Origin of the sequence: Azospirillum agricola (assembly GCF_020005195.1) — a bacterium.
Classification (GTDB): Bacteria; Pseudomonadota; Alphaproteobacteria; order Azospirillales; family Azospirillaceae; genus Azospirillum; species Azospirillum agricola.
On the sequence record NZ_JAIFZR010000008.1, the window covers coordinates 429,404 to 518,084 of the forward strand.

Below are 88,681 nucleotides of genomic sequence, written 5' to 3' on the forward strand. Positions count from 1 at the left end.
AAAAGGAACCGATCGAAATTTGGGGCCAGACGCGCGAGCAGTGGTGCGGCCGGGACCGCTGAGGACGGTGTGGGGGATATACGAGGCTGCCTGATCTGTGTGTAGGGCCGGCCCATGACCATTCCTGAAGCCTAACCTCCTGTTCTAAAACAAGAGTTGCACTTCAGGATGGAATCCACTCGCCTGCATCTTAAAGACGCATAATAATGATTATGTAAAATATACCGACGAACGTTGTCATGTGAAAACCATCCAACCATCCAAATGAGACGCCGAGGATCATCACGCGCCCGTATCGCATGGATATATCCGGACAAGATGTCACAACCGTAGGGACAACTTGTTAGGGTGGGACCCTCCGGGTATCCTGCATGCGCGCGCGGTCACCGCGTCCATCGTCCTGGCCCGCCGGGCCGGCACGATCGTGCCGTCGCGGGACTGTTCACATCCGTACAAGGAAATTTTCCACAGTGGACATCCCCCGGATATTCAACATCACCGAAAGTGCCCACCGCATCCACAACCCGATCACACCCGAAAAGCTCGCCACTCTCGGTGCGGCGTTGCGTCTGGAATCGGGGGCCAGCGTGCTCGATCTCGGCAGCGGTTCGGGGGAGATGCTGTGCACCTGGGCACATGATCACGGCATCGTCGGCACCGGCATCGATATGAGTCCGCTGTTCACCGAGCACGCGAAACTCCGTGCCGTGGAACTCGGCGTCGCCGATCAAGTCGAGTTCATCCATGGCGATGCCGCCGGATATGTCTCCGACGAGAAGGTCAGCGTGGCGGCTTGTGTCGGTGCCACCTGGATCGCCGGTGGGATTGCCGGCACCGTCGAGCTTCTGGCGCGGAGCCTGCGCACCGGAGGAACCATCCTCATCGGCGAGCCCTATTGGCGGCGGTTGCCGCCGACGGAAGATGTTGCCAAGGGGTGTCTTGCCAACGCGATTTCCGACTTTCACACGCTTCCAGACCTTCTCGCGTCTTTTGGCCGCCTTGGCTGCGACGTCGTTGAAATGGTTTTGGCTGACCAGGATGGTTGGGACAGATACGAGGCGGCCAAATGGCTTACCATGCGCCGCTGGCTTGAAGCCAACCCCGGCGACGGGTTCGCGGCCGACGTTCGGGCAAAATTGACTTCGGAGCCCGAGCGCTACGCCGCTTACACGCGCGAATATCTGGGTTGGGGCGTGTTCGCGCTGATGCTGCGGTGAAGCAGCGGCGCGCCCAGCGGCGCGTCAATGGCTGCGCCGACCGGCAACCGGGGCCTGTCGTGATTCATTGTGCGATGCACAAAACACTCTTGCTCGCAATGTCTCTTTCAGGATGTCTGTGCTTTGCCCGAGCGCCATTCACGATAAAGGCCGCGTTTTCCGCGTCGATTTCAGCAAAGAGCTGACGATACCCTTCGTTCTGGAACAGATGGTCAACGAGCGCACCGATGCACTCGGTGGCCACGCCTTGACCTTGGCGTTGAGCAACCGTGATGTAGCCGAGTTCGAGAATTTATCAGCTTTTAATTGTATATGGCAACATCAACGGTCCCCTTTCCGTTCCGCTGTTGTTCAGCCCCTCACCAGGACAACGCCCAGGATGAGTAGGGTCGCACCGGCCAGCCGGGCGGGGCTGATCGGCTGCTGAGTCAGCCCGAACAGGCCGAAATGATCGAAGACGAGCGAGCCGAGCATTTGACCGACGACGATCAAGGCGAGAACCGTCGCAGCGCCGAGGCGCGGGACCATGAGGATCGCGGTGCCGATGAAGAGCGCGCCGAAAAGCCCCCCGCTCCATGACACCCACGACGTGGAGCCCGCGAACGGGTCCGGCAACCGAGGGCCTGGGGCGATCAGCGCGACCGCCAGCATCGCCAGCATGCCGACGAGGTAGCTGACGAAACCCGCCCACCAGGGCGATCCAAGCTCCGCCCGCAGATTCGCGTTCAGAACCTGTTGCAGAGCAACGCTTATCCCGGCGCCGACCACCAGGAGGTATGAAAATGCGGACAAGGCAGCGGTCATGCCGAACTCTCCAGTCAAGAGCGGGCGTCCCGCATAGGGTCGATTCCCACGCGGCGCTCCGGGACGAATGGGTAGCAGGCCCGAAGCGCCGCGGTCTGGAACGGATGTGACCTACCCTGCCCGGTATCGCCCCGGAGTGACGCCGAACACGCGCCGGAAACAGCGGCCGAGATGGCTTTGATCGGCAAAGCCGGTTTCGGCGGCGACACCCGCGATCGGTTCGCCCCTCCGGAGCAGCCGCCGCGCGTCGTTCAGTTTCTCCAGCAGCCAGAAGGCGTGCGGCGGCATGCCGTGATGTTTCCTGAACCGCCGGGAAAAACCCTCGCGGCTCATGCCGGCACGCTGCGCCGCCTGTTCCACCGTTTCCCGCAAGTCGGTGCCCGCGAGTGTGCCGGCCGGATCGGGAATGTTCCCGGCGACGCATCGGTGATCCTCGGCGATCGTCGTGAGTTCGGGCCAGCCGATCTGTCCCACCCTCCGCCATTGCCTGGCAAGGTCCGAGATCAAGTCGCGCGCCGCGTACGCTCCCGCCGGCGTGTAGAGGTTGATGCAGACAATTTCCGACGGCTCCGACAACGAATGGTGAGGCGTTCGGGCGGGAATGTGCATCCCCTGGCCGGGAGCGACGGCGAACAGTTGGCCGTCGATGACGAACCGGCGCCGCCCGGACAGAACGAAGGTCACTTGATCCTCTTCATGGAAATGGACCGGCAACGCCACGTCGAGACCGCGCACCGTGCCCAGCTCAACGATGTGGCTGTCGGACGGACGCCAATAGTTCCAGCTTTCATGACGATGCGGAGCAGTCCCTGGCCGGCTCTCCCCGATCATGCGACATCGCATAAGGCGAGACCCCGCACGCGGACATGGTTGTCGTGAAACGCGGCGCCGCCGAAGGGGGCCACCGCGTCGGCCCCGGTCAGGCTGTTGATGCCGCGCCCTCCTTCATGGGCGTCGTTCGGCCAGATCGATTCGGCGATGACCACGCCGCGCCGCACCCCGTCGAACAGGCGGGCGCGCAGGATGACCGCGCCGCGACGGTTCGCCACCTCGACGCGGTCGCCTTCCGCAATGGCCAACGCCATTGCGTCCTCCGGGTGGAGCAGCAGCGACGGCTGCTTTTCGCGCGCCTGCGAACCCGGCGTCTCGGTGAAGCTGGTGTTGAGGAACTGCCGGGCCGGGGCGGTCACCAGCCGGAAGGGATGTTCGGCGTCGGCTTCCTCGATCACCGCCCAGTGGTCGGGAAAGCGTGGCATCGCCGCCACCGGCCCGAAGGTCGAGGGGGCCGCGTAGGGCACCGACGGCCAGTCGGGCTTCAGGCGGAAGCGCCCGTCCGGCCAGGCGAAGCCGTCGAGGTAATGCGCCGTGCGGAAGTCGGGCTGCACATCCAGGAAGCGCGCCCGTTCCAGCTCCTCCAGACTGCCCCAGCCGGAGTTCCGCAGGGTGGCGTCGATCAGGTCGCGCTCGCTCATGCGGAAGCCGGGATGGTCGTCGGCGCCCAGCCGGGTGGCGAGGGCCCCGACGACGGCGTGGTTGGAGCGGCATTCGCCGGGCGCGGGAACCAGGGCGGGGCCGAACAGGATGTGCTGGTTGCCGCCGGCCTGATAGAGGTCGTCATGCTCCAGGAACATGGTCGCCGGCAGCACGATGTCGGCCATCCGCGCCGTCTCGGTCATGAACTGCTCGTGGACGCAGACGAACAGGTCGTCACGAGCGAACCCGCGCCGCACGCGGGTCTGGTCGGGGGCCACCGTCACCGGGTTGGTGTTCTGGATCAGCAGCGCCGTCACCGGCGGACCGCCGGCCAGCGCGTCCGCGTCGCCCTCCAGAATTGGGCCGATGCGCGACTGGTCGAGCATCCGTACGGTGGGGTCGCGGCGGTCGAGCCCCTCGATCAGCGTCTTGTTCCAGCGGTAGATACCGCTGCTGGAGTGGAAGGCGCCGCCGCCTTCGTGCTGCCAGGCCCCGCTGACCACCGGGATGCAGGAGGCCGCGTGCATGTTGACCGCCCCGTTGCGCGAGCGGGTGAAGCCGTAGCCGAGGCGGAAGAAGGAACGCGGCGTCCGTCCGACCAGCCGGGCGAAATCCTCAATGTCGGCGGCGGGCAGGCCGGTGATCGCCTCGGCCCAAGCGGGGGTCCGCCCCGCCAGATGGGCCTCCAGCCCGGCCGGATCGTCGGCGTGGCTGGCGAGGTAGGCGCGGTCGGCCAGCCTGTCGCGGAACAGCACATGCATCACCGCGCAGGCCAGCGCCCCGTCGGTGCCCGGCCGGATCAGCAGCGGCAGGTCGGCCTGCTCCATGGTCGGCGTGCGGTAGACGTCGACGACGGCGATCTTCGCCCCGCGTTCCTTGCGGGCGCGGATGGCGTGGGTCATCACATTGACCTGGGTCGAAACCGCGTTGGTGCCCCAGATCACCACCAGATCGGACCGCGCCATCTCGCGTGGGTCGGCACCCGCCAGCCGTCCGGTTCCTGCGATCAGGCCCGACCAGGCCGGGTTGGTGCAGATGGTGGAAAAGAATCCCGAATAGCGCTTGGCGTGGCGCAGCCGGTTGAGGCCGTCGCGCTGCACCAGCCCCATCGTGCCGGCATAATGGTAGGGCCAAACGGTTTCGGAACCGAAACGGCGCTCGGCCTCCAGGAATCGTTCCGCCACGATGTCGAGCGCATCGTCCCAGGAGATCGGCTCGAATCGGCCGGAACCCTTCGGGCCGGTCCGGCGCAGCGGCCGGGTCAGCCGGTCGGGGTGGTGGATACGCTCGGCGTAGCGGGCGACCTTCGCGCAGATGACGCCCGCCGTGTAGCTGTTGTCCGCCGCCCCGCGCAGTCGTCCGATCCGCGTGCCGCCAACGACCTCCACCTCCAGCGCGCAGGTGGAGGGGCAATCGTGCGGGCAGGCGGAGGCGTGGAGGCGGGTCGAAGCGGCGGGCATGACGATCCTTCCTGTCCGGCGGTCTGTTTCGTTCGGGTGGGCCGCGATGCCCCCTGCATAGCATGGCGCGGCGCGCGGGTTGAACCGCGCAAATGTCAAGTCCGACCGTTTCGGTGGGGGATGGCGGCCAAGTAGCGACGGAACGGAAAACCGGCTTGAGGGTCGATCACTGGTGACGGTCTATGATTTGCTTGGGCAAGAGCCTGATGGAAAACGTCAGTTGCTGATCCTCCCAGGTTGGTCCGGCATAGCTCCGAGTTCATTCAGCAGGCTGTCGGTATCCTTGCCCTGTGCACATAGGCCGGTGGCTGTCTCACCGAAGTCAACCAGATTGTGGAACCTCGGTGCGGGTGCACGCTCCAGCGGTACGAGCCACGCTGCGTGGCTGCGCTTTGCAAGTCCGTCGAAATAGAGCTTCTGGGTGCGGAACAGCACGTTCGTCTCACGCGGATCACCAATCACGAAGATGCGCCGGTTCTGGTCCTTCGGTATGCGATCAAGCAAGTCGTAAGGATCAAACCATGTCTCCGGCTTGGCCAGCCGGGCTTTGGCCCCGTGTGCTTCGAGATAAGCCCGAAAGGCAGATGCTCCAGAGGAGATAATGGCGCATCGCAGGTCGCTGCGGCTCGCCAGGAACTCGGCCACCAACGTTCCTCCGGCGCTGTGTCCACCAAGGGACCACTCGGCAATGCCGTAGCGCCTCTTGAGCACATCGAGGTGAGCATTCATCAACGCCGCTTCCCGAGGGGTGTGGCGGAGATCCCAAAACCGGCCGGAGCTTCCATAGGCGCCTGGACGGGCCAGGAAGATGAAAGGCACACCGAAACGCTCAGACAACGCGCGTTCCTGCTCAATCATCGCGGTGACGCTGAGTCCCTCCTGATGCCCGATCTGGCTCGGCTTCCTGCCCATGATGTCGCCGTGCATCCAGGCAGCAACAACGGGGTTGGGGCCCGGGGCGGAGCGTAGCCCGGCAGCATAGAAGCGCAGGCATTCGCCCTTGCCGTCCACTTCAACCCAGTTCGCAGTTTCCTGCACCTCCAGCAAAGCGCACGCCTTCCGCGTGAGGACAAGCCCAGCGGCCACGACCGCGTTCGAGAACGCTTCATTGTTCGGGCGCGACTGTGCGGATGCCGGATACGAAGCCAAGGTGTTGGCAAACCCAAGAATGCAGCCGAAGAGAACTCCGATCAGACGCATGGCTCGATGCTCCCGATACACGGACGATGCATTTCTCGGAAGTGCTCAAGACCTGTCAAGTTCGACACCAGATGGGGAACCCCGGGATCAGGGAGCGAGCCAGCTTACCAGCAGGGTGTCGAACCCTTGGGCGGTGGCGTCCTCCGCCAGCCGCGCGGCCGCGGTGGCGTCGTCGCGCGGTCCCAGCGTAACGGTCAGCCAGCCGCTGGGGTCGGGAGGGTCGGCGACGACGACGACCGGCTGGAAGCCCTTGGCCTGTGCTTCGGCCAGCCGGCGGGCGGCGTTGTCCTCCAGCAGGAAGCGTCCGACCGCAACCGAAAAGACCAGCGGCTCGGCTGGCGGCTCCTTCGGAGCGGGTGCGGGGGCTGATGTGGCGGCTGCCGCAGGCTGGGCTGCCGGGTTGGTGCCCGGTGCCGTGCCCGGCGCTGCGCTGGCCTGCTCCAGCAGATGGCCGCGCAAGGCCGAGGCGGGCGGGCTGGACGGCGGAGCGCCGTAACCGAAACCCCTCACCTTCAGCGGTTTGATCGCCGGCGCCGCTTCCGGAGCGGCATCGCCGCCCTTGGCCGGTGGGGATGCGGGAGCCGGAGCCGCCGCATCGGGTGCGGGGGCCGTCGGAGCCGCTCCGCCGGAGGCTCCGCCCGGTGCAGGGACAGGAGGAGCGGGCGCCACCGCCGCCGGGGTGCCGTTTCCTGCCTGTGGGGATGCCTGTGAAGATGCCGGAGCGGATGACGACAGGTTGAGTCCGACCAGCAGCCCCAACAGGAACAGCAGAGCCCCGAACAGCAGCGTGCCGCCGAGAATGACGGGAAGGGAGCTGCGCGGAATTGCCACTCAGCGTCCCTTTCCGGCGGGTGCGGGAGCAGCGCGTGCCGCTGCCTTCTCCGTTCCCTTGCCTTGCGGCTGCGGAGTCGGCGTCCCCGCCGGTCCGGTTCCAACGGATGCGGCCTTTGCGGGATCCGGCAATCGGGGGGCCGGCTTGGGCGTGGTGGCGCCCTCCGGTTTGGCCGGCACCGTGGAGGCCCGCTGGTCGGACAGCATGCCGCGTTGCAACCCCACCCCACCCATCTGAAGTTTCTGCCAGGGCACGAAACGCTCGTCCGGCAGATGGGCCTGCTGGCGGAAGGCGGCCATCGGCTGGTAGGTGCCGGAATAGTTGCTCCACCAGTCGAGCGAACCGCTGTCAAAACGCACCGTCCCGGCGTACAGCACCGGCCGTCCGGCGGCCAGCCCGGCATGGCCGCTGTTCGCCGACACGAAGGTGCGGGCCTCGTTGCGGGTGTTCCCCTGGACCCGGACGAAATTGTAGGTGCCGTCCGGCTTGACCCGCAGGTTGCGCTCGGCGGTGCTCAGCAGGAACTGGTCGCCCTGCATGCGCACAAGCTCGTCGCCGACCTTGCCGCGCTCCGCCTTGCCGCTGCGCAGGGCGTTGAAGGTCGTTTGCGGCTGCGCGACCTGCCGCTGGATCGCCGGCCCCGGCTGGCGCGGCGACGCACATCCAGGCCAGCTGGGCGGCGGTGGAGCGAAACGCTTCGGCGGAGCGGACATCGGTCGGCCTTGCGGTCGATGGTTTGGGGGGCGGGACCTCGCGTCATTATAGCGCCGATGCCCTGAACCGCAACCGCCGGGCCGTCCGCTGGAGCCCCGATCGATCAATCCTGCGTCTGGAACTGCCCGGCCATGCTGACGCTGATGGAGCCACCCCAAGCGCACATGCACTTGCAGCCGTCGTTCAGCGCCGGCATGCCGCCGATCAGCACCTGAGGAACGCCGGGCGTCCAGGGCGTGGTGAGCGGGATGCAGGGCATCGGCGTCAGCACCCCCATTGCCGCCGCCGTCGCCGCGATCACCATCGGGTTGGCCGGGCTGTTGCACATGGCGAAGGGCAGGATGTTCATCATCGGAGCAAAATCCATGATGGTCGCGGCCGGCACCCCGCCGCACATCACCCGGTTGGTCGGCAGCACCATCAGGCTGCTCGGCGCCGCCCCGAAGCTGCACTGGGTCATCGCCCCCATCACCACCTGAAGCCCCATGCCTCCCCTCCCCTACTTGCCGATCAGCCGGGCCAGCAGCGACGTCCTGCCCGGAGCGTCCGGATCGACGAAGCGCTCCGGCCCCTCCACGACGGTTCCGGCGCGGAACAGGCTGCGCTCGGCCGGGCTTCCGCCGGGATGGAATTCGACCACCTCGCCATCCAGCCGGTCATCGGCGTAAAGAGCGCGTCGCCGCAGCGTGCCGTCCGGACGGTATTCCAGCATCGGCCCGTCCAGCCGGTCGTCGCGGTACTCGGCGGTCATCAGCAGCGCGCCATCCACCGTGAAGCACTCCATCCTGCCATTCTTGCGCCCGGCGGCGTAGCGCACCACCGAGAGCAGGCGTCCGGCCGGGTCGTAGCCGCGCATCTCGCCGTCGAGTTGGCCGGCGGCGTAGCCCATCTCGGTCTGCACCCGGCCGTCGCGATAAATGGTCGCCGGCCCATCCGGCTGACCGTCGCGGTAGGTCATCCGCATCTGCACCGAGCCGTCGGGAGCGTAGGCGACGAACTCCCCGTCCGGCTGTCCCCCGGCGCCGAGCGTGACCAGCGACAAGAGCCGTCCCTCCGCATCGCGGGTCTCGATGCGCGTGGGTTCGGAAGGGAGCCCGCTGGCGGGGGGCGTGTCCTGGTTCGTCGGGGGCATCGTCGCGGGCTCAGTTCAATTGGACCAGCCCGCCCTTCACCGAGGTCATGCCGCCGCCGTCGATGGTGGCCTGGGCGCTGCCCTTCACGGTGACGGTGGTGCCGCCCTGGAGCGTTGCGCCGGTGTCGGCCTTGACCGTGGCGCTCATGCCCTGGAGCGTGGCGTCGCTGGTGGCCTTGGCGGTCAGCGCGGCCGACGAGGTGAGGGCCATGTCCTGGGTCGATTGCACGGTCAGCCCCTTGCCGGCCTTGATGGTGACGGCGCCGCTGGCCGAGATGGTGATGTCGCCGTCCACCGTCAGCGTGAAATCCTTCGACACCGTCTGCGTGAAGGCGTCGCTGTTGGTGCGGGTTTCCGCCCCGGTCACCGTGACGTCGCGGGTGCCCTTGACCGAATGGGTCTCGTTGCCCTTGGCGATGCTGGAGGTGCGGTTGCCCTCGCTAACGGTCAGCGTGTCGTTGCCCTTGGTGATGGTGACCGAGCGGTTGCCCTTGTTCAGCGTCAGCGTGTCGTCGGCGGCGTCCACCGTCGTTGTCCGGCCGTTGTTGACCAGCACCGTCATGTCCTTCTGCGCCTGGACGAAGATTTCCTCGGCATCGGCCTTGTCCTCGAAGCGGATCTCGTTGAAGCCGTTGCCACCCTCGGAGCTGTTGGACTTGATCGTGCTCTTGGTCTGATCGTCGGTCAGGGTGTAGGGCGTGGTGTTGGTGCCGTTGTAGACGCAGCCGGTGACGATCGGCTGGTCCGGGTTGCCGTCGAGGAAGCTGACGATCACCTCCATGCCGACCCGCGGCAGGAAGAAGCTGCCCCAGCTCTTGCCGGCCCAGCCCTGCGCCACCCGCACCCAGCAGGAGCTGTTCTCGTCGTTGCTGCCCTGCTGGTCCCAATGGAACTGCACCTTCACCCGGCCATACTGGTCGGTGTAGATCTCCTTGCCCGACTTGCCGACCACCACCGCGGTCTGCGTGCCGGCGATGCGCGGGGCCGGCGTCCGGCGTGGCGGGCGGTAGGTGGTGGCGGACGGCAGCGCCGTGAAGCTGTTCTCGTACTCCCGGAAGGTGGCGCGGTGGCTGACCGCGTGCAGCACCCACTCGGCGTTCAGGTCGCTGCGCGGGTGGCCCGACAGGGTGAAGCTCTGCCCGGCGGTGAAGGCGCGCACGACGCCGCTCCCCGACAGGCGCTTGGCTCCGGCCTGGAGGGCGGCCAGCCGGATGGCGGCCGCCGCGTCGCCCTGGTCCTTGCTGGTGTAGTTGCCGGGGTAGTCGTAGACCAGTGGCGTGCCGGTGACGCTGGCCTTCAGTTCGGTCGCCGGGGTGGTGAAGTTGTAGTCGTCGGCTTGGTAGCCGCCGCTGGTCACCGCCTGCTCCAGCGAGCAGGAGGTCAGATGCAGCCCGTCGATCCAGTCCTTGCCCCGCGGCAGCCCGAGATAAGGCACCGTCGACGTCCCGGCGATGGCCGCGAAGGCCGAGGAATCGTCGGCCAGCACCAGCGTGTGGGTGCCCGCCGTGTGGGTGAAGAAATAGCAGATTCCCTCCTCCTCCATCAGCCGGCTGACGAAGTTCAGGCAGCTCTCGCCATACTGCACGCAGTAGTCGCGGGTGGTGTAGGTGGCGGTCGTCGAATCCTTGAAATCGGTGTAGCCGAGGTTGCCGAACACCGCCTTGATGATGTCGACGGCGGTCTGGCTCTGATAGATGCGGTTGTCGCTGGCAAGCCCGAGCATCCACAGCCAGGGCCGCAACTCCGCGACATAGGAGGTCGCGGTCTGCACGACACGGGTGCAGATCCCGTCGACGATCCGCTGCGCCCCGTCGCCGTCGGTCAGAGTCACCGTCAGGTGCTGGCCGACGAGCTGCGTCAGGTCGAGGTCCATGGCGCCGGTCGCCGACTGCATGACCAGCGTGAAGTCGAACAGGTCGGAGACCGCCTCGGTGCCGCTGAACTCGCGCAGGATCAGGGCGTCCTTGCCGAGCGGCGTGCTGACCGACAGCGAGGCGGAATCCTGGGTCGTCGACTTATCGCTCATGGATCGCCTTTGAGGGTCGCCTTGGGGGAGGCCGCCGTTCAGGGCGCCCGCGATGCGGGCATGCCGAAGCTGTAGCGCAACGCCCCGGTCCCGTCGAGATCGACATGCACCAGATCGACCCCCCGCCCGTCGGCCAAGCGGTCGAGCACGCCCGCCGACAGGTCGGGCAGCAGCGTGTTGGTCAGCAGATGGTCGACGGCCCGCGCCCCGGCGTCGGTGGCGGCGCAACGCGCGGCGATGTGGGCGACCACCGAGTCGGCGTAGGTCAGCTCGGCGCCATGCGTCTCGGCGACGCGGGCCTGGATGCGGGCCAGTTTCAGCCGGACGATGGCGTGGACACGCGCCTCGTCGAGCGGAAGATAGGGCACCACCACCATGCGGCCGAGCAGCGCCGGCTTGAAGTGACGCACCAGCTCCGGCCGGATCGCCTCGGCGACGCGCCCGGCGGTCAGGGCGCCGCTGCCCTGTCCGGCCAGCCGCTCGATCGTCTCGCTGCCAAGGTTCGAGGTCAGCAGGATGATGGTGTTCTTGAAATCGACCGCCATCCCCTCGCTGTCCTCCAGCGTCCCCTTGTCGAACACCTGATAGAACAGCTCCAGCACGTCGGGGTGGGCTTTCTCCACCTCGTCGAGCAGGACGACCGAATAGGGCGCGCGCCGCACCGCCTCGGTCAGCACCCCGCCCTTCCCGAAGCCGACATAGCCGGGCGGCGCCCCCTTCAGGCCGGAGACGGAATGCGCTTCCTGATACTCCGACATGTTGATGGTGATCAGGCTGCGCTCGCCGCCGAACAGCAGTTCGGCCAGGGTCAGCGCGGTTTCCGTCTTGCCGACGCCCGACGGTCCGACCAGCAGGAAGACGCCGGTCGGCTTGCCCGGCTCGCCGAGCCCGGCGAAATAGGTGCGGATACGCCGGGCCACCGCGTCGAGCGCAGCGTCCTGCCCGACCACCCGCTCGCCCATGCGGGCGCGCAAGCCGCGCACCGCCTCGACGTTGTCGGTCAGCATGCGGCCGACCGGGATGCCGGTCCAACCAGCCACCACGGCGGCGACGGTGTGGCGGTCCACCGCGACCGGCACCAGCGGGGCGGCGTCCTCCTGCACCAGCTCCAGTTCCAGCCGCAGCCCGTCCAGCTCGGCCCGCGCCCGCAGATAGGCGGCGCCGTCCTGGTCCGGCAGCGAGTTCTCCAGCGCACGGATGCGGGCGACCGTTTCGGCCTCCTGGGTCCAACGGGCCTCCAACCGATGGCGCTTCTCCTCCAGGGCGGCGCGCTCGTCGGCGAGACGCTCCAGGCGCTCGGCGTGGTCGTGGCCGGCGGTGCTTTCGCGGGCGAGCTGGGCGATCTCGGCGGACAGCCCGGCGCTGCCCTGGGCGGCGGCCTGAAGTTCGGGCGGCGGCGACGCCTGCGCCAGAGCGACGCGGGCGCAGGCGGTGTCGAGCACGCCGACCGCCTTGTCCGGCAATTGCCGGTCGCTGATGTAACGGTGCGACAGCCGCACCGCGCTTTCCACCGCCGCGTCGAGGATGCGGACGCCGTGGTGCGCCTCCAGCCCCGGCACCAGGGCGCGCAGCATGGAAACGGCGGTCGCTTCGTCCGGCTCGGCCACCTTCACCACCTGGAAGCGGCGGGCGAGTGCGGGATCCTTCTCGATGTGGCGTTTGTACTCGCCCCAGGTCGTGGCGGCGATGGTGCGCAGCTCCCCGCGCGCCAGCGCCGGCTTCAGCAGGTTGGCGGCATCCCCCTGCCCGGCCGGTCCGCCGGCGCCGACCAGCGTGTGCGCCTCGTCGATGAACAGGATGACGGGACGGGGCGACGACGCCACCTCGTCGATCACCCGGCGGAGCCGGTCCTCGAACTCGCCCTTGACGCCGGCACCGGCCTGGAGCAGCCCGAGATCGAGCGTGCGCACCGCGACGTCGCGCAGCGGCGGCGGCACGGCGCCCTCGGCGACCATGCGGGCGAAGCCCTCGACCACCGCCGTCTTGCCGACGCCGGGATCGCCGGTGAGGATCGGGTTGTTCTGCCGTCGCCGCATCAGGATGTCGACGACCTGCCGGATCTCGCCGTCACGCCCGACGATGGGGTCGATCCGGCCGGCGCGGGCCTGGGCGGTGAGGTCGATGGTGTAGGCATCGAGCGACGGGGTTCGCGACGGCGCCGTGCTGGACGCTGCGGCGGGAGCGGGGGTGGGGGTGGGGCCGCCGGCCCCCTCCGGACTGCCACGCAGCAGATCGGGCAGATCGTCGGCCAGTTTGCCGCGCGGAATGCGGGCGAGCGACGGCGCCGCCTCGACCAGCATGCCGCGCAACGCGTCGTCCTCCAGCAGCGCCACCAGGATGGCGCCGGACCGGATGGTGTGTTCGTCGAGCCTCAGGGACGACACCACCCAGGCGCGCTCCAGCAGGCGCAGCAGATGTTCGGAGAAAGCCGGCGTCTGCCGGTTCCCGCGTGGCAGAGCCTCCAGCGCACGGGTGAGGTCGGCGGACAGGGTGCCTGCATCCACGCCGTAATGCCGCAGCAGCCGCGCCACGTCGCTGTCCGCCATGCCCGCGAGCTTGAGCAGCAGATGCTGAACCTCCACCGCGAAGTGCGTCTGCACGAGGCAGAGCTGCGCCGCCGTCTCCAGCGCGCGCTTGGCGGTAGGGTTGAGCTTGTTGATCAGGGGCTTCAGGGAGGACATTGGTGGATTCATTCAGAATCTAGAGGGTACAGATCCCACCATTCGCTGCTGGGCATTTTCCAAGATGCATTACCGAGGTGTAAAGTCCGTGAGCGCCGCTCTTATGAGAATTGCATGATTGGCACATCCATTGGAGATTGCGTAAATTATTAAAGTCATCTTGAGCAACGCTTTTCAATATTCCTCTGAAATGATTAAAAGTGTCACAATAGTCTGTGGTTGGTAGACTTGTTTGGGTTGTCGCGAAATCTATTTTATGATCAATAGAATTGGCCGGTCCGTTACACGTTGCGCATATTTTTGGGAAGCGCCCCATATGTGTTTTTGTAGTTTGATACCAACCCATTGATGATCTAAATCCATTCCAAAATTCTCTTCTATATTTATCAATATGGCTTTTTACTACAGTCGATACATAATTATGATGGTAATCGGGAGCTTTCAATCTATCAGATTGCCTGGGAATCATCGGCTGAATAACGTTTTGCCGAATTTGCGGCCCTCCGACAATGCTCGGCGGCACTCCAGCTGCTTTGGATTGTGTGGCCACCTTGAGCTGAAGGGATGGCATGACGGCTGGCGCATTCATTTTGCTGTTCGGCGCCCACGATGCTGCGTGAGATGAAGCAGGCGGAAGCAAATGAGACGTCACTGAAGCTGGTTGCAGCACCCGGCGCGGAGCAATAAGCCGATTTTTCTCATTTGGTTGGGGTGGTGGCAGAAAATTTTTCTTCATCGTGCTTCTCGGAGAGATGGAGTCATTCTCTTTGGCTCAAATCTTCCGATAGAAGTCTCGTGGTCCCCGCACTGGCCCTGCGCCGAACGCATTCACCCCCGCCGCCTTCGCCACGTCACTGGCAAACGCCGTGCATTGGCGATTCGCCAAGCTGAACCGGGCGTTACCGCTCCGGTACTCGCCGATCTTTGCCATGGCGCGCTCCGCCTGCTCACGGCTGACGGCGACGCTGCGTGTGCGCACGCCGGGCTTGGAGAACGCTGCCTCGTCACGATGCACGCGCCCCGGCACGCCCGTGGTCAAGCGCCCGAGGTCGCGTTTCGGGTCCATGCCTGACAGTTCCGCCGGCGAGAAACCCCAGGCCTCGCGCTTGCCGCCGGGGCGCTCCACCGCGACGAAGCCGTGGCCGGCCATGGCGTCGGGCAGCCCCTTCTCCTGGTGCAGGTAGGCACCGACGATCAGCCGGTAGCCGGAACCTTCCTTCCTTTGGATCGGCGCGGCCAGCCTCTGCGGTGTCGGCTTGGCCTGCACCGTCGGCCGGATGACCTGCGCGGCGGCGCGCATGCCCATGCGGTCGGCCTCGGCCTCCAGCGCGTGATCCTGCACCACGGCGACGCCGCTGCCGAACGGGTTGCGCACGCGCCCCGCCCGCTGCTGCACCACATGGGTCAGTTCATGGCCGAGAAGCTGTTGCCCGTGCAGCGAATCCGGGTTGTACTGGCCGGGGGCGAAATAGAGGTTCGAGCCCAGCGTGAAGGCCAAGGCGCCGATGGCCGGCGCCTCCGACCCGACATGGACACGGACGTCGGAGAAATCCGTCTTGAAGAAGGTCTCCATCTTCTGCCGCACGCCGTCCGGCAAGGGCCGCCCGCCGCCGCTGCCCAGGCGCAGCAGGCCGGGCGGCAGTTGCCGGGCGTTGCCGCCGGCCTGGGGTTGCGCGGTCCGCCCGGTCCCCGGTGCGGGCAGGCGCGGCCCCGTCGCCAGGAAGCGGCCTTGGAGGACGGCGCAAGTGGTCATGATGGCTTCCTCTCGCAGTGGGGGAAGTATCGGTTCGCCATGCTTTTTCCGTCAACCGGATTCACGGCCGTCACCACTGGAAACACGAATCCGCGGCGGTCGGGATTACCCATGCATGCTGTCCCGCCCGCCCGTCGGCCGGACGATCCCCTCCGTCATGCGCCGCCGCGTGACCAGCCAGCTCGTCCAGCCGAGCCGTGGAGCGTCCGGCCCGGCGCGCGTCAGCAGCCGCCCATCCTCCGCGCCCAGCCGCACCCCCGCCGCGCGCGGCCGTTCGGCAAGAACGCGGGGGGAATGCAGATGCAGCCGGTTGGCACCCACCAGCCGGCTCGGCGGCACCCGTTCCGGCGCAAGCCGCAGGTGCAACGAGACGTCGGTGCCCGGTCCCAGATAGAAACGCGCGAGATCGCGCAACGCCCGCGCCGCGTGCCCACCGGGCAGAAAGGCGCGGAACGCTTCCAGTCCCAGCGGCCCCAGTTCCAGCGTCACCGCCGCCTGCTGATCCCACACCCGCCGTCCCAGCACCGCCCCGTCACCCAGCACCGCGTTCAGCCGCCCCAGCCGCGTCACCTGCGTGTCGTCGAGCGCCAGCCAACGCCCCTGCAACGGCACCGCCCGCACCGGCACGCCGAAATGATCGCCGAGCAGGCGTTCCAGCCCGTGCAGCGTGCGCGGCTGCTGGGCCAGCACCCCGGCGTGATCAAGCAGCACCCGGTCGGGCACCGCCATGCGGCCGCGCAGGCCCGGCGTCCCCAACCCGATCAGGCTGTAGAGATGCTGCGCCATCGGCCCCTGGTCGGGTGTGCCGCGGTTCAGCGCCGGCCGGTGCAGCCGCCGCGCCCGGTAGAGCAGCGAGACCAGCCGGTGGTTGAGAATGTCGAGGAAATCGCGGGTCGCCGTGTCGCCCGCCCGCACCCGCTGGACGATGGCCTCGGTGAAGGGCGCCGGCAGCGGGCCGAAGCCGCCGGCAAGCCCCAGGAAATTCACCAGCAGTTCCCAACGCGGCTCGCCGGGGCCGGGCGGCGTCGCGGCGGCAAGGTCGCTCGCCGGAAAGGCGGTGGCCAAGCTGGAACGGAAACGCACCGCCTCGTGCCGCGAGTCGGCGCCCTCGCCGACGCTGCGGGCGTCGGGCAGCATTCGCTCGATCAGGCCGATCGCCTGGAGCGCGTCGAAGCGGTGGGCCTCGGCGGCCAACTGCTCGATCACAGAACGGGTCGATCGCCAGCCAGGGGAGGCCATGTCTTCCAATGCCCGTTGCGTTGGCGGCTGGTCAGGACCAGCTGCGTGAAGGAGTTGACGGCGGCGTAGAGCCCGAGGAAACGGTTGAGCACCGAGGCCAGAAGGAAGGGATGGCTGCCGACGAAGCGCTCCTCGTCCAGCTCCAGCGTCACCTCGGTGCCCCGGCAGAACCCCCGCCACGCCTCGTTGCCGACCCGCCGCACCACCGGGCGGCAGGACAGGCCCGACAGACCGGCGATCTGCCCCGCCACGCTGGCGTCGTCGAAGGCGGCGTAGAGCCGCAGGATCTCGCGCAACGCCGCCAGCCCGCCCTCCCCGTCCAGCGACAGATGGTTCAGCGACAGGTGCGACACCAGCCGCCACAGGGTCTGGCCGGCCAGCGGCGGCGTGCGTTGGCGGGTCGGTTTGGTCAGGCAGGCGATGCCGCTGAGCGGCGCGTCGACCTCGATCTCCAGCCGGGCGCCGGCCGGCATCTGCTCCGCCACCCCGCGGTTGGTGCACAGCGTGTGGGCGAACACCACATGGGCCGGCGGACGGGTCGGCTTGAAATCGAGGTCGAGGAAGGACAGCACCAGATCGGTGCCCGGCAAGTCGGCCCGCCCGGTCGGCTGGCGCCGTGCCGTCCAGAAGGCCCGTGGACCGTCGCGGCCATTCTCCCGTCCGGTGGAATGGTCGAAGGAAAAGAAGGGTTGGAAGACCCGGCTGTCGTCCTCGTAGGCCGAGCTGGCCGAAACCTTGAGGATCGAATGGATTTCGGTCGAGCGCTCGCGGTGGCTGTCGGGCGGCAGACGGTAATCCACCTGGGTCTGGTCCAACCGCACCGGCTCCGTCGTCCGGCGGAACAGGTTGACGATCGGCGCGCAGTTCAGCCGGAAGGACTCGCGGTCGAGCGGAACGGCGCGTCGTGGCGGGTTGGACAGCAGGAACAGCAGCTCCGTCTCCTTGGCGTCGCCCAACCCCTCCAGCCCTTCGATGTCGACGAACAGGTACTTCTCCGGAAAGACGAAATATTCCTGGATCAGCCGGTAGCCCTGATGGGCGTGGCGCGGCCAGGGCAGCACGTCCTCGTCCGGCGCGAAGCCGACGGGCCGGACCTGGGCGCCCGGCAACTCCCGCACCGCACCGGCGGTTTCCACCGGCCGCACCGCGATGCCGCGCACCTCGTTGAGCAGCAGCTCGTGCAGGCTCCCCGCCGCCCCGCCATGCAGGTGGAGGCGCAGCCGTTTCGGCGCCATGTCGGCGAAGGTCAGACGGCCAAGCCCGCGCAGGGTGACGCGCAGAACCGCCCCGATGTCGGTGCGCCGGTCGAGGAAGGAGAAGGCCGCCGGTGTCTGGATCGCGGCGTCCGCCACCTCGACCGGCCACAGCTCCACCGGGTAGGCGGTGCGGAAGCGGCAGGTCAGCCCGTCGAGCGCCTCGGCGAACAGCGGGGTCTCGTCGGGCAGGGTGAAGCCGGTCGCCGCGCGCGCCTGGTCGGGATCGACCGTGAACTGCGCGATGGCGAGGCTGGGCACCGGCGCCACCAGATGCGGGTAGAGCACCCCCAGCAGCGCCGCCGGGATCATCGGGAAGTCGGAATCCAGGGTCCGCTGGATGCGGGCGGTCAGGAAGGCGACGCTTTCCAGCAGCCGTTCGACGTGCGGATCGGGCGATTCCGCCCCGCTGAGGTCGAGGCGCGCCGCCACGCGCGGGTAGCGGGCGGCGAAGGCCGCTCCCTCGTGCCGCAGATAGGACAGCTCGCGCTGGTAGTAATCCAGCAGGTCGTTGCGGTCCTCACCGGCCATCGGTCCCGCCTCCCCCAGCCCCCAGCCCGTCCCCTGGCCCGTCCCCCGGCCCATCCTCGACGCTGTCGGTCAGCAGGATGGGAAAGCTCACCGGCTCGACCATGCCGTCCAGCAGGACGGATCCGGTCACCGTCGCCCGCAGCCGGCCGCGCTCGTTGCCGGCGCGCGCCACCGTCACGCGGGGATTCACCAGGCGGGGCTCGAAGGTCGCGACCGTTGCGGCGACCAGCCGGGCCAGCCGGGCCTCGCTGTCGGCGTCGAAGGGCCAGAACAGCGACAGGTCGGGCAGCCCGTAGTCGAGCGTGCCGCGCGGCCGTCGGCCCAGCTCGTCGGCCGCGAGCGGCGTTCGCGTGTTGAGCAGCCGGTCCAACTCTCGCCGGATCGATGCCCGCAGCCCATCGCGGTCGAGCATCCGCCCGCCGCTCCCGCCGCCCTCCCGAGGGTCGGCGGCGAGGCGGTCGAACAGCGGCGCCCGGACGCCCTGCGCGATGCGCGGTCCCGGCATGGCGGGTTACGACACCGTCTGGGCGGCGAGGTCGTGCTTGATCGGCTGGTTGCCGCCGGCGGTGCCGTCCGCCGTCTTCTGCTGGATGTAGGTGTACTGGACCGAGGAATAGCTGAGCGTGACGGTTTCCGTCGGAATGTCGCCGGTGCCGCCGCCGACCGAGACGTTGGAGACGATGACGTTGGTCATCACCACCTCCAGATACTTGATCGCCGTGTTGGCGCCGTCCGAGCGGTAGGCCGAAAAGGTGGCGGTGCCGATCTGCTGGCCGCTCCAGCACATCTTCAGCAGGTCGTCGGTCGCCGCATCCATGTATTTGGTGAAGGAAAAGTCCGAGTGGTTGGCCTGCTCCACCGTGCCCGAACCGGCAGAGCTGCGCGTCGGCGAGGTCGGTTGGTTGAAGGAATGGCTCCAGGACAGCACCTGGATGGCGTTTGTGTTGCTGCTGTCGGCGCTTTCACCCGTGATATCCGGCGTCTTGAAGACGATGAACATATTGGAGGCCATGGCGGTCTTCCTTCTATCGGCGGGCCTCGGTCGGCGGGCCGTGAAATCGGTTCGGTGGGATCGGTCGAATGAGGATCGGCGGGTGTGCGCCCTCTGACGTCCGGCTGGCGGCATGGGCGTCAGAGGGGCGTCAGAGGGGCGTCGGCGCTCAGGCGGCCGGCGGCGGCAGCTCGGCCACCAGACGGATCGACGCGGTCAGCTCCTCCAGTTGGAAGTGCGGACGCAGGAAGACGGTGGCGTTGTAGCAGCCGGGCTTGCCGGGGATGTCCGTCACGTCGACGCGGGCGTCGCGCAGCGGGTACTGCGCCTTCAGGTCCTGCCCCGCGTCGTCCTTGCCCAGGACGTAGCCCATGATCCAGGTGTTCAGATAGGTCTGAACATTCTCCTTGGTCATGAAGCTGCCGATCTTGTCGCGCATGATCACCTTGATGTAGTGGGCGAAGCGCGACGCGTTCAGGATGTAGGGCAGCATCGCCGACAGCCGGCTGTTCGAGTTGGCGGCAGCGGTGTTGTAGAGCTTGGGCTTGTTGGTGGTCTGGCCGCCGAAGAAGGCGGCGTAGTCGGTGCCCTTGCAGTGGACCAGCGTGATGAAGCCGAGGTCGTTCAGCTCCTTCTCGCGGCGGTCGGTGATGGCGATCTCGGTCGGGCATTTCAGGGCGATGTCGCCCTCGTCGGTGTGGAAGGTGTGGGCCGGCAGCCCCTCCACCTTGCCGCCGCCCTCGACGCCGCGGATCGCCGCCGTCCAGCCATGCTTGGCGAAGGCGTCGGTGATGCGCGTGCCCAGCATCCAGGCGGGGTTGCCCCACAGATACTTGGAATGGTCGCGCCCGTCGGTGTCCTCGACGAAGTTGATGCCCTCGACGGGCACCGTGTCTGGCCCGTAGGGGAGGCGCAGCAGGACGTGCGGCAGGCACAGCGTGACGTAGCGCGAATCCTCGCTGGCGCGGAAGGAGCGCCACTTGATCAGCTCGGCGCTTTCGAAGATCTTCGACAGGTCGCGTGGAACGCCCAGCTCGGTGAAGCTCCCCATGTCGAACAGCATCGGGTTGGCCGAGGCGATGAAGGGGGCGTGCGCCGCCGCCGCGACGTTGGAGACCTTCTCCAGCAGCGCCATGTCCTGCGGGTGGCGGCCGAACTCGTAGTCGCCGATCAGCACGCTGTAGGGGTAGCCGCCGAAGGTGCCGTACTCCTCCTCGTACACCTTCTTGAACAGGGCGCTCTGGTCGAACTCGACGGCCTTCTCCAAATCCTTCAGCAGCTCGGCCTTGGTGATGTTCATCAGCCGCAGCTTCAGCATGGTGCCGGTCTCGGTGTTGAACACCAGATGGGCGAGGCCGCGCCAGGAGGCCTCCAGCTTCTGCAGGTCGGGGTGGTGCAGGATCTCGTTGAGCTGGAGCGAGATCAGGTCGTCGATCTCGGCGATGCGGTCGGTGATGGCGGCGACGACGTCGCCGCTCACCGTGCCGCCGGTCTCCGCCAGCACCGAGGTGACGAACTCGTCCACCAGATCGCGGGCGTAGCCGCGCTGCGTCTCGTCGCGCGCCAGCTTGCCCTCGACCAGGATGCGGTCGAGGATGGACAGGGTCTGGGTTTCCGTGGCCGTGCCGCCGCCGGCGGTTTCGGTCTCGTCAGCCATGGCAAGAATCTCCTCACGCGGGCGCCACCGGTCGGGATCATGCCGGCGGCGGTCGGGGTTGTGGTCGGTTCCGGGAGGTCAGCGGCTCATTCGGCCGCCGGTTCGGCGGGCGGCGCGTCGCCGGATGCGGCGGGGGCGGATGGGGCGGGTCCGGCGAGCTGGGTCTTCAGCGCCTCCTGCTCCTCGGTGCTCTGCATAACCTGCTTCAGCAGGGCGTCGAGGTCGTCGTTGCCGTCCAGCTTGGTCAGCAGGTCGCGCAGGCGCGAGCGCGCCTCGAACAGGCGCTTCAGGGTCGGGACCTGCTTCAGCACCTCCACCGGACCGAAATCGTCCATGTGCTTGAAGCGCAGTTCGACGTTCAGGACGTCGTTGCTGTCGGGCTGGAGCCTGTTGGGCACGCGGAAAGCGACGCGCGGGGCGATCGAGGACAGCACGTCCTGGAAATTGTCGCGGTCGATCTCGACGAACTTGCGGTCCTTGACCGGCGGCAGCGCCTCGGCCGGCTTGCCCGACAGGTCGGACATGATGCCGACGATGTAGGGAAGCTCCTTCTTCTCGATGGCGTCGCCGATCTCCACGTCGTAGGTGATCTGGACGCGGGGCGGGCGGACTCTGCTGAGTTTGTGCTGGGTGCTCTCGGCCATGGTTCAACCTCTGCCAGATGTTGCAGCGCACGCCCAACGCGAGTATCAGGCGCGATTATTGAACATTCGTATTAAGCTAGAATTTCCTGACGCCCATAACAAGAATGATTACTCAACAAATTCCCTCATTTTCCCGTCCTCCCTCCATTCTGTTGCGACATCTCGGAAAAGTTGAAGCCGAGCAGGTCGAACACCGCCGACAGGTCGTTGCGACCGCGGGTGACCTCCAGCAGGACCTCGTGCAGCGGCATGTTCGCCCAGCCCAGCGCGCGCTGGATCAGGTAGGGGGTGGGGCTGTGCGGTTCGGTCCGCATCAGGAACTCCGCCGCCTCGGCCAGCCAGAAATACGCTTCGTCGCGGGTCTGGATCGGGCCGCCGCCGTAATGCGGCGGAACGGCGCCATCCTCGAAGGACTCGTCGAAGGCTTCGAAGGACTCGTCCGTCGCCGCGCCATTGCCGTCGGCGCTCAACGCTGTCGGGACGGGCATCTCGGGTTCCTCCCCCTTGGCGCGCAGCATGGTGTCGACCCAGCCCTGAAGCCCGGCGCAAGCGGTGCGCAGCCCGACCAGCCCCGGTGCCTGCCGTCCGCAGCGATCGTCGAGCAGCGCGGACAGCGTGTCGATGGCGGCAACCGCCTCGGCCAGCCGGGCGTGCAGGGCATGGTGGAAGGCGACCGGGGTGCCGGCGGCGCTCGCCTCGATGTCGGCCAGGGTTGCGCCACCCTTGGCAAGGATCGCCGCGGCCCCGCGCGGATCCCGAGCGGCGGCGAGCTGGCGGCGCTGGGCGTTCTCGTAATCGGCGTAGGAGTGGCTCACCACCGGCGGGCCGCCCGAGCGGGTCAGCGCCAGCGTGTGCAGCAGCGCCGGCAGCTTGCCGTTCAGCCATTCCAGCGGAGCGACGCGGGCGGCCATGTCGCCGTCCTCGTCGATCTCCGGGTGCAGCCCGTCCCAGAAGGCGTCGCACAGGCCGGCCAGCAGGCGCAGCGTCGGCGCCAGCGCGGCGAAGCCATGGCGCTGGACCAACGCCTCGGCCAGCCAGCAGGCGACCTGGAGATCCTTGGAGCGGGTTTCCAGCACCTCCCGGCACAGCCGGATGGCGAGATCCCAATCGGCGCGCTTGGCGGTGGTCTGCCAGACTCCCTGCGGCAGGCTCGGGTCGTCCTGCCGCCGCGCCTCGCGGATCGCGTCGTAGACCGCGTCGTAGCGAAGCGACGGACCGGCCGGCGACTCCCCCGGCAGGGGAGCCAGGATCGCGGCGGCGTCGAACGGCAGCCCGTGGGGCTCCGCACCGGTCATCGCTCCGTTCATCGGCTGGCTCCCTTCGGGACGGGCTTGCGGGGGACCAGACGCGTCGGGCGGGGGGCCAGAGGGTCGTCCAGTTCCGCGTCGTCGAACTGCGGATCCAGCGCCACCCGCGCGCCGGCCGGCACATCCAGGCGCGGGGCGGCGTAGGGAAAGACCGGCAGGCTGTAGGTGGTCCGGGTCTTGCCGTCCGGATTCGCCGTGGACAGGGCCAGACGCAGGAACACGCTGGTCCGGCCGCCGGGCACCGCCCTCGCCGGCGGCTCCTCCCCCATCACCGGAACGTTGCCGGTGTCGGCGGAGAATTTCAGCGTGTGCGGCTGCGGGTCGGTCAGCTTCGGCAGGTCGGCCGGCGGCGCCCGGTGAGCCTGGAGCAGACGCACCAGCGACCAGCGGTCGGCGAAGGAAAAGGCGATGGCGCGGTCGGGCTGGACGCCGCCGTCGGGGCCGATGATCGACAGCGGCACCACCGGCGCGTCCTTGGCCCAGCGCAGCGACACCGACACCGGCTGGCCGGGGCTCCAGCGCGCCGCCTTCGCGTCGCCGCCGCGCTGAAGCCGCTGGTCGCCCACCGTCACCGCCCAGTCGATGATCTGGTTGCCGCCGCTCTCGCGCGGGCGGTTGACGCGGAAGTCGGCGGTCACGTCGTAGCCCGGCGGGGCGGCCGAGCTGGCGGCGAGGAAGGGCGCCAGGAAGTCCCGCACCGCCGCCATGCGGCCGACGAACTCCAGCGCCTGCGCCGCCGGCGTGCCGGGGGCCGGCGTTCCGAATCCGCGGCGGATGCCCGGCTCGGCGATGGCGAAACGCTCCAGGAAGGCGGCGACGGCGTCGGTGTCGGCCTGCGGGGTGTCCGGCCCCTGATACTCGGCGAAGGGGTAGCGTCCGGCCAGCAGACCATTGAAATCGGCGGCGAGCCGCGCATAGTCGGTCGACATGGTTCGGGCGGCGACCCGCTGGCACTGCGCCAGGGCCAGACGCCGCAACGTGTCGCGCCGCTGGAGGAAGAAATCGGCGCCGCTGCCGAAGCCACCACCAAGCCCGCCGCCAGCCGCGAGCTGCTGGAGGCAGTTGTCCGGTTTCACAGCCTCGCCCAGATCGAAGCGGATGGTGCGCTCCAGCGCCGCCAGCGAGCTGTTCGGGTTGTCGGCCTTGTAGCGCTGCTGCTCGATCAGGATGCGCTGCCATTTGGTGACGTGCGGATCGTTGCGCAGCGCGCCCGGCGTCTGTTCGCGCAGGGCGAAGTTGACGATCGGCGCCGCGATCTCGTTGCCCAGCCAGTCGAAGCGGCCGCGCGTGTTGTCGAGATACTGCGACAGCTCGACGTCGCTCAGCACCTGCCAGCCATCGGCGTTGAGCGGCAGCGTGCCGTCCCAGTCGCGGAACTCGTCGATCGGCAGATAGGGCGCGCCTTGGTCGGCGATGCGGTCGGCCTGCTCCAGCATGCCGACCAGATGCTGGGCGACGATGGCGCTGACGGTGGTGTAGCCCTGCTCGAAGCCGCGCCGGCCGAAGGCGCCCAGCAGATCGCCCAGCGGGCGCGAGGCGCGGGCGAATTGGCGCACCTCGCGCAGCAGCCCGGTCTCGTCGGCGACCAGCCGGAAATCCTGGCCGCGCTTCTCCACCACCTGCGCCTCGGCCACGGCGGTCAGCATGGCGCCCTGGAGCCGCTGCGCCACCAGCGCCTGAAGCATCGGCCGCAGCGCCTCCGGCACGCGGGCCAGCGATCCCGCCTCCATCGCCTCGAAGGAACGGTACTGACGCACCGCCTTCTCGAGCGGTTCGGGCATCCACTGGATGGCCGCACCGCGCTGGGACGGCACCTCCGGCTGGCGCACCGGGATGTCGGCCATGAAATCGTAGCGCAGGATGTCGGGCAGCGCCGTCGCCAGATCGGCCAGCGCCGGGGCCAGCCGCAGCAGGCCGTCGGCCCCTTCGTCGGAGACCAGCAGCGGTCCCAGTCCCGGTGCGCGGATTCCGAGCAGGTTGGCGCGCAGGGTATCGACATGCTCGATCGCCTTCGCCAGCGCCTCGTTGGCGGCCTCCGGACCGAGGAACAGATTGCTGCGGATGCGCGGCAGCCGGTCCTGCCAGACGGCGTCCCGCTCCGGATTCCTCACGAACAGCCAGCGCAGGTTGGGATCGTCCAGCACGGCCTGGGCCCGTTGCAAGGCGGTGCCCAAATCCTGAAGCGCGCCGCCGGCGCCCTCGGGCGGGCCGAAGCGGGCGAGCTCCACCCGCTCCAGCGTGCTGGCCAGCACGCTGAACGGGCGCACCAGCGGGCCATCCTGCACGGTGATCAGCCGGGCCGCGTCACCTGACAGCCGGGCCATCGTCGCCCGCGAGGGCGCCAGATTCCGCTCCGTGTCCAGCGGCCGGATGACGACCCGGTTCATCACGTCGGCATAGAGCAGCGGATCGTTGCGCAGCGCAGCGCCCAGATCGATGCCGAGCAGCTCCTTGACCAGCGCCGCGACGTCGCGCACCGGCAATTGCTTGGCGTTGCGGTAAAGGGTAACGGCGACCGCGAGCCGGTCGATCTCGTCCAGGTAACTGCGCGCGCGCTGGAAGGCGACCATCTCGTCGCTGCCGGCCGTCAGCGGCTTGGCGTTGCGGGCCTGAAGGTCCGTCCAGCGGCTGATCAACTCGTATCGCAGGGAATCGAGCACCACAAGGCGGAAGCCCTGGACGAGCTGCTCCTTGACCTCTTCCGCGATCGGGCTGATCCAGGAGGTGGGGATGAAGGGCACCCACAGCGCGCGGTCTCCGACCGTCTTGAAGGCCCCCAGGATTTGCGGAGCCACTTCGCGCAGCTTGCGGTAGGCGGTCAGGCTGTCGCCGGCCTGCCGGGCCTTCTGCATGTCCTCGATCGATTCCTCGATGATGCTCATGGGCTGAGCCAGGGAGGCGATGGCGGCGCCAGCCATGCGGTGGGAGTGCCAAAGCCCGGCGGCAAGGACCAGGATGGCGCCGCCGATCGCCAACTGAACGTTGCGCACCGCCCGGCTGCGCGCCACCAGGCTGCGCCGGGCCGGCTGCACCACCCGCGCCTCGCGGAAGATCTTGTCGCCGAACAGGCTGGTGACGAACAGCGGGCGGGCGCCCGGCGACTCGACCATGACAGCGTCGCCCAGCGCCGGAACGGCCAGCGGAGCCGACTCCAGAGGAACCGGCAGGCCGCTCCGCCCGCCGGCGCCCGCCAGGGCTCCGCCGTCGCCGGTAACGAACAGGCCACGGAAGAAATGCGGATCCTGGAAGGAGTCGGCGCGGAACAACCCGTCGGCCAGACGGCCCAGCGGGGCCGCCAGCTTCTGGAACTCGGCCGGGAACAGGAAGGCCATGTCGCTGATGCCGCCGGTCGCCGCCGCCCCGCCGATCAGGGCGCGGTGCAGCGCCCGGCCCATCGCGTCGAAGGCCTCGCCGACCAGATGCGGGCCATAGGCCGTCTCCAGCGTCTGGCCGTTCGACCAACCGAACATCTCCGTTCCCCGCTCCGCCGCCAACGGCTCGCAGAAGCTGGCGAAGCCCGGCAGCGCGTCGCACTTGGTCACCACCAGATAGACCGGCAACCGCAGGCCGAGCTGCTGCTGAAGCTCGCGCAGGCGCAGGCGCAGGCGCTTCGCCCGCGCGACCAGCATGGCCGGGTCGAGCCGGTCCGGCCCCACCAGATCGGTGCAGGGGACCGTGACCACCACGGCGTCGAGCCCGCGCTCCGCCCGGTGGCGCAGAAGAAGTTGCAGCAGCCGGCGCCAGCCGGCCTCGGCGCCGCCCTTGCGCCCGTCACCCCACAGGATGCCGCCCGGCGGGTCGAGGACGATGCCGCGTTCGAACACGTGCCAGGCGCAGCCCTGCTGGGCCAGCTCCGGATCGGCGTTCAGGTCGAAGGGCCGGTGCAGCCCGATCGCCGAGGCCAGCGCGCTCTTGCCCGAGCCATGGTCGCCCAGCAGCAGCACCCAAGGCGTATCGTATTTCCAGGCGGCCCCGGGAACCGCGGTCTTCAGGGTCCGCAAGGTGGCGATGAAGCTGGCGGACAAAGCCTTGATGTCGACCGGCCGCCGCGCCGCCGCCGCGTCCACCGGATCGAACCCGACCGTTCCGGCCACCGATCCGGTCGGCGCCTTCCACTCGGCGCGCCACACCGCCCAGGCCAGCAGAAGCAGCACGATGATCGCCAGCAGCGCGAGGGCGAGGCCGACCAGCAGATGGTTCTCGGGAGGAATGAGCGGAGTCCAGGTCGGCATGGTCCCGTCACTCCGCCGGCTGGCCGCTGCCGGCGTGATCGATCCGCTCGATCTTCTCGATCCGGTGGACCGTCTGGTCGAGGTCGAAGATCAGCGCGATCCACAGCGTGTGGCTGCCGGCGAGATAAAGGACGAACAGCGCCGACCCCACCAGCAGCCAGGGCCGCAGATGCGGCAGCCGGACGGCGCGGCCCTGCTCGATGGTGTGGCCGTAGGCCTGTTCGAACAGCGGGGCGGCCTCGCGCGCCAAGGCCGGGTCCTCCCGCGCGATGATGCGGGCCAGGGCCGTGCGGTAGACGCGCAGTTCCCCGTCATCCTCCGGCCGCCAGCAGCGCCCCCGGAAGCCAAGCGCCAGGGCCACCAGATAGATCGTCGCCAGATCGGCCGGCACCCGCGAATCGTCGGCCAACAGCGCGTCCAGCCGCTCGAAGACCCGTTCCCCGGCGACGCGGGTGCCGAACAGGGCGGTCTCCAGCAGCCGGTCCTGCCACACCGCGCGCCCCTCCCACTGCACACGCAGCAGCATCGTCTCGTCGGCCAGCGCCGCCATGACGTATTGCGCCTCGCGGTACAGCGATTCACCATAGCTGCCGCCCCAATGGCGGGCGCGCGCCGCCTGCGCCTCCAGCAGGACACGCAACCTCTGGTGGACAAGCCCGGCGAGATCCGCAGGGGTCAGCCCCCCTTCGTCGCCGTTGCCCGCACCGTGCAGCCGGCCGGCGGCCAGCGCGTATTTCAGGCGCAGCAGTTCGGCGAAGAAGTCGCCGAACTGGACCAGCAATGAATCCCCGCCGCGGCTGCCCATCAGCAACGATGCCATGGCGACGCCCGGATCGGCGCTTTCGACCGGCAGCGTCGACGTGTCCAGGCCGGATCGTTCCATGGTGGACGCCTCCCCGTTCCGGCAGCTCAGGCCGGCTCGCCGGCCGGGCGGCTGCCCGGCGGCGTGACGAACAGGGTGATCTCGGCGGGACGGCGGGCGCCCATCCGCTCGCCCGGGTTGGCGATCTCCAGCACCCGCCCGGCCTCGACGTAGGACGGGTCGGCGGCGATGCGGAACAGCAGGACTCCGCGCTCCGGCGTCAGGTCCAACCGGTCGTCGCGCTCGATCCGCTGGCGGGCGACACCGCGCAGCCGGCGTTCGCGCAGCACCCCCATGTTCTCGCCCGACGCGACCAGCGCGTCGGCCATCCAGGATTCGGCCTCCGCCTCCGTCTGGCCGGGGGCGAGGCGCAGGCCGACGGTCAGGCTGCCGCCCTCCAGCCAGGCCGCCTCGATCTTCAGGCGGAAGCCGGCCTCCTCGACGGCGAAACGGACGGCGACGTAGGTCTGGCTGACCGTGTCGATCATCCGCTCGATGAACTCCATCACCGGGCGCAGGGAGGCCAGCGGGTCGCGGTGGTCGTAGCGCTCGAAGATCGGCGGCAGAAGCCCAGGCCCCAGCGTTGCGACATGACCGGCGACCCCGCACAGGGCCGCATGCAAGGCGAAGGGATGGAGCGGGCCGGCAGCCAGCAGCGCCTCCAGCGGCGGCAGGCCGGCGACCATGCACTGCACGGCGTGGCGGGTGTCGGCGAGCACCGGCGCCTGCATCGCGCCGCCGGGCGCCCGCAGCCGGCCGGCGAGGAAGGACGCCTTCTCGCGCAGCCGCTTGGCCAGCGTCCGCCCGGCCTCCGCCAGGGGCGAATCCGCCGCCGCCGCGAAGATCGGCGGCACATAGTCGGTGAGTTGGAAGCTTTCGTCGCGGTAGACCACGCGGGCGATGGGCAGGGCGACGAACTTGCCCGGCACCTCCTCCCCCACCAGCAGCGACAGGCGGGGACGCAGGCGGGGCATGTCCTGCTCGTTGTCGCCGGTGTTCTCGTCGACCACCGGCGGACCGTCGACCGAGCGGTAGCGCGACAGTTCGCCCCCCGCCGCCGAACCGGGCCGATGCACCGGCACCACCAGATGGACGGTCGCCGGCGCCTCCTTCACCCGGTCGGCGTGCGGCAGCAGGCTGACTTGCAGATCGTCAGCCCCGCCGGATGGGTGGCTGACCACCAAGCCGTCGGGCAGCACCGCCTCCAGCGCCACGATGCGGAGGATGCCGACGACCAGCATCGCCTGATCCACCATCAGCGTGCGCAAGCCGTAATGGAAGGGCGACAGCCGCGCCAGATGGTAGTGGAGCAGGTCGTCCTGCCGCAGCCAGGATTGCTGGAAATGCTGCGGGGTCAGCAGCATGCCCTCGTACCACTGGATGGGGTCGGGAAGCGGGGCGGAAGGGCTCATGCCGTCTCGGGATCGCGGATCGGAAGGGTTGCGGGGCGGAAAGGGGTCAGGAGGGTGGCGCGGCCACGGCGAAATCCTTTTCGCCAAGCCTCAGCAGCACGGCGGGAAGACCGTCGATCCGGGCACGGTGCGGGCCCGGCGTGTCGTAGTTGGCGAAGACGAAGGCGCCGAGCGCGTCGCCCCCCCGCCCCTCGACGGCGTAGCGCGGCCCCTTCTGGCCGGGAACCACCTCGAAGGACTGGACCTCCAGCCCGGTCGGATTCGCCAGCTTCAACTGGTCGCGGGTCTTGAACCAGACGGCGGCGGCCATGTCGGCGAAGGCGGGCAGCAGGGTGGTATCGTGGACCAGCACGAGGTCGACGGCCACCGCGTTGTCGGCGTTGGCGTTGGGAGCGACCTCGATGTCGAGCGTCCGGGTCTTGATCCGCGAATCCGTCAAGGAACAGCCGACCAGCGTGGCCGCCAGGACCGCTCCGGTCAAAACCGCGCGCACGCATGCCTCTCGCAATGCGGCACAAGACACGCCGATTCCTCCCTGTTTCCGCGTATTGGCTGCTCCCGGTTTTGCCGGTGGTTGCGGCAACGGGATATATCAGGAAGGCTATGGAAGAAACGATCGTGAGTCTATTACCACGAGCATGCTATTCGAAAAAATAGATCTGGATTTATCCGATTTGCCGGATTCGTCTCACCGAGGAAGGAGAGCCGGCCGCCTCAGCCTGGGAGGAGCTTCCGCAGCAGCGACTTGACGGACTCGAGCAGCCGGTCGCCCAGCTTACGGTGCTGCTCCTCCATGCTCGCAAGCAGGCGTCTCTCCAGCTCCTGCAACGACCGCTGGTGCGCGGCTTCGGCGGCGGCCAATTGCTCGATACGGTGGAGCAGCGCATGGTTCTGCGCCATCAGGTGGTCGAGAGCCGGCGAGGGTGGCCCGGTGTCCAGCCGGGTTGCGGCCGGCGCGGCGGGCGATGACGGAACGGACGGCGCCGCCGACGGGCGCGGCGCCCCCAGCCGGGTGGGTAGCGGCGGCAACGGTGGCACGGCAGCCTCCGGCCCGTCGAGCCAGCGGGAGACGGTGGCGTAGCTGATGTTCAACTCGTCGGAGATGCGGCGGTAGCTCCAGCCCTGGCCGCGCAGCCGGGCGACCAGAGCCCGCCGCTCCTCCTCCTTCAGCCGCCGCCCGGCGCTGGGCGGCAGACGGTTCGCGGGGTCGGGCATCCCGGCGACGACCCGCATGTAACCGCCGTCGCCACGCTCCATCCGCCCCGCCTCCATCCATGTGCCGGCCCGATCCGCCGGCCACGACCGGCAGGCGAGCATGGTAGCCGGATTTCCCACAAGAGCAAGCGGAACGCCGGAAGCGGTGTCGCCGCTTCAGGGATAGCGGACGGGCGGCGGCGGGGTTTCCGGGAGGGGGATGGCCTCGCCCTCGCCCGGCACCGGGGTGAAGCGCCCGGCCCGCCAATCCTCCTTGGCCTGTTCGATCCGGTCCTGCGAACTGGACACGAAGTTCCACCACATGCGGCGCGGCCCGTCGAGCGGCTCGCCGCCGAGCAGCAGGACACGCGCCGCTTCGCCGGCCTCGAACAGGATCGGGTCGCCCGGCCGGAACACCAGCAGGCGCCCGGCCTCGAACAGGTCGCCGGCCACCGTGACCCGGCCGGACGCGATGTAGGCCGCCCGCTCCTCGTGCGCGGCCGGAAGTTCCAGCCGCGCGCCGGCATCGAGCGCGGCGTCGGCGTAGAACATGTCGGACAGGGTCGGCACCGGCGACCGCCGGCCGTACAGATCGCCGGCGATCAGCCGCACCCGCGCCCCGTCGCCCTCGACGACCGGCAGAGTGTCGGCCGGGTGGTGGGCGAAGGTCGGGGCGGTTTCCTCCAGCGGCTTGGGCAGGGCGACCCACATCTGGATGCCGGCGAGCGGGTTGTCGGCGCCGCGTGCCTCGGCGGGCGTGCGTTCGGAATGAACGATGCCGCTGCCGGCGGTCATCCAGTTCACCGCGCCCGGCCGGATCGTCCGCACCGTGCCCAGGCTGTCGCGGTGCAGAATCTCGCCCTCGAACAGGTAGGTCACGGTGGCGAGGCCGATGTGTGGGTGCGGCCGCACGTCCAGCCCGCTGCCGGCGCGCAGCAGCGCCGGGCCCATCTGATCGAGGAAGACGAAGGGACCGACCATCCGCCGCTGGATGGAGGGCAAGGCGCGGCGAACCTCCAGCCCGCCGATGTCGCTGGTCCGCGGCACGACGATGGTTTCGACCGCGGGGTTGGGTTCGCTCATGTCTGCCCCTCCGTCCATTCGCGCGGCGGTGCCCCCCGCCCATGCCTTGCGCATCCGCAATATGGGGGACACGCCACCCGATGGGAACGGCGGTGTGCGGAACGGGTCCGCCCGACGCTGGAAAACGACAAGAAATGACAGGAATCGACAAAATCCCTCATTGAGCGTTTTTTGGAAAATAATGCTCGTTTTAGGAAGTTATCTTCGGCAGATTTCTCTGAAAAATACAGAGCGGCGGCGCCGTGCACGAACCGGATGGATGGGAATGCTGAAGAACTGGCTTGAGAAGCACGCGATCTCGCGGCGGTCGGCCCTGCTGGGCGGTACCGCCGTTCTTGCGGCGACGGCGGTGGCAGGCGGAGCGGGCGGCGCGCAGGCCCAGGTGGGCGGTCATGTCGGCCACGCCGCGACCCATCCCGGCCTGCTGGGCAGCCGCATCCGCACCCCCGCCCAGCGCACCCGCGCGGCGCTCGCCCGCAACGCCCAGCCCCTCGGGCTGGTGGCCGACGCCCTCCCGACGCCACCGGTCCTGGCGCTGGCCTCCGGCGTTCCCGGCACGCTCGGCATGAAGGCGCAGAGCTACCAGCTCGGCGACCGCGCGGCCAGGAACCTGCGGGTCTACGACAACGTGTCCGCCCCGCAATACCTGATGGGACCGACGCTGGAGATGGCGCAGACCGGCAGCTTCCGGGTCCGTCTGGCCAACGGCCTGCCGCTGAACCCGGACCAGGCCCAGCCGCACATCGTCAACATCCCCAGCCAGTTCAACACCACCAACCTCCACACCCACGGCCTGCATGTCTCGCCGCAGGGCCATGGCGACAACGTCTATCTCGAAATCCTGCCGCAGGGCACCGACGCCAAATACGCCGACAACAGCGGCAGCTTCGTCGGCGGGTTCGACTATGTCTACGACCTGAAGGACCACACGCCGGGCACCTTCTGGTACCACCCGCACCGCCACGGCTCGGTCGCGGTGCAGGTGGCGAGCGGCGCCGCCGGGGCGCTGGTCGTCCGCGGCGGACCGGGCACCGTCGACGCCGTGCCGGGCATCGCCGGCGTCACCGAACAGGTGCTGCTGATCCAGCAGGTGGTTCTGAACGCGGCCGGCGAACTGCCGGATTTCGACACGCTGTGGAACGCCGCCGGGCCGGACACCGCCGCCGACTGGACGGTCAACGGCACCATCGGCCGGACGCTGGCCATGCAGCCGGGCGAGGTGCAGCGCTGGCGCATCGTCAACACCGGCTTCCAGGCCGAGGCGAAGTTCGTGGTGACGGCCCAGAACGGCTCCGGGACGCCGAACCCGCTGGCCCTGTCGCTGATCGCCATGGACGGGGTGAACTTCAGCCCGAAGGCGGCGTCGGTGAAGGCGGTCTATCTGCCGCCGGGCGGGCGGGCCGACATCCTGGTGCAGGCGCCGGCCAAACCGGGGCAATTGCTGGCGCAGGTCGGGCGCTACGTGCAGTTCGACAAGAACGGCGCGCCGCTGCCGGCCGGCCTGACCGCCGGCTTCGAGATCGGCGGCGTCTGGCAGGAGGCCCCCTTCAACGGCGACCCCACCACCCTCTTCGCCGTCGCCGTTGCCGGCCCGGCAAAGCCGATGCCGCTGCCGACCGCCCCCCTGCCCCGCCCGCTGGTGCCGGCCATCACCGCCGCCAGCAAGCCCGACGGCTACCGCTACATCAACTACGACGTCAACGCCTTCACCAACCCGACCAAGCCGCCAAGCGACGGCCTGCCGAGCTATCGGCCCGACGCCACGCCGACCTCCCTCAAGTTCCAGGTCAGCGGCGAGCTGTTCTGCCCCGGCCGCGTGCTGTTCCAGCCGCCGCTGGGGTCCGTCGATCAGTATTTCGTCGACAGCCCCGGCCTGCATGTCTTCCACATCCACGTCAACCCGTTCCTCGTCACCGAGGTGGCCGGAAAGACGCTCTCGACCCCGATGTGGCGCGACACCATGCTGGCCGGCCCGAAGGGCTACAAGGCGCTGACCCAATACACCGACTTCTCCGGCAGCTTCCCCATCCACTGCCACATCCTCGACCACGAGGACGTCGGCATGATGACCAACGTGACGGTGGTGGATCCGGCCGACCGGGCGGCGTCCTTCCCCAAGCACACCGGCCACTGAAGGCTGCCCCGTGAAGGCCGGCCAGGAGCGTTGACAAATTTTGCCAGCGCTCCCACTCTTCCCTGCGGAATCCGCGGGAGGGAGCGTCGATGCCGACCATGAATGTCAGCCTGCCGGCGGAGTTCGTCGCCTTCGTCGAAAGCGCGGTGGCGTCGGGCGATTACGGCAGCGCCAGCGAGGTGGTGCGCGACAGCCTGCGCCTGCTGCGCCGGGAAAAGGCCGTCCAGGACGAGAAGCTTGCGGTCCTGCGCCGCGAGGTTGGGCGCGGGTTGGAGCAGGCCCGCGCCGGAGAATTCTCCGGCCGGACCATCGCCGACATCGCGGCGGCCGACCGCGAGGCGGATGACGGGTTGAATTGACCGACCGGACAGCGCCCTACCGCCTCACCCGGCTGGCCGAACAGGACGTGGCCGACATCCTGCGCGCGAGCGCCCGCCGGTTCGGCCCCGTCCAGCGCGACCGCTACGCCGCCCTGATCGAGCGGGCGGCCCTGATGATCGCCGAGCAGCCGGCACGCCCCGGCTCGCGCCCGCGCGACGAGTTGGCCGACGGGGTGCGGTCCTTCCATGTCGAACTGGCCGCCGGCCGACGGGGGGCAGCGTCGCACACACTCTATTACGTGCCGGGATCGTCGATCGGCCTTGCCGACGCGGTGCTGGTTCTGCGCGTGCTGCACGACGCCATGGAGCCCGGCCTGCACCTGTCCGGCGGCGTCGAGTGAACGCCGCCGGCATTGTTGCCTTCAGACGGCGGCGGTGACCACCACCTCGATCTTGATCTCCGGCGCGCCGAGGTCGGCGACGCCGATGGTGGCGCGGGCCGGCAGGTCGTCGCCGTTCAGCCAGGCGAGCCACGACTCGTTCATCTCGTTCTTCAGCGACATGTCGGTGATGAAGAGCTGGGCCGAGAGCAGCTTGGTCTTGTCGGTGCCGGCCAGCGCCAGGACCTGGTCCAGCTTGGCGCAAATCTGCGTCACCTGACCGCCCATGCCGACGCTGACGTCGTCGGCGATGATGCCCCCCAGGAAGGCGATGCCGTTGTGGGTGACGACGCGGTGCATGATCTTGGTCTTCTCGATGCGCTTGATCACAGGAACTCTCCCGATTGCGTGTGGTGATGGGTGGGGTTTAGGGCGTGATGGAGAAATCGACGTAGCGGGCGGCGATGCGGGCCAGCGTGCCGTCTTTGACCACCGACTGGATGGCGGCGTCGAAGGCGGCCTTCAGCTCGGCATCCTCCTTGCGCAGGCCGACGCCGATGCCGGGGCCGAACACCGCCGGGTCGATCACCGGCTGGCCGACCAGACGGATCGACTTGGCGGCGTCGCCCTTCACCCAGTCCGACGCGGTGGCGCCGGTGGTGATGGCGGCGTCGATTCGGCCAGACTTGAGGTCGGCCAGCAGGTTCGATGCGGTGTCGTAGGTCTTCAGCGTCGCGGCACCGCCGAAATGCGTCTCGACGTAGCGGGAATGGGTGGTCGAGATCTGGGCGCCGATCGTCTTGCCGCGCAAACTGTCCGGCGAGCCGTCGATGGCGGAGTTGGCCGGGGCGACGAAATAGGCCGGCACCACCATGTAGGGCGTCGAGAAGCCGATGGCCTTGGCGCGCTCCGGCGTGATGTTCATCGTCGCCATGATGGCATCGTACTTCTTCGCCAGCAGGCCGGGGATGATGCCGTCCCAGTCCTGGACCATCACGGTGCAGGGCCGCGCCATGCGCTCGCACAGCGCGTTGGCGAGATCCACCTCCAGCCCGGCGACCTTGCCGTCGGGCTGGGTGAAGTTGAAGGGTGGGTAGGCGCCCTCGGTGGCGATGCGCACCGGCGCGGCGGCGTAGACCGTTGACGACAGGCACAGCAGGGCGGCAACGCCCAGCGCGAGGCGTTTCATGGTGGGCTCCGTGATGGGTGTTTGAGACGTGCCCCCACCCCGACCCTCCCCCGCTTCGCAGGGGAGGGGGATTGGGGCGACCGTTTAGCGCGCCGCGACGACCAGGATCTCGACCAGCAGCGCCGGGTCGGCGAGCCTCGCCTCCACCGTCGCGCGGGTCGGGGCGTTGGCGGAATCGACCCAGGCGTCCCAGGCCGCGTTCATCTCGGCGAAGGTCGCGATGTCGGCGAGGAAGACGGTGGCGCTGAGCAGGCGGTCCTTGCCGCTGCCGACCTCGGCCAGCCGGGCGTCGATCTGGCGCAGCACGTCGCGGGTCTGCGCCTCGACCGTGGTCGAGCCGTCTTCGGCGATCTGGCCGGACAGATAGATGGTGTCGTTGTGGATCACCATTTCGCTCATGCGCGGGCCGGGGTCGATGCGCTGGATGGGCATGGGAGGCTCCATAATCATTCAGGATTTCAGGCGGCGAAGCGCCCGATGTGGAAGGGCGCGATGGGCAGGTCGGTTCCGCCCCGCGTGATCAGGTCGGCGGTGATCCGTCCGACGATGGGGCCGAGCTGGAAGCCGTGCGCCGAGAAGCCGAAGGCGTGGAAGACCCCCGGCTGCGTGCCGCTGGGGCCGATGACCGGGATCTGGTCGGGCATCCGCGCCTCGATCCCCGCCCAGGAGCGGACGATGGTGGCGCCGCGCATCACCGGGAACAGGTCCCACACCGTGCGGGCGTTGACCGACACCTGCGAGAAGTCCAGCTCCGTCCGGTTCTCGTCGCGCACCGCCCGGCCGAGCAGCCCGCCGCCGATCAGCACCGTGCCGTTGGGGAACTGCTTGAAGGACAGGGTGCGGCCGGTCGCCCCCACCACCGGCTTGATGAAGGGCGGCACCCGCGCGGTGATCATCAGCATGGGCGCGATGACCTCCAGCGGCACCGGCTCGCCGAGCTGGGCGGCGATGCGGTCGGCCCAGGCCCCGGCGCAATTGACCAGGATCGGCGCCTCGTGGCGGTCGCCGCCGGTCGTCTCGACGCTCCACACGTCGCCGACGCGGACGACGCGCGCCACCCCGGCGCCCTCCTCGAAGCGGGCGCCCAGCGCGATCGCCTTGCGGCGGAAGGCGAAGGTGGTGCGGAAGGGGATCGCCGCCCCGTCGCCGCGCGAGACCAGGGCGCCGATGCAATGGCCGGCGATGGCCGGCACGAGGCCGCGCAGTTCGGCCTGCCCGATCACCTCCTCATGGTGGAATCCCAGCGCCCGCAGTTCGGCGGCGCGCGCCTCCAGCCCGGCCAGTTCGGCCTCGCTCTCGGCGACCTTGAGCTGGCCGTGGCTCTCGAAGCCGCAATCGTCGTCCACCAGCTCGCCGATGCGGTGCCACAGCGCCATCGAGGCGACGGTGAGCGGCACCTCGGCGACGTCGCGGCCGAGCTGGCGCACCCCGCCGGCGTTGACGCCGGAGGCATGGCGGCCGACATGGTCCTTCTCCAGCACCAGCACCCGGACGCCGCGCATCGACAGATGCAACGCCGCCGAGCAGCCGTGCAGGCCGCCGCCGATGACGATGACGTCCGGCTTCCAGAGTGACGCTGAAGAGGCTGGCGTCGGGCTGGCCATCGCGCGGCGCCCTCAGTGCTTGTCGACGGCGGCGATGTCGGCGGCGCTCTTCGGCAGCGCCGCCAACTCGGCGAGCGTGATCGGCTTCACCGGCGGGCGCAGGCGGTAGTAGCCGACCTCGGCCGGCGACACGCCGCGCTCGGCGGCGATGACCTCGGTCACCGTCGGGCCGCAGAGCCGGCCCTGGCACGGCCCCATGCCGCAGCGCAGGAAGGACTTCGCCTGGTTGGGACCGGTGCAGCCGAGCCGCACCGCCTCGCGCACCGCGCCGGCCGTGACCTCCTCGCAACGGCAGACGATGGTGTCGTCGGCCGGGGCACGGAAGACGTCCGCCGGGCGGTACAGCGTGTCGAGGAAGGCGCGGCCACGCAGGGCGCGCTCCAGCGCCTCGCGGTGCGGAACCGCGCTGCGGTCGCGCTCGGCACGGTCGATGCGGCCCAGCCGGTGCAGCACGTCGAGCGCCGCGACGCGTCCGGCATGCTCGGCCGCCAGCGCCCCGCCGATGCCGGCGCCGTCGCCGGCCAGCGACACGCCCTCGACCGAGGTGGCGCCCCAATCGTCGGTGGTCGGCCGCCAGCAGCGCTGGGTCTCGTCCCAGTTCTGGGCGCAGCCGGTGGCGTTGGCAAGGTTGAGGTTCGGCACCACGCCCTGGTGCAGCAGCAGCGTGTCGGCGGCGAGCCGCTGCTCCGCCCCGTCGCCCTGGCGGTAGACGACGCTGGACAGCGTCCCCTGCCCTTCGGCCCGAAGGTCGGTGACGCCGTCGATGACCTTCACCTTGCGGCGGACCTCCAGCAGCAGCTTCGCCCCCTTGCCGAGATAGGGAGAGCGCAGGAAGGCGGGCAGCAGCGGCAGAGCCGCGCGCCAGTTGCCGCGCGGGGTGGTGTCGAGGATGGCGTCGAGCGCCGATCCGGCCCGCAGATACTGCCAGGCCAGCAGCCACAGCAGCGGCCCGGTCCCGGCCAGCACGGTGTGGCCCGAGGGGACGAGCCCGGAACTCTTCAGCAGAATCTGCGCCGCTCCGGCTCCCAGCACGCCCGGCAAGGTCCAGCCGGGGATCGGGAAGGGCCGCTCCAGGGCGCCGGTCGCCATCAGGACGTGACGCACCGTCAGCATCGCCGCCGAGCCGTTGCGCGACAGGCCGATCTGCAAGATCCGTTCACCACTGGTGCCATCCTCGCGCGGGCGGGCAACGCTCCACACGGTGGTTCCCGGCCAATGGGCGGCGCCGCTGTCGCGCAGCGGCCCCAGCAGCTCGGCACCGTGCCAGTAGTCCGGCCCCAGCACATGGCGGTCGCGCACCGGCGTCTCGGTGATGGCGCGGTAGATCTGGCCACCGGCCTCCGGCTGCTCGTCGAGCAGCACGGTGGACAGGCCGCGCGAGGCGGCAAGCGCCGCCGCCGCCAGCCCGGCCGGGCCGGAGCCGATCACCGCGAGGTCGAAGTCATGCGCGCTCATCGCCGGCTCGCTCATCACTCAATCCCCCGCTTGCCGTCCTGGGTTTCCACCGCCATGCCCGGCGCCACGCGCACCTGGCAGCCCTGGCGGTTGCCGGTCCCGTCGATGGTGACGAGGCAGTCGAAGCACACGCCCATCATGCAATAGGGGCCGCGCGCCACCCCCGAAACGGGGGTGTTGCGGCAGGCGGCGACGCCGTTGGCCAGCAGGGCGGCGGCGACGCTGTCGCCGCTCCGCGCCTCGGCCGGGCGGCCGTCGATGGTGAAGGACACGCGGTCGCCCGCGATGTCAGGCAGCCTGCGGAACATGGAACCTCCGGGCGCTGAAGACCGTGAACGCGTCGCTCAATCCCCCGGCCGCGATCAGCGGCGCCAGGGTCAGCGCGTGGTTGGCGGCGAGCGTGACGCCGCTGTGGCAGGTGACGACGAAGGCACCGGGCGCCGTCGCCGACTGCTCGTAGATCGGGTAGCCGTCGGGACTGAGCACCCGCAGCGCCGCCCAGCTCCGCACCACGTTCAGCTTGGCGAGCAGCGGAAAGAAGCGGATCGCCCGCTCGGCGATGGCCGAGGAGACACCGGGCTGCAAGGTGGTGTCGAAGCCGGCCTCCTCGAAGCTGTCGCCGATCATCACCCCGCCCTCGTCGGTCTGCCGGACATAGCCGGTGGGGTGGCGCAGGAAGGGGGCGGTCTTCTCGGTGACGATGACGTGGCCGCGCTGGGGCCGCACCGGCGCCTCCAGCCCGACCATCGGGGCGAGCCGGGCGCTGTCGTGGCCGGCGGCCAGCACCACCTTGCCGGCGCGGATCTCGCCATTCGCGGTGGTCAGACAGAAGCCGCCGTCGCGCGGCTCGATCCTGTCCACCCGGTGGTTGGGGCGGTAGGCGACGCCGCTGCGCTCCAGCCCGGCGTGCAGGGCGCGCAACAGCCGCAGCGAGTTGCAATGGCCGTCGAGCGGGCAATAGGTGCCGCCGGCGACCTCCGGCCCGATGAAAGGCATTTCCTTCAGCAGGGCGGCGCGGTCGAGCACCTCATAGGGGTAGCGCACCATGTCGGGCTGGTTGTGCAGCCGCTTCATGGCGTTGGCGCGGTCCTCCAGCTCCTGTTCGGAGAGCACCGGCATGAAGCCGCCGGGCTTGCGGTAGGCGACGTCGATGCCGGTCTGTTCGCGCAGCGTGTCGGCGAAGCCGGCCCAGATCTCGGTCGAGGCCCTGGTCCAGCCGGCGTATTCCGGCATGCCCATGCCCTTGCCCTGGAGCCAGACCAGCGCGAAGTTGCCGCGCGACGGGCGCACCGCGACGTCGCCCTCGTCCAGCACCGCCACCTTGGCGCCGGTACGGGCGAGGCCCCAGGCCACCGCCGTGCCGACCAGCCCGCCGCCGACCACGGCGATGTCGAATTCCCCGCCCTGCTGATTGGCGCCCCGCCCTGCTGTGCCCTGATTGGGCTCTGCCATCGTCTCCACTCCCGTCCTCGGCCTCTCGCTGACTCAGACCTCCCACCTGATCGTGGGGGGAATCCGCTCCGCCCGCCCGAACCGCCGGTGCCGCCGGTTCTTCCGGATGATTCCGTTTTTCTGGTGGGTTTCCGGCCGCGACCATGCGGTCATTGGACGGAAGAGCCCGCGGACCGGCCCGTCATGCGCGGTGCCCCCGTCGCTGGAGACCGCCGCCAAGGGCCGGTGCCGTCCGATCCTTGCAGCAGCATCCCCAGCCAACTTATAACTGTCAAATCAGATTGGACGGGGCATTCATGCATGAATGTTATGAATAACCCACAACATGGCGAACGGGCGGGGAACGGCGGCGATGATCAATCCACGGCAGATCGAGGCGTTCCGCGCGGTCATGCTGACCGGCGGCATCACCTCGGCGGCGGAACTGCTGAACATCTCGCAGCCGGCGGTCAGCCGGCTGATCAGCGACCTGCAATACGCGCTGAAGCTGACGCTGTTCGAGCGGCGCGGCCCGCGCATCGCGCCCACCAGCGAGGCGATGTCGCTCTATCAGGTCGTCGACCGCTCCTTCGTCGGGCTGGAGTTGATCGAGCAGACCGCCCGCGACCTGACAGCGCGGCGCAGCGGCACTCTGCGGGTCGCCTCGATGCCGGCGCTCGGCGTCGGCTTCCTGCCGCGCTACGTCGCCCGTTTCCTGGCGGAACGGCCGAAGGTCGACATCGCGGTGCGCGGCAGCACCTCGCCGATCATCCTCGACTGGGTGGCGACCGGCCAGTGCGAGCTGGGCCTCGCCCACACCCCCATCGACCACGCCGCCGTGCTGACCGAGAAGCTGCCCGGCCTGCCCGCCGTCGCCATCCTGCCGCCCGGCCACCCGCTGGCCGCCAAGGACGTGCTGGTTCCCAAGGATTTCCACGGCGAGAGCTTCATCTCCACCACCCCGCCGACGTTGCTGCGCTACCGCATCGACACCACCTTCGCCGACCACGAGGTGTCCCGCGTCATGCGGGTGGAGGCGCAGCTCACCATGAGCGCCTGCGCCATGGTCGCCGCCGGCTACGGCGTGTCGATCGTCGATCCCTTCACCGCCTACGACTACATCCCGCACGGGCTGGTCGTCCGCCCCTTCGAGCCGAAGATCACCTTCGACATCGCCATCCTGCGCTCGGCCCAGGTGCCGCTGTCGATGATCGCCGAGGATTTCCTGGCCGGCTTCCTGGAGGAGGCCCGGCGCTTCCGCAGCGAGCTGGGCGGCCTCGCCGAGGCCGCGAAGTGATTGGGGCCACGGAATTATAACATTGTCGGATGAATGGAGGCGGGAATTCGATTTGACGGTTATGTGACCGTCCCGTCACCCTTCGATGGGCGTCACGAACGCACCAAGGCGCCGGCCAGGATGAAGGGACCGGCGCTCCCGCGAAGGGACAGCGAAAACCGGACAGGGACAAGAGGAGATCGGATGATGCGCTCCGTGCTTTGTGGACTGATGGCGACGACGGCCCTGTGTTGCGGCGTGGCGGCGGCGCCGGCGCTGGCCCAGGACAAGACGCTCTACGTGGCGGCCTATGGCGGCTCCTTCGAGCAGACCATGCGCAAGGAGATCATCCCCGCCTTCGAAAAGGCGGCGGGCGTCAAGGTCGAGTATGTCGCCGGCAACTCCACCGACAACCTCGCCAAGCTCCAGGCCCAGAAGGGCAACCAGCAGATCGACGTCGTCATCCTCGACGACGGCCCGATGTACCAGGCGGTGGCGCTCGGCTTCTGCGCCGATCTGGCCAAGGCGCCGGTGTACGACCAGCTCTACGACCTGGCGAAGATGCCGTCGGGCAAGGCGGTCAATTTCGGCGCGGTCGGCACCGGCATCGTCTACAACAAGACGTGGTTCGAGGAGAACAAGGTTCCGGTCCCCTCCAGCTGGAAGGACATCGAGGACGCGCGCTTCAAGAAGAAGCTGGTGATCCCGCCGATCAACAACAGCTACGGCCTGCACGCCTTGGTGATGATGGCGCGGCTGAACGGCGGCGGCGAGAAGGCGATCGATCCCGGCTTCAAGGAATTCAAGGACAAGATCAACCCGAACGTGCTGGCCTACGAGCCCTCGCCCGGCAAGATGACCGAGCTGTTCCAGAGCAATCAGGCGGTCGTCGCCGTCTGGGGTTCGGGCCGCGCCAAGGCGCTGGCCGACACCGGCTTCCCCGCCGCCTTCGTCTACCCCAAGGAGGGCGGCGTCGTGCTGGGGTCCGCCGCCTGCGCCGTTCCGGGCAGCAAGAACGCCGCCGAGGCCCAGGCCTTCATCCAGCACATGCTGATGCCCGAGGCGCAGACCGCGCTGGCTGTCAGCGCCGGCTTCGGCCCGGTCAACAAGACGGTGGAGCTGCCGGCCGACAAGCAGGTCGGCATCCCCTACGGACCCGAGCAGGTCGGCAAGCTGCTGGTCGTCGACTGGGCGACCATCAACGAGAACCGCGAGACCTGGAACAAGCGCTGGACCCGCGAGATCGAGCGCTGATCTGACGCGCTCCCTCTCCCGTCCCGGGAGAGGGAAGGGGCCCGCGAAGCGGGAAGGGTGAGGGGCTGGAGGGCGTGGTACGAAATCCATGTCCACATAACCCCTCACCCTCCCCACCGCTGCGCGGCGGGGCCCCTCCCTCTCCCGGGGCGGGAGAGGGCGCCAATGGGACGCCCACGCGAGTGGCGACGGGAGATCTACGGTTATGCCCTATCTGGTTCTCGACAAACTGACCAAACGCTTCACCTCCTGGACCGCGGTCGACGACCTGTCGCTCACCGTGGAGAAGGGGGAGCTGATCTCGCTGCTGGGACCGTCGGGCTGCGGCAAGACCACCACCTTGCAGATGATCGCCGGCTTCCTCGACCCCAACGCCGGCCGCATCACGCTCGACGGCCAGGATCTGCTGGCGAAGAAGCCGAACGAGCGCGGTCTCGGCATCGTGTTCCAGAGCTACGCCCTGTTCCCCCACATGACCGCCGCCGAGAATGTGGCCTTCGGTCTGGAGATGCGCGGCACCAGCCGCGCCGACCGCGACCGCATGGTCGCCGAGACCCTCAGGCTGGTCGGGCTGGACAGCCACGGCGACCGCTACCCGCGCCGCATGTCGGGCGGCCAGCAGCAGCGCGTGGCGCTGGCCCGCGCTCTGGTCATCAAGCCGCACCTGCTGCTGCTCGACGAGCCGCTCTCCAACCTCGACGCCAAGATGCGCGAGGAGATGCAGATCGAACTGCGCCGCATCCAGCGCAGCGTCGGCACCACCATGATCCTCGTCACCCACGACCAGTCGGAGGCGATGGCGCTGTCCGACCGCGTCGTCGTGATGAACAAGGGCCGCATCCAGCAGGTCGCCACCCCGCAGGAGGCTTACGACCGCCCGGCCAACGCCTTCGTCGCCAACTTCCTCGGCCGCACCAACCTGCTGCCGGGCACCGTGCGGCGGGACGGCGACGGAGCCAGCATCACCGTCGGCGACGCCCGCTGGCCGGTGCTCCAGCCGGTGCCGCCGGGACCGGGGGCGCTGGCCGTCCGTCCGGAGAAGATCAGCTTCGTCGCCTCCGCCGGTCTCAGCGGCGTGGTGCAGGCGCGCGTCTTCCAAGGCACCCAATGGCTGTTCGAGATCGAGACCGCCGCCGGCCGCATGATGGTGATCCGCCAGCACGACGGCGGCGCGCTGCCGAACGAGCGCGAGCGGGTGATGGTCGGCTGGCGGCCCGAGGATATGGCGGTGATGCCCGCCCAGGAGGCGGCATGACCATGGCCGCTTCCACCGACAGCACCACCACCGACACGACCGGTCCCGCGCTGGCGGCCGCCCCGGCACCGGTTCGGACGGGCGCCGGCTGGTCCTGGACGCCCTACCTGCTGAGCCTGCCCGGCCTCGCCCTGTTCGCGGTGCTGCTGCTGGTGCCGCTGTTGATGACGGCGCTCTTGTCGCTGAACAGCTTCAGCTTCTACGGCGGCATCCAGGACGTCTGGCGCTTCGACAACTACGCGGAAATCCTCGCCGACAGCTATTTCCACGAGGTCTTCCTGCGCACCTTCCGCATCGCGGCGCTGGTGACGCTGCTCTGCGCCCTGCTCGGCGCGCCGCAGGCCTACATCCTGCGCCGGATGAAGGCGCCGTGGCGCGGCCTGTGCCTGCTGATCGTGCTGGGGCCGCTGCTGATCTCGGTGGTGTCGCGCACGCTGGGCTGGGCGCTGCTGCTCGGCTCGACCGGGCTGGTCAATCAGGGATTGATGGCCATCGGCCTCGTGTCCGAGCCGATCGAGTTCATGTACACCGAGACCGGAGTCGTCATCGCGCTGACCCATGTGCTGGTGCCCTTCATGGTGCTGTCGGTCTGGGCGTCCCTCCAGCGGCTCGACCCGCAGGTCGAGAACGCCGCCCTGTCGCTCGGCGCCGGGCCGTCCACCGTGCTGCGGCGGATCGTGCTGCCGCAGATCGTGCCGGGCATCCTGTCGGGCTCGATCATCGTCTTCGCACTGGCGGCCAGCGCCTTCGCCACCCCGGCGATCATCGGCGGGCGGCGGCTGAAGGTGGCGGCGACTCTCGCCTACGACGAGTTCCTGAACACGCTGAACTGGCCGCTCGGCGCCACCGTGGCGATCCTGCTGCTGCTCGCCAACATCGTCATCATCGTCGGCTGCAACCGGCTGGTCGAACGGCGCTACAAACAGGTGTTCGAATGAACCGCAACGGACCGATCGCGCTGATCTTCAACGCGCTGTTCCTGGCGTTCCTGCTGGCGCCGATCCTCGTCGTCTGCGCCGTCGCCTTCACCCCCGACGGCTACCTGTCGCTGCCGACCAAGGGGCCGTCGCTGCGCTGGTTCAAGGCGATCGGCGACAACCCGGAATTCGTCCGCGCCTTCAAGGACAGCCTGCTGCTCGGCGCCGTCTCCTCCACCATCGCCATCGCCGTGGCGATTCCCGCGGCACTCGCCATCGCCCGCCACCAGTTCTTCGGGCGCGAGGCGATCCAGGCGCTGTTCCTATCGCCGCTGATGGTGCCGCACATCGTGCTGGGCATCGCCTTCCTGCGCTTCTTCACCCAGATCGGGCTGGGCGGCACCTTCACCGGGCTGGTGCTGAGCCACGTCATCATCATCCTGCCCTTCGCCCTGCGGCTGATCCTGGCGGCCTCGACCGGCATGGACCGCTCGATCGAGAACGCGGCGGCCTCGCTGGGCGCCTCGGCCTGGACCAGCTTCCGCCGAGTGACGCTGCCGCTGATCCTGCCGGGTGTGGCGAGCGGCTGGGTGCTGGCCTTCATCAACAGCTTCGACGAGGTGACGATGACCGTCTTCATCGCTTCGCCGGAGACCACCACCCTGCCCGTCCGCCTCTTCCTCTACATCCAGGACAACATCGACCCGCTGGTCGCCGCGGTCTCGGCCCTGCTGATCTTCATGACGGTCGGCGCCATGCTGGTGCTCGACCGGGTTTACGGGCTGGAACGGCTGCTGGTCGGGCGCGGGCGCGACTGAACTCTTGCCCTGTTCTTCCGCCACCAAGTCCAGATCTGTCCCTGACGGATTTTCCTGACCGATAATCCACGTCGAGGATTTCGGCCGGCCGCCCAATCCTGTGTGAAGACTGCCGCTTCCCCTGACGAAACGACTTCGTTACAGTCCACGCCATAAGGTCCCCGCCGCGCGGCGGGGACCTCCCATGGGGGGTGTTTGCCGCGTTCGCCGGTTGTTCCGGCGCGGGGTTGGGGAGAGTCGCGTGTCGGAAACGCCGGGGGAAGGCGGCGGCTGGTCCATGGGGGACGATGTGGTCACCCTGCTCGATCAGGTCAGCCGGCTGGTCTACGGGGTCGGCTTCGCCGAGGGCCTGTTCCCGGCGCAATGGGTGGCCCTGCGCTACTTCCACGATTCGCCGGAGACGGCGCGGACCCTGAGCGCGCTCGCCCGCTTCCAACGAATCCACCTCGCCCCGGTGTCGCGCACCGTCTCCACCCTGGTGGACAAGGGCCTGCTCTCACGCCGCCCGCATCCCGGATTCAAGCGCGGCCTGCTGTTCGACCTGACCGACGAGGGACGGGCCCTGCTCAACCGTGATCCCCTCCGCCTGTCGCTGGGACCGCCCATCGCCGGAATGGCGGAGGACGAGCGGGCGATGCTCGGCCGCCTGATGAAGCGCATCATCGCCCACATGCAGGAACGTGCCCCCGCCGAAGGCGGCGCGGCCGGCCCCGACACGCCCACCGACACATCCTCCCCCGTCTGACGCCGGCGCAGTTCGCGGGGGCGGCGCACCGCCCCCTTCCCGCCCGCGCCGGATCAGAAGGTCAGCCGCTCGATGTTCTGCAACACCAGCTGGTGCCCGTTCTGGTCCTCCAGCGTTCCTGACCACTCATGGTTGAAGGTCAGGCCATGGCCCGAGGGGTCGAGCGTGTAGCTGTTCGAGTCGATCTGGTCCAGCCAGTTCCCCACCCCTCCGGCGAAGTTGCCCATCTCCACCACGTCGGTCCAGCCGGCCCCGCCATTGATGAACAGGCTGCCGTCGCGCTGCGCGAAGATGAACAGGTCGTCCCCGGCCCCACCGTTCATCGCCATCGTCCCGGCGGCGGCGTGCAGCGTGTCGTTGCCGGCGGTCCCGGTCACCACCGCGTCGTTCGAAACCTCCACCTGAACGCTCAGCGGATCGCTGGCGGCCCCCTGCTGGTCGGTCACCGTCACCTCCAGCGTCCGTGTCCCGGCGCCGCCGGGTGTCAGTGCCAGATGGTGGAGAAGATCGGTGTAGGTGGCGGTCGGGGCATCGCCGCTCAGTGAGAGCTTGTGGCTCGCGTCGTCCCACGTCACCTCGATCCCGGTGCCGGCCACGGTCTTCCGCCCGGTCACGGAATCGGTGGTGAGGGGCAGGCTGTCGAGGTTGAGCGTGTCGCCACTCTGCGACCCGGCGGCGATGCGGACCGTCATGCCGGACATGACGCTGCTGTCCACGTCGTCGATCGCCACGCCCGCCACGCCGGCCGCCTGGCCGTTGGCGGTGAGGGTCGGGGCGTCGTTCACCGGATCGACCGTCACCGTCAGGGTCTGCGACACCGTGGCCGTGCTCATCCCGTCATGGGACGTCGCCGTGACCGTCAGCGTCACCGGACCGTTGGCGTCGGCCGGCGGCGTGTAGGTGAGGCCGCTGAGCTGCGCCGCGGTCAGGCTCCAGCTTCCATCGGCGTTGTGAGTGCCGTGGTTCAGGCTGGCGCCGGCGGGCACGCCATCGATCCGCACCGTCACCGTCTCCGACCCGTCGAGGTCGGTCGGGGCGGCGGTGATCGACAGGGCGATCGCGGTGTCCTCCGGCCCGTGGGTGGCGGTGACGGTCAGGGCCGGCGCGTCGGCCACCGGGTTGACCGTCACGGTCAGCGTGTCGGCGACCGAAACCGGGGCGGCGGACCCGTCCCTGGCCGTCGCCGTGACCGTCAGGGTGAAGTCGTCCCCGCTGTTGGCCGGCGGCTTGATCGTCAGGCCGGTCAATTGCGACGGCGTCAGCGTGATCGCCCCGGCCACCACGGTCAGCGCCCCGGCGGCGTTCCGCAGGGTGGCGCCGTCCGGAATGCCCGACAGCGTGACGCTCAGCGTCTCCGACCCGTCGGTGTCGGTCAGCGCCGGGTTGATCGTCAGCGCGATCGCCGTGTCCTCGTCGCCGCTCGCCGGCTGGACGCTCAGCGTCGGCGCGTCCGAGACCGGATTGACCGTCACCGCCAGCGTCCGCACGGTGTCGGCGCCCGCCGCCATCCCGTCCCTGGACGTCGCCGTGACGGTCAGGGTGAAGTTTTCGTCGCTGTTCTCGGGCGGCGTGATCTTCAGCCCGGTCAATTGCGCCGGAGTCAGCGTCACCGTCCCGTTGCTGACCGTCAGGACGCCCCCGGCGTTGGCCAGAACCGCATGGTCCGGGATGCCCGACAGGGTGATGGTCAGCGTCTCCGACCCGTCCGTGTCGGTCAGCGCCGACGCGATGTTCAGGGCGATGGAGCTGTCCTCGTTGCCGGTCGCCGGCTGGACGGTCAGGGTCGGCACGTCCGACACCGGGTTGACCGTGACGGTTAGCGTGTCGGTGACCGTCACCGGCGCGGCCGAGCCGTCCCGCGCGGTCGCCGTGACGGTCAGGGTGAAGTCGGTGTCGCTGTTCCCGGGCGGCGTGATCTTCAACCCGGCGAGCTGGCCGGGCATCAGCGTGATCGAGCCGCCGCTGATGACCAGCGTGTCGCCGCCGTTGTTGCTCAGGCTGGCGCCGGAGGGGATGTCGCTGATGGTGACGGTCAGCGTTTCCGACCCGTCGGTGTCGGTCAGCGCCGGGTTGATCGTCAGCGCGATCGCCGTGTCCTCATCGCCGCTCGCCCCCTGCACGCTCAGCGTCGGCGTGTCGCTCACCGGCGTGACGGTCACCGACAGCGTCTGGCTGGTCGTCGCCTCGGCGGCGCTGCCGTCCTTGGAGCGCGCGGTGACGGTCAGGGTGAAGTCGGTGTCGCTGTTCTCGGGCGGCGTGATCTTCAGACCGGCGAGCTGGCCGGGCGTCAGCGTGATCGACCCGTTGGTGATCGTCAGCGTGTCGCCACCATCGTTGCTCAGGCTGGCGCCGCCCGGAATGCCGCTGATGGTGACGGTCAGCGTTTCCGATCCGTCGATGTCGGTCTGGGCCGGGTTGATCGTCAGGGCGATCGCCGTGTCCTCGGCACCGCTCGCCGCCTGCACGCTCAGCGTCGGCGTGTCCGACACCGCGTTCATGGTGATCGGCAGCGTCACCACGGTGGTGGCGGTCGTCCCATTGGATTCGTGGCTGATCGCGGTGATCGTCAGGGTGATGTCGACGTCGCTGTCGGCCGGCGGCGTCAGCGTCAGCCCGGCGAGTTGTCCGGGTTCCAGCGTCCAGCTTCCATCGGCGTTCCGCGTGCCGTCGGACAGCGTGGCCCCGGCTGGCACTCCGGTGATGGTCACGAGGCCGAGCCGCTCCGACCCGTCGGTGTCGGCAAGCGCCACCGAAAGATGCAGCGGGATGACCGTGTCCTCGGTTCCGGTCAGCGGGGTCCAGGTGACGATCGGCTGGTCGGCGACCGGGTCGACGGTGACACGGAAAAGCTGGCTGCTGGTGGCGGTGGTCCCCGTCGCCTGCTCCGTCGCCGTCGCCGTCAGCGTCAGGTTGAAGTCGGTGCCGCTGTTGGCCGGCGGCAGCAGCTTCAGCCCGCTCAACTGGGCGGCGGTCAGGGTGACCGCCCCGCCGGTCGGGATCAGGGTGTTGCCATTGGCATCGATCAGCTTGGCACCGCTCGGCAGGCCCGACAGCACGACGCTCAGCGTCTCCGACCCGTCGCGGTCGACCAGGGCGGCCGACAGGTTGAGCGCGATCGGCGTGTCCTCGCTGCCCGCCGCGTTGGCGACGCTGATCGACGGGGCGTCGGCCACCGCCACCACCTCCACATGGAAGGTCTTGCTGGTGCTGGCCGTGTCCTTGTTCGAGCTTTCCAGGCTGGTCGCCGTCAGCGTCAAATCCATGCCGCCCGACATGTTGCGCGGCGGGATGACCTTCAGACCGGACAGGTCGGACAGCTTCAAGGTCCAGGAGCCGTCACCGTTGTTCGACCCCTGGTTCAGCACGGCACCGTCCGGCAGGCCGGACAGGATGATGGCCATGCTTTCCGACCCATCGGTGTCGACCAGCGCCGCCGACAGGTCCAACGCGATCGCCGTGTCCTCGTTGCCGCTCGCGTTGTGGATGGTGACGTCGGGGGCGTCGGCGACCGCCGTGAAGGTGACGGTGAAGCTCTTGGTCGACCAGGCCTCGGCCGCCGATCCATCCTTGGACGCCGCCTCGACCGTCAGGGTCACGGTGCCGGCGTAGTTCCGCGGCGGCGCCAGGGTCAGCGCCGCGCGCTCCGCCGGCGTCAGGCCGGAGAGGTCGTAGACGCCACCGCCGAGCGCCGTGCCGGCCGACAGGGTGAAGCCGGTCGGCACCGTCAGGCGCACCGCGCTGATCACCTCCGGGGTGCCCACCAGATCGGTGACCGCCACGTCGATCGACAGGTTGGCCGCCACGTCCTCCCGCGAGGTCGGGGCCGTCACGTCGATCGTGGGCGCATCGCTGACCGGCGCCACCTCGACCGCCAGGGTCCGCGTGGTGGTCGCCCGGTCGGCGTTGCTGCTCTCGCGCGACACCGCCGTGACGCTGAGTTGGATGGTGCCGCTGGCGTTGGCCGGCGGGGTGAATTTCAGGTTGGCCAGTTGGTTCGGGGTCAGCACCCAGCGGCCGGGGTTGGTCGAGTCCTCGAAGCCCGCCGACAGCTTGGCGCCAACCGGCACATTGTCGATGACGATGCCGACGAGGCTTTCCGACCCGTCCGTGTCGGTCAGCGCCGCCGTGATGTTCAGCGCGATCGCCGTGTCCTCGTTGCCCGAGGCGCTCCGCACCGTCAGGGAGGGCGCGTCGGCAATGGCCGTCACCGTCACCGCCTGCGTCACCGTGGTCTGGCTGTTGTTGGCGCCCGAGGTGACGACCACGCCCAGCGTGAAGTCAACGTCGCTGTTGGCCGGCGGCTTGATGGTCAAGCCGGCCAGCTTCGACGGGTCGAGCGTCACGCTGCCATCCGCCTGGACGGTGATGAGGGCGCCCAGGGAATCCCTCAGCTCTGCGCCGGCCGGAATGCCGGTCAGCTTGACGGCCGTGACGTTCTGCCAATCCGACAGGCCGCTGTCGAGATTGAGGGCGACGGCGGTGTCCTCGCCGGTGGTGAGGCCGGCCGGCCGCTGGTTGCCGATGCCGGTGTTCGGATCGACCACCGGCGGCGGGGGAGGCGGCGGGGGAGGAGGAGGAGGCGGGGGCGGCGGGCTGGTCGGATCGCCGTTCCCCCCACCGTTGTTGCCGCCACCGTTGTTGCCGCCGCCGTTCGAGGACTGCGCGACGCTCCAGCTCACGACGAAGCTGTCGGAGACGCTGGTGTTGCGGTCGCCCTCCTGCTCGATGCTGAAGGGACGGACGGTCAGGGTCAGGCTGCCCTGGTCGTAGGTCTGGCCGTTGGTGGTGACGGTGGCGTGGCTGATGCCCGCCGCGTTGGCGTTGTGCACGGTCAGCTTGACGCCGCCGGCCGCCAGAGCCGCCGCGTAGTCGGTCGGCGACAGGGTCCAGGTGCCGTCGCCGTTGTCGATGCCGAAGTTCAGGAGCGAGCCCTTCGGCACGCCCTCGATGATGACCGCCAGCGATTCCGAACCGTCGGTGTCCTGGAGATGGGCGTTGAGGTTCAGCACCATGCCGGTCGGAACACCGCTCGCCGAAACCTGATCATCGACATGGTAGGCGACCAGCGTGCCGTCCGCCGCCTTCGACATGGGCGCGTCGGCCACGGCGGTGACAACCACCGTCGGGGTGTAGCTTTTGGTCAGGCTGTCGCTGCCGTCGGTCGCCGTCACCGACACGGTGATCTGGAAATCATCGGCGTTGTGTTCGGGAACATGCAGGCGCAGGCCGCCCAGCTTGGCCGGATCGACCGACCAGCGGCCGTTGCCGTTGTCGGTCAGGGCACCCGCGATCGTGCTGGTCAGCGTCACGCCGGCCGGCAGGCCGGAGATGACGATGGCGGAGATGTGCTCCGATCCGTCGCTGTCGCCGGTCAGGGCCGAGATCACCAGCGGGATGCCGTCGGGGTTGTCCTCGGGCGCGCTGGCGCTGATCGAGACGATCGGCTCGTCGGCCTTGGGATCGACGGTGACGGTCAGGTCGCGGGTCTGCTTCAGCACGCCGCCCGACGTCTCGCCGTTCACCACGATGGTCGCCGCACCGTTGCTGTCGGTGGTGATGACGTCAACCTTCAGGTTGATGGTGCCGGAGAAGTCGGCCTTGGTCGTCAGGGTCAGTTCGTTGCGGTACTCGACGTCGACCGACCAGCGACCGTTGCCGAGATAGACCAGACCGCTCTCATGCCCGGCCGCCAGCGACAGCGAAGCACCGTCCGGCAGATTGCTGACCACCAGCGACAGCCGCTCGGACCCGTCGGTGTCGGTGAGTTGCAGGTTGCCGAGTTGCAGGTTGATCGCCGTGTCCTCGGTGCCGCGCGCGCTGAGCGCGCCGGTCGGGGTCGCCACGTCGGCGACGCCCTGCACCTCGACATGGACCGTCACCGGCGCCGCGTCGGCGATCGAGCCGTTGGAGGTTTCCGTCGCCCGCGCGGTGAAGGTCAGATCGAAGCCGACGTTGGAGTTGGACGGCGGGGTGATGGTCAGATCGTTGAGGTCGGCCGGCGTCAGCACCCATTTGCCCGACGCGGCGTCGTAGGTGCCATGGTTCAGCGTCGCACCGGCCGGCACGCCACCGACCAGGATGGTCAGTGTTTCCGAACCGTCCCGGTCGGTCAGGGCGGCGTTGACCGACAGCGGAATGGCGGTGTCCTCGCGGCCGACCGTGCTCGACGCCGACAGAACCGGGGTGTCGGCGACGGCCTTCACCGTCACCGCGAAGGAAAGCGGCGTGGAGGTGGCGGTCGTCGTCCCTTCCACCGAGGTGGCGGTGACGCTCAGCGTCACCGAACCCGAGTAGTCGTGCGGCGGCGTGAAGGTCAAACCGTTCAGTTCCGCCGGAGTCAGCGTCCAGCTTCCGTCGGGATTGTGGGTGCCGGCCGACAGGGTCGCCCCTTCCGGCACGCCGGTGATGGTGATGTGGTCGAGCGTCTCGCCGGTCAGGTCGGACAGCGCGGCGGTGATGCCCAACGCAATCGCCGTGTCCTCGTTGCCCGACACAGGTTGGACGCCGACGATCGGCGCGTCGGCGACGCCGGTCACGGTGATCGACAGGGGGACCGGAGCCGACACGGCGGTCGAACCGTTCTCGCGCTCCTCCGAGGTCGCGGTGACGCTCAGCGTGATGGTGCCGGAGAAGTCGTGCGGCGGGGTGATGCGCAGCCCGGCCAGCTCGGCCCTGGTCAGGGTCCAGGTGGTGGTGCCGTCCGCCTCGGTCACGTAGCTGCCGGCGCTCAGCATCGCTCCGTCCGGGACGTTGGAGATGGTGATGGCGCTGATGCTCTCCGACCCGTCGGTGTCGGTCAGGGTCGGCGTGATCGACAGCGCGACCGAGACATCCTCCCTGGTCGTGGCGGCGGCGGCGGTCACGGTCGGGGCGTCGGCCACCGCGTCGACGGTGATGGTGCCGCTCGCCGTCTGCACGAGGCGCGACGCGGTGGCCCCGCTGCCGTCGACGGTCCCGACCTTCAGCGTGTAGTTGAGGTCGGCGTCGGAATTGTGGGCGGTGGTGACGGTCAGGCCCTGGACGCTCCAGGCCCCGGCTGTGCCGCCGACCGCGGCGAGCGCCGAGGTCGGGATGGTCCAGCTGTAGTTGCCCGAGGCATCGGGACCGCCGCGCGTCAGCTCGACCCCGTTCAGGTACAGCTTGGCGCCGCTGGCGTCCTGCTGCGAGGCCGGGATCAGCAGGGTGACGTTCTCCACCGCCTCCGGGCTGGCGGCGTCGACGTCGCTGAGCGTGATGGTCGGCGAGAGCGCGATGCCGCCCGCCTGGTCCTCGTTGCCGCGCGCGTTGAGCGTGCCGATCTGGAAGGCGTCGGCAACCGGCGCCACTGTGATCGTCTGGGTGGCGGTGGAGGTGCCGCCGTAGCTGTCCCGCACCGTGAAGGTGAAGCTGTCGGTGCCGCTGAAGTCCGGGTCCGGCGTGTAGGTGAAGCTGCCGTCGTCGTTCACCACCACCGTGCCGTGCGCCAGCCGCACCGGCTGGCCGTTGGTGCCCGGTCCCTGGTAGGTCAGCGTGTCGTCGGTGCGGCCGTTGGCGATGTCGGGGTCGGTCGCGGCGAGCCGGCCGTTGACCACGGTGTCCTCGGTGCCGGGGGTGTTGGCGGCGGTCGCGGTCGGCGGGTTCGGGTTGTAGTTCAGCACCTCGCGGACGTTGACCGGCTGGCCATCGACGTAGATCTCCAGCTTCTCGAAATCAACGACGCGGAGTCCGAGCGCCGTCAGGGTCGTCGCGCTGTTGGTGGAGGTGTCGGCGTTGGCGGCGTTGGGCTTGGCCGCCGCCGCCTCGATGCTGTCGCGCAGCGTGCGCAGGTCGGCCAGGATCGCCGGGTTGGCGAGCTGCGCGCTGGTCAGCATCACCCGGAAGGTGTCGATGCCGGTGTCGCCGTCCTGAAGCTCGGGCTTGGCGGAGGTGCCGCCCTCGCCGACCACGAAGATCGACAGGTCGTCGCCAGCCCCGCCGTAGATGGTGTCCGCCCCGCCGCCGCCGCTGATGGTGTCGTTGCCGGCCCCGCCGATCAGGACGTTGGCGCCGCTGGAGCCGGTGATCACGTCGTCGAACCGGGACCCGGTGACGTTCTCCAGGTTGCGCAGGACGTCATTGCCCTCGCCGGTGCCGACGCCGGTCGCCAGATTGGCGTTCACGGCGGTGGCGGAGTCGGCGTAGGTCACCGTGTCGGTGCCGGCGCCGCCGTCGATGGTGTCGTCGCCGAGGCCACCGGCCAGCAGGTCGTCGCCGTCGCCGCCGTCCAGGCTGTCGTCGCCAGCCCCGCCGCGCAGCGTGTCCTTGCCGCCCCCGCCATAGATCGTGTCGTTGCCGTCGCCGCCTTCGAGGCTGTCGTTGCCCTGTGGCGTGCCGGTGAAGGTGACCGACAGCGTCTTGGGCGCGCTGGTGGCGGTGCTGCCGTTCTCCTGCTCGATCGAGGTGGCGGTGACGGTCAGATTGATCGGGTGGGTGCTGTCGCCCTCCTTGGCGGTCAGCTTCAGCCCGCTGAGCTGCGCCGGGGTCAGGGTCCAGGTGGTGGTGCCGTTGGTCTCGGTCACGTAGGTGCCGGCGCTCAGGCTCGCCCCGGCCGGAACACCGGAAATCACCAGCCTGTCGATCGATTCCGACCCGTCGGTGTCCGACAGGGTGGCGCCGACGTTGAGATTGACGGTGAAGACGCCGGTGCCATCGCCGTAGATCACGTCGTCGCCGGCGCCGCCGTAGATGGTGTCGTGGCCGGAACCGCCTTGCAGCGTGTCATTGCCGGCGGTGCCGGTCAGCGTGTCGTTCTGGCCGTTGCCCAGGTTGTAGGTGATCGGAGTCACCACGGCGGTCGGCGCGTCGGCCACCGCGATGACAGTGACGGCGAGCGTCTTCTGGACGTTGACCGCTGCGGCCGTGCCGTCCTTGGCGGTAGCGGTGACCGTCAGGGTGAAATCGACGTCGCTGTTCTCCGGCGGCGTGATCTTCAGGCCGGCCAGCTGGCCAGGCGTCAGCGTGATCGTGCCGTTGCTGATCGTCAGCGTCTCGCCCGCCGTGTTCGTCAGCGTCGCCCCGCTCGGGACGCCGCTGATCCGCACGCTCAGCGTCTCCGAGCCGTCCGTATCGGTCAGGGCGGAGGCGATGTTCAGCGCGATCGCCGTGTCCTCGTCGCCGCTTGCCGGCTGCACGGTCAGTGTCGGCGTGTCGGTCACCGGGTTGACCACCACCAGCAGCGGTTCGCTCCTGGTCGCCTCCACCGCGCTGCCGTCCTTGGCAACCGCCGTCACCGTCAGCGTGAAGTCGATGTCGCTGTTCTCCGGCGGCGTGATCTTCAGGCCGGCCAGCTGGCCGGGCGTCAGCGTGATCGTGCCGTTGCTGATCGTCAGCGTCTCGCCCGCCGTGTTCGTCAGCGTCGCCCCGCCCGGGATGCCGCTGATCCGCACGCTCAGCGTCTCCGAACCGTCGGTGTCGGTCAGCGCCGGGTTGATCGTCAGCGCGATCGCCGTGTCCTCGTCCCCGCTCGCGCCCTGCACGCTCAGCGTCGGCCTGTCCGACACCGGGTTGACCACCACCAGCAGCGGTTCGCTCCTGGTCGCCTCCACCGCGCTGCCGTCCTTGGCAACCGCCGTCACCGTCAGCGTGAAGTCGACGTCGCTGTTCTCCGGCGGCGTGATCTTCAGGCCGGCCAGCTGGCCGGGCGTCAGCGTGATCGTGCCGTTGCTGATCGTCAGCGCGTCGCCCGCCGTGTTCGTCAGCGTCGCCCCGCCCGGGATGCCGCTGATCCGCACGCTCAGCGTCTCCGAACCGTCGGTGTCGGTCAGCGCCGGGTTGATCGTCAGCGCGATCGCCGTGTCCTCGTCGCCGCTCGCGCCCTGCACGCTCAGCGTCGGCGTGTCCGACACCGGGTTGACCACCACCAGCAGCGGTTCGCTCCTGGTCGCCTCCACCGCGCTGCCGTCCTTGGCAACCGCCGTCACCGTCAGCGTGAAGTCGATGTCGCTGTTCTCCGGCGGCGTGATCTTCAGGCCGGCCAGCTGGCCGGGCGTCAGCGTGATCGTGCCGTTGCTGATCGTCAGCGTCTCGCCCGCCGTGTTCGTCAGCGTCGCCCCGCCCGGGATGCCGCTGATCCGCACGCTCAGCGTCTCCGACCCGTCGGTGTCGGTCAGCGCCGGGTTGATCGTCAGCGCGATCGCCGTGTCCTCGTCGCCGCTCGCGCCCTGCACGCTCAGCGTCGGCCTGTCCGACACCGGGTTGACCACCACCAGCAGCGGTTCGCTCCTGGTCGCCTCCACCGCGCTGCCGTCCTTGGCAACCGCCGTCACCGTCAGCGTGAAGTCGACGTCGCTGTTCTCCGGCGGCGTGATCTTCAGGCCGGCCAGCTGGCCGGGCGTCAGCGTGATCGTGCCGTTGCTGATCGTCAGCGTCTCGCCCGCCGTGTTCGTCAGCGTCGCCCCGCCCGGGATGCCGCTGATCCGCACGCTCAGCGTCTCCGAACCGTCGGTGTCGGTCAGCGCCGGGTTGATCGTCAGCGCGATCGCCGTGTCCTCGTCGCCGCTCGCGCCCTGCACGCTCAGCGTCGGCCTATCCGACACCGGGTTGACCACCACCAGCAGCGGTTCGCTCCTGGTCGCCTCCACCGCGCTGCCGTCCTTGGCAACCGCCGTCACCGTCAGCGTGAAGTCGACGTCGCTGTTCTCCGGCGGCGTGATCTTCAGGCCGGCCAGCTGGCCGGGCGTCAGCGTGATCGTGCCGTTGCTGATCGTCAGCGCGTCGCCCGCCGTGTTCGTCAGCGTCGCCCCGCCCGGGATGCCGCTGATCCGCACGCTCAGCGTCTCCGACCCGTCGGTGTCGGTCAGCGCCGGGTTGATCGTCAGCGCGATCGCCGTGTCCTCGTCGCCGCTCGCGCCCTGCACGCTCAGCGTCGGCCTGTCCGACACCGGGTTGACCACCACCAGCAGCGGTTCGCTCCTGGTCGCCTCCACCGCGCTGCCGTCCTTGGCAACCGCCGTCACCGTCAGCGTGAAGTCGACGTCGCTGTTCTCCGGCGGCGTGATCTTCAGGCCGGCCAGCTGGCCGGGCGTCAGCGTGATCGTGCCGTTGCTGATCGTCAGCGTCTCGCCCGCCGTGTTCGTCAGCGTCGCCCCGCCCGGGATGCCGCTGATCCGCACGCTCAGCGTCTCCGAACCGTCGGTGTCGGTCAGCGCCGGGTTGATCGTCAGCGCGATCGCCGTGTCCTCGTCGCCGCTCGCGCCCTGCACGCTCAGCGTCGGCCTGTCCGACACCGGGTTGACCACCACCAGCAGCGGTTCGCTCCTGGTCGCCTCCACCGCGCTGCCGTCCTTGGCAACCGCCGTCACCGTCAGCGTGAAGTCGACGTCGCTGTTCTCCGGCGGCGTGATCTTCAGGCCGGCCAGCTGGCCGGGCGTCAGCGTGATCGTGCCGTTGCTGATCGTCAGCGCGTCGCCCGCCGTGTTCGTCAGCGTCGCCCCGCCCGGGATGCCGCTGATCCGCACGCTCAGCGTCTCCGAACCGTCGGTGTCGGTCAGCGCCGGGTTGATCGTCAGCGCGATCGCCGTGTCCTCGTCGCCGCTCGCGCCCTGCACGCTCAGCGTCGGCGTGTCCGACACCGGGTTGACCACCACCAGCAGCGGTTCGCTCACCGACACCGCGTCGGCCACACCGTCCTTGGCCGTTGCCGTCACCGTCAGCGTGAAGTCGATGTCGCTGTTCTCCGGCGGCGTGATCTTCAGGCCGGCCAGCTGGCCGGGCGTCAGCGTGATCGTGCCGTTGCTGATCGTCAGCGTCTCGCCCGCCGTGTTGCTCAGGCTGGCGCCGGAGGGGATCCCACTGATGGTGACCGTCAGCGTTTCCGAACCGTCGGTGTCGGTCAGCGCCGGATTGATCGTCAATGCGATCGCCGTGTCCTCGTCGCCCGTTGCCGACGAGACGCTCAGCGTGGGCGTGTCGGTGACGGGCGTGACGGTGACCAGCAACGGGGCGACGGTGGTCGCCACCTCGGCCACGCCATCCTTCGACGTCGCCGTGACGGTCAGGGTGAAATCGTCGTCGCTGTTCCAGGGCGGGGTGATCGTCAGCCCGGCGAGTTGCTCCGGCGTCAGCGTGATCGAGCCGTTGCTGATCGTCAGCGTGTCACCGGCACCGTTGTGCAGGCTGGCGCCGGCCGGAATGCCGCTGATCGTGATCGTCAGCGTCTCCGAGCCGTCGGTGTCGGTCAGCGCCGGGTCGATCGTCAGCGGAATGACGGCGTTCTGGGCGCCGGTCGCATCCTGCACGCTCAGAGTCGGCGCGTCGGACACCGGGTTGACGGTGACGAGCAGAGGCGTGCTGGTGCTGGCGGGAGCGGCGTCGCCGTCCTTGCTGGTGGCGGTGACCGTCAAGGTGAAGTCGGCGTCGCTGTCGCGCGGGGGCGTGATCGCCAGACCGGCGAGCTGGCCCGGCGTCAGCGTGATGGCGCCGTTGACGATGGCCAGCGTGTCGCCGGCCCCGTTGGTCAGGACGGCGCCGGCCGGAATGCCGCTGATCGTGAAGGACAGCGCCTCGGACCCGTCAGCGTCCGGCTGCACGGCGCTGATGGCGAGCGGAATCGGGGTGTCCTCGTCACCGACGGCGGCAGGCGCGGTCAGGATCGGCGTGTCGGACACCGGGTTGACGGTGACGAGCAGCGGGGCGCTGGTGCTGACCGCCTCGGCCACGCCGTCCTTCGCCGTCGCCGTGACGGTCAGGGTGAAGTCGACGTCGCTGTTGGCCGGCGGGGTGATCGCCAACCCGGCGAGCTGGCCCGGCGTCAGCGTGATCGTGCCGTTGCTGATCGTCAGCGTGTCGCCGGCGCTGTTGCGCAGGCTGGCGCCGGCCGGAATGCCGCTGATCGTGATCGTCAGCGTCTCCGAACCGTCGGTGTCGGTCAGCGCCGGGTTGATCGTCAGCGCGATCGCCGTGTCCTCGTCGCCGCCGGCGGCCTGCACCGCCAGCGTCGGCATGTCCGACACCGGATTGACGGTGACCGGCAGGGTGGAGGTCACGCTGGCCGGAGCGGCGGTGCCATCGGTGCTGGTCGCCGTCACGGTCAGGGTGAAGTCGGCGTCGCTGTTCAGCGGCGGCGTGATCGCCAGCCCGGCGAGCTGCTCCGGCGTCAGCGTGATCGCGCCGTTGACCACCGTCAGCACACCCCCGGCGTTGCTGAGGACGGCCCCCTCCGGAATGCCCGACAGGGTGATGGTCAGCGCCTCCGACCCGTCGGTGTCGGTCAGCGCCGGGTCTATGGACAGCGGAATGGCGCTGTCCTCGTTGCCGGTCGCGGCCTGCACCGCCAGGGTCGGCGTGTCCGACACCGGGGCGACGCTGACGACGAGCGGCGCGCTGGTGCTGGCGGGAACGGCCGAGCCGTCGCGGCTGGTCGCCGTCACGGTCAGGGTGAAGTCGGCGTCGCTGTTCAGCGGCGGGGTGATCGCCAGCCCGGCGAGCTGCTCCGGCGTCAGCGTGATCGAACCGTTGCTGATCGTCAGCGTGTCGCCGGCCGCGTTGGTCAGGACGGCGCCGGTCGGGATCCCGCTGATCGTGATCGTCAGCGTTTCCGACCCGTCGGTGTCGGTCAGCGCCGGACTGATCGTGAGCGCGATGGCGGTGTCCTCGTTGCCGCCGGCGGCCTGCACCGCCAGGGTGGGCGTGTCCGACACCGGATTGACGGTGACCGGCAGGGTGGAGGTCACGCTGGCCGGGGCGGCGGTGCCATCGGTGCTGGTCGCCGTCACGGTCAGGGTGAAGTTCTCGCCGCTGTTGGGCGGCGGCGTGACGGTCAGACCGGCGAGCTGCGCGGCGGTCAGGACGATCGCCCCGTCGACCACCGCCAGGGGGGTGCCGGAGCCGTCGCGCAGCACCGCGCCGGCCGGAATGCCGGACAGGGTGACGGTCAGGACCTCGCCGGCGTCGGTCAGGGCGGCGAGGATGTTCAGCGCGATGGCGGTGTCCTCGTCACCGGCGACGCCCCCCACCGTCAGGGTCGGCGCGTCCGAAACGGCCGGCGGTGGTGCGGCAGCGGTCTCAGTGTCGATTGCGGCGACAGCGACGGGAGCCGCCTCGCCCGGCACGGCGGCAGGGGTCGGGGTGTCCGCGAGGGAAGCCGTCCCCGCGGTCTGGGAGGCCGTCGCCTGCGCCTCGGAATCGCCGGAGAGGGCGTCCAGCTCCGTGTAGACCGTCGTCGTGCGCGCCGACCACAGGACATCGACCGGATCCGTGCCGGCCGTGGCCGCCCCGCGGCTTTCCTCCCCGAACAGGCCGGAGCCGTCGGGACCGCCCGTACCGGAACCGCGCGTTCCGTCCGAGCGGAACAGGTCGCCGTCGAGCAACTGCGCGGTCGTCGCCTGATCGGCCGCCACGGCGGTCGAGCCACCGGCGACGCTGCCGGTCTGCGCGCCGCCGCCGATCATCAGATCCTCGGTTCCCCGGTACTCGGTCTGCACATAGCCGAGCGTGTCGTCGGGCCGTTCCAGTTCGACGGTGCTGGTTTCGTGAATCACGCCGCCGAGGCGGGAGCCGTCGACCTGCTGCAGAAGGGTCAGATCGTCCAGGATCTGGCGATCATCGACCGCCGCGTTGTTTCCCTGAACCGCTTGCTCAGCCATCGGACCGCTCCACGACAACAGAGGCGCACCGCGCCTGGGGATTCTGCACGAGCCTCCTTTCTAGCTCTTTGAGTTGCTTGTGATAAGAATCTTCCTGTGATGAAATTCAACAGGCACAAACTCACACGTATAGATACTAATTTATTTTCAGCAGCTGCGATCGCCGATTGTGCGCTCAACAAAACCGCTGAAAAGCAAGCCGCCGGGACTGGCGGCGCCACCTGCCGCCACCCGCACGCATGGGCGAGCAAAATGGCCCGTTGCCATTTGTTGCTATTCGCGGATTTACCTATCACTAGCAATTATGCTGTTGATTAGCTGTCTCGATACCCTGCGCACAGGTTTGGTCTCTTGCAGCCCGCTTCCCTGCCTTCCCCCCGCAACGCCCCGTCCGCCAAGGCCGGAGCCGACCGCGACCAAGCCGCCGAGAAGGCGGCCCGCCGGCTGCTGTCCGGCATGCTGGGCCCGCGGCGCGACCGGGTCATGCTGGTGCTGGCCTCCTTCGCGCTCAACCTTTCCGGTTTGGCGCTGCCGGTCACACTGTTGCACGTCTACGACCGCATCCTGCCCAACGAGTCGTATGGCACCATGCTGCTGCTCGGAATCGGTTGCGGCGTCGCGGCGGTGATGGAGGCGATCCTGCGGGTCGCGCGCTCGGCGCTGACCACCTGGATGGGCGCGCGGATCGAGCACCAATCGAGCGCCTCGCTGATCGACCGGCTGATGCGCATGCCGCTGAACGCCTTCTCCCACCAGGGCATCGGCACCCATTTCGAGGTCTATCGCGCCATCAAGATGGTGCGCGAGTTCTATTCGGGCCAGGCGCTGCAATCGGCCATCGATATTCCCTTCGCCATTCTCTATCTGGGGCTGATCGCGCTTCTGGCCGGCTGGCTGGTGGCGATTCCGCTGGTGGTGCTGGGGCTGTTCCTGATCCTCGGCGCCGTCCTCGGCAAGCGGATGCGCCGGGCGCTGGAAAGCCGCCACACGCTGGAGGAGCGGCGCCTGAACTTCATCAGCGAGGTTCTGGGCGGCGTCCACACCGTCAAGGGGCTGGGCGCCGAAGCCGGCCTGCTGCGCCGGCACGAGCGCCTGCAACAGGGGTGCAGCGAGGAGGATTTCAATGTCGCCCGGCTGAGCGGAACCGCCTCGGTCATCGCCACGACCCTGGCGCAGGCGACCATGATGCTGGTGGTCATCGTCGGCAGCGTGTCGGTGATCGACGGGGCGATGACGACCGGCGTGCTGACCGCCTGCTCGATGCTGGCCGGGCGCTGCGTGCAGCCGGTGCAGGCGCTGTTCGACCGCTGGGTGCGCTACCAGTCGGTGTCGCTGGCGCTGCGCCGGATCGGTCATGTGCTGCTGGAGGTCGGATCCGACGGCGGCGCCCTGGACGACGAACCGGCGAAGACCACCGGAAAGGCCGACGCCGATACGGTCGTCCAGCCGCTGGCCCCCGGCTCCATCGAAATGGACAAGGTCCGCTTCGCCTACGAGCGCGGGCCGGAGATCCTCGGCGACCTGTCGCTCAGCGTCGGTCCCGGCGAGTTCCTCGGCGTGGTGGCGACCAACGCGTCGGGCAAGACGACGCTGCTGCGGCTGATCCTGGGCGCGCTGCGCCCGACCGACGGCAGCGTGCGGGTCGGGGTGCGCGGCGCCGGATCGGACACCGCAAGCGACGCGATGACCGGCATCGGCGGGGTCGTCTATGTCGGCGAGAATCCCGAGCTGTTCAAAGGCACCATCCTGCAGAACCTGACCCTGTTCGACCCGGGCCGGGCCGATCTGGCGATGGAGGTCTGCCGCCGCTTCGGGCTGGACCGCCGCATCGCCAGCCTGCCGCAGGGCTACGAGACCATCGTCGGCGACGCCTCGCAGGAATCGCTGCCGCGGGGCGCCCGCCAGATGATCTGTCTGGCCCGCGCCCTGGTCCGCGAGCCGGCGGTGCTTCTGCTCGACGAGCCGAACTCCTCGCTCGACGTCGAATCCGACACGGTGTTCCGCCGCGCCCTGAACGAGCTGCGCGGCAGCGTCACCATCCTGCTGGTCACCAGCCGCCCCTCCCTGCTGTCGCTGGCCGACCGGGTGGTGCAGATCGTCGGCGGCCGCGTGATCAGCCGGCCCGAGCCGGGGTCCGACGGCGCCGCCTCGCAGCCGGTGCTGGTGTCCAGCACCCCCGCCGCCGACAGCGCCGCCACGGCCAAGGCCGACCCGATCAAGGCGGCGCACGACGACGAGGACGTCCTGCGGCGGCGCCTGTCGGAAGCCTCGGCGGTCGGCGCCTGCATGATCCCGCTGCTCGACGGGCTGGGCTGGCGCGGCGCGCCGCAGGCGCTGGCCGAGGCGCTGCCCCACTTCTCCGAGGTGCAGACCGTCGAGGAGCTGTGCGACGTCCTGCAACGCCTGCATTTCGAAGGTCGGAGCCTCCGCATCGACCTCTCGCGGCTCGACCCCGCCCTGCTGCCCTGCCTGTTCCAGGGGCGCGACGGCGCGGTCCACACGCTGCTGTCGCTCGATGACGACGGCAACGACGTCAAGGCCTTCAGCGGCAAGACACGCGACACCGTCACGCTGACCACCGGCAAGGGCACCGCCTACGTCTTCACCCCTCTGGAAACCACGGCGGCCGGCGCCGGGGCGCAGAACTGGGTCAGCATGGTGGCGCAGGGCTTCCTGCCGCTGCTGTGGGCGGTGCTGGGTCTCAGCGCCGTCATCAACCTGCTGTCCATCGCCGCCCCGCTCTTCACCATGGCGATCTACGACAAGGTGGTGACCACCGGATCGATCGACACGCTCACCACCATCGCGGTGGGCGCCGTCCTGGTGATCGGCGGTGATTTCGCGCTCCGCCAGATCCGTGGCCGCGCGCTGGCCCACGCCGGATCGCGCATCGCCCGCTCGATCAGCAACGCCACCATCGAGCGCATCCTGATGCTGCCGGTCGGCATGAGCGAGCGCGCCAACATCGGCACCCAGATCGCCCGCGTGAAGGATCTGGAATCGATCCGGGACTTCATCAGCCAGGGGCAGGTCGCCGCCCTGTTCGACGTGCCCTTCGCCCTGTTCTACCTGATCGTCATGGCCGTGCTGGGCGGGCCGCTGGCGCTGGTGCCGCTGGCCGCCGTGCTGATCACCGCCGGCATCGGCGCCGCCGTCCACCCGCTGGTGCGCGCCCGCACCAGCTCCACCGCGCGGGCCGACACCGAGCGGCAGGAATTCTTCGTCGAGATGATCGCCAAGATGCCGGCGCTGCGCGCCATCGGCGGGCTGGCCCATTGGCGCGACCGCTACGACCGGCTGTCGGCGAAGACCGCGCGGTCGGGCCACAGCGCCGCCAACCTGTCGGCGACCCATGTGTCGCTGGCCGGGCTGGTGGTGCCGGTCGCCGGTCTGTCCACCGTCGGCGTCGGGGCGATCCAGGTGTTCAACGGCGCGATGACGCCGGGCGCCCTGATGGCGTCGATGATGCTGCTGTGGCGGGTGATGGTGCCGTTGCAGACCGCCGTCACCCTGCTGCCGCGCATCGAGCAGCTGCGCGGCAACGCCCGCCAGATCAATGGCCTGATGAGCATCCGGCCGGAGCGCGAGCCGCGCTGCGCCACCCTGCCGCCGCGCCGGTTGAAGGGCGAGGTGTCCTTCTCCCGCGTGTCGCTGCGCTACCGCAACGACGCCGACCCGGCGCTGGTCGGCGTGTCCTTCTCGGTCAAGCCGGGGCAGATCGTCGCCATCGTCGGGCCGGACGGCGCCGGCAAGTCCTCCCTGCTGAAGGTCATGCTCGGGCTGTATCCGCCGCAGGCGGGCAACGTACGGATCGACGGTGTCGACATCCGGCAGATGGACCCGATCGACCTGCGCAAGTCGGTCGGCTACGTGCCGCAGGCCACCACCCTCTTCTACGGCACGGTGGCGCAGAATCTGCGCTTCGCCGACCAGACCGCCGACGACGCCGAGCTGCGCTGGGCGCTGTCGCTGGCCGGCGCGCTGGACGAGGTCGAGGCGCTGTCGAACGGGCTCGAGACCCGCATCGGCGACAACCAGTCGATCCGCCTGTCGCCCAGCCTGTCACAGAAGATCTGCCTGGCCCGCGCCTACATCCGCCGGCCGAAGATCCTGCTGCTCGACGAGCCGGCCAGCCGGCTGGATTTCGAGGGCGACAAGGCGCTCCACGCCGCGCTGAGCGCTTTGCGCGGGCACAGCACCATCTTCCTGGTCACCCACCGGCCGAGCCACCTGACCCTGGCCGACACGGTGCTGACCATGGACGCCGGCATGATCGCCCCGGCCAGCCCGGCCGGCGGCCTGCCCGGCCCGCGCCCCGGCGGCCCCGGCGGAAACGCCACCGCCAACGGCATCGTCGGCGCGCTGCTCGGCGGGGCCGCGCTGAACCGCCCGGTCGGGCTGGCTTCGACGTCGACACCGCAGACCCGTCCCCACTGATCCGCCCGCCTCCGCCCTTCCGCCTTCGCCCTCCTGCTTTCCGTGTGATCGTCCATGGCCGCTTCCGACCTCGCCCGCCCCACCGGCAAATCGCTCAGCGCCGACGACGCGACCCTGTCGCTGGTCCGCGCCACCATCCTCGTGCTGGTCCTGCTGATGGTCGCCCTGCTGGTCTGGGCCACGCTGATGCCGGTCAAGGAGGCCGTCGTCACTCCCGGTCAGGTGGTGCCGTCGGGCAACGCCCAGGTGGTCCAGCATCTGGAGGGCGGCATCGTCGCCTCCATCCTGGTCAAGGACAGCGATCTGGTCGAGGCCGGGCAGCCTCTCGCCGTCTTCGATCCCAAGCAGGTCCAGGCCGAGCTGGAGCAGATGAACGTCCGCCTGCTGGCGCTCGACCTGCGGGCCGAGCGGCTGCGCGCCTTCGCCGCCGGGCGCGAGCCGGACTTCGCCCAATTCACCAAGGCCGATCCCACCCAGGTCGCCGACCAGCGCCTGATCTTCGACACCCAGCGGCAGGCTCGCGACACCGCGACCGCCGTGCTGCAATCCCAGGTCGCCCAGCGCGAGGCCGAGCTGGCGCTCTACGAGGGCCAGCTCGCCAGCATCAAGGACCAGATCGCGCTGATCACCGGCTCGGTCGACATCCGCAACAAGCTGGAATCGATGGGCCTGTCGTCCAAGCTGCAATCGCTGGAGACCCAGCGCGAGCAGTCGCGCCTGATGGGCGAGCAGCGGCGGATCGAGAGCCAGCTGATCACCACGCAGCAGGCGATCACCGAGGCCGGCAACCGCATCCTCGACCAGTCGGCCAAGCTGTCGCAGGACGCGGTGACCGAGATGGGCACCGTCACCGCCGAGATCGCGCAGCTCCGCGAGGCGCGCGCCAAGCTGGATGACCGCTCCAGACGTCTGACGGTGCTGTCGCCGGTTCGCGGGCTGGTTCAGGACCTGCGCATCAACACGGTCGGCGCCGTGGTCCCGGAGGGCGGCGTCCTGATGCAGATCGTCCCGGTCGATCATGAGATGACGGTCGAGGCGCACGTCGCCCCGCGCGACGTCGGCCAGCTCCATGTCGGGCTGGGGGCGACGGTGAAGGTGCTGACCTACGACTTCGCGCGCTACGGTTCGATCCCCGGCACGCTGCGCCGGATCTCCGCCTCGACCTTCCTGGACGAGCAGCACCGCCCCTACTACAAGGCGGTCATCGGCCTGAGCCGCAACTATGTCGGCCATGACGAGGCGCAGCATCCGGTCCTGCCCGGCATGACGGCGCAGGTCGAGATGACCACCGGCGAGCGGTCGCTGCTGGAGTATCTGCTGAAGCCGATCTACTTCGCCCTGTCCGACAGCTTCAACGAGCGTTGAACTGAAGGTTGATTCCTTGCCCCCCGCCCGCTGGGCAGGGGGGATTGGGCAAGTCGTCCCGCCAAAACGACGCCGGCCGCCCGTCCGACGAGGGACGGGCGGCCGGCAAATGGACCATGATGTCAGTCAGGGATGGAGCCGAGGCCGCTTCGGGCTCAATAGGCGCCGAGCGACCGGGCGAGGCCCGAGAACTCCTCGGCCAGCCAGCCCTCCCGCTCGATCAGATGGCCCATCAGATGCTTGAGCGCCGCCTCGTAGGCCATGGCGCGGTCACCGTCGGACAGGCCGGCATCCGACGACAGGCGAGCGACGAAAGCGTCCACAGCGGCGTCGGCCTTGCGCGGATCGATGTCGGTCATGGCCGGAAGCAACCTGGGGACAGGAAGGGGGGCGGGCCGGGGAATCATGGAGCGCCTCGCTGATTGACGCGTTGCCTGTGTGGATAATGCGGCCACCCGCCCGGACTGTGAAGATACGATTTAGCGATTAAATGAAATAAAATTATTAAGCATTTGATGAAACTCGTTGCAATGCGTTTCACGACAGCCCCGCCGGATTCTGTCATACGTGAGTGTGGGGTTGCTGCAATGCCGGGATTGCGCGGTGCCGTCCTGTCTCATACCGACAGAATGTGTCACCATATATCAGTAGCAGTATCACTTGCTTCTAATTAAAATGCCGGGCATCTACCAGCGCCAGTGGAAGCCATGGCGGGCCGCCCCAACAGCAGCGTTCTCATGCAAAATCCCGCTCCGGACGCCGCGCTGGACAGTCTGGACAAGGTGAAGGCGATTCTGGCACCGCTCGACCGGTCGCAGAAATCCAAGCTCTTCGAGTTGGTGCGCGCCGGACATCTGGAAAACGACCAGATGACGATCGAGGTCGGCCGCCTCATCGTCGCCATGTTGAACGGCCCCCGCACGGAACATGCCCGGCGCATCTGGACCGGTTGGTTCGATCCCGTGATGCTGCGCACCGACGCGCTGATGCTGGCGGAGATGCGGCCGCCCGGCTGCCTGCACGTCGCCGACGCCGGTGCCTGGTGGTTCGCGCTGCTGCCGCATCTGCGCGAGCTGGCCGGACAGGTGCAGACCGACATCGCCCAGCGGGCCAGCGAACATCCGCTCGACGTCGTCCTCGCCTCCCCCGCCGCCGCCCATTGGGCCGAGGAACTGCGCGGCCGTTCCCTGGCCGTGCTGCGCCAGCGCGGCGGGGCGGCGATGCTGCTGACCTCCGCCAACACCGAACGCGCGACGCTGCTGCGCAAGCGCGGGCTTTCCGGCGTGCCGCCGCTGTCGATGGCCGATCTGGCGATGCTGGATTCCATGCTGGAGCACGCCCCCCTGTGGAAGGGCGTGGCCCGGCCACGCGACACCGTCGGCGTCCTGCACGCCGCCTCCGGCATGACCGAACGGGCCGGAACCCCCGACGGCGGCCTGCTCTACGCGCTGACCCTGGTGAACAACACGCGCGACCCCGACCAGGCGCTCGCCCTCTACGGCCTGTTCCCCAACTCGCCCCTGGTCGAGGCGGCGGTCGGCCATCTGCAATTCTCCTGGCAGGCCCTGCGGCAGAAGCTGGAGGATCTCCATCTCGGGCGCGCCGCGCCGCCGCAGCTCACCGCCGGGGAATCGGCGGAGCGGCTGCTGGAGCGCGCCTTCCGCTGGTACGACGCGCTCCAGGGATTCGGCATCGAGCGCGGCGGCCGGAGCTGGCCGGCGGTCTCGACGGCGCTCGGGCGCGTCACCGCGCTGGTCGAGGGCGAGGTGGTGCCTGTGCTCAGCCACCGCTTGCTGACGCTCAACGCGTCGGCCTCGCCGGCGCCGCTGATCGAGCGGGTCCGCTTCATCAACCAGTTCAACCAGCGTCTGGCACGGCGCGGCATCGCCGCCTCCTCCAACCCCTGGCTGCCGGCGATCGGCGAGCATCTGGCCGGCCTGTTCCGCCAGGCCGGCGCCTACGGGCGCGACGATGCCCTGCCGACGATGGCCCGGCTCTGCGAGCTGGCGGAGGAGACCGGCTATCCCATCGAGGTCACGGCCATCGACAAGACCCTGCTGGCCATCGTCGAGCACGCGCTGCGCGACGGCCGCGAACTGGACCCCGGCGAGAGCCGGCTGATCGAACGCGTCGTCGCCGTCTCGACCGAGGAACGCCGCAAATGCCGCTGGTGGGTGTCGAGCGAGCTGGTCAGCCTGCTCGACGCCGCCCAGCAGCGGGGCGTCGGCTCCGCGCCCCACTGAGGACTCCCCGCCGGCCCGCCTTCAGTACCCAAGGGTCTTCGGCAGCCAGAGCGCCAGGCCCGGAAAGGCGACCACCGCCGCCAGGGCCAGGAACATCGAGACGATCAGCCAGCCGACCCAGCGGACCGTCGCCTCCATCGTGGTGCCGGCGATCTTGCAGGTCACCATCAGATTGACCGCCATCGGCGGCGAGAACTGGCCGATGGCCAGCTTCATCGTCAGGATCACCCCGAACCACACCAAGTCCCATTGGAAATGATTGGCGATCGGCACCAGGATCGGCAGCAGGATCAGGAAGGTCGAGACGCCGTCCAGGAACATGCCGATCACCACCAGTGCCGCGATCAGCAGCGCCATCACCCCGTACTGGCCGATGCCCAGCTCGACGATGCCCTTGGCGATCGGGTCGATGACGCCCAGCGTCCCGGTCGCCCAGGCGAAGACGCCGGCCAGCGAGACGACGATCAGGATGATCGCCGACAGCTCCGCCGATTCCACCAGCACCCGGTAGAGGTCGCGCAGGGTCAGCGTCCGGTAGATGACGAAGCCGACGAACAGGCCGTAGACGGCGGCGACCACCGCCGCCTCGGTCGGGGTGAACAGCCCGGCGCGCATGCCGCCCAGGATCAGGACCGGGGCCATCAGCCCCCAGATCGCGTCCTTGAAGGCCTGCCAGATCGACGGGCGTCCCTCGCCCTCCTTCGCCACTTCGCCGAATCCGTGGTGGCGCGACATCCAGACGGCGGGAATCAGCAGAGCCAGGCCAGCGAGAATGCCGGGGATCATCCCGGCGGCGAACAGCGCCGGCACCGAGGCCTGCGGCACCATCACGCTGTAGATGATGAAGGCGATGGAGGGCGGGATCAGGATGTCGGTCGCCGCCGCGGCGCCGATGACGCTGGCGGTGAAGGCTCGCGGGTAGCCTTCGCGCAGCATCGCCGCGGTCATCACCGCGCCGACGGCGGCCGAGGTTGCCGGGCCGGAGCCGGAGATGCCGCCCATGAACATGGCAACGATGATGGCGACCGCCGGCAGCGCGCCGCGCCGCTTGCCGATCACCGCCAGCGCGAAGGTCACCAGCCGCTCCGCCACGCCGGAGCGCTCGAAGATCAGGCCGGTCAGCACGAACATCGGGATGGCCAGCAGCGGATACTTCGCCATGCCGGTGTAGACCGTGGTCGGCAGCGACATGATGCCGAGCCCGGCGACGCCGATCACCACGGCCCCGGCCAGCCCGAGCGCCATCCCGATGGGGACCCCGGCAACCAGCAGGGCGAAGAACCCTCCGAACAGCAGCGCTGTGATCATGATTCCTGCCCCCGCATCACACGCAGGAAGCGGCCCGCCGCGCGCGCCACGATGACGGCAGAGAGCACCGGCAGCCAGATCGTGTAGATCCATTGCGGCACGCCGAGCCCCGGCGAGGTTTCCTCGAACCGGTACTCGTCCCACACCAGGAGCGAACCGAAGCCGGCCAGCCCGAGGAAGACCAGGACGGTGACCGCGAGCGCGAACAGCTCGGCCCGACGGCGCATGGCAGGGGAAAGCCGGTCCATGAAATAGGTGATGCGGATGTGGTGGTTGCGGACCACGGCGACCGAGGTGCCCAGCAGGGTCATCACCACCATCAGGACGATGGCGTATTCCTCGGTGAAGGCCAGCGAGATGTTGGTCAGGTAGCGGGTCAGCACGTTCGCGAAGGTGATCAGGCCCATCGCCGCGATGGCCGCCGCCGCGAGCGCCTCCTCGATCCGGATCGGAACACGGGGGCTCGGCTCATCGCCCGGCGTCGGCTGAGTGTCTTCGGTCATCAACGAATCTCTGCTTGCGAAGTAATCCTTTCGTCACTCTAGCCGGTTTCGGGGGATCCTGTCCCACCGCATGGTGCGTAGGCAGGATTGTTTCAGGCGTGGGCAGTCCGGCGGCAGGAGCGCCTTCAGGACCGGCTGTTGTCCTGGCGCAGCAGGCGGTCGATCAGCACCGCCTTCACCGGCGGGCTGGAGTACGACCCGTTGGCGCTGCGCAGCAGGGCGGCGGACAACGCCAGCGGATCGACGGCCGGTCCGTCGAAGCTTCCCGACCCGGCCAGCCCGAACAGGGTTTCCAGCATGGCGCTGCGCGCGTGCGGCAGGCGGCGCTTCAGCATGTTGGCCTGGTCGCTGCTGCCGGCCTCCAGCGTGATCTGCGTCAGGATGAAGGCGACGGTCCGCCCCTTGGCGAGCATCGGCACGATCAACTGGCCGACCTCGACGTAATAGGGGCCGGTGCCGATGGTTTCCCCGGCCACCGGTCCGGGCGGCGCGTCGGGCGACGGCACCGGCGGCGCCGGGCGGGGCATCGCCTCGTAGCGGCCGTAGCCGTAGCCTCCGGCGAAGGCGAGGCCGGCGGCCACGGCGAACAGGAGGACGGCTTTCATGATGCGGGACTCCGCCGGCCGTCAGAAGGGCAGGATGACATCCAGAACCTGCTGGCCGTAGCGCGGCTGCTGCACATCGGTGATCTGGCCGCGCCCGCCATAGGTGATCCGGGCCTCGGCGATCTTGTCGTAGTCGATGGTGTTGACGTTGGAGATGTCCTCGGGCCGCAGCACGCCGGCGATCCGCATCTCGCGCAGCTCGTAGTTCACCCGCACCTCCTGACGGCCGGCGATGACGAAATTGCCGTTGGGCAGCACCTGGGTCACCACGGCGGCGACGCGCATGGCGATGCGCTCGGTTCGCTGGATGGTGCCGTTGCCGCTCGACGTGCTGGTGCTGTCCAGGTCGACGAGGCTCGACGGGTCGACCGCGTCGGGCAGCACCGCCGGCAGGCGGCTCTCCAGCCCGAAGAAGTTCGGCAGCCCGGCCTTCTCGCTGTTGGCGCGGCCGCGCTGGGTGCTGTTGCGCATCTGCGCCTGGTCGGAAATGTCGATGATGACGGTCAGCAGGTCGCCAACCGACTTGGCGCGCGGGTCGCCGAAGAAGTTGCGCGAGCCGGTGCGCCACAGGGAACTCGGGATCTGCTCGGTCGGCACCGGCTGCGGCATCGGCATGGAGATGACACGGGCCTCCGGCTGGAGCGCCGGGTTGGAGATCTCCGACAGGGACGGGGCGCTGCCGATGTCCGCGAGGCGCGCGCAGCCCCCCGCGGCGACGGACACCAGCAGCAACGGAACGAGGGCGGCGCGGCGCATGGCGGGTCTCCGGAGGTTCATCACGGCTGGCTTTTCAAGGCTTGGGCGCTGCCGGCGCCTTGGGCGGAGACGCGCGGGCCGCTGACCGACACCGTCTCGGCGCCGGTGACGGTGCCGGTGACGACGGTGCTGCTGGCGATGTTCATGACGCGGACGACGTCGCCGACGCCGCCCTCCTGCAAGGCCCGCCCGCGCGCGGCGAGCAGCAGCGGGCCATCCTCGTAGACCAGTGTCACCGGGCGGTTGCGCTGGACGACAATCGGCGCGCCCACCGAACCGACGTGGATCAGCCGCCCGGCCGGCATCTGACGCCGCGGCGACAGGCCGATCAGCGAGTCCGCCGACGCGACGTAACCGGCTCCGGCGCGCTCCAGCGGCATGCGGACGGTGGTGAGGTCGACCGCCTCGATGATCTCACCCGGCCGGATGCGGCGGGTGGGAACCGGCATCTCGACCTCGATCTCGGCGCGGCCGCTCAGCTCGACGATCCGACCGTTGCTGGCGACCTGGGCGCGGAAGGTGCCGGTGCGCGCGTCGTGCACGATGTCGCGCACCGTCTCGACCGGCCCGTCGAACGGCGCGCCGAGCGTCAGGGACACCCGAGCATCGGCCGGGACCGAAGGGCCGAGCGTGCCCAGCAACTCCTCGGCCAGCATGGTTTCGACGATGCCGGCCAGCGACGGGAACGGAAGGAAGAGCAGCGCGGACAGCGCCAGCAGCGCCGCCGCCAGCCGGCGGCCCCGGGGAGGGGTGCGGGGCCGGCAGGAAACGGAACGGCGCATGGCGATCACCGCATGTTGGTCATGGTGGAGGCCATCTGGTCGCCGGCCTCGACGACCTTGGCGTTCATCTCGTAGGCGCGCTGGGCCGAGATCAGCTCGGTGATCTCCTGCACCACATTGACGTTCGAGGATTCCAGGTACTTCTGGCGGATGGTGCCGAAGCCGGCCTGCCCGGCCAGGCCGTCCTGCGCCTCGCCCGACGCCGGGGTGGCGCGGAACAGGTTGTCGCCCAGCGCCTCCAGACCCGATTCGTTGACGAACACGGTCATGGCGAGCTGGCCCTGGTTGACCGGCTGCGTCTGGCCGTCGACATAGGCCAGCACCTCGCCCGAGCGGTTGATCACCACCTCGCGGGTGCCCTGCGGCACGGTGATGCCGGGGGCGACCGTGAAGCCGTCCGAGGTGACGATGGTGCCTTCCGGCGACAGCTTGAAGCTGCCGGCGCGGGTGTAGACGGTGTCGCCGCCCGGCTGGGTCACGTTGAAATAGCCGCGCCCCTCGATCGCCAGATCCAGCTCGTTGCCGGTCGAGGTCAGGCTGCCGGTGGTGTTGATGCGGTTGACCGAGGTCGGCCGCACGCCGAGCCCGATCTCGATGCCGGTCGGCACGATGGTGCCGCTGTCGGTCGACTGGCTGCCCTGGCGCCGCTCGGACTGGTACATCAGATCCTGGAATTCGGCGCGCGAGCGCTTGTAGGCCGTGGTGTTGATGTTGGCGATGTTGTTGGAGATGACCTCGACGTTCAACTGCTGGGCCATCATGCCGGTGGAGGCGATGCTGAGCACGCGCATGCTCGAAACTCCTTATTGGGATTTGCCGAGGCGGTTGATGGCGGTGCGCAGCAGATCCTGCCCGTCGTCCATCATCTTCGACACCGCCTGATAGTCGCGGGTGAGGTCCATCATCCGCCCGATCTCGGCGATGCCCTGGACGTTGGATTTCTCGACCTTGCCCTGGATCAGCCGGGTGTCCGGCGCCGGACGCGGCTCCATGCCGTCGCCGGCCTCGAACAGCAGGTCGCCGGTCTGGGCCAGCATCTGCGGATTGTCGAAGCGCGTCACCGCCAACCGGGCGACCACGTTTCCGTCGGCCGACAGCAGCCCGTCGGGGGCGATGGTGACGGTGCTGTAGTCGGAATTGATGGTGACCGGCCGCCGCCCGTCGTCGAGCACCGGGTGGCCGTTGGCGGTGACGAGCTGCCCGTCGGCGTCGCGCCGCATGCGGCCGTCGCGGGTGTAGCGCACGCCGTCCGGCGTCTGCACCGTCAGGAAACCGTCGCCGTCCAGCGCCACGTCGTAAGGGTTGTCGGTCTGCGTGAAGGCGCCCGGCCGCAGGTCGGTGTAGGTGGAGCGGTCGATGGTGAAGGCGATGCGGTCGGTCGGCTTGCGTCCGCCGGCCTCCAGCGCCGTTTCGAACAGGGTGCGCTCGCCGCGGAAGCCGGCGGTGTTCATGTTGGCGATGTTGTTCGCCACCACATCCAACTGCCGCCGCAGGGCCACCTGGCGCGACAGTCCGATGTAAAGCTGGTTCTCCATCGCGGAACACCCCTGGGTTTGAACGTGGCCTTAATCTGGACGAGGCAGTTTAAAGCCGGGTTTCAACCTGGTACCGGCATGGTCGCGTTCCATCGGCACTGAATCCGGTTTGGCGATCATTTGGATAAAATTCGGGATGACTGCGATGAAACGGCGCACAGACACAGGAATGACGGTCGCCTCGACGCTGCTTCTCGTCGCGCTGGCGACACCCGCCACGGCCGGAGCCGCCACGGTGAAGGCGCAGCTTGGCGACCATCTCGGCGATTTCTCGCGTCTGGTGTTGAGCCTGCCCGACGGCGCCGAACCCGACGCCATCGCCGACGCCTGCGCCCTGCGGGTCACCCTGCCGAAACGGGCACGCTGGCCGTTGGACGTCCTGAACGGCGTCTGGTCGGTCCGCCTCTCCGGCTTCGAGGCGGTGGAGGACGGCCGCACCCTGACCGCCGCGATCCCCTGCGGCGCCCGCGTCACCGCGCTGCGCGAGCGCAGGCTGCTGATCGTCGACGTCGCCGGCCCGCCGATACCCGGCCGCAAGCCGCTGGTCCCCGTGGACGTCTTCGCGCCGGAGACGCCGGACGGCCCGCCGGTGGCCGGGGCGGAACCGGCGCCCCTCCCCGCCCCTCCGGCGGACACCACACCGGCGGCCTCCCCGTCCCCCTCCGCCTTCAGCGAGATCGCCGGGGCGCTGAACCCGGTCGGCACCGCGAACGCCCAGCCGGCGCCAGTCAGGCTCACCCCCCTGCCAACTCCCCCCGCCGCGATTCCCGCCCCCGCCGTCGCCCCTGTTCCGGCCCAGCCCCCGGCGCCCCCCCTCCTGGTCAAGGCGGCGCCGCCGAGCCTGGAGGAGGATGTGCGGACCAGCATCGAACAGACGCTGCGGCAGCTCGAACGGCGTCCGGCCGGCAAGCCGCCGGCGTCCACCGCACCGCAGCCCGGAGCCCCGGCCGCCGCCGCGCCGGCTCCGCAGGGTCCGCCGCCGATCGGCCCGATGGATCTCCCCGCCTGGGCCGGCGACGATTTCGTGCAGACGCGCGAGCGCCTGCAACAGGCGTTGAGCGACGCGCGCGGCCGCGGCCGCGTCGACGGCTTCATCGCCCTCGCCCGCTTCGCGCTGGCCCGCGCCTTGGAGGAGGAGGGACGCGCCGCCCTCGAATCGGCCGCCGCCCAATCCCCCGCGCCCGACCAGCGCTACAGCCTGCAAATCCTCGGCGACGCCTTCCGCGCGCTCGACCGCGCCGACAAGCCGGACGACAGCCTGTTCGTGCAAATCCCGCCGGGCACCGCCCCCGACCATCACGTCTGGCGCAGCGCCACCCTCGCCCCCACCCGTTGGGCGGCGGCGCGCGAGGGGCTGCCGATCGCGCTGAAGCGTCTGCTCGACTACCCGCCCGAGCTGCGCAGCCGCCTGCTGACCATCCTCGCCGAAGCGGCCAACGCCGCGCGCGACGCCAACGCGCTGAACCTGATCGTGCTGGAGATGATCACGGTCGACGCCAAGGGCATGGCCGACGGACGGCTCGACTATTTCCGCGGCCAGTTCGCCGAGCTGCGCAACACGCCGGACACGGCGCTCGACCATTACCGCAAGGCGTCGGACCTCCGCAGCGGTCCCTACGCGCGGCGCGCCGAAGTGCGCGGGATCGAGCTGCGCCGGACCATGGGCAAGCTGGACGAGGACGGCGCCATCGCCGAGCTGGAGGCCCTGCGCTACGCCTGGCGCGGCGACGACATCGAGACCGATGCGCTGGCGGCGCTCGGCGGCGCCTACGCACGGCAGGGGCGGACCGAGGCGGCGCTCGACATGTTCGGGCTGCTTGGCCGGCGCTTCGGCGCGACAGCGCGCGGACGCGAGGCGCTCGTCGCCGGCCGCGCGCTGCTGGCCGCCGTGCTCGACCAGCTGGAACGCGCCAGGCCGGGCGGGCTCTACCCGCTGGCGCTCCAGGCGCGCCACGGCCGGCTGGTGGCGCTGGCCGACGACGGCGACGCGACGCTGCGCCGCCGCCTTGCCGCCCTGCTGGTCCGCGACGGCTACAGCGTCGAGGCGACCCGCATCCTCCACGCGCTGGCCGAGGACTCCACCGGCGCCCGCCGCGCCGAGCTGGGCGCCGCGCTGGCCCGCGCGCTGATCGATTCCGGCCGCGAGGGCGAGGCGCTGGAGGTGCTGAACCGCACCGGCGACACCAACCTCGAGACGGAACTGGCCGAGCGCCGCGCCTTGCTGCGGGCCGACGCGCTGCTTGGCGACGGCGACACCATGCGGGCGCTCGACACGCTGCGCGGGCTTGCCGGCGGGGCGGCGGACCGGCTGCGGGCGCGCGGCCTGTTCGAGGCCGGAGAGTGGCCGGCGGCGCGCACCGCCTTCGCCGAGCTGGTCGCGGCCGCCGGCGGGCAGCCGGCCGCCGAGGATGTCGCGCTCTATGGGCTGTCCGCCTATCTGGCCGGCGACACCGACACCGTGCGCGGGCTGGCCGAGAGCCAGCGCGGCCGGCTGAACGGAACGCGCTGGGCCGGGCTGCTCGACACGCTGACGCCGCCGCCGGCCAGCGACCGGCCGCTCGACAGCGACGAGGTGACCCGGCAGCTCGCCGCCGCCGACGCGCTCGACCGGCTGGCGCGTGGCTGGAGGAACCAGCCCTGACCGCTTTCCTCGCCGTCCCCTGGCCGCCGAATCCGCGAATCGTAAAGCCGCTTTAAACGCGGCGGGTTAACCAAGGGGGACGGGTTCGGCGCGCCGGCCCCCCCTGTACCGATCCCCCGAATCGACACCATCGCCGTCCCGGAGAATGAAACATGCGCTTGATGTTCGGGTTGATCGCGGTGTTCGCCAGCGTGCTCGGCGGTTTCGCCGCCATGGGCGGGCGGATGGCCGTGCTCTGGCAGCCGGTGGAGATCGTCATCATCATCGGGGCGGGGCTGGGCGGTTTCGTCATCGCCAATTCGCCGACGGTGCTGCGCGAGTCGCTGCGCACCGTCGGCGCCGTGGCGCGCGGCCGCCGCACCTCGAAAAACGACTATCTCGACATGATCGCGATGGTCTACGGCCTGCTGCGCATCGCCAAGTCCAAGGGCATGTCGCAGATCGAGGGCGACATCGACCGCCCGGCCGACAGCCCGCTGTTCACCCAGTACCCCAACGTGCTGCGGCATGAGCGCTGCATCGTCTTCCTGTGCGACTACCTGCGCCTGATGGCGCTGGGTCAGGACAACCCGCACGACATGGAGGCCCTGATGCAGGAGGAGCTGGACACGCTGGGCCGCGAGTTGGGACAGGTCCCCAAGGCGTTGCAGAACTTCGCCGACGCGCTGCCGGCGCTGGGCATCGTCGCCGCCGTGCTGGGCGTGATCAACGCGATGGGCGCCATCAGCGAGGCGCCGGAGGTGCTGGGCCACATGATCGGCGGGGCGCTGACCGGCACCTTCCTCGGCGTGCTGCTGTCCTACGGCATGGTCGGACCGATCGCCAGCGCCGCCCGCCAGCGCCGCGAATCCGAGCTGAACATGTTCTTCTGCATCAAGGCGGCACTGTGCGCCTATCTGCGCGGCAGCCCGCCGCAGGTCTGCGCCGAGTACGCCCGGAAGGTGCTCTACACCGACATCCAGCCCAGCCTCGCCGAAGTCGAGGTCGCCACCACCCTGTCCTCGCAGGCCAAGGGCCGCGAGGGCCGGCAGGCCGCGTGACCGCCGATGCCGCGCAAACCCGCCCTTCCCCCGATCATCGTCAAGCGCCACCTCGCCGCCCATGACGAGGAGGAGCACAACGGCACCTGGAAGCTGGCCTACGCCGACTTCGTGACGGCGATGATGACCTTCTTCCTGGTGATGTGGCTGATGAACATCACCACCACCGAACAGCGCAAGGGCATCGCCGACTACTTCAACCCGGTCGCCGTGTCGCAGAGCCAGTCCGGCGCCGACGGCATGCTGTCGGGCCGGTCGGTGGACAAGAGCGGCTCGCTGACCACCCCCAACGCGGAGGGCGACCAGGCCAGCCCGGTGGCCTCGCCACCGGTCGTCGCCTCGGTCGGCGACAGCGATCGCCAGCCGGCCGGCCGCAAGGATCCGATGCCCCACCCGCTGGGCGGCCGGACTCCGGGCGAACCGGTCGACCTGCTGCGCGCGCCGCCGGCGTCTTCCGCCGACTCCGCCCCGGCACCCGCCGGCAGCACGGCCAGCCTGGGTGCCACCCGCGCCGAGCTGGAGGCTCTGCTCGACCAGCAGTCGGCCGAGCTGACCGAGAAGGCCGCCCTGGAGACGCTGGAGCGCGACCTGCGCGGCCGCATCGCCGCGTCGCCGGAGCTCAGCGCCCTGTCCGACAGCGTGGTGATCCAGCAGGTTCCCGAGGGTCTGCGCGTGCAGTTGACCGACCAGGCCCGCTTCTCGATGTTCAAGGTCGGCTCGGCCCAGATGAACGAGCCGGGCCGCCGTCTGATGCGGATGGTGGCGGCGGCTCTGGCCCCGGTGCCCAACGGCATCGCCATCGCCGGCCACACGGACGGGCTCGGCTACGCCGCCGAATCGAAGTACGGAAACTGGGAGCTGTCGAGCGACCGCGCCAACGCCGCCCGCCGCGAGCTGGTCGGCGCCGGCATCTCGGCGAAGCGGATCGTCCGCGTCGAGGGCCGCGCCGACCTCGACCATTTCGCCGCCAACGCTCCGCTCGACCCCAGCAACCGCCGCATCAGCATCACCCTGCTGCGCAAGCCGGCGGGATGAACGGGCATCCGTTCCCCGAACGGAAAAGACCAAGGATTGAGCCGAGAAAACGGCCGGCATTTTAACAAAAGCGGGCCGGTTTTCCTTTAAAGCGCCTTTAAAACCACCGCGCTATCGTCGCTCCATCAGTCCTCCGTGGAGAATCCCGGGACGCCCCTCCCCTTCGTTCGACGGTTGACCAGAGGATTCCACGATGAGCCTGTACAGCGCCATGCGATCCGGAGTCAGCGGCATGTCCGCCCAGAGCTCTCGCCTCGCCGCCATCTCGGACAACATCAGCAACTCGCAGACGGTGGGCTACAAGCGGGCCACGGTGGACTTCTCGACCCTGTTGACCTCCCCCGGCAGCAGCGTCTACACGGCCGGCGGCGTGCAGTCGAGCAGCCGCTACCAGATCGAGCAGGACGGCACGCCGATCGGCACCAACTCGGCGACCGACATGGCGATCAGCGGCAGCGGCTTCTTCGTGGTCGGCAACAACAGCTCGGGATCGCCGCAATATTCGCTGACCCGCGCCGGCAGCTTCAAGCCCGACGACAGCGGCTATCTGCGCAACACGGCCGGCCAGTATCTGGAAGCGTGGAAACTGGCGCCCGACGGCAGCCTGCCCAACGTCAGCACCACCCGCTTCGACGATCTGGAGCCGGTCAACATCGGCAACCTGCTCTATGGCGGCAGCCGCACGACGGGAATGCAATTCTCCGGCAACCTGCCGGGCCAGGCGGTGAGCGGCGACACCTTCACAACGACGCCAAGCTTCTACGACGGGCTCGGCAACGCCCAGGATCTCAAGCTGACCTGGACCAAGACCGCCAATCCCAACGAATGGACGCTGGGGGCCACCGCTCCCACCGGCTACACCGTGACCGGCGCCCCGGTGACCGTCACCTTCGCGGCGACCGGCCCCTACGCCGGCATGCCGGTGGACGGGTCGGGCAACCCGGTCACCCCGGCCTCCTTCACCATCACCTCGCCGGCCACGCCGACCGCCGACACCATCACCTTCAGCATGGGCAACGTCACCCAGCTCAACGGCGACTACATCCCGCAGGTCATCGGCGACGGCGCGAAGGTCGGGCGGGTCAGCACGGTGAACATCGACGACACCGGAAAGCTCTGGGTGGTCTACGACAACGGCGCCCGGCAGGCGCTCTACCAGGTTCCGGTCGCCAACGTGGTGAATCCGGACGGTCTGGTCGCCCAGAACGGCAACACCTTCACGCTGGGCATGGACGCCGGCCCCCTGAGCCTGAGCAAGGGCAACAGCGCCGGCGCCGGCAGCGTGATCGGCGGGGCGCTGGAGCAGTCCAACGTCGATATCGCCACCGAACTGGTCTCGCTGATCGAGACCCAGCGCGCCTACTCGTCGAACGCCACCATCGTGCGCACCGCCGACGAGATGGTCGACGAGACCAATCGCCTGAAGCGTTGAGCGCGAGAAGCGACGGAGCCCAGTCATGAGCGTTCAATTGGCCCTGTCCGCCGCCCTGTCCGGGCTGCGCACGACCCAGCAGCAGGCCGCCCTGCTCTCGCACAACATCGCCAACGCGACCACCCCCGGCTATGTCCGCCGCGACCTCGCCCTGTCGGCATCCGTCACCGGCGGACAGGGGGCCGGCGTCAAGGTCGACGCCATCGCCCGCAAGGTCGACGAGCTGCTGATCCGCGACGCCCGCTACGAGACCAGCCGCTACACCGGGCAGGAGGCGCGCGCCTCGGCGCTGGCCGACTACGCACTGGTGCTGGGGCAGCCGCAGGACGAGCGTTCGGTCTCGACCCTGCTGTCGAAGCTCCAGCAATCCTTCGCGCGCCTGCACGACATGCCGAACGACGACGCCGCGCAGAACGCGGTGGTCGCCCAGGCGGTGGCCCTGACCCAGGGCCTGAACAACGCCGCCGAGGCGGCCCGGACGGTGGAGACCGACGCGCGCAACCGGCTCCAGAACTCGGTGGACACGGTCAACGCGTCGCTCCAGCGCATCGGCGAGCTGAACGGAGCCATCGCCAGCCTCGACGCCAAGGGCGGCGACACCGGCGATCTGCGCGACGAGCGCGACCGGCTGCTCGACACCGTGTCGGAGGAGATCGGCATCCGCACCTACAGCCGCGACGACGGGCAGGTCGTGGTGATGACCCGCAACGGCCAGACCCTGCTCGACGGCCAGCTCGACCCCGGCGAGACGCCGCTGACCATCGTCGGCAACGACCTGTTGGCGAACGGCTCCCGGCTGGTGTGGCTGGGTTCGGGCGCTCCGCCGACCGGCACCAACCCCAGCCCCGACACGGAGATCCAGACCGGCCGCATCATGGGCTATGTCCAGACCGTCAAGCAGGACATGCCGCGCGCGCTGGCCCAGCTTGACGAGTTGGCCGCCGGAATCGTCCAGCGCTTCCGGAGCGCCGAGACCGACCCCGATATGACCAAGCCGGGCCTGTTCACCGACAACGGCGCTGCCTACACGACCACCGCCGGGCTTGCCTCGCGCATTGCCGTAAATAATTTGGTCAGGACGGAAAGCTGGCGGGTGCAAAGCGGCGTCCTGGCCCTGGCGGCGCTGCCGGCCGGCGACCAGACGCAGATCGAGCGATTCTCCGCCGCCTTTACCGCGACCACCGGCGCCTTCGCGCCGGGCCTGGACCTGCCGACGGCGGCGACGACGCTGGGCGACTACGCGACCGCGATGGTGTCGGTCCAGCAGGGCTACCGCACCACCGCCGAATCCGAGATGAACTCGCGCAAGATCAGCGCCGACACCCTGCAATCGGCGCGCATCAACCGCGACGGCGTCAACATCGACGACGAGATGCAGAAACTCCTGCTGATCGAGCAAAGCTACGGCGCCAGCGCCCAGGTGGTGCAGGTCGCCGGCCGCATGATCGACATCCTGCTCCAGATCAAGGGCTGAGCCGATGCTGTACAACACGCTCTCCACGCTGGGCATGTCCCGCCGCCTGCAAACCACGCTGACGCAGTTGCAGATGGACATGGTGCGGGCAAACGAGGAGATCGCCACCGGCGTCCACGCCGACGTCTCCGCGACCATCGGCGCCCGCACCGGCCGCGACATCGCGCTGCGCAACATGTTCGACCGCACCGAGGAGTATCTGAAGACCACCGCGCTGCTCGACGGCCGCATGGGCACGATGGACAGCGCGATGACCAGCATCCTGACCGCCGGAACGGATCTTCTGGCCACCGCCTCCACCGGCCTCGGCCAGCAGGCGCCGACCGGCGTGTCGTTGCAGAACAAGGCGAAGGCGACGCTCGACCAGATCGTCGGCATGCTGAACGCGGCGTCGGGCAACGCCTATCTCTTCGCCGGCACGGCGGTCGAGGCGCCGCCGATGCGCGCCGTCGACGGCGACAAGTCCGGCCTGCCCTCGCCGATGCAGATCGTCCGCGACGCCATCACGGCGGCGACCGGCGGTTCGGCGATGCCGACCACGGCGGCGCAGACGGCGGCGGTCATCGCCACGCTGGACGACCTGTTCGCGGTGCGCGACCCGGCCACCGCGGCGCCGGCGCCGCTGACCGACACCTTCGAGGGCGGATTCTACACCGGCACGACGGCGATGCAGGCGGGCGGCGGGGCCTCCCCGCGCATCACCGGCCGGCCGGCCGACGCCACCAGCGTCCCCTACGGCGTGCAGGCCAACGACCCGATGTTCCGCGACCTGCTGCAAGGCGCCTACATGCTGGCGGCGGTCGACACCTCGACAATGGAGCCGGCAGCCTACAAGGACTACATCGAGGAGGCGGTCTCCAAGATGTCGAAGGGTCTCGGCGACCTGCGGCAGGCGACGGCGCTGCTCGGCATCCAGCGCAACCAGATCGCCTCGGTGGCCGAGCAGCACCAGACGCAGAAGACCATCCTCAACCTCCAGATCGACAATCTGGAAGGCGTCGATTACGGGGAGGCGAGCACGCGGATCAGCAATCTGGAGGCACAGATCGACGCGACCGCCAGCGCCACCGCCCGCATCGCCAAGATGCATCTGACCAACTACCTCTAGGCGATCGCGATGACCCGCTTTCCTGCCGCCACCCGGATGGCTGCCGCCGCTCTGCTGGCGCTGGTCGCGCTCAGCGTTCCGCCGGCCATGGGGACGGCGGCGGCGCAGACGCGGGTCAAGGACCTCGTGACCTTCGACGGCGTGCGCCGCAACCAGCTCGTCGGCTACGGCCTGGTGGTCGGGCTGAACGGCACCGGCGACCGGCTGATCAACGCGCCCTTCACCGAGCAGAGCCTGAAGGGCATGATGGAGCGGCTCGGCATCAACACCCGCGGCGAGACGCTGCGCACCCGCAACGCCGCGGCGGTGATGGTGACGGCCAGCCTCCAGCCCTTCTCGCGCCAGGGCACCACGGTGGACGTGACGGTGTCGGCGCTGGGCGACGCGACCAGCCTGCTCGGCGGCACGCTGGTGGTGACGCCGCTGCTCGGCGCCGACGGGCAGGCCTACGCGGTGGCGCAGGGGCCGCTGTCGGTCAGCGGCTTCTCGGCCGGCGGTACGGCCGCGACGGTGACCAAGGGCGTGCCGACCGCCGCCCGCATCGCCAACGGCGCCATCGTCGAGCGCGAGCTGAAATACGCGCTGAACGACATCGGCGGCGTGCGGATGGCGCTGCGCAACCCCGACTTCACCACGGCGAACCGCATCGCCGACGCGGTGAACGGCCGGCTCGGCGCCGGCAGCGCGCGGGTGCTCGACCTGACCACGGTGGACGTGCGGATCGCCGGTCCCTATGTCGGCAACGTCTCGCGCCTGATCGGCGAGATCGAGCAGCTCCACGTCCGGCCCGATGCCATCGCCCGCGTCGTGGTCGACGAGCGCAGCGGCACCATCGTCATCGGCGACGACGTGCGGGTCAGCCGGGTCGCCATCACCCAGGGCAACCTGACCGTCCGCGTCGTGGAGACCCCGCAGGTCTCGCAACCGCAGCCCTTCAGCAACGGCCAGACCGTCGTCGTGCCGCGCACCGACGTGCAGGTGCAGGAGGGCAATGGACGCCAGTTCGTCACGGTCGGTGGCAACGTCAGCCTGCAACAGCTCGTCAACGGACTGAACGCGCTGGGCGTCGGCCCGCGCGACATGGTGGCGATCCTTCAGGCGATCAAGGCGGCCGGTGCCCTGCACGCCGACCTGGAAATCATCTGATTGCGGAACGGCGGAAAGGAGAAGGCTTCCATGGATGTCAGCGCGGTGAACCACCACCGGCCCACGGCGGCGGCCCCGGCAACCGTCCCGGCCGCGGCGGACAAGGTCGCCCAGGAATTCGAGGCGATGATCGTCGGCCAGATGATGGAGAGCATGTTTGCCGGGTTGGAGAGCAGCACTACCTTCGGCGGCGGCGGTCCTTCGGAAAAGCCGTGGCGCAGCTTCATGCTCCAGGAATACGGCAAGGCCATCGCCGAGGCCGGCACGCTGGGCATCGGCGCGATGGTCCGCGAAGAGGTCGCCCGCCTCTACGCCGCCCAACAGGCTCCCCAATCGGCCCAGCAACCGGCGGAGACCGCGTCATGAGCGTGAGTGTCAAGGATCTCATCCACGAGTTCGCCGCCGAGAAGAAACTCGACGACGCGCCCGTCGTCGAAGCCGCCGCCGAGCTTCCCGCTTATGACGGCGCCACCGCGCTGACCGTCAGTGAGTTCCTCGACACGGTCGAGGCGCTCTGCGCCGTGCTGGAGGAGGAATCCGCCTGCATCGCCGCCGGCATGCTCGACCGGCTGGAGGTCTACGCCAACCGCAAGACCGCGATGGCCGAAAAGCTGGACAGCATCGCCTTGCAGGCACGCGCCGACGGCATCCGCCTGCCCGATGCTCTGCGCGCCATGACGCTGGAGCGCGTCGAACGGCTGGACAGGGCGGTCAGCGCAAACGCCAGCGGACTGGTCGCCCTGCGCAAGGCGGTGCTGACCATCAACCGCAACCTGCTGGCGGCGCTGGAAAAGGCGGCGAGCGACGGCACCTACGCCCGCAGCGGGCAGGCCATGCGCCCGGTCGAGCTGTCGGCCTCGGGCCTGAACACCACATTGTGAGGGGACCGTGACGGCCGTGCGGCGTCAGGACGGCCGGCTCTTGACGCTCGACAGCTCGCCCGCCTCCTCCAGCTTGACGATGCAGGCGACCAGCGCGCGCTGGAAGCCGCGGGAGTCCGACGGCAGCGCCACCCCCTGCCCGGTCGGCCAGAACTCGACGAAGGCCTGGTTGGCGTCGGCGCTGCCGTCCGGCCATTCGAAGGCGACGCCCAGCCCGATCTCCACCGTCTTGCGGCGGTGGTCGGTGACGAGGATCTGCGCCTCCCAGTGCATCCCGCCGGATCCCTTCTCGGCCCGCTGGTGGCTCCAGGTCCGCAGATAGTCGCGGAAGGTCTCCGAATTGCGGTCGAGCCGCATGTAGGTCGAGCAATCGACCACCGCCGGGGCGAAACGGGCCGTGTAGCGCGCCTGCGCCAGCGCACGCGACACCTCGGCGCACAGGCCATCCATCAACGTCAGGCTGCGACGCACGGTTTCGGCGATGGCGGTGGCAAGGGCCGCACCCTTCAACGCCGGCTTCGACGCGCGGTCGTTGCGGTACATATCGAAAAGATCGTCCGAATCGCCCATCGCCGTCCCGGTGCCAACGCCCTGCCCCAGGGCCTGTTACCGTCCAATCCAGCAAAAACAAATTAATACCTCGTGAACCGGGCGGAAAAAGGTCGCACCCGAAGCAAAAGGGGGACAGGAGCGGAAGCCCCGGTCCCCCTTTTCCATTCCCGCGGCGATTCAGTCCGCCGTCAGTGGCTGATCATCCAGGGGCGCGCCGTCGGGAACGCCTTGGAGCCGTCGGCGCCGCGCGCCACCGTCCGGCCGGTCTTCGACCCGCCGCCGCAGCCGCAGTTGGGACCGTGCTTGTGGCCGATCTCCGACAGCATCTTCGGCCGGTCGGCGCTGCGCTCGTTGGTGCCGTGGGCCTTGCGCGTCGCCGCCGAGACGGTCGAGAAGGCCGGGGCCGTGCGCATCACCCGCGGCGACGCGGCGGCGCAGACCGGGCAGGGCTGCGGCTCCCGGCATTCCGCCATCGGCCGCAGGTCGGTGAAGTCGCCGCAGCTCGGGCATTCGTAATCGTACATCGGCATGGCGACGCTCTCCTTCCCCGCTCCGCGTTACTTGTCCTGGGCGATCGGCAGATCGACGTCGCCGGTGACGAACTTCGTCGGCCCGTTGGCGTTCGGCTTGATGTCGAAATCGAAGATCTCGGTCGGCAGGAACAGGGTGGCGCAGGCGTTCGGCACATCGACCACGCCGCTGATGTGGCCCTGCACCGGCGCCGTGCCGAGGATCGAGTAGGCCTGGGCGCCCGAATAGCCGAACTTCTTCAGATACTCGATGGCGTTCAGGCAGGCCTGGCGGTAGGCGACATGGACGTCGAGGTAATGCTGCTCGCCGGCCTCGTCGACCGAGATGCCCTCGAAGATCAGATAGTCGTTGTAGGTCGGGACGATCGGGCTGGGCCGGAAGATCGGGTTCTTGATGCCGTACTTCGCCATGCCGTCCTTGATCAGATCGACCTTCAGATGCGCCCAGCCGGCCATCTCGATGGCGCCGCAGAAGGTGATCTCGCCGTCGCCCTGGCTGAAATGCAGATCGCCCATCGACAGACCGGCGCCCTTCACATAGACCGGGAAGTAGATCTTGGAGCCGCGCGACAGATCCTTGATGTCGCAATTGCCGCCATGCTCGCGCGGCGGCACGGTGCGGGCACCCTCGGCGGCGGCCTTGTCGCGGGCGTCGCCCTTCAGCCGGCCCATGTGGGCGGTCGGCGCGTAGGGCGGGTTGGCGAGGCCGGGGACGCGGGTCGGGTTGGTGTCGATCAGCGCCTGCTCGCGCCTGTTCCACTTGGCCAGCAGATCGTGCGACGGCAGGCAGCCGATCAGGCCCGGATGGATCAGCCCGGCGAAGCGCACGCCCGGAATGTGGCGCGACTTGGTGAACATGCCCTCGAAGTCCCAGATCGACTTCTGGGCCAGCGGAAAATGCTCGGTCAGGAAGCCGCCGCCGTTCTGCTTGGAGAAGAAGCCGTTGAAGCCCCATTGCTGCTGCGGGAAGGCGCCGATGTCGAGCAGATCGACCACCAGCAGGTCGCCCGGCTCGGCCCCCTCGACGCCGACCGGCCCGCTGAGGAAGTGGACCTGGCTGAGATCGACGTCGCGGACATCGGCCGCGCTGTCGTCGTTCATGATCTGGCCGCCGGTCCAGTCGTAGCATTCCAGGATGAAATCGTCGCCCGGCTTCACCGTGACCGCCATCGGGATGTCCGGGTGCCAGCGGTTGTGGATCATGTCGTTTTCATAGGGGACTTCGACAGATCGACCTTGACGAGGGTGTCGGCCATGTTTGGTCTTCCTTGGTTTTGTGGATTGGTTGGGCGGTGTTCGGGCAAAACCCCACCCTCACCCTCCCTCGCCACGAGCGGGGGAAGGAGGCAGGAGCTTCGTGGAAGGGCGGCGGAGAGCTAGGGCGAGGGCACGGGGCGCAACGGCTTCCTTAGGCCGCGATCTCGCGGAAGCCGTCCGGGAAGGGGTTGGGCTCGATCAGGTCGCGGGTCTCGTGGACGACGTCGAACTGGCCGTCGCGGCGCGCCCGGCCGACCCGCGTCCGGGTCCACAGGTGATGGTTCTCGTGGATGCGGGTGCGAACCGGCCGGCGCGTCGGTGAACTCGATGCCGGGGGAGGCGGCGACGACGCGGGCGACGTCGAAGCTGCCCGCCTTCTCCACCGCCAGCTTCCACAGCCAGGGGCCGACATAGGCGTGGCGGTGACGTCGCCGATCACGCTCTCCGCCCCCCACATCGCCTTGAAGGCGGCGACGAAGGCCCGGTTGGCCGGCAGGTCGAGCCCCTGGAAATACTTGGCGCAGGTGTAGGCGCCGGCGATGTAGTCGCCGCCGATGCCGAGCATCTCGTCCTCGGTGACGCTGTTGGTCAGCAGGGTCTGGGTGCCGGAGATCGATCCCGGCCGCCTTCAGCTGCTTGTAGAAGGCGACGTTGGAACCGCCGACGACGATCGGGTAGATCACGTCGGGCCTGGTCGCCTTGATCGTGTTGACGATCGCCTCGAAGCGGTGTGGCCGAGTTCGACATACTCCTCGCCGACGACGCGGCAGCCCTTGCGTTCGATGTGGCGCCGCGCGATGGGTTCGACGCGCGCGGCCAGATTAGTCGGAGCCGACAGAAGAAGCTCTTCGCCCCCTTCTCGCGCATCACCCAGTCGAGCCCGGCGAGGATCTGCTGGGTCGCCTCCTGGCCGGTGTAGATGACATGTTTGGACTGCTCCAAACCCTCGTAGAAGGTGGGATAATAGAGCAGGCCA

68 protein-coding genes and 2 pseudogenes (1 of these 70 only partly in view) are annotated in these 88,681 nt (G+C 69.3%); 23 read left to right on the top strand and 47 right to left on the bottom strand.

Annotated elements, in window-relative coordinates; genetic code table 11:
- Positions 1–62 carry the 3' end of a GNAT family N-acetyltransferase gene (locus JN22_RS34310; RefSeq protein WP_085558355.1) on the top strand. 475 nt of this gene lie to the left of the window's left edge, so 62 of the gene's 537 nt are visible here — the last part of the coding sequence; the start codon falls outside the window, past its left edge; it ends in the stop codon at positions 60–62.
- Positions 63–470: 408 nt separating this feature from the next.
- On the top strand, positions 471–1,217 hold the full coding sequence (locus JN22_RS34315; protein ID WP_085558356.1) for an SAM-dependent methyltransferase: 747 nt from the start codon (positions 471–473) through the stop codon (positions 1,215–1,217).
- 64 nt (positions 1,218–1,281) lie between these two features.
- Here the strand turns inward: JN22_RS34315 and JN22_RS35445 are convergent, their stop codons facing one another.
- The 26 genes from JN22_RS35445 to JN22_RS34445 form a co-directional block, all read right to left on the bottom strand.
- Positions 1,282–1,509, bottom strand: a complete 228-nt coding sequence (locus tag JN22_RS35445) for a GNAT family N-acetyltransferase (RefSeq protein ID WP_085558357.1) — start codon at positions 1,507–1,509, stop codon at positions 1,282–1,284.
- 59 nt (positions 1,510–1,568) lie between these two features.
- Positions 1,569–2,021 (bottom strand): DMT family transporter, encoded by a 453-nt coding sequence (locus JN22_RS34325; RefSeq protein ID WP_085558358.1) that lies wholly within the window; start codon positions 2,019–2,021, stop codon positions 1,569–1,571.
- Positions 2,022–2,132: 111 nt separating this feature from the next.
- A complete protein-coding gene (locus JN22_RS34330) occupies positions 2,133–2,852 on the bottom strand; it encodes an AraC family transcriptional regulator (protein WP_223678039.1) in 720 nt (239 codons plus the stop codon).
- Positions 2,849–4,954 carry a molybdopterin-containing oxidoreductase family protein gene (locus JN22_RS34335; RefSeq protein WP_085558360.1) on the bottom strand — a complete coding sequence of 702 codons (2,106 nt, stop codon included), beginning with the start codon at positions 4,952–4,954 and terminating at the stop codon, positions 2,849–2,851. Before JN22_RS34335 ends, JN22_RS34330 begins: the two co-directional genes overlap by 4 nt.
- A 216-nt stretch (positions 4,955–5,170) precedes the next feature.
- Positions 5,171–6,154 (bottom strand): alpha/beta fold hydrolase, encoded by a 984-nt coding sequence (locus JN22_RS34340; RefSeq protein WP_179166357.1) that lies wholly within the window; start codon positions 6,152–6,154, stop codon positions 5,171–5,173.
- Between the two features lie 87 nt (positions 6,155–6,241).
- Positions 6,242–6,985: an SPOR domain-containing protein gene (locus tag JN22_RS35300; protein ID WP_143269051.1), complete on the bottom strand. Its 744-nt coding sequence runs from the start codon at positions 6,983–6,985 to the stop codon at positions 6,242–6,244.
- Positions 6,986–7,699 carry a hypothetical protein gene (locus JN22_RS34350; protein ID WP_085558362.1) on the bottom strand — a complete coding sequence of 238 codons (714 nt, stop codon included), beginning with the start codon at positions 7,697–7,699 and terminating at the stop codon, positions 6,986–6,988.
- A 104-nt stretch (positions 7,700–7,803) separates the two neighbouring features.
- On the bottom strand, positions 7,804–8,187 hold the full coding sequence (locus JN22_RS34355) for a DUF4280 domain-containing protein (protein ID WP_085558363.1): 384 nt from the start codon (positions 8,185–8,187) through the stop codon (positions 7,804–7,806).
- A gap of 12 nt (positions 8,188–8,199) precedes the next feature.
- The gene (locus JN22_RS34360) at positions 8,200–8,832 is read right to left on the bottom strand and encodes a toxin-antitoxin system YwqK family antitoxin (protein WP_085558364.1); all 633 of its coding nucleotides are present in this window, start codon (positions 8,830–8,832) and stop codon (positions 8,200–8,202) included.
- A gap of 10 nt (positions 8,833–8,842) precedes the next feature.
- A complete protein-coding gene (locus JN22_RS34365; protein WP_085558365.1) occupies positions 8,843–10,858 on the bottom strand; it encodes a type VI secretion system Vgr family protein in 2,016 nt (671 codons plus the stop codon).
- Positions 10,859–10,896: 38 nt separating this feature from the next.
- Complete coding sequence (tssH, locus tag JN22_RS34370; RefSeq protein ID WP_085558366.1) at positions 10,897–13,539, bottom strand: type VI secretion system ATPase TssH; 2,643 nt, start codon at positions 13,537–13,539, stop codon at positions 10,897–10,899.
- 19 nt (positions 13,540–13,558) lie between these two features.
- Positions 13,559–14,275, bottom strand: coding sequence for a hypothetical protein (locus JN22_RS34375; RefSeq protein ID WP_143269052.1), 717 nt, complete (start codon positions 14,273–14,275; stop codon positions 13,559–13,561).
- Positions 14,276–14,311: 36 nt separating this feature from the next.
- A complete protein-coding gene (locus JN22_RS34380; RefSeq protein WP_085558367.1) occupies positions 14,312–15,292 on the bottom strand; it encodes an eCIS core domain-containing protein in 981 nt (326 codons plus the stop codon).
- A 105-nt stretch (positions 15,293–15,397) separates the two neighbouring features.
- On the bottom strand, positions 15,398–16,498 hold the full coding sequence (gene tssG / locus JN22_RS34385; RefSeq protein WP_179166358.1) for a type VI secretion system baseplate subunit TssG: 1,101 nt from the start codon (positions 16,496–16,498) through the stop codon (positions 15,398–15,400).
- Positions 16,495–18,315, bottom strand: a complete 1,821-nt coding sequence (gene tssF / locus JN22_RS34390; RefSeq protein WP_179166359.1) for a type VI secretion system baseplate subunit TssF — start codon at positions 18,313–18,315, stop codon at positions 16,495–16,497. The genes tssG and tssF overlap by 4 nt, the downstream gene beginning before the upstream one ends.
- Entirely contained in the window at positions 18,305–18,820 is a 516-nt protein-coding gene (gene tssE, locus JN22_RS34395; protein WP_085558370.1) for a type VI secretion system baseplate subunit TssE, read from the bottom strand. Before tssE ends, tssF begins: the two co-directional genes overlap by 11 nt.
- Before the next feature lie 6 nt (positions 18,821–18,826).
- Positions 18,827–19,327 (bottom strand): Hcp family type VI secretion system effector, encoded by a 501-nt coding sequence (locus JN22_RS34400; protein WP_179166360.1) that lies wholly within the window; start codon positions 19,325–19,327, stop codon positions 18,827–18,829.
- Between the two features lie 148 nt (positions 19,328–19,475).
- A complete protein-coding gene (gene tssC, locus JN22_RS34405; protein WP_085558372.1) occupies positions 19,476–20,963 on the bottom strand; it encodes a type VI secretion system contractile sheath large subunit in 1,488 nt (495 codons plus the stop codon).
- 86 nt (positions 20,964–21,049) lie between these two features.
- A complete protein-coding gene (gene tssB, locus JN22_RS34410; RefSeq protein ID WP_085558373.1) occupies positions 21,050–21,607 on the bottom strand; it encodes a type VI secretion system contractile sheath small subunit in 558 nt (185 codons plus the stop codon).
- A gap of 125 nt (positions 21,608–21,732) precedes the next feature.
- Positions 21,733–22,914, bottom strand: coding sequence for a type VI secretion system protein TssA (tssA, locus tag JN22_RS34415; RefSeq protein ID WP_179166361.1), 1,182 nt, complete (start codon positions 22,912–22,914; stop codon positions 21,733–21,735).
- Entirely contained in the window at positions 22,911–27,146 is a 4,236-nt protein-coding gene (locus JN22_RS34420; RefSeq protein ID WP_085558374.1) for a type VI secretion protein IcmF/TssM N-terminal domain-containing protein, read from the bottom strand. The genes tssA and JN22_RS34420 overlap by 4 nt, the downstream gene beginning before the upstream one ends.
- A gap of 7 nt (positions 27,147–27,153) precedes the next feature.
- The gene (locus JN22_RS34425) at positions 27,154–28,029 is read right to left on the bottom strand and encodes a DotU family type IV/VI secretion system protein (protein ID WP_085558375.1); all 876 of its coding nucleotides are present in this window, start codon (positions 28,027–28,029) and stop codon (positions 27,154–27,156) included.
- Between the two features lie 26 nt (positions 28,030–28,055).
- A complete protein-coding gene (tssK, locus tag JN22_RS34430; protein WP_085558376.1) occupies positions 28,056–29,420 on the bottom strand; it encodes a type VI secretion system baseplate subunit TssK in 1,365 nt (454 codons plus the stop codon).
- A gap of 46 nt (positions 29,421–29,466) precedes the next feature.
- Complete coding sequence (locus JN22_RS34435; RefSeq protein ID WP_085558377.1) at positions 29,467–29,913, bottom strand: hypothetical protein; 447 nt, start codon at positions 29,911–29,913, stop codon at positions 29,467–29,469.
- Positions 29,914–30,134: 221 nt separating this feature from the next.
- Positions 30,135–30,737 (bottom strand): helix-turn-helix domain-containing protein, encoded by a 603-nt coding sequence (locus JN22_RS34440; protein WP_223678040.1) that lies wholly within the window; start codon positions 30,735–30,737, stop codon positions 30,135–30,137.
- A gap of 54 nt (positions 30,738–30,791) precedes the next feature.
- Positions 30,792–31,697 carry a pirin family protein gene (locus JN22_RS34445; RefSeq protein ID WP_143269053.1) on the bottom strand — a complete coding sequence of 302 codons (906 nt, stop codon included), beginning with the start codon at positions 31,695–31,697 and terminating at the stop codon, positions 30,792–30,794.
- Between the two features lie 259 nt (positions 31,698–31,956).
- Between JN22_RS34445 and JN22_RS34450 the strand changes: the two genes are divergently transcribed.
- The 3 genes from JN22_RS34450 (at position 31,957) to JN22_RS34460 (ending at position 34,552) form a co-directional block, all read left to right on the top strand.
- A complete protein-coding gene (locus tag JN22_RS34450) occupies positions 31,957–33,831 on the top strand; it encodes a multicopper oxidase family protein (protein ID WP_179166362.1) in 1,875 nt (624 codons plus the stop codon).
- 89 nt (positions 33,832–33,920) lie between these two features.
- Positions 33,921–34,190: a type II toxin-antitoxin system ParD family antitoxin gene (locus tag JN22_RS34455; protein ID WP_085558380.1), complete on the top strand. Its 270-nt coding sequence runs from the start codon at positions 33,921–33,923 to the stop codon at positions 34,188–34,190.
- A complete protein-coding gene (locus tag JN22_RS34460; protein ID WP_085558381.1) occupies positions 34,187–34,552 on the top strand; it encodes a type II toxin-antitoxin system RelE/ParE family toxin in 366 nt (121 codons plus the stop codon). The genes JN22_RS34455 and JN22_RS34460 overlap by 4 nt, the downstream gene beginning before the upstream one ends.
- Before the next feature lie 21 nt (positions 34,553–34,573).
- On the opposite strand, the gene JN22_RS34465 is transcribed toward JN22_RS34460, so the two are convergent.
- The 7 genes from JN22_RS34465 to JN22_RS34495 form a co-directional block, all read right to left on the bottom strand.
- Positions 34,574–34,921, bottom strand: coding sequence for a RidA family protein (locus JN22_RS34465; protein ID WP_085558382.1), 348 nt, complete (start codon positions 34,919–34,921; stop codon positions 34,574–34,576).
- A 37-nt stretch (positions 34,922–34,958) separates the two neighbouring features.
- Positions 34,959–35,720 carry a transporter substrate-binding domain-containing protein gene (locus JN22_RS34470; RefSeq protein WP_085558383.1) on the bottom strand — a complete coding sequence of 254 codons (762 nt, stop codon included), beginning with the start codon at positions 35,718–35,720 and terminating at the stop codon, positions 34,959–34,961.
- Between the two features lie 84 nt (positions 35,721–35,804).
- Complete coding sequence (locus tag JN22_RS34475) at positions 35,805–36,152, bottom strand: RidA family protein (RefSeq protein ID WP_085558384.1); 348 nt, start codon at positions 36,150–36,152, stop codon at positions 35,805–35,807.
- Between the two features lie 26 nt (positions 36,153–36,178).
- Positions 36,179–37,324, bottom strand: coding sequence for an NAD(P)/FAD-dependent oxidoreductase (locus JN22_RS34480; protein WP_085558385.1), 1,146 nt, complete (start codon positions 37,322–37,324; stop codon positions 36,179–36,181).
- 12 nt (positions 37,325–37,336) lie between these two features.
- Positions 37,337–38,794: an FAD/NAD(P)-dependent oxidoreductase gene (locus JN22_RS34485; RefSeq protein ID WP_223678041.1), complete on the bottom strand. Its 1,458-nt coding sequence runs from the start codon at positions 38,792–38,794 to the stop codon at positions 37,337–37,339.
- Positions 38,794–39,087, bottom strand: coding sequence for a (2Fe-2S)-binding protein (locus JN22_RS34490; protein ID WP_085558386.1), 294 nt, complete (start codon positions 39,085–39,087; stop codon positions 38,794–38,796). Before JN22_RS34490 ends, JN22_RS34485 begins: the two co-directional genes overlap by 1 nt.
- Positions 39,068–40,231, bottom strand: a complete 1,164-nt coding sequence (locus tag JN22_RS34495; RefSeq protein WP_085558387.1) for an NAD(P)/FAD-dependent oxidoreductase — start codon at positions 40,229–40,231, stop codon at positions 39,068–39,070. The genes JN22_RS34490 and JN22_RS34495 overlap by 20 nt, the downstream gene beginning before the upstream one ends.
- Positions 40,232–40,583: 352 nt before the next feature.
- On the opposite strand from JN22_RS34495, the gene JN22_RS34500 reads away from it, so the two are divergent.
- From JN22_RS34500 to JN22_RS34525, 6 genes are all read left to right on the top strand, one after another.
- Positions 40,584–41,507: a LysR substrate-binding domain-containing protein gene (locus JN22_RS34500; RefSeq protein ID WP_085558445.1), complete on the top strand. Its 924-nt coding sequence runs from the start codon at positions 40,584–40,586 to the stop codon at positions 41,505–41,507.
- Positions 41,508–41,690: 183 nt separating this feature from the next.
- Positions 41,691–42,740 carry an ABC transporter substrate-binding protein gene (locus tag JN22_RS34505; RefSeq protein ID WP_223678042.1) on the top strand — a complete coding sequence of 350 codons (1,050 nt, stop codon included), beginning with the start codon at positions 41,691–41,693 and terminating at the stop codon, positions 42,738–42,740.
- Positions 42,741–42,945: 205 nt separating this feature from the next.
- Entirely contained in the window at positions 42,946–43,995 is a 1,050-nt protein-coding gene (locus tag JN22_RS34510; RefSeq protein ID WP_085558389.1) for an ABC transporter ATP-binding protein, read from the top strand.
- The gene (locus JN22_RS34515) at positions 43,992–44,933 is read left to right on the top strand and encodes an ABC transporter permease (protein WP_085558390.1); all 942 of its coding nucleotides are present in this window, start codon (positions 43,992–43,994) and stop codon (positions 44,931–44,933) included. The genes JN22_RS34510 and JN22_RS34515 overlap by 4 nt, the downstream gene beginning before the upstream one ends.
- Complete coding sequence (locus JN22_RS34520; protein WP_085558391.1) at positions 44,930–45,730, top strand: ABC transporter permease; 801 nt, start codon at positions 44,930–44,932, stop codon at positions 45,728–45,730. Before JN22_RS34515 ends, JN22_RS34520 begins: the two co-directional genes overlap by 4 nt.
- Before the next feature lie 241 nt (positions 45,731–45,971).
- A complete protein-coding gene (locus tag JN22_RS34525; protein ID WP_085558392.1) occupies positions 45,972–46,475 on the top strand; it encodes a MarR family transcriptional regulator in 504 nt (167 codons plus the stop codon).
- A 53-nt stretch (positions 46,476–46,528) separates the two neighbouring features.
- Here JN22_RS34525 and JN22_RS34530 read toward each other — a convergent pair whose 3' ends face one another.
- Positions 46,529–61,075 carry a beta strand repeat-containing protein gene (locus JN22_RS34530; protein WP_085558393.1) on the bottom strand — a complete coding sequence of 4,849 codons (14,547 nt, stop codon included), beginning with the start codon at positions 61,073–61,075 and terminating at the stop codon, positions 46,529–46,531.
- Positions 61,076–61,426: 351 nt separating this feature from the next.
- Here JN22_RS34530 and JN22_RS34535 point away from each other — a divergent pair, with 351 nt between their 5' ends.
- Complete coding sequence (locus JN22_RS34535) at positions 61,427–65,512, top strand: peptidase domain-containing ABC transporter (RefSeq protein WP_223678043.1); 4,086 nt, start codon at positions 61,427–61,429, stop codon at positions 65,510–65,512.
- A 54-nt stretch (positions 65,513–65,566) separates the two neighbouring features.
- Positions 65,567–66,877 carry an HlyD family type I secretion periplasmic adaptor subunit gene (locus JN22_RS34540; protein WP_085558394.1) on the top strand — a complete coding sequence of 437 codons (1,311 nt, stop codon included), beginning with the start codon at positions 65,567–65,569 and terminating at the stop codon, positions 66,875–66,877.
- A 155-nt stretch (positions 66,878–67,032) separates the two neighbouring features.
- Here JN22_RS34540 and JN22_RS34545 read toward each other — a convergent pair whose 3' ends face one another.
- Complete coding sequence (locus tag JN22_RS34545) at positions 67,033–67,236, bottom strand: hypothetical protein (protein ID WP_085558447.1); 204 nt, start codon at positions 67,234–67,236, stop codon at positions 67,033–67,035.
- A 378-nt stretch (positions 67,237–67,614) separates the two neighbouring features.
- On the opposite strand from JN22_RS34545, the gene JN22_RS34550 reads away from it, so the two are divergent.
- Positions 67,615–69,120 (top strand): hypothetical protein, encoded by a 1,506-nt coding sequence (locus tag JN22_RS34550; protein WP_223678044.1) that lies wholly within the window; start codon positions 67,615–67,617, stop codon positions 69,118–69,120.
- 21 nt (positions 69,121–69,141) lie between these two features.
- Here JN22_RS34550 and JN22_RS34555 read toward each other — a convergent pair whose 3' ends face one another.
- The 7 genes from JN22_RS34555 to flgF form a co-directional block, all read right to left on the bottom strand.
- Positions 69,142–70,428, bottom strand: a complete 1,287-nt coding sequence (locus JN22_RS34555; RefSeq protein ID WP_085558396.1) for a TRAP transporter large permease — start codon at positions 70,426–70,428, stop codon at positions 69,142–69,144.
- Entirely contained in the window at positions 70,425–70,931 is a 507-nt protein-coding gene (locus tag JN22_RS34560) for a TRAP transporter small permease (RefSeq protein ID WP_085558397.1), read from the bottom strand. The genes JN22_RS34555 and JN22_RS34560 overlap by 4 nt, the downstream gene beginning before the upstream one ends.
- A gap of 125 nt (positions 70,932–71,056) precedes the next feature.
- The gene (locus JN22_RS34565; protein ID WP_085558398.1) at positions 71,057–71,536 is read right to left on the bottom strand and encodes a flagellar basal body-associated FliL family protein; all 480 of its coding nucleotides are present in this window, start codon (positions 71,534–71,536) and stop codon (positions 71,057–71,059) included.
- A gap of 21 nt (positions 71,537–71,557) precedes the next feature.
- Positions 71,558–72,292 (bottom strand): flagellar basal body L-ring protein FlgH, encoded by a 735-nt coding sequence (flgH, locus tag JN22_RS34570; RefSeq protein ID WP_143269056.1) that lies wholly within the window; start codon positions 72,290–72,292, stop codon positions 71,558–71,560.
- Between the two features lie 20 nt (positions 72,293–72,312).
- The gene (gene flgA / locus JN22_RS34575) at positions 72,313–73,074 is read right to left on the bottom strand and encodes a flagellar basal body P-ring formation chaperone FlgA (RefSeq protein ID WP_085558448.1); all 762 of its coding nucleotides are present in this window, start codon (positions 73,072–73,074) and stop codon (positions 72,313–72,315) included.
- Positions 73,075–73,079: 5 nt separating this feature from the next.
- On the bottom strand, positions 73,080–73,865 hold the full coding sequence (flgG, locus tag JN22_RS34580) for a flagellar basal-body rod protein FlgG (RefSeq protein ID WP_085558400.1): 786 nt from the start codon (positions 73,863–73,865) through the stop codon (positions 73,080–73,082).
- A gap of 12 nt (positions 73,866–73,877) precedes the next feature.
- Entirely contained in the window at positions 73,878–74,609 is a 732-nt protein-coding gene (gene flgF / locus JN22_RS34585) for a flagellar basal-body rod protein FlgF (RefSeq protein WP_085558401.1), read from the bottom strand.
- A 145-nt stretch (positions 74,610–74,754) separates the two neighbouring features.
- Between flgF and JN22_RS34590 the strand changes: the two genes are divergently transcribed.
- The 9 genes from JN22_RS34590 (at position 74,755) to JN22_RS34630 (ending at position 85,366) form a co-directional block, all read left to right on the top strand.
- Positions 74,755–77,250, top strand: coding sequence for a hypothetical protein (locus JN22_RS34590; protein ID WP_085558402.1), 2,496 nt, complete (start codon positions 74,755–74,757; stop codon positions 77,248–77,250).
- 152 nt (positions 77,251–77,402) lie between these two features.
- Positions 77,403–78,290 (top strand): flagellar motor stator protein MotA, encoded by an 888-nt coding sequence (gene motA / locus JN22_RS34595; RefSeq protein WP_085558403.1) that lies wholly within the window; start codon positions 77,403–77,405, stop codon positions 78,288–78,290.
- Between the two features lie 6 nt (positions 78,291–78,296).
- The gene (locus tag JN22_RS34600) at positions 78,297–79,325 is read left to right on the top strand and encodes a flagellar motor protein MotB (RefSeq protein ID WP_085558404.1); all 1,029 of its coding nucleotides are present in this window, start codon (positions 78,297–78,299) and stop codon (positions 79,323–79,325) included.
- A 211-nt stretch (positions 79,326–79,536) separates the two neighbouring features.
- Positions 79,537–80,757: a flagellar hook protein FlgE gene (locus tag JN22_RS34605; protein WP_223678050.1), complete on the top strand. Its 1,221-nt coding sequence runs from the start codon at positions 79,537–79,539 to the stop codon at positions 80,755–80,757.
- Between the two features lie 25 nt (positions 80,758–80,782).
- Positions 80,783–82,231, top strand: coding sequence for a flagellar hook-associated protein FlgK (gene flgK / locus JN22_RS34610; RefSeq protein WP_085558406.1), 1,449 nt, complete (start codon positions 80,783–80,785; stop codon positions 82,229–82,231).
- Between the two features lie 4 nt (positions 82,232–82,235).
- Positions 82,236–83,339: a flagellin gene (locus JN22_RS34615; protein ID WP_085558407.1), complete on the top strand. Its 1,104-nt coding sequence runs from the start codon at positions 82,236–82,238 to the stop codon at positions 83,337–83,339.
- A 9-nt stretch (positions 83,340–83,348) separates the two neighbouring features.
- Entirely contained in the window at positions 83,349–84,485 is a 1,137-nt protein-coding gene (locus JN22_RS34620) for a flagellar basal body P-ring protein FlgI (RefSeq protein ID WP_085558408.1), read from the top strand.
- A gap of 30 nt (positions 84,486–84,515) precedes the next feature.
- Entirely contained in the window at positions 84,516–84,851 is a 336-nt protein-coding gene (locus JN22_RS34625) for a rod-binding protein (RefSeq protein ID WP_085558409.1), read from the top strand.
- Entirely contained in the window at positions 84,848–85,366 is a 519-nt protein-coding gene (locus tag JN22_RS34630; RefSeq protein WP_085558410.1) for a flagellar protein FlgN, read from the top strand. Before JN22_RS34625 ends, JN22_RS34630 begins: the two co-directional genes overlap by 4 nt.
- A gap of 24 nt (positions 85,367–85,390) precedes the next feature.
- Here the strand turns inward: JN22_RS34630 and JN22_RS34635 are convergent, their stop codons facing one another.
- The 5 genes and pseudogenes from JN22_RS34635 to JN22_RS35450 form a co-directional block, all read right to left on the bottom strand.
- Positions 85,391–85,909, bottom strand: coding sequence for a hypothetical protein (locus JN22_RS34635; RefSeq protein WP_223678045.1), 519 nt, complete (start codon positions 85,907–85,909; stop codon positions 85,391–85,393).
- Positions 85,910–86,106: 197 nt separating this feature from the next.
- On the bottom strand, positions 86,107–86,448 hold the full coding sequence (locus JN22_RS34640) for an FmdB family zinc ribbon protein (protein ID WP_085558412.1): 342 nt from the start codon (positions 86,446–86,448) through the stop codon (positions 86,107–86,109).
- A 27-nt stretch (positions 86,449–86,475) separates the two neighbouring features.
- Positions 86,476–87,654, bottom strand: a pseudogene (gene fmdA / locus JN22_RS34645) (formamidase); the annotation flags it as partial.
- A gap of 202 nt (positions 87,655–87,856) precedes the next feature.
- Positions 87,857–88,270 carry a transporter substrate-binding protein gene (locus tag JN22_RS35110; RefSeq protein ID WP_263301253.1) on the bottom strand — a complete coding sequence of 138 codons (414 nt, stop codon included), beginning with the start codon at positions 88,268–88,270 and terminating at the stop codon, positions 87,857–87,859.
- Positions 88,271–88,563: 293 nt separating this feature from the next.
- A pseudogene (locus JN22_RS35450) lies at positions 88,564–88,647 on the bottom strand (hypothetical protein); the annotation flags it as partial.
- Positions 88,648–88,681 lie beyond the last annotated feature (34 nt).

Coding starts and splice junctions, on each gene's coding strand:
- JN22_RS34325 (WP_085558358.1), bottom strand. CDS start 2,021: ATGACCGCTGCCTTGTCCGCATTTTCATACCTCCTGGTGGTCGGCGCC.
- JN22_RS34330 (WP_223678039.1), bottom strand. CDS start 2,852: ATGATCGGGGAGAGCCGGCCAGGGACTGCTCCGCATCGTCATGAAAGC.
- JN22_RS34335 (WP_085558360.1), bottom strand. CDS start 4,954: ATGCCCGCCGCTTCGACCCGCCTCCACGCCTCCGCCTGCCCGCACGAT.
- JN22_RS34340 (WP_179166357.1), bottom strand. CDS start 6,154: ATGCGTCTGATCGGAGTTCTCTTCGGCTGCATTCTTGGGTTTGCCAAC.
- JN22_RS34350 (WP_085558362.1), bottom strand. CDS start 7,699: ATGTCCGCTCCGCCGAAGCGTTTCGCTCCACCGCCGCCCAGCTGGCCT.
- JN22_RS34355 (WP_085558363.1), bottom strand. CDS start 8,187: ATGGGGCTTCAGGTGGTGATGGGGGCGATGACCCAGTGCAGCTTCGGG.
- JN22_RS34360 (WP_085558364.1), bottom strand. CDS start 8,832: ATGCCCCCGACGAACCAGGACACGCCCCCCGCCAGCGGGCTCCCTTCC.
- JN22_RS34365 (WP_085558365.1), bottom strand. CDS start 10,858: ATGAGCGATAAGTCGACGACCCAGGATTCCGCCTCGCTGTCGGTCAGC.
- tssH (WP_085558366.1), bottom strand. CDS start 13,539: ATGTCCTCCCTGAAGCCCCTGATCAACAAGCTCAACCCTACCGCCAAG.
- JN22_RS34375 (WP_143269052.1), bottom strand. CDS start 14,275: ATGAAGAAAAATTTTCTGCCACCACCCCAACCAAATGAGAAAAATCGG.
- JN22_RS34380 (WP_085558367.1), bottom strand. CDS start 15,292: ATGACCACTTGCGCCGTCCTCCAAGGCCGCTTCCTGGCGACGGGGCCG.
- tssF (WP_179166359.1), bottom strand. CDS start 18,315: ATGGCCGGTGAGGACCGCAACGACCTGCTGGATTACTACCAGCGCGAG.
- tssE (WP_085558370.1), bottom strand. CDS start 18,820: ATGCCGGGACCGCGCATCGCGCAGGGCGTCCGGGCGCCGCTGTTCGAC.
- JN22_RS34400 (WP_179166360.1), bottom strand. CDS start 19,327: ATGGCCTCCAATATGTTCATCGTCTTCAAGACGCCGGATATCACGGGT.
- tssC (WP_085558372.1), bottom strand. CDS start 20,963: ATGGCTGACGAGACCGAAACCGCCGGCGGCGGCACGGCCACGGAAACC.
- tssB (WP_085558373.1), bottom strand. CDS start 21,607: ATGGCCGAGAGCACCCAGCACAAACTCAGCAGAGTCCGCCCGCCCCGC.
- tssA (WP_179166361.1), bottom strand. CDS start 22,914: ATGAACGGAGCGATGACCGGTGCGGAGCCCCACGGGCTGCCGTTCGAC.
- JN22_RS34420 (WP_085558374.1), bottom strand. CDS start 27,146: ATGCCGACCTGGACTCCGCTCATTCCTCCCGAGAACCATCTGCTGGTC.
- JN22_RS34425 (WP_085558375.1), bottom strand. CDS start 28,029: ATGGAACGATCCGGCCTGGACACGTCGACGCTGCCGGTCGAAAGCGCC.
- tssK (WP_085558376.1), bottom strand. CDS start 29,420: ATGAGCCCTTCCGCCCCGCTTCCCGACCCCATCCAGTGGTACGAGGGC.
- JN22_RS34440 (WP_223678040.1), bottom strand. CDS start 30,737: ATGCTCGCCTGCCGGTCGTGGCCGGCGGATCGGGCCGGCACATGGATG.
- JN22_RS34445 (WP_143269053.1), bottom strand. CDS start 31,697: ATGAGCGAACCCAACCCCGCGGTCGAAACCATCGTCGTGCCGCGGACC.
- JN22_RS34450 (WP_179166362.1), top strand. CDS start 31,957: ATGGGAATGCTGAAGAACTGGCTTGAGAAGCACGCGATCTCGCGGCGG.
- JN22_RS34455 (WP_085558380.1), top strand. CDS start 33,921: ATGCCGACCATGAATGTCAGCCTGCCGGCGGAGTTCGTCGCCTTCGTC.
- JN22_RS34470 (WP_085558383.1), bottom strand. CDS start 35,720: ATGAAACGCCTCGCGCTGGGCGTTGCCGCCCTGCTGTGCCTGTCGTCA.
- JN22_RS34475 (WP_085558384.1), bottom strand. CDS start 36,152: ATGCCCATCCAGCGCATCGACCCCGGCCCGCGCATGAGCGAAATGGTG.
- JN22_RS34480 (WP_085558385.1), bottom strand. CDS start 37,324: ATGGCCAGCCCGACGCCAGCCTCTTCAGCGTCACTCTGGAAGCCGGAC.
- JN22_RS34485 (WP_223678041.1), bottom strand. CDS start 38,794: ATGAGCGAGCCGGCGATGAGCGCGCATGACTTCGACCTCGCGGTGATC.
- JN22_RS34490 (WP_085558386.1), bottom strand. CDS start 39,087: ATGTTCCGCAGGCTGCCTGACATCGCGGGCGACCGCGTGTCCTTCACC.
- JN22_RS34495 (WP_085558387.1), bottom strand. CDS start 40,231: ATGGCAGAGCCCAATCAGGGCACAGCAGGGCGGGGCGCCAATCAGCAG.
- JN22_RS34500 (WP_085558445.1), top strand. CDS start 40,584: ATGATCAATCCACGGCAGATCGAGGCGTTCCGCGCGGTCATGCTGACC.
- JN22_RS34505 (WP_223678042.1), top strand. CDS start 41,691: ATGATGCGCTCCGTGCTTTGTGGACTGATGGCGACGACGGCCCTGTGT.
- JN22_RS34510 (WP_085558389.1), top strand. CDS start 42,946: ATGCCCTATCTGGTTCTCGACAAACTGACCAAACGCTTCACCTCCTGG.
- JN22_RS34515 (WP_085558390.1), top strand. CDS start 43,992: ATGACCATGGCCGCTTCCACCGACAGCACCACCACCGACACGACCGGT.
- JN22_RS34520 (WP_085558391.1), top strand. CDS start 44,930: ATGAACCGCAACGGACCGATCGCGCTGATCTTCAACGCGCTGTTCCTG.
- JN22_RS34530 (WP_085558393.1), bottom strand. CDS start 61,075: ATGGCTGAGCAAGCGGTTCAGGGAAACAACGCGGCGGTCGATGATCGC.
- JN22_RS34540 (WP_085558394.1), top strand. CDS start 65,567: ATGGCCGCTTCCGACCTCGCCCGCCCCACCGGCAAATCGCTCAGCGCC.
- JN22_RS34545 (WP_085558447.1), bottom strand. CDS start 67,236: ATGACCGACATCGATCCGCGCAAGGCCGACGCCGCTGTGGACGCTTTC.
- JN22_RS34550 (WP_223678044.1), top strand. CDS start 67,615: ATGCAAAATCCCGCTCCGGACGCCGCGCTGGACAGTCTGGACAAGGTG.
- JN22_RS34555 (WP_085558396.1), bottom strand. CDS start 70,428: ATGATCACAGCGCTGCTGTTCGGAGGGTTCTTCGCCCTGCTGGTTGCC.
- JN22_RS34560 (WP_085558397.1), bottom strand. CDS start 70,931: ATGACCGAAGACACTCAGCCGACGCCGGGCGATGAGCCGAGCCCCCGT.
- JN22_RS34565 (WP_085558398.1), bottom strand. CDS start 71,536: ATGAAAGCCGTCCTCCTGTTCGCCGTGGCCGCCGGCCTCGCCTTCGCC.
- flgH (WP_143269056.1), bottom strand. CDS start 72,292: ATGCGCCGCGCCGCCCTCGTTCCGTTGCTGCTGGTGTCCGTCGCCGCG.
- flgA (WP_085558448.1), bottom strand. CDS start 73,074: ATGCGCCGTTCCGTTTCCTGCCGGCCCCGCACCCCTCCCCGGGGCCGC.
- flgG (WP_085558400.1), bottom strand. CDS start 73,865: ATGCGCGTGCTCAGCATCGCCTCCACCGGCATGATGGCCCAGCAGTTG.
- flgF (WP_085558401.1), bottom strand. CDS start 74,609: ATGGAGAACCAGCTTTACATCGGACTGTCGCGCCAGGTGGCCCTGCGG.
- JN22_RS34590 (WP_085558402.1), top strand. CDS start 74,755: ATGAAACGGCGCACAGACACAGGAATGACGGTCGCCTCGACGCTGCTT.
- motA (WP_085558403.1), top strand. CDS start 77,403: ATGCGCTTGATGTTCGGGTTGATCGCGGTGTTCGCCAGCGTGCTCGGC.
- JN22_RS34600 (WP_085558404.1), top strand. CDS start 78,297: ATGCCGCGCAAACCCGCCCTTCCCCCGATCATCGTCAAGCGCCACCTC.
- JN22_RS34605 (WP_223678050.1), top strand. CDS start 79,537: ATGCGATCCGGAGTCAGCGGCATGTCCGCCCAGAGCTCTCGCCTCGCC.
- flgK (WP_085558406.1), top strand. CDS start 80,783: ATGAGCGTTCAATTGGCCCTGTCCGCCGCCCTGTCCGGGCTGCGCACG.
- JN22_RS34615 (WP_085558407.1), top strand. CDS start 82,236: ATGCTGTACAACACGCTCTCCACGCTGGGCATGTCCCGCCGCCTGCAA.
- JN22_RS34620 (WP_085558408.1), top strand. CDS start 83,349: ATGACCCGCTTTCCTGCCGCCACCCGGATGGCTGCCGCCGCTCTGCTG.
- JN22_RS34625 (WP_085558409.1), top strand. CDS start 84,516: ATGGATGTCAGCGCGGTGAACCACCACCGGCCCACGGCGGCGGCCCCG.
- JN22_RS34630 (WP_085558410.1), top strand. CDS start 84,848: ATGAGCGTGAGTGTCAAGGATCTCATCCACGAGTTCGCCGCCGAGAAG.
- JN22_RS34635 (WP_223678045.1), bottom strand. CDS start 85,909: ATGTACCGCAACGACCGCGCGTCGAAGCCGGCGTTGAAGGGTGCGGCC.
- JN22_RS34640 (WP_085558412.1), bottom strand. CDS start 86,448: ATGCCGATGTACGATTACGAATGCCCGAGCTGCGGCGACTTCACCGAC.
- JN22_RS35110 (WP_263301253.1), bottom strand. CDS start 88,270: ATGCTCGGCATCGGCGGCGACTACATCGCCGGCGCCTACACCTGCGCC.